The sequence below is a fragment of the Mycetohabitans rhizoxinica HKI 454 genome (assembly GCF_000198775.1).
GTDB classification, from domain to species: Bacteria; Pseudomonadota; Gammaproteobacteria; order Burkholderiales; family Burkholderiaceae; genus Mycetohabitans; species Mycetohabitans rhizoxinica.
Window position 1 is genome coordinate 634,051 of record NC_014718.1, and the last position, 115,343, is coordinate 749,393.

Genomic DNA, 115,343 nt, shown 5'->3' on the forward strand with positions numbered 1-115,343 from the left:
CCATCCAACACCCCGCACATATAGCGGCCAAGTGGCAGCGCTAGCGCGATCAGCACGATGATGAACAGCACCGCCTGCAACAACGAATGGGCGTTCATTCCAAATCCTCCGCGCGCAGCAGTGCATACACGAGGTACACCAGCACCAGCAGCGTCGCGATGCCGGCCAGCCATGTCATCCACGCCATCATGAGCGGCCTCCAGGTGTGCGGCGCAGCTTGTCGCAGCCGGTCGCCAGCGCCATGCACAGCCCCAGGAACAGGACGATGCCGGCGAGGTAGATGAGGTCCATTGTTATGTTCTCCATTAATGCGCCAAGGCATCTAATAGGCTATCCGCAGTGCCATAAATCGCACGGCAAGAATGACCCGCGCGGCGTAAAAAGCGCGTAAACGCCGTCCTCCCCCTCGCCCCGGGCGACGACGCACAGGGTCTCATTGGCCGCTGCGCGCGAGGGGGCCGCACTCATCCGAATTCAAGTCAAGGCCAAGTAAGTGGACATTCCGATCACAGCGAATAGGCGCCTCGCCCGGCTGGCACTCGGTGTGCTGGGCATGGCCAAGCTGGCCACGCTGTATGCGTGCCCCCGCAAAGCTTGTTTCGGGTTCGACGGGTGTTTCAACGGGACCGGTATGCAAGCCGTCCCTCGTCCGGCCGGCGGCGACCGGCCAACCGCTCGCTGGCGCAATGATCACCGTCGAATGCACCCAGGATTCGGGCTCCACCGTGCCGGACAACCACGGAGACTACAGCGCAGCGCTCAATGCGATCCCGCCCTGTGTTCTCACGTTGACCTCCGACAGCATGACGTTGCATTCACTTGCCTTTGCCGGCGGCACTTTCCTTTCAACATCAATTCGTATATTGAATTGATTTGCTACTAACGAGGTTTACAAATCGAATACGGTACTATCACCCATTCGTCATCAACTGACCGGGCCGATTTGCCCCGAGCCTGTTTCATCGTTGCCATGCCATTGCGCCGCTTTGTCCCAATTTTAATTAGCAGTTTGTTATTGTGCGGCTGCATCGCGCAGACGCCTCCGCCCCCGTCCGTCCATCCGAACGCGCTCTTGGAAGGTATCCAGCGGTATGAGCAAGTCAATGCTAGGATCGCCAACGAACGCCTACTGATCGATGTGCGTGTGACGCGCGGCGACTATACGGCTGCGGCGGGCGCCGACTTGAAGCGCCGGCTCGACGACGTGCAACGGGACGCTGCCCGCATCGCCAGCCAGCACGACGGCGGCCTGGACGCCGACACGCAGCGCGCACTGAACGAGCGGCTCACTGCGATTTCCGGGGCGATAGCGCGCTAAGCCGCCGTGGCGCAGCCGCCGCCCCCTCCCGACAACCCGCCCACCCCAGCAAGGCAAGGCGATGGGAGCAGCCACTACCGATGACAGCAGCCGCTAAGATGACAACTGTTGAGCCGGCGCCCAGGGGCGCCGGCCGCTTAGCCAATCCCTCCAGGCACGCGGTTTGCGAGACTGTTGGTTGTTGTTTTATGGAGCCACGACCAATATGTCAAACAAGGAACACATTTCGCGTGACAAGAAAGAGGAAGCAATCGATAAGTCGGTCGAGGACACCTTTCCTGCCAGCGATCCGCCCGCGACAGGCGGCGTGACGAAAATCGTGCCCGACGAGCAACCGTCGCACGGCAGCCAGGACGATAAGGAGAATCCGCCTGCGCAGCCTTCGGGCAAAAACTAACCGCTTTCCTGGACCACTACGCCGCAATGTCGGCGTGGTGGCCGCACCGGTCGTCACGCCGACGTGAAACACTTACACGCCATTCACGCGGGGCAAGCGCCACCGTCTTGTGTATCAGTGATGTCGCGTCTGCGACACGCCCTCCAGCGTATTGGCCACCTCGTCATGCGACGCGCCGACACTACGCGTGGCGACATCTCCGAGCGACAGCACGCCCACCAGTTCCTTCTGACGATTGATCACCGGCATGCGACGCAGTTGCGCGTCGGCCATGCGCTTTTGCACAGCATCCAAATCGTCATCTTCCATACACCATTCGACCTGCGGCGTACAGACCTCACTCACCGGACTGTCAAGTTCCTTACCGGCCGCCAGCGCGCGCACCGCAAGATCGCGGTCCGTAACCATGCCGGTCAGCTTGCGGCTTTCGCATACCGGCAGCACGCCGATATCGTACTGGTCCATCAACTCGGCGGCATGTCGAATCGTATCGGACGGGCTGATATGGACGACGTCCCGAGACATGATTTCCTGAACGCGATGCATGGACAACCTCCGTGAATATGAGTGAACGATTGCCTTTAGCGTCGAGCAACGGACGTGCCGCATGCTCGCATACGCGGCCCCACTATCACGTCGCCGTTACGCGACTGCTTTTTACAATCCACAGGCAAAAATGCATGGCGTGTACACGGCATCTGGAGCACGGCGACCCGGGACCGCAGGCACGCATCGTGCAAGAGGGTTGCCAGGAGTTTCGTTATGACCGAGCGCATGATGACCACGCGCAAACCGACGACGCAGGAACACGGAAAGATCGAAATCGAACCGCACCAGCAGCCGCAAGGCCTGGACGATTGCCGGCGCTGTGCGCTGTGGCACGACGCGTCGCAGCCGGTGCCGGGCGAGGGACCCGCTCATGCACCAATCATGATGGTCGGCGAACAACCCGGCGACCAGGAAGATCGACAAGGCCGGCCATTTGTCGGTCCGGCTGGCGTACTACTGGACGACGCGTTGCGCGAGGCCGGCGTTGCCCGCGACGATGTCTATGTGACGAATGCCGTCAAGCACTTTAAATGGGAACCGCGCGGTAAGCGGCGCATGCACAAAACGCCCGCACAGCGCGAAATTGAAGCGTGCCACTACTGGCTCGACCGTGAATTCGATACGGTCGCCCCCGCGGTGGTCGTCGCTCTTGGCGCGACAGCGCTCAAAGCCGTGCTGCAAGATCGGACCGTGACACTGCAGCGTTCGTTGGGCCAAACGATTGAGTACGGCGGGCACTTTGTCATCCCAACTTACCACCCATCGTTTGCCCTACGGGCGCCCGATGAGCCGACGCGACAGCGCGCCTATGCGCAAATCGTCGACGCGCTGCGGCGGGCAGGGAAGCTGGCACAGCAGCTCGAGCAGCAGGGCTAGCCGCCACGCCACTGAGCCCGGGATGGCCCCCGTATCACCGCCGGAGGATCAGCGATCGGCTTTTTAGCCATTAGCTGGATTGCCCCCATACATCCGGACACGATCTTACACTAAGGTTGATAAAGTGGTCCTGCGTCGTAACTGTATCGCTCGAGCCAATTGCTCGACTTGCGCACGATCCTGCTTGTTGGCCAGCGTCACATGCAGTGCTAGCAATTGCCCCAGCATGTTGACTGGCAGATGTATCTTGAAACCCTTGCGGCGCTTCGCGCTATCGTAGCCGGCGCGCGCACCGGACTGCGGCGTGGACTGTAAGATGCGGCTATCCAGGATTATGGCGCTAGGCTGCGCCTTGCGCCCATCGCATATGCGCAGCATTTCCCATAAGTCGTGCACGATCGCCTCGAAACCCCCCCGCGCGCATCCAGCGCTGCGTCTGTTGGCAGACCGCTTCCCAGGGGGCAAATCGTTCGCAGCCTACGCCACGGCGCGCCACTCCTGACCAGCCAGCGCAGCATATTGAAAACTTCACAAAGCTTTTAACAACGTTGTTTGCTGCACTACGCACGAGGATAAACTCCTTTTCATGTGCATGGCTTACCAACGAGGTAAAGTCGCTGTAGAGCCAAATCGCGTACCATCCAAACATTTTTCTTTCGCAAAACTGCCAAAATCAACATAGAAAAGCATTTGAGCAGCACGCCACCGATACAGGAAGGTAGCAGTGGTCGAAAAAGAGGTAATAATTATGTTGTCCATATCTATGCAATTAATTCTTTGGAAAATCTCGTTCACCTGTGCTCCACGTTCTCCCGCTCTTGACTTAAGCGCGAAGTGCAGAAAAAATCATGTTGGACTAAACTAGCATAGTGCTCTATTTTTATAAGCGGACATCCGGACACACAGCGCTTTTCTTGATCTACGTCACGTCAATTTTTTAAAATTACAGCCATGATGTCGAATATTGGATAAGCCGTGGGAAGACTCGCTGCTTCTGCACTGCATAACAGAAGTGCATGTGCACCAACCCTGGCCAGCTGCAACGACCGGCTGAATATTTCGGATAGCCGCTGGTCAGAATAACGTACTGCTCGAGATGGAAGGCTTATCTAGCTGCACCAAACAGTGCACAGCGTCGTGTGTGTCCTAACAAAGTTCTGGGAGCTGCCAGGAAGACCATCGGCAGAGTAGCTAAGCGATCTTGAAATGGTGTACAAGTGCATTTATTATTTAACTCTATTGTGTGAGTGAAACGAACATGGGAACGAGATACGAGCAGGACGTGGTTGCGTGGGCAAACGAGCAGGCCGCCCTGCTACGCTCCGGCAAGTTGTCGGCCATCGATGTCGAGCATATTGCCGAGGAGATCGAGGACGTGGGTAAGAGCGAGCAACGCGAGTTGGCGAGCCGGATGTCGGTACTGCTGGCTCATCTGCTAAAGTGGCAATTTCAGCCTTCGCGCCGCAGCAAGAGTTGGCAGTTCACGATCCGCACGCAGCGTAAGGAAGTCGCCTATGTACTGAACGAGGCCCCGAGCCTTTGCGGTAAGTTCAGCGATGCCGCGTGGCTCGATATCGTCTGGTCAAAGGCCCGCAGCCTTGCAAGCAACGAAACTGGGCTAGATCTCGATGTGTTTCCGGCAGGGCTGCTGTGGTCGGTCGATGACGTGCTATCGCAAGAGTTTTATCCTGAATAACGGAAAAATCGCCTGGAGTTGCCCCCCCCTTAGTCCCGGACACTGCCTCAAACTCAAATTAATGAATCGATCCTGCGTCGGAACTTGCATGGCAAGCAATATTTCAACGCGCTATGAGGATACTTTTCGTTGTAGTGCTCGACTGCAATGGCGAGATGACGCGCAGCCTGGCCACGTCGGTTTGAGCATGAAAGCCACGTAGGCGCGCTTCATCGTCTTCACCCCGCGCGCCTGGCGCAATACGCCCCAGACTTGCCGATAGCCGTAGCTCGATAGCTCGGCGATGATCAGCCGAATCTCTCCGACCAGGCCAGCATCGCCCGTTGCCCAACTCGTGCGCCTGTCTCGCCAATCGGTCGGCCGTGCCAGCGTTGCCGCCACGTTCGAGCACGCTACACCGGAACCTCGCAGAGCTGCTTCACTGCTCGTCCAGCGGCAACGAGACAAGCACGCCATCTATTTTTTGCTCAACCGTACTGCACGACTTCGCACAGGATTTTCACTCCCATCGTTTTGTGCCCAGCAGCCGTTGAAATGACTTAATCAGTTTCAGCGCCTCCAGTTCTAATGCCGACACGGATGTCCTCAGCCGCGCTGGCTGCCGTCCTAATGCTACTTACATCAATGAAATCGCTGATTCAGATTCACGCCGCGTTGACGCGCCGCCATTGAGACGGTCTTGCCCACATCAAAACTCTCCCGCACCACTGCCAGCTTCTTTTACGCTGACCGCCGCCGGCGCCCCGCCCCACCCCGCCAGCACTTCCATCACTTCTCGCTTGTTACTAATCAGAAACACAGTCGTATGCTTACCGATATTTTAAATGGCAAACTGTGTCCGGAGATTCATGAGGTTGTTCAATAACCCTCATTTCCCAAGATTCAATCACAAAGACACGGAACAACGCAACGCAGATTTTTAGGCGTTCCCGAGCCAATGGTAGAAACTGTTCAAACAACTTACCGATCGACACGCCACTGGCACCGGAACACAATAATTGCTCTACCATGGAAGCGTCAACGTGCCGCGTGACGTTGGAAGGTAAATTGCTCATACCGCATTTATAAAAGCTTTTCCTTTAAATTTATCTCAAACCACAAAATCAAAATTTCAAATCACAAGGGTAGCATCATGCATTGAATTCTCCATCAGATAATTTTATTTACCAACACGCTTACCCCCATTGTTTATACACAAATTTTATACAACATGGCTATCAGTCGCCCCCCAAAGACTGAGCCATTTCATTTCGAATAAACATAGCAATATTTTCTAGATACGGCGTAAGCGATTCATCTTTTTCAAAAAACGGCAAAAAAGACCGTACTGAATTATAAAGCATAGCAGTATGAGTTCCTAATTTATCAGCACCACGAATATCAGCTGCTTGACACGCACACAGAAGTTCGAAGCTTATAACATAAACAGTATTATTAAATATCTCCTGTGCACGCCGAGCGGCCACAAGACCAAGTGATACAATATCTTGGAAGTCAGCTGTTGAGGGCAATGAGTGAATGGAAACTGGCACACATAAAGACCGGTTTTCCGAGGCAAGTGAAGCACTCATGAACTGGCCTCCCATCAATCCAAGCCGAATTCCTTGTTCGTTCGCACAAAGAAATGGTGGCAATCCATTGCTATTATTTTTATCCATAAATCTATCGATACGCCGATCCGACAAGTTACTCAGCGTAACCAATGCGATAGATAAATGGTCCATCGCCATCGAAATATACTGCCCATGAAAATGCCCATTATGGTACACATCACCATGCTTCGGAATAACCAAAGGATTATCATTGCTAGAATTTAACTCATTTTCCACTACGCACTTAACATAATCAACAGCATCCCTAATCGGTCCAATTATTTGCGGAGTACAACGCAAAGAATATGCATCTTCGATTTGATCGGCAACACTATCTATCACATTATCGAAAAGTTGCGAACGAAGATTTTTTGATACATCATCCTCACTACTTATCATATTACTGTCTGCAAGCGCATTATAGATATTTGCTGCGGACGCTTGCTGACCTCGATGCGGTTTTTCTTCATGCACCAACGGCGAAAACACCTTACGTTTTCCCTTCAACGTTTCTAAAGCTAAAGCCGTTATTGATTCATACGACTTAATTAATTTCTCCACATCACTTACCATTAGACACGCCAACCCAGTCATGGCTGAAGTTCCATTTATCAACGCCAAACCTTCTTTATAACTAAGTCTGAGTGGTTCAATATTAGTCTTGCGTAGCGCATCCGATGCGCTCATGATTTCCCCTCGATACCTAACCTTCCATTTTCCAGTTAGTGCCAATGCAATAGCAGCAAGTGGACCCAAGTCTCCACTGGTACCAAGAGACCCCTTCTGAGGTATGCAAGGGCAGATCCCTTTATTAAAAATTTCTACAAATTTTTGAATGTTCTCTAGCGAAATTGCAGATACCCCTCGCGCAAGCGAGTTGATACGCGTCAACATCGTCGCTCGAACCACAGAATCATCAAAGTATGGACCAACGTTTGTTGCGACTGCTGCAATGAGGTTTTCTTGCGTTTGCGTGGCATACTTTTCTGGGATAAGGTATTTAACAAACCCACCCATACTTGTATTTACACCATAAATTACCTTTCCTTGCAAAAGAAGATCGTCAAGCAACTTTCGTGACGCAACAATAGACTCGCATGCCTTTTGCCCAAGGCGAACATGAATATCAAAATCATATGCTACCCTGGCAATATCACTCGCCCTTATACGCTCACCTGTAATTTCTAGCATGTTATTCATAAAAACCCCTTTCAAAAGTATAGGTTACTAAGCATTTTCAATACACCAAACATTCATGCTCAGATACAACCACACTGCAGATCGCACCCAATTAATCGAAACAGCATAAATTAATTCAAAATTTATGTGCCATGCTTTTTCATGCTAGCCTCATCATCGGGACTAGTTAGACAGCCCCGATACACTCCCTGGATAGTTTTAAACGACCTAATATTCCGTAAAGACCTACTGCACTGCATCAGTCTCTCCTTGGATATGTTTATCCACCGGCTCATTCAACTTACGAGCTAAAATTTCGCCAATTACAGTCGCTGGTTCCTGCCTGAGCATTTCTCCGTGACTACAGTGCACATCATAAACTTCTATATTTCCAAGCACGTAGGGCTTCCACACATCAGGAGAAATTAGTACATCATCTTCAACCTCTGTTCGGGTAGCTCGAAAGAATACCGCATTACCAGCGTACACCGCCGGACAAAAATCTTTTAAAATTCGTGGATTATTTTTTGCAATTTCATAAGCATTTTCCAAGAATTCTTTACTCATGGATTTAATAAACTCATCACCGTAGTGATCGGCAAGGGCAGCATTCACCATTTCCTGGTCAATTTCGCCTTCTTTGTTTACAAAATACGATCCTGGCCGACTATCTAGTAAAGCTAACAACGCCACCTTTTCACCTTGCTGCTCAAGTTGGACGGCCATGCTATGCGCGACTATGCCTCCCAAGCTCCACCCTAACAGGTAGTAAGGTCCTTCTGGCTGGATTTGGCGAATTTGCTCTAAGTAGTCTGACACCATGTCATTAATGGTAGACGGAAGTGGCCTTGCGCCGTCAAACCCACGGGCTTGCACTCCATAGAGGGGCTGGTCACTGTCTAAAAAACTTGACAGGCTAATGTAGCTCCAGCTCAAACCGAATCCAGGATGCATGCAGAAAAGAGGAGGACGACTGCCTTTAGGCTTGAGAGGAAGCAAAACAGAAAACGAACTTTCTTGAACACCATTGAGCTGGGCCAAACGTTGTGCTAAACCGGCGACAGTGGGTGCTTCAAATACCGTGCGAATGGTAAGGTCAACCTTTAACACCTTGCGAATACGATCGATCAAACGCATGGCCAACAAAGAATGACCACCTAAGTCAAAAAAACTGTCGTCAATGCCTACGCGAGGCAAGTTCAGCACTTCTGTGAAAAGTTCCGCCAATGTCTGTTCATGTGGCGTACGAGGAATGCGATATTGGGTTGGTGCCAAATCTGGTTCAGGCAGCGCGCGTCGATCAAGCTTGCCATTCGGCGTGAGTGGCAAAACATCCAAGCGCACAAATGCAACCGGCACCATATAGTCGGGCAAGCTAGCGGCCACATGCGCACGCAACGTATCCACCAACTTTTCATCGGCGTCGGCTACCACATATGCAACAAGCTGCTTATCAATGCCCTCACCTCGCACGAGCACCACCGCATCACGTACCTGCGGGTGTTGCACAAGAGACGCCTTGATTTCGCCCGGCTCAATGCGAAAGCCCCGAATTTTGACCTGCTCATCATTGCGGCCTAGGTATTCCAGATTGCCATCGGGTCGGTAACGAGCCAAATCGCCCGTTTTGTACATGCGTGCATCGGGTGCGTCCGAGAACGGATTAGGTACGAAGCGCTCAGCCGTCAACTCGGGACGGTTCAAATAGCCACGGGCGACACCGACTCCGCTGAGATATAACTCCCCAACCGTACCGAGTGGCACCGGCTGGCCGTGCACATCAAGCAAGTAGACCTGCGTGTTCGCGATGGGCCGCCCAATTGGGATAGTGTCTTCTGCGCATGCTGCTGGACACGTCCAAAACGTTGTACCAATGGGATTTTCAGCTGGCCCATACAGGTTGTGCACTTGCACGTCGGGCAGCAGCGTTTGACACAACCGGGCGGTTACGCCGGACAGTGCCTCACCACCGCAAATTAAATGTTTCACGGATGTGCAGCGCTGAACGCCTTCCGTATCCAAGAAAATACTCAGCATGGAAGGCACAAAGTGAACCGTCGTGATGCGCTGCCGGGCAATGAGATCGATCAAAGCGACAGGCTCTTTATGAGCATCGGGGGCGGCTACGACAAGGGTCGCGCCATTGAGCAACGTCCAAAAGAACTCCCAAATTGATACATCGAAGTTAAAGGGTGCTTTTTGGAGAACGCGGTCAGCGGGCGTCAGACTATAACCTCGTTGCCGGTCAATCAGCACCTGATCTTCATTTGAGATGCCCTTGGACTTTGTCACCTCGAATAAGCGTGTGATTTGAACGTGTTCGATCATCACGCCCTTCGGTGTGCCGGTGGAGCCAGACGTGTAAATGACATACGCCAGATGGCGAGGCGTCAGTTCGGCTACCCGTGGGTTGGGTGCAGCTTGATCGAGCGGTACATCCAGCTCAAGTACGCTTCGGCACGCAAGCGCCGCTTCCCCCAACGTGGCTCTACCCGTTGCATCAGCTAGTAGGATCGTTGGTGCTGCATCATTCAGAATATGCGCGAGGCGCTCGCACGGATACGCGGGATCAAGTGGCACACAAGCGCCGCCCGCTTTCATGATCGCCAATAGCCCCACGACCATCGCCGGTGAGCGCTCGACGCAAATCGCCACTCGGGCATCCGGCTTGGCGCCCAATTCAATAAGCCGATGCGCGAGGCAGTTGGCTCGTGCGTTCAATTGCGCATAGCTTAGTGTCTGCGCTTCGTACACCAGCGCAGTAGCATCGGGGCTACGCTCCACCTGTGCCTCGAACAGCTGATGAACGCACTGGTAGGCTGGGTAGGGAGCCGTCGTCGCATTCCATGTCTGAAGCAGCAGCTGACGCTCATCCGCTCCCAGCATCTGAAGCGTCGCCACCGGTTGCTGTGAGCAAGCCGCCATCGCCTGCAACATCGTCGTCAGATATCCAACGTGCCGCTCAATCGTCGCGGGGTCAAACAACGCACTCGCATAGCACAATGCCCCGATAATTTCGTCGCCTGCTTCATACAGGTGCATTTCTAGGTCAAACCGGACCATGTCGTAATCGAGGTTGGCAGACGTGACATCCAGTCCGGGTAAGCGCCACTGCCCTATTTCATTGCTCTGCCACGCGAACAACACTTGAAACAGCGGCGTGTGATTGAGCCGGCGCGGCGGCTGCACGATCTCAACGACCTGCTCGAACGGCAGATCTTGATGTGCCTGCGCATCCAACGTCGTACGTCGCACGCGCTTAAGCAGTTCGCTTGTATTGGGCTCGCCGGACAAATCCACGCGCAACGCCAGCGTATTGACAAAAAAGCCAATCAACGGCTCGATCTCACGGTGCCCCCGGTTCGCACTGGGCGTGCCAATGACTAGATCATCTTGGCCCGACAAGCGCGCGAGCACCGCACTCCACGCCGCGAGCACTGTCATAAATAGCGTCGTGCCGTGTTCAGCGCTTAGCTGCTTCAGCACACGCGTGGTTTGTGCATCAATCTGCACCGGCACGTGTGCACCGGCAAACGATTGCTGCGCCGGACGCGGTCGGTCGGTTGGCAACTCCAGCAGCACGGGGGCGTCGGCCAGTGTCGCGCGCCAGTAGTCACTCTGATCTTCCAGTCGCTCGCCCGACAGCCACTGGCGTTGCCAGGCCGCGTAATCCGGATACTGAATCGCCAGCGCGGGTAGGGGCTCGGCTGGCGCCCCGACGCGCGTTGCATACAGCGCGCTGAGCTCGCGCACCAGCACGCCAATCGACCAACCGTCCGACACGATATGGTGCTTTGTGAGCAGCAGTACGTGTTCGTCGTCGGTTAATTGGATACCACACGAGCGGATCAACGGCCCGTGCACCAGATCGAACGGTGCACGCGCTTCGCTGTGACTTAGACGTGCCAGCTGCACGTCAGCATCGGGTACCCCACGCAGATCGTGCCAGTGCAATGGCACGCCCGTGTCGGCCGGCAATAGCCGCACCTGCGGCTGACCATCAACGCTCACAAACGTCGAGCGCAACGCTTCATGGCGAGCGAAGAGCGCATTCAATGCCTGTTGCCACGCAGCCCGATCGAAAGGCCCGCGCACACGCAGCGCAAACGGCATGTGATAAGTATCGCTGACGCCGTCGAGCTGTGCGAGAAACCAAAGCCGTTGCTGCGCGAACGACAGCGGCAAGTCGCCTTCGCGCGAGACCGGCGTAATCTCAGGCAGCGCACTGGTTTGCTGGTTCAGTTGCGCACTCACCGCCGCCGCAAACGCAGCCAGCGTCGGCGACGCAAATAGGCTCGTCAGCGGCATCTCAGCACCGAGTGCCCTGACCCGGTTCATCAAGCGCACTGCCAGCAGCGAATGGCCACCGAGCGCAAAGAAACTGTCATGCCGACCGACACACTCGACACCGAGCAACTCCGTCCAGATTGTCGCAAGCGTCATCTCTAGCTCGCCTGCGCGGCGCTTCATACGCTTGATGCGCAAGTGCGTCGTCATCGGGCGCGGGTAGCGCACGCCGATCGAGCTTACCATTGGGTGTGAGCGGCAGCGCATCCAGGCGCACGAATGCAGCCGGCACCATGTAATCAGGCAGCTGTGTCGCCACATAGCGGCGAACGTCAGCAAATTGATCGAAGCTGGCCGGTTGATTCGCGTAGTTAAACAATGACGATTGGCCATCGTCTGAGGGCGGCAGGTAGACAGCAGTGGGCATGGCTTGGGCCATCTCACTGGCTTTCACGAACACAATGTCCATGCAGGCATGAGCATCATGTTCTGACCACGTGCTACCCACCCAGTAGCCAAGCGACTCACCCAACGCAGAGAAATCCTCCGGTTCCAATCCAATCGCCTGCGCATTGCCGGTGATGAGCTGACGCTTAATGGCGCTGATGTCATCGCCATTTTCAAGCGCTTGCATCGCCTCTATCTCCAGCGCTAACCGTGCATTAGGCACACCCGTGATGCGCAGCTGGGCGGGACGCTCCGTCGCGAGCAATGTCTGTAGTGTATCAATCTCGACTACCCCTTGTCCCCACCGCAGCTGCGGCGCTTGAGCGAGCGACAAGGTGTTGACGGGGCCTTTGCGCAGCACTACGTCGTAGCGATAGCGGCTCAATTCATTATGGTAGTCACCGCGCTTGAGCTCGATATCGACCGCCGCAATGGTGTCGACCCTATTGGGCAGTGCGCTAAAAAAGGCCGGCGCTAGCATCAGCTCTTTTTCTGCAAGCAGCGCTTGCTTGATACGTCGCCCTAAGCTAGACCTATCATCAGTGGCCGAATCGGCTTGGTGCAACTGCACCGCGGTGGTAAAACAGTTCAGCAAACTAAGGTTACGCACGTCCCCGATGAAAACGCTCCCACCGGGCACAAGCAGCTCCATCGCTTGGCGGACTACATCCATTAAATAGCTGGCACTGGGGAAATATTGCACCACCGAGTTAATCACGATGGTATCGAAATAGTCTGTGGGTAAGCCTTCAGTGACATGCGCAGCCTGTGTGCGCAATTGAACGTGTGAAGCCAGTTCAGGTCGCTGCGCCAACTGAGTGCGCAATGTCTCGATGGAGGGTGCAGAAAAATCCGTGCCCCAATACACTTCACAATGAGGTGCTAGGTGCGCGAGCAGCAGTCCCGTGCCTACGCCAATCTCCAGCACCCGCCGCGGTTGCAACTCACGAATCCGTGCGACCGCATCCGCGCGCCACGCTTGCATGTCCGACAACGGAATCGGCTGACCATCGTAGCTGCTCTTCCAGATATTAAAGTTTTCACCAAATGCATAGTCCGCGTCGTCTTTATAGTACGTATCGTAGACCTTCTGCCATGCTTCGACTTGCTCCGCCTCCGTCGCAAAGTCTCGCTCGACAGGCACTTGGTCAAGCACGATATAGCCAACCAGTTGTTGGCTCCCGCCCTGATCCTCTCGAGCAATCACCGCAGCCTGCGCGACGGCCGGGTGATGCTGAAGCACCGCCTCAATCTCACCCAACTCCACCCGAAAGCCCCGAACCTTAACCTGCTGGTCCGCCCGGCCGATAAACTCCAGCGCGCCATCCGAGCGCCAGTACGCCAGATCGCCCGTTCGGTACACCCGCGTACCGCTCGCATCGAACGGGTTAGCGATGAAACGCTCGGCGCTCAACCCCGGTCGGTTGAAGTACCCCCTGGCCACGCCCTCACCGGCTATATACAATTCCCCCACTACGCCAACCGGCACCGGACGCAAGCATGCGTCTAGCACGTAGGCTCTAGCGTTATCCAGTGGCGTGCCTATCGGAATAGACGCTTGCGCTTGATACGGCCCCTCGAGCAGATGGCCCGTAGCAATGGTTGTCTCAGTAGGCCCATACCCATTGATCAAGCGCAGTGCGGGACAGTGCTCGAGCACGCGCTGCGCCGCCGCGGACGAGACAATATCCCCACCCACCGTCAGCTGACGTACACTGCGCAGATAGCTCAAGTCACCTTCAGCCATGACCTGAAACAGCCCCGCGGTCAACCACAGCGCGCTTACCTGATGCGCTCGGATGGTCTCTTGCAGCACTCGCACATCCAACTCGCCCGGCGGCACAATGACTACTTGGCCACCACAGAGCAGCGGCGTCCACAGCTCATACATGGAGACATCAAAGGCGTGCGACGAATGCAGCAGTACACAATCTCGCACTTCGGACAAACGCCGGTCCAGGGCCATATAGCGTACTGTGCGATGCACAATGGCCACGCCTTTGGGTTGGCCGGTCGAACCCGACGTGTACATCAAATACGCCAGTTGCTCGGGCGAGCAAACCACAGCGGGGTTATCACTTGGCTCATCATCGAGTGACGCATCGGCATCGACGACAATGACGTGGGTACTTAGCGCAGCGCAGCGCGCTTGCAAGGCGTGATCAGTCAGTACAATGGGCGCGCGCGTCTCACTCAATAACGTGTGCAGCCGAGTATCAGGCCATTGCTCGTTCAGTGGCATATAGACGCCGCCGGCTTTGATGACGGCCAGCGCTGCGACCACGCGCTCGGGCGAACGCTGCATCAACACTGCCACGGGCGTCTGCGCTACCACCCCCAGCCGGATCAGCCGATGAGCCAGACGGTTTGCCTGAGCATTCAGCTCCGCGTAACTAATGCTTTGTTCTTTAAAGATAATTGCAATGGCTTCAGGTGTTGTAGCTACCTGCTCTTCGAACAACTGGTACACGCACCGATGCGACGGATAATCGCGCTGCGTCATATTCCAAGTTTCGAGCAGCAAAGTTCGTTCGTCTTCTGGCATCACCTCCAGTTGCTGAACCGGTTTGTCATGCGCATGCTCGAGTGCTTCGACGAGGCTTTCCAGTGCCCGCTGCATATACCCGCACACACGATTTGGGTCGATTGGCTGTACCACTTGGCAGCTCAAGCTTAAGGCTTGCTGAAAATCGTTTATCGACAACGTGACCGGATAATTGGTCCGTTCTTCTGCGCTTAACAATTCAACGCCGTCTATCGTTGGGCTTTCAGCCAAAGGCATTGCATTATGTCGATAATTGAACAATGCACTAAACAATGGCATGCCAGCCGGCACCCCACTGCAACGCTGCGCGAGTGCTAACGAAGCATGCTCGTGCTCGAGTAGCGCAGCTAAACGTGCGTGCGTGTCTCGCACGCTGTACTCAGCATGACTATGCAAATCCACACGCATTGGCAAAGTATTAACGAACAGTCCCATCGCGCTGTCTGCCCCGTCACCGGCCTGCATTCGTCCAAACAGCACCGTGCCAAATACCACTTGCTGCTGTCCGCTCACGCGCGCAAGCACTTGCGCCCAGGCCAAATGGCATAAACTGGCCAGGCTCACACCCAAGCGCCTAGCCTGCGCGCGCAGCCGATCATTCAACTCTTGCGGCAGCGCTCGATGCGCCTCGGTAATTTGGCTGCCATCGCAATGTACATCGGCTAATCCGAACGGTAGCGTAGGCTTATCCACGTTAGCCAACATGTCGGTAAAGAAGCATACATGCTCCTCTTCACTCATGCCCAGTCGCGCTTGTACAATCGAGTTACGGAACGGCTGAGCCGGCGGCAATGTGTCGCCCCGACCATCAATAAAAATTTGCACTTCTTTATTCATGACCTCCAGTGTCGAATGATCATTGATTAAATGATGAACCAATTCGACTAATAGCCAGCGGCCATCACTGTCTCGCGCAATGACGAAATGCATTAATGGCGCTTGTGTCAGATCGATGCGATATCGGCGGGTGTTAAAGCGCTCGGTCAATTGCTTGAGGATCGGCCCCTCGGCCGGATCTAGCGTAAGCTCCATAATCCATAACGGCGCATCACGCCAAACGACCTGTGCAGGCGTAGATATATCCTCCCAAATAAATGCTGTACGCAAAATATCGTGGCGGTTCACAACCTGCTGAACTGCATCGAGATAGCAATCCAGCTTTTTCCGATCGGCAAAGACCTTCTGAAAAAACAGCAGATAGGGATCACCGTCGGCGGCCAGCAGATGATGAAACAAAATACCGTCCTGCAGCGGTGACAGTGCATAAATGTCTTGGATGTTTGCCACCCCGCCCGGCACTTGCTCGACAATGCGGTCAATGTCGGCTTGAGTCAGGTCAATAAGTGGCAGCATCTGCGGCGTCAGCGTAGTAGTGTCAAGAGTAATTGCATTGGGCGGCACAATCACTTCACGGTGCTGGCCCAATGATTGAGCCAGCGCACTTAACGTCGGCATGTCAAATAATGCACGCACGGACAACCCTAAACCCCGACGCCTCAGACGCTCGATGAGTTGCACCGCCAGTAGCGAATGGCCCCCGAGTGCAAAAAAGCTGTCGTGCCGACCCACACGCTCCACCTCGAGCAATTCGGCCCAGATTTGAGCCAGCGTGGTCTCCAATTGGCCTCGCGGCGCTTCATAGACATGATGCGCGAGTGCACCAGCATCTGGCTCAGGTAACGCACGTCGATCCAGCTTGCCATTGGGCGTCAAGGGCAACGCATCCAACCGCACAAATGCAGCCGGCACCATATACTCGGGCAAACGAGCAGCCACATGCGTGCGCAGCTCGCTGACCAGCACCTCATTCGGCTCGGCCACCACATACGCGACAAGCCGCTTATTAATGCTCTCACCCCGCACAAGCACCACCGCATCGCGCACCTGCTCATGTTGCACCAGGCACGCCTCGATCTCACCGGGCTCAATGCGAAAGCCGCGAATCTTCACTTGCTCATCGTTGCGCCCGACAAACTCCAAGTTGCCATCGGGCAAGTAACGCGCTAAATCGCCTGTCTTATACATCCGCGCATCAGGCGTATCTGTGAACGGATCGCGCACAAAGCGCTCGGCGCTCAGCTCCGGGCGGTTCAAATAGCCATGCGCGACTCCCGCACCACCAATGTACAACTCGCCAACCGCACCGAGCGGCACCGGCTGGCCGTGCGCATCGAGCAGATAAACTTGGGTGTTCGCAATCGGCCGCCCAATCGGGATATTGACGTTGCCCTTGGGCACCGCAGTGATCCTATAAGTCGTCGCAAATGTAGTGCTCTCGGTCGGACCATAACCGTTGATCAATTGCTGAGGCGGCCTCTCTCGCAGCACTTGCCCCACCACGCTCGCATCTAGTGCATCACCTCCGACAATCAAGGCCTTGAGTTGGGTAAAGACTGGGCCCAATTCCACGGCCATTTGATTGAACAAACCCACGGTCAACCACAAAACACTGATGCGCTGTTCGCGCAGGGTTTGCGCAAACAGCGCTGGAGTCAGCACCGTGTCATGATCCATCACGACAGCCGCCGCGCCATTTAATAACGGCGCCCAGACTTCAAAGGTGCTCGCGTCAAAAGCCGGATTGGCCGCAAATGCGATGCGATCATCCGCTCCAACGTCAACATAGCCATTGTTGATCACTAGCCGCGCGATCGCTCGATGCGGCACCAGCACACCCTTGGGCATGCCGGTGGAGCCAGACGTGTACATCACATAAGCCGTATCAACACTGCGGCCGGCCGGTTGTGGACACGTCGTTGGAAAGTGCTCGGTTTGCGCTTTATCTGATAAGTCCAGACGCAATAGCGCTGTGGGCCGCGTAGCCGCAACTTCGGTGTGCGCATTGGTGAGCAACAACTGCGCTGCACAATCGCTCATGACCCAGCTTTGCCGCTCCGTGGGAGCACGAGGATCAATCGGTACGTAAGCTGCCCCTGCCTTGAGAATGGCCAACTGCGCCACCACCAAATCAATCGAGCGCTCAAGCAGCGTGGCCACGTAGTGCCCGGGTTCAACGCCCAGATCGACGAGCCGATGCGCGAGGCGGTTGGCCTCTGCATTGAGCTGCGCATAGCTAAGCACCTGGTCCTTATACACCAGCGCCGTCGTCTCGGGTGTGCGCGCCACCTGCTCTTCGAATAACTGCTGCACACACTGGTGTGACGGATACTCGCGCTGCGTCGCGTTCCACGTCTGAAGCAGCAACTGACGCTCATCCGGACCCAGCATCTGCAGTGTTGCCACCGGTTGCTGTGGGCAGGTGGCCATCGCCTGCAACATCGTCTTCAGATACCCTACGTGCCGCTCGATCGTCGTGGGGTCAAACAGCGCGCTCGCATAATGTAACGACCCGGTAATCTGTTCACCCGCCTCATACAGATGCATTTCCAAGTCGAACCTGACCATGTCGTACTCAAGCTCGCCAGGCTTGACATCCAGCTCGGGTAAGCTCCATTGCCCTATCTCGTTGCTCTGCCACGCAAACATCACTTGAAACAGCGGCGTATGATTCAATCGACGCGGCGGTTGCACGATCTCGACCACTTGCTCAAACGGCAGATCTTGATGCGCCTGCGCGTCCAGCGTCGTACACCGCACGCGCTTAAGCAGTTCGCTCGTATTGGGCTCGCCAGATAAGTCGACACGCAACGCCAGCGTATTGACAAAGAAGCCAATCAACGGCTCGATCGCGGCATGTCCCCGGTTGGCACTGGGCGTGCCAATGACCAAATCATCCTGGCCTGACAAGCGCGCGAGCACCGCGCTCCAAGCGGTAAGCACCGTCATAAACAGCGTCGTGCCATGCTCAGCGCTTAAGCGCTTAAGCGCTTGCGTGGTCGATGCATCGATCTGCACCGGCACGTGTGCACCAGCAAACGACTGTTGCGCCGGGCGCGGCCGGTCCGTCGGTAGTTCCAGCAGCACCGGCGCATCGGCCAGCGTCGCACGCCAGTAGTCGCTCTGCGTTTGAAGCCGCTCCCCGGACAGCCATTGACGCTGCCAAGCCGCGTAATCCAGATACTGGATTGCCAGCGGCGGCAATGAATCAGCTTGGGCTCCAACGCTGGCCGCATACAGCGTGCTCAACTCGCGCACCAACACGCCAAACGACCAGCCGTCCGACACAATATGGTGCTTTGTCAGCATCAGTACGTGTTCGTCGTCGGCCAATTGGATCACGCATGCGCGCATCAGCGGCCCGCACGCCAGATCGAACGGCGTGCGCGCTTCATCGGCGGTCAAACGCGACAGCTGCGCGTCGGCATCGGGCACCTCACGCAGATCATGCCAGCGCAGCGGCACGCCCGTGTCAGCCGGCAACAGCTGCACCTGCGGCTGACCCTCGATATTCACAAATGTCGAGCGCAGCACTTCGTGTCGCACGAACAGGGCATCCAGCGCTTGTTGCCATGCTGCCCGATCGAAAGGCCCGCGCATACGCAGTACAAGTGGGATATGGTAGTTAGCGCTTGCCTCATCGAGTTGCGCGAGGAACCATAGCCGCTGCTGTGCGAACGACAACGGCAAGCTGCCTTCGCGCGAGATCGGTGTGATCTCAGGCAATGCATTGACTGATTGGTTCAGCTGCGCGCTCACCGCCGCCGCGAACGCGGCCAGCGTCGGCGACGCGAATAAGCTCGTTAGTGGCATCTCGGCACCCAGCGCCCTAACCCGGTTCATCAACCGCACCGCAAGCAGCGAATGGCCACCGAGCGCAAAGAAGCTGTCATGCCGGCTAACACGCTCGATGCCCAATAGCTCCGCCCAGATCGTCGCGAGCGTGGTCTCCAACTCGCCTTGCGGTGCTTCATACGCTTGATGCGCGAGTGCGTCGGCGTCTGGCGCCGGCAACGCGCACCGATCGAGCTTGCCATTGGGTGTCAGGGGCAACGCATCGAGGCGCACGAACGCGGCCGGCACCATGTAATCAGGCAACTGTGTCGCCACATAGCGGCGAACGTCTGCAAATGGATCGAAGCGGGTCGGTTGGTTAGCATAGCGGAACGGTGACGTTTGATCGTCGTCCGAAGGCCGAAGGTACACATCGGTGGGCACCGCTTGGGCCATCTCACTGGCTTGTACGAATACAACATCCAAGCAGGCGTGGACATCATGCTCTGACCAAGTGGTGCCGACCCAGTAGCCAAGCGATTCACCTAATGCAGAGAAGTCCTCCGGTTCCAATCCAATCGCCTGCGCGTTGCCGGTCATGAGCTGACGCTGAATCAGACTGATATCATCGCTATGCTCAAGCGCCTGCATCGCCTCCATCTCCAGCGCTAGCCGCGCATTAGGCACACCCGTGATGCGCAGCTGGGCGGGACGCTCCGTGGCAAGCAATGTCTGTAGTGCATCCATCTCGACGACCCCTCGTCCCCAACGCAACTGTGGCGCTTGAGCAAGCGACAACGTGTTCACGGGCCCTTTGCGCAACACCACGTCGTAGCGATATCGGCTCAATTCATTATGGTAGTCGCTGCGTTTGAGTTCGATATCGACCGCCGCAATCGTGTCAATCCTGTCTAGCAGTGCGCTGAAGAAGGCGGGTGCTAGCAGTAGCTCTTTTTCTGCAAGTAGCGCTTGCTTGATACGCCGCTCTAAGCTGGACCTGTCATCGGTGGCCGAATCGGCTTGGTGCAACTGCACCGCTGTGGTGAAACAGTTCAGCAGGCTAAGGTTGCGCACATCACCGATGAAAACGCTCCCGCCGGGCACCAGCAGGTCCATCGCTTGGCGGAGCACATCCGTTAAATAGCTGACGCTGGGGAAATATTGCACCACCGAGTTGATCACAACGGTATCGAAATACCCTGCGGGTAAGCCCTCGGTGACATGCGCAGCCTGCGTGCGCAGTTGAACATGGGAGGCCAGTTCCGGCTGCTGCGCCAACTGAGCGCGTAATGTCTCGATGGAAGGCGCAGAAAAATCCGTGCCCCAATACGCTTCACAATGAGGCGCCAGGTGTGCAAGCAGCAGTCCCGTGCCTACGCCAATCTCCAGCACTCGCCGCGGTTGCAACTCACGAATACGCTCAACCGCATTCGCGCGCCACGCTTGCATATCCACCAGTGGAATCGGTTGACCATCGTAGCTGCTCTTCCAAACACTAAAATCCTCGCCGAAAGGATAATCTTGCTCATTACTGTAATAAGCATCATAGACACTTTTCCATTCATTGACTTGATGCTTTTCTGCTGCAGGATCGGATTCAATAGATATATTTCTAAGGACAACATAACCGACTAAATTTTTATCTCCGAAACGGTCCTCTCGTGCGATAACAGCAGCTTGTGCTACAGCAGGGTGGCGTTGCAGTACAGCTTCAACTTCGCCCGGCTCAATCCGGTAACCACGTATCTTGACTTGGTGGTCAGCACGGTTAACAAAATTCAAATTACCGCTGTTCTGATAACGGGCCAAGTCTCCTGTCTTATACATGCGTGCGTCGGGAGTATCCGAGAACGGATTAGGTACAAAGCGTTCAGCAGTCAGTTCTGGACGGTTCAAATAGCCACGGGCGACACCGGCACCACCGATGTATAGCTCTCCGACCGCACCCAACGGCACCGGCTGGCCATACGTATCAAGTAGATAAATTTGCGTATTCGCAATAGGCCTACCAATAGGGGTTGTCGGCCCAACCGCATCTTGATGCTCAGCAATACAGTAAATAGAAGACCAAATGGTAGTCTCGGTAGGTCCGTACAAATTCCATGTAACTTTAGTAGCGTCGCGAAGCCTTATTGATAAACTAGACGGTAATGCTTCCCCTCCGCATAGAGCCGTCAGACTCGGCATATGCTTTGACTGCTCCAAAAGAACCCGCCAAGTCGCTGGCGTGGCCTGCATCAAGCTAATTTCGTGTTCTTTAATAAGCTTTTGAAGTATGCTCGGGTCGGTAACTTCCCTACGGCTAGCAATGACGACTGCCGCACCGTGGCTCATCGGTAAGTAAAGCTCTAATCCAGCAATATCAAAAGAAATACTGGTCACGGCAAGCAACCGGTCGTGACTCGACATGCCAGGAGAGGAAGACATCGAAACCAGGAAATTGACCACATTACGATGTTCGATCATGACGCCCTTGGGTTTGCCGGTTGAGCCGGACGTGTAAATCACGTAGGCAAGATCGCGGGCGGTAAGGCCTGAAATAGACGGATTGGTATGCGCTAGGGAAGGCAGCTCATTTGGATCAATCACCGTGCACGACGCGAGCGCTACCTCTCCCAGCACGGCGCAGCCAACCGCATCGGCCAGCACGATCATGGGTGCGGCATCGGCGAGAATATGCGCGAGGCGCTCGGATGGATACGCGGGATCGAGCGGCACATACGCGCCACCGGCTTTCAGAATCGCCAATAGTCCTACGACCATCGCCGGTGAACGTTCGACGCAAATCGCCACTCGGGCATCCGGCTTAACGCCCAGTTCAATGAGCCGATGCGCGAGGCGGTTGGCCCGGGCATTCAACTGCGCATAGCTCAGTGTCTGCTCTTCATACACCAGCGCAGTGGCATCAGGGCTGCGCTGCACTTGCGCCTCAAACAACTGATGAATGCACTGGTGGGCTGGGTAGGGAGTCGCCGTCGCGTTCCATGTCTGAAGCAGCAACTGACGCTCATCCGCTCCCAGCATCTGAAATGTTGCTACCGGTTGCTGTGGGCAAGCCGCCATCGCCTGCAACATCGTCGTCAGATATCCCACGTGCCGTTCAACCGTCGCGGAGTCAAACAACGCGCTCGCATAATGCAACGATCCGATGATTTCCTCGCCTGCCTCATACAGGTGCAGCTCAAGGTCGAACCTAGCGATGTCGTATTTGAGTTCTTCGGGCGTGACTTCCAACCCGGGTAGGTGCCACTGTCCTGTCTCACTGCTCTGCCATGCGAACATTACTTGAAACAGCGGCGTGTGATTGAGCCGGCGCATCGGCTGCACGATCTCGACCACTTGCTCGAACGGCAGGTCTTGATGCGCCTGCGCGTCCAACGTCGTGCGCCGCACGCGCTCGAGCAATTGTGCCGTCGTCGGCTCGCCCTCCAAATTCACACGCAACGCTAACGTATTGACAAAAAAGCCGATCAACGGCTCGATTGCGGCATGCCCCCGATTTGCACTGGGCGTACCAATGACCAAATCATCCTGGCCCGACAGGCGCGCGAGCACCGCGCTCCAAGCCGCAAGCACCGTCATAAACAGCGTCGTGCCATGCTCAGCGCTTAAGCGCTTAAGCGCTTGCGTGGTCGATGCATCGATCTGCACCGGCACGTGTGCACCAGCAAACGACTGTTGCGCCGGGCGCGGCCGGTCCGTCGGTAGCTCCAGCAGTACCGGCGCATCGGCCAGCGTCGCACGCCAGTAGTCGCTCTGCGTTTGAAGCCGCTCACCCGACAGCCACTGACGCTGCCAGGCCGCGTAATCTGGATACTGGATCGTCAGCGCTGGCAGCGGATCGGCTTGCGCCCCAACGTTCGCGGCGTACAGCGCGCTTAACTCGTACACCAGCACGCCAAACGACCAACCGTCCGACACAATATGGTGCTGTGTCAGCACCAGTACGTGCTCGTCGTCAGCCAATTGGATCACGCAGGCGCGCATCAACGGCCCGCGCGTCAAATCGAACGGCGCGCGCGCTTCATCGGCACTTAAACGCGACAACTGCGCGTCGGCATCGGGCACCCCACGCAAATCATGCCCGTGCAGCGGCACGCCTGTGCCGGCTGGCAACAGCTGCACCTGCGGCTGACCGTCGACACTGACAAACGTCGAGCGCAATGCCTCGTGACGCGCGAGCAGGGCATCCAGCGCTTGTTGCCAGGCAGTCCGATCGAAAGGCCCACGCACACGCAGGACAAGCGGGATGTGATAGGTGCCACTAACCCCATCGAGTTGCGCGAGGAACCATAGCCGTTGCTGCGCGAACGACAGCGGCAAGCCGCCTTCGCGCGAGATTGGCGTGATCTCAGGCAGCGCACTGGTTTGCTGGTTCAGTTGCGCACTCACCACCGCCGCGAACGCGGCCAGCGTTGGCGATGCAAAGAGGGACGTCAGCGGCACGTCAGCACCTAGCAGCGCGCCTACTCGGTTCATTAAACGCACTACCAGCAGCGAATGGCCCCCGAGCGCAAAGAAGCTGTCATGCCGGCCCACACGCTCCACCCCGAGTAGCTCCGTCCAAATCGTCGCGAGCGTGGTCTCCAATTCGCCTTGCGGCGCTTCATACGCTTGCTGCGCCAGCGCACTTGCGTCTGGTTCGGGTAGCGCACGTCGATCGAGCTTGCCGTTGGGCGTCAACGGCAGCGCATCGAGCCGCACGAACGCGGCCGGCACCATGTATTCAGGCAGCCTGGCCGTAAGATACGCGCGCAACGCATGGGCAAGCTGTTGATCCGGTTCGGCTACGACGTAAGCGACGAGCCGCTTGTCAATTCCCTCACCCAGCGCAAGCACTACAGCTTCTCGCACCTGCGGATGTCTAACCAGGCATGTTTTAATTTCGCCCAACTCGATTCGAAGACCTCGAATCTTGACCTGGTGATCATTGCGTCCCAAAAACTCCAAATTCCCGTCAGGTCGGTAACGTGCCAAGTCACCCGTTTTATACATGCGAGCGCCCTCACGATCGCTAAACGGATCGAGCAAAAAGCGCTCGGCGGTCAGGTCAGGTCCATTCAAGTAACCACGCACAACACTTGCACCGCTGATGTACAACTCGCCAGTCGCACCCAGCGGCACCGGCTGACCGTGTCTGTCCAGTAGGTAAAGTCGGTTATTGGCAATGGGCCGACCAATCGGAATAGTGTCCTCCGAATACTCTGCTGGACAAGTCCAAGCGGCCACACCAATCGTTGCTTCGGTGGGGCCATACAAGTTATGCAGTTGTGCGTGGGGTAAAAGACGCTGGCAAAGCCGGACATGCGTACTCGTGAGGGCTTCTCCCGTGCAAAGTAGGCGCTTTACAGCCGTGCAGCGCTGAGCACCGTCAGTAGAGAGGAACATGCCGAGCATGGAAGGCACAAAATGAACCGTCGTGATGCGCTGCCGGATCATCAACTCCATTAAGGCAGACGGATCCTTATGGACACCGGGCGCTGCCACGACGAGGGTCGCGCCATTGAGCAATGTGCAAAAGCACTCCCAGACAGAGACATCGAAAGTAAAAGGTGCCTTTTGAAGGACACGATCGCCAGGCGTTAGCCCATAAGCTTGTTGCATCCAAACTGGATGGTTTATTGACGCTTGATTTTCCTTCTGTGCATCGTTGAGTTGGGTGACATCAAATAGATAAGCAATTTGAGCATGCTCGACCATCACGCCCTTCGGCGTGCCGGTCGAGCCGGACGTATAAATCACATATGCAAGATGGTGAGCAGTCAGCTCAGGTACCTGTGGATTGGTGGCCGCTCTTTCTGGCAGTACGTTGGGATCTAGTACGGTTAACGAGGCCAGAACCGTGTCGCCCAGCGCAGACTGGCCAGCCGTATCCGCTAACGCAATGGCCGGCGCGGTATCGGCGAGAATATGCGTGAGGCGCTCAGATGGATATGCGGGATCGAGCGGCACATACGCGCCGCCCGCCTTCATAATCGCCAATAGCCCTACCACCATCGCCGGCGAGCGCTCGACACAAATCGCCACCCGCGCATCCGGCTTGACGCCCAGTTCAATGAGCCGATGCGCGAGACGGTTCGCCCGTGCATTGAGCTGCGCATAGTCTTAGGGTCTGCGCTTCATATACCAGCGCAGTAGCATCCGGTGTGCGCTCCACTTGCGCTTCAAACAACTGATGAATGCACGGGTACGCTGGGTAAGGAGCTGCTGTCGCGTTCCATGTTTGAAGCAGCAACTGACGCTCATCCGCCCCTAGCATTTGAAGCGTCGCCACCGGTTGCTGTGGGCAGGCCGCCATCGCCTGCAACATCGTCGTCAAATACCCCACGTGCCGCTCGATCGTCGCAGGGTCAAACAGCGCGCTCGCATAGTGCAACGACCCGATGATTTCCTCACCTGCTTCATACAGGTGCATTTCCAGGTCGAACCTGGCTATGTCGTACTCGAGCTCGCCAGAGGTGACGTCCAGCCCAGGTAAGCGCCACTGCCCTGTCTCATTACTCTGCCACGCGAACAGCACTTGAAACAGCGGCGTGTGATTGAGCCGGCGCGGCGGCTGCACAATCTCAACGACCTGCTCGAACGGCAAATCTTGATGCGCCTGCGCATCCAATGTCGTTCGCCGCACGCGCTCGAGCAGTTGCATCGTCGTCGGCTCGCCCTCCAAATCCACGCGCAACGCCAGCGTATTAACAAAAAAGCCAATCAACGGCTCGATTGCAGCATGCCCTCGGTTCGCAGTGGGCGTGCCAATAACCAGATCATCCTGGCCCGACAAGCGCGCGAGCACCGCACTCCACGCCGCGAGCACTGTCATAAATAGCGTCGTGCCGTGTTCAGCGCTTAGCTGCTTCAGCACACGCGTGGTTTGTGCATCGATCTGCACCGGCACGTGTGCACCGGCAAACGATTGCTGCGCCGGACGCGGTCGGTCGGTTGGCAACTCCAGCAGCACGGGGGCATCGGCCAGTGTCGCGCGCCAGTAGTCACTCTGATCTTCCAGTCGCTCGCCCGACAGCCACTGGCGTTGCCAGGCCGCGTAATCCGGATACTGAATCGCCAGCGCGGGTAGGGGCTCGGCTGGCGCCCCAACGCGCGTTGCATACAGCGCGCTGAGCTCGCGCACCAGCACGCCAATCGACCAACCGTCCGACACGATATGGTGCTTTGTGAGCAGCAGTACGTGTTCGTCGTCGGTTAATTGGATACCACACGAGCGGATCAACGGCCCGTGCACCAGATCGAACGGTGCACGCGCTTCGCTGTGACTTAGACGTGCCAGCTGCACGTCAGCATCGGGTACCCCGCGCAGATCGTGCCAGTGCAATGGCACGCCCGTGTCGGCCGGTAATAGCCGCACCTGCGGCTGACCCTCGACGCTCACAAACGTCGAGCGCAGCGCTTCATGGCGAGCAAACAGTGCATCCAATGCCTGTTGCCATGCGGCCCGATCGAAAGGCCCACGCGCACGCAATACAAGCGGGATGTGATAAGTCCCATTGATACCATCAAGCTGTGCGAGAAACCACAACCGTTGCTGCGCGAACGACAGCGGCAAGTCGCCTTCGCGCGAGACCGGCGTAATCTCAGGCAGCGCACTGGTTTGCTGGTTCAGTTGCGCACTCACCGCCGCCGCAAACGCAGCCAGCGTCGGCGATGCGAACAGGGTTGCGAGCGGCACGTCAGTCCCCAGCGCCCTGACTCGGTTCATCAAGCGCACTGCCAGCAGTGAGTGGCCGCCAAGCGCAAAGAAGCTATCGTGCCGGCCCACACGCTCGATACCGAGCAACTCCGCCCAGATCGTCGCAAGCGTCGTCTCCAGCTCGCCTTGCGGCGCTTCATACGCGTGATGCGCAAGCGCACCAGCGTCTGGCTCGGGTAGCGCACGCCGATCGAGCTTACCATTGGGCGTGAGCGGCAGCGCATCCAGACGCACAAACGCAGCCGGCACCATATACTCGGGCAAGTGAGTGGCCACATGCGTGCGCAGCGTGCTGGCCAGCTGCTCATCGGCCTCAGCCACCACATAGGCAACAAGCCGCTTATCCACGCTCTCACCCCGCACGAGCACCACCGCATCGCGCACCTGCTCATGTTGCATCAGGCACGCCTCGATCTCACCGGGCTCGATGCGAAAGCCGCGAATCTTCACTTGCTCATCGTTACGCCCAACAAACTCCAGGTTGCCATCGGGCAAATAACGCGCCAAATCACCCGTCTTGTACATTCGCGCATCGGGGGCATCCGAGAACGGATCGCGCACAAAGCGCTCAGCCGTGAGTTCTGGGCGATTCGAATAGCCTCGTGCGACCCCCGCGCCACCGATGTATAACTCGCCAACCGCACCGAGCGGCACCGGCTGACCATGCGCGTCCAGTAGATAAATCTTCAGGTCGGGGATCCGTACGCCAATGGGGTTGCCCGCTTGCTCACTGTCCTGTTGTCGAAGTGCCCGATAAGTCACATGCACGGTGGTTTCGGTAATCCCATACATGTTGACCAATTGCGGACGGCGTTCATCGCGCGTGGCATACCATGCCTGCAAGATGGCAGGCTCCAGCGCTTCCCCACCAAAGATCACATAGCGTAATTGATCCGATAAGGCGCTTTGTGCTTGGCTAGCGATAAAGGCCTTAAATGCACTGGGTGTTTGGTTCAATACGGTGACGCCCTGCTCACAGACCAATTGATGAAACGCTTGGGCAGAGCGGGCAATATGATGAGGCACAATCACTAGCTTGCCGCCGTAACGTAACGCGCCCCACAGCTCCCACACGGAAAAATCAAACGCAAACGAGTGAAACAGGCACCAGGTATCGTGCTCGTTGAAGCCATACCAGGAGTGGGTCGCGTCAAACAGCCGCACCACTTGCGCATGCTCAACCATCACGCCCTTCGGGGTACCGGTCGAGCCGGACGTATAAATCACATACGCGAGGTCGTGCGCCTTCAGACCTGACACTGACGGATTGGTATCCGCTGCCTCCGGCAGTCTATTGGGATCAACCACCGTGCACGAGCTACGTACAGCATCACCGAGCGCAGCGCAACCAGCCGCATCAGCTAATACAATCGTGGGTGCAGTATCAGCGAGAATATGCGTGAGGCGCTCGGACGAATACGCGGGGTCGAGCGGCACATATGCACCACCGGCCTTCAGAATCGCCAATAGCCCCACGACCATCGCCGGCGAGCGCTCGACACAGAGCACCACTCGGGTATCTGGCTTGACGCCCAATTCAATGAGCCGATGCGCGAGGCGGTTGGCCCGGGCATTCAACTGCGCATAGCTCAGTGTCTGCTCTTCATACACCAGCACAGTGGCATCAGGGCTGCGCTGCACTTGCGCCTCAAACAACTGATGAATGCACTGGTGGGCTGGGTAGAAAGCTGTCGTCGTGTTCCACGTCTGAAGCAGCAATTGACGCTCATCCGCTCCTAGCATTTGAAGCGTCGCCACCGGTTGCTGTGGGCAAGCCGCCATCGCCTGCAACATCGTCTTCAGATACCCCACATGCCGCTCGATCGTCGCGGGGTCAAACAACGCGCTCGCATAGTGCAACGACCCGGTGATTCCCTCACCTGCTTCATACAGGTGCATTTCCAGGTCGAACCGAACCATGTCGTACTCAAGCTCACCAGGCTTGACATCCAGCTCGGGTAAGCTCCATTGCCCTATCTCGTTGCTCTGCCACGCAAACATCACCTGAGACAGCGGGGTATGATTCAATCGACGCGGCGGCTGCACGATCTCGACCACTTGCTCAAACGGCAGATCTTGATGCGCCTGCGCGTCCAGCGTCGTACACCGCACGCGCTTAAGCAGTTCGCTCGTATTGGGCTCGCCAGATAAGTCGACACGCAACGCCAGCGTATTGACAAAGAAGCCAATCAACGGCTCGATCGCAGCATGCCCCCGATTTGCACTGGGCGTACCAATGACCAAATCATCCTGGCCCGACAGGCGCGCGAGCACCGCGCTCCAAGCCGCAAGCACCGTCATAAACAGCGTCGTGCCATGCTCAGCGCTTAAGCGCTTGAGCGCTTGCGTGGTCGATGCATCGATCTGCACCGGCACGTGTGCACCAGCAAACGACTGTTGCGCCGGGCGCGGCCGGTCCGTCGGTAGTTCCAGCAGTACCGGCGCATCGGCCAGCGTCGTACGCCAGTAGTCGCTCTGCGTTTGAAGCCGCTCACCCGACAACCATTGACGCTGCCAAGCCGCGTAATCCGGATACTGGATCGCCAGCGACGGCAGTGGGACGGCCTGCTCCCCAACGCTTGCCGCGTACAATGCACTGAGTTCTCTTATCAGCACGTCAAGCGACCAGCCGTCCGACACAATATGATGCTGTGTGAGCACGCACTGATAGTTGTCATCGGCGAGCTGAATGACGCATGCACGCATCAGCGGGCCGCGCGCCAGATCAAACGGCGCGTGCACTTCATCGGCAGTCAAACGCGACAGCTGCGCGTCGGCATCAGGCACCCCACGCAAATCATGCCAGTGCAGCGGCACGCCTGTGCCGGCCGGCAACAACTGCACCTGCGGCTGACCCTCGACGCTCACAAACGTCGAGCGCAGCGCCTCGTGGCGCGCGAACAGTGCACCCAGCGCTTGTTGCCATGCGTCCCGATTTAGCGACCCATGCACATGCAGGACAAGCGGTATATGATAGTTAGCGCTGACTTCATCAAGTTGTGCGAGGAACCATAGCCGCTGCTGGGCGAACGACAGCGGCAAGCCGCCTTCGCGTGAGACCGGCGTGATCTCAGGCAGCGCACTGGTTTGCTGGTTCAGTTGCGCACTCACCACCGCTGCGAACGCGGCCAGCGTCGGCGATGCAAAGAGGGCCGCAAGCGGCACGTCGGCACCCAGCGCGCCTACTCGGTTCATCAAGCGCACCGCCAGTAGCGAATGGCCCCCGAGTGCAAAAAAGCTGTCGTGCCGACCCACACGCTCCACCTCGAGCAATTCGGCCCAGATTTGAGCCAGCGTGGTCTCCAATTCGCCTCGCGGCGCTTCATAGACATGATGCGCGAGTGCACCAGCATCTGGCTCAGGTAACGCACGTCGATCCAGCTTGCCATTGGGCGTCAAGGGCAACGCATCCAACCGCACAAATGCAGCCGGCACCATATACTCGGGCAAACGAGCAGCCACATGCGTGCGCAGCTCGCTGACCAGCGCCTCATTCGGCTCGGCCACCACATACGCGACAAGCCGCTTATTAATGCTCTCACCCCGCACAAGCACCACCGCATCGCGCACCTGCTCATGTTGCACCAGGCACGCCTCGATCTCACCGGGCTCGATGCGAAAGCCGCGAATCTTCACTTGCTCATCGTTGCGCCCGACAAACTCCAAGTTGCCATCGGGCAAGTAACGCGCTAAATCGCCCGTCTTATACATTCGCGCATCCGGTTCATTTGAGAACGGATCACGCACAAAGCACTCTGCAGTCAGCTCCGGGCGGTTCAGATAGCCATGCGCAACCCCCGCGCCACCGATGTGCAGCTCGCCGACCGCACCGAGCGGCACCGGCTGACCGTGCGCATCGAGCAGGTAAATCCGTGTGTTCGCAATCGGCCGCCCAATCGGGATATTGACGTTGCCCTTGGGCACCGCAGTGATCCTGTACGTCGTCGCGAACGTGGTGCTCTCGGTCGGACCATAACCGTTGATCAATTGCTGAGGCGGCGTCTCTCGCAGTACTTGCCCCACCACGCTTGCATCTAGTGCATCACCTCCGACAATCAAGGCCTTGAGTTGGGGAAAAACTGGGCCCAATTCCACGGCCATTTGATTGAACAAACCCACGGTCAACCACAAAACACTGATGCGCTGTTCGCGCAGGGTTTGCGCAAACAGCGCTGGAGTCAGCACCGTGTCATGATCCATCACGACAGCCGCCGCACCATTTAATAACGGCGCCCAGACTTCAAAGGTGCTCGCGTCAAAGGCCGGATTAGCCGCAAACGCGACGCGATCATCAGCCTCCACATCAACATAGCCATTGTTGATCACTAGCCGCGCGATCGCTCGATGCGGCACCAGCACGCCCTTGGACATGCCGGTGGAGCCAGACGTGTACATCACATAAGCAGTATCAAGGCTGCAGCAGGCCGGTTGCGGACAAGTCGTTGGCGTGTGTTCCGCGTCCTCTTTGTCTGGCGAGCCCAAACGCAATAGCGCTGTAGACGCAGAAGCCGCAACTTCAGTGTGCGCGTCGGTGAGCAACAACTGGGCGGCGCAATCGCTCATGATCCAGCTTTGCCGTTCTGTGGGAGCGCGCGGATCAATCGGTACATACGCTGCCCCTGCCTTAAGAATGGCCAACTGCGCCACCACCAAATCAATTGAGCGCTCGAGCAGCGTGGCAACATAGTTGCCAGGTTGGATGCCCAAATCGATAAGCCGATGCGCCAGCCGATTGGCCCGTGCATTGAGCTGCGCATAGCTCAGTGTCTGCTCTTCATACACCAGTGCGATGGCATCCGGGCTACGCTCCACCTGCGCCTCGAACAACTGATGAATGCACTCGTGCGCCGGATAGGAGGTCATCGTCGCGTTCCATGTCTGAAGCAGCAGGGTACGCTCTTCACGAGGCAACACTTCTAATTGCCAAACCGGCAAATTTGGTGCATATTCGAGCGCTTCGGCTAGGCTTTCCAGTGCCTGCTGCATATAACCGCACACACGGTTCGCGTCAAACGGCCGCACCACTTGAACGCTGAGTCTTAGCGCTTGGTCAGCATCATCCACCGACAGCGTGAGTGGGTAGTTGGTACGTCCTTCTACATTTAACAAACTTGCACTATCTACCGGTTGGCCCTCAACCGGCCGCGCCGCATTGTGCCGATAATTAAACAGTGCGCTAAAGAGTGGCATGCCCGCCGGCACGCCGCTGCAACGCTGCGCGAGTGCGAGCGACGCATGTTCATGTTCGAGCAACGCAGCCAAGCGCGCTTGCATATCCCGCACGCTATGCTCAACGCTACTGTCTAGCTCCACTCGCAACGGCAGTGTGTTGATAAACGGCCCCATCGCACTGCCCGCGCCATCGCCCCCTTGCATTCGCCCGAACAACACCGTGCCAAACACTACCCGCTGCTGGCCGCTCGCACGCGCGAGCACCTGCGCCCACGCCAGATGAAATAAGCTGGCCACGCTCACGCCCTGGCGTCTGGCCTGCGCACGCAACTGTTTGTTCAATGCCTGTGGCAACCTTCGCTGCGCTTCGGTGACTTCCGCGCCGTCACGATGCACGCCGGTGAGCCCAAACGGCAGTGTCGGTTCGTCCACGTCAGCGAGCATGTCAGTGAAGAAACGCTCATGGGCTTCTTGGCTCACGCCCAGGCGTGCCTGCGCGACCAAGTTACGGAAGGGTTGAGCCGGTGGCAATGTGTCGCCACGGCCTTCAAGGAACGCCTGCACCTCAGTGTGCATGACCTCCAGTGTCGCGTGATCGTCGATTAGATGGTGCACCAATTCCAATAGCAGCCAGCGGCCATCGCTGTCTTGCGCGAGCACAAAATGCATCAACGGAGCTTGAGTTAAATCGATGCGGTGACGACGAGGATTGAAGCGATGGGTCAGTTGCTCGATAACGGGTCCCTGGGCCGGATCCAAGACAAGTTCAGTAATCGACAGCGGTGCATGGCGCCAGACAACCTGAGCAGGTACAGACAGGCCCTCCCATACAAAGGCAGTACGCAAAATATCGTGACGATCAACGACTTGCCGGACTGCATTGAGGTAGCGATCGAGTTCCTCCCGATTTTCAAATGATTTCTGAACCATCCGCAGATACGGGTCGCCGTCAGTGGCCAGCAAGTGGTGAAACAAAATCCCGTCTTGCAGTGGCGAAAGCGCATAAATATCTTGGATGTTTGCCGCCCCACCCGGCACCCGTTCAACAATTTGATCGATGTCCGCTTGAGCCAAGTCGATGAGCGGCAGCATCTGCGGCGTGATTGTCGTGTTATCGGGTGTGATTACGTTGGGTGGCACCGTCACTTCACGGTGCTGGCCAAGCGATTCGGCAAGTGCGCTCAGCGTGGGCGAGTCGAACAACGTGCGTACCGAGACTGTCAACCCAAACCGACGCAAGCGTTCGATCATCCGTATTGCAAGCAGCGAATGACCACCCAGTGCAAAGAAGCTATCTTGGCGCCCCGCCCGCTCGACCCCGAGCAGCTCGGCCCAAATCGCCGCAAGCGTGGTTTCCAACTCCCCTTGCGGCGCTTCATATAGTTGACCTAACAGTGCACTGTCTGGGGCCGGCAGCGCACGTCGATCAAGCTTACCGTTCGGCGTGAGCGGCAATGTATCCAAACGCATGAAAACGGCCGGCACCATGTATTCGGGTAGTCGTGTTGCTACATACTGACGAATATCCGCGAATTGATCTAAGCTTGTCGGGTTATTTGCATAAGCATGAGGGGTTTGCCCACTACTGGAGGAAGGCGGCAAGTAGAGATCCGTCGGGACGGCGCAAGCCATGTCGCGTGCCTGCACCAGCACAATATCTATACATGCCGGAGCAGTATGTTCCGACCACGTAACACCGACCCAATAACCCAACGACTCACCCAATGCGTAGAAATCTTCAACAGTGGGCGCAGTAGTCTGTGCATGACCCGTTTTGAGCCGATGCTGGATCAGTTCAAGATCACAATCAGCGTTATTCAACGCCTGCGTGGCTTCAAGTTCGCACGCTACGCGCATATTGGGCACACCGACAATTCGCAAACAGGCGGGACGTTCAGTGGCTAAATGCGTTTTCACCGCCTCAAGCGTAGTGGCCTCTGCCCAATGCAGTTGCGGCGCGTGCGCCAGCGGTAGCGTGTTGACCGACCCTTTACGCAGCACCACATCGTAGCGATAACGGCTCAATTCATTATGGTAATCGCCATGCTTGAGCTGAATATCAATCGCCGCGATTTCATCAATGGCGCGGTGCAGCGTACTGAAGAAGGCCGGTGCCAGGCGCAATTCCTTTCTGGCCAATTGGCTTTGCTTGATCCGTCGGCGCAAACTGGCATAGTCATCCGTGCTGGGATCCGCTTGGTATAATTGGACGGCACTAGTGAAGCACTCGAACAAGCGCAAGTCTGGCACATCCCCGACGAAAAGAGCGCCTCCCGGCGCAAGTAGCGCCATCGCCTGACGTAACACATCAAGCAAATAATCAGCGTTCGGGAAATGTAAGACAACGGAATTAATGACGATAGTGTCAAAATAGCCTTGCGGCAAGCCCTCAGTAATATGTGCGGCTTGCGTGCGCAACTCAACGCGTGCCGCTAATTCAGCGTGCTGCGCCACTTGAAGCTTGAGCGCTTCAATAACGGGGGCGGAAATATCCGTACCCCAATACGCTTCACAATGGGGCGCTAAGTGCGCGAGCAGCAGTCCCGTGCCTACGCCAATCTCCAACACCCGCCGCGGTTGCAACTCACGAATACGTGCGACCGCGTCCGCGCGCCACGCTTGCATGTCCGACAACGGAATCGGCTGACCATCGTAGCTGCTCTTCCAGATATTAAAGTTTTCACCAAATGCATAGTCCGCGTCGTCTTTATAGTACGTATCGTAGACCTTCTGCCATGCTTCGACTTGCTCCGCCTCCGTCGCAAAATCTCGCTCGACAGGCCCTTGGTCAAGCACGATATAGCCAACCAGTTGTTGGCTCCCGCCCTGATCCTCTCGAGCAATCACCGCAGCCTGCGCGACGGCTGGGTGGTGCTGAAGCACCGCCTCAATCTCACCCAACTCCACTCGAAAGCCCCGAACCTTAACCTGCTGGTCCGCCCGGCCGATAAAATCCAGCGCGCCATCCGAGCGCCAGTACGCCAGATCGCCCGTTCGGTACAGCCGCGTACCGCTCGCATCGAACGGGTTAGCGATGAAACGCTCGGCGCTCAACTCCGGTCGGTTGAAGTAACCCCTGGCCACGCCCTCACCGGCTATATACAATTCCCCCACTACGCCAACCGGCACCGGACGCAAGCACGCGTCTAACACGTAGGCCCTGGCGTTATCCAGTGGCGTGCCTATCGGAATAGACGCTTGCGCTTGATACGGCCCCTCGAGCAGATGGCCCGTAGCAATGGTTGTCTCAGTAGGCCCATACCCATTGATCAAGCGCAGTGCGGGACAGTGCTCGAGCACGCGCTGCGCCGCCACGGACGAGACAATATCCCCACCCACCGTCAGCTGACGCACACTGCGCAGATAGCTCAAGTCACCTTCGGCCATGACCTGAAACAGCCCTGCGGTCAACCACAGCGCGCTCACCTGATGCGCTCGGATGGTCTCTTGCAGCACTCGCACATCCAACTCGCCCGGCGGCACAATGACTGCTTGGCCACCACAGAGCAGCGGCGTCCACAGCTCATACATGGAGACATCAAAGGCGTGCGACGAATGCAGTAGTACACGATCTCGCACTTCGGACAAACGCCGGTCCAGGGCCATATAGCGTACTGTGCGATGCACAATGGCCACGCCTTTGGGTTGGCCGGTCGAACCCGACGTGTACATCAGATACGCCAGTTGCTCGGGCGAGCAAACCACAGCGGGGTTATCACTTGGCTCATCATCGAGTGACGCATCGGCATCGACGGCAATGACGTGGGTACTTAGCACAGCGCAGCGCGCTTGCAAGGCGTGATCAGTCAGTACAATGGGCGCGCGCGTCTCACTCAATAACGTGTGCAGCCGAGTATCAGGCCATTGCTCGTTCAGTGGCATATAGACGCCGCCGGCTTTGATGACGGCCAACGCTGCGACCACGCGCTCGGACGAGCGCTGCATCAACACTGCCACGGGCGTCTCCGCTACCACCCCCAGCCGGATCAGCCGATGAGCCAAACGGTTTGCCTGAGCATTCAGCTCCGCGTAACTGAGCGTCTGATCTACGCACACCAGTGCAGTGGCATCAGGGGTACGCTCGACCTGTTTTTCAAACAACTCGGGCAGCGTCGCGTCAGGCACCGGTTGCGCGGTGGTGTTCCATTCGACAAGCAAGCGCTGCTGCTGCGCTGCATTGAGCCAGTCAACGCCGCTGATAGGCCGAATAGGCTCGGCGTTGAGCGCTCTAATGAACGTTAGGAAACCATATTGAGGTGTGGTGAGTTCACTTGCCGTGTCGAATGCGCGGTTCGCATCCAAAGCAATCCGCAGCATAGGGCTATCGGGCTGAGCATGGGCCACGACAAGGAGACTTTCGATCGATCCAGTGGCTAAAAAATGGCTCGTTGACGAAGACGCACCAAATAACAGATGGTTATCCACCACTCCGACGTCCAATAGGGAACTCAACAACCGCTGAGTGGGCGTCAATCCCAATACGTGGCGTAACGCATCAATCGGATAGCGCTGATGCCGCAGTCCCTGATGAATTTTTTTTGCTACTTGGTCCTTCAGCGCCGAGAGGCTTGTGCTTGGCCGAACAGTCAGCCGTACCGGCAGTATGTTGGATACCCTACCGGGGACGCATCGGCCCATACTCGGGCAAACCGTCGCCGGGACGCCGAGTACCACATCCTGCACCCCGGTTAGCCGATGCAGATAGGCCGCCATGGCGGCAGTAACAAGTTGGACTAAATCAATTGCAGAAGACTCAAATGTATCAATCCCCTGGCTATCGGACTGGACAAAATCAGCAGTATGGCATAAATGGAGATGAGAGGCGCTCGCAAGCTGGCCTGCATATACCACCGGTTCAGGCCAATTAGCGCAACGCTTGAGCCAATACGTTTCATCGCGCGCCCATTGTGCCGAATTGCGATATTGGGCATTCTTCTTTAACAACTGAGATACGGACCTGAAAGTGCATGGAGCGGGCTTGGCACCCTCACACATCGCGCTGTACACCTGCGCGACGCGTTGCGCGATAAGGTGCATACCCACGCCATCCATCATGATAGAGTGATAGCGCTGGTACCACAGCACCTGATCCGAAGCGGTTTTCAGCAATGCATAATGGAACAGCGGTCCTTGTAAAATATCCAATGGCTGTTCATAATCGGCGCGCATCCATGCTTGAGCGGCGGCTTGCGAGTCCGCTTCCGCACTGAGGTCAACCCGCGATAGCGACCACGCTAGCGAACCAACATACTGTTGAATGCCTTCATCGGTCTCAACGAAATACAACCGCAGGCTATCCGCTTCATGGATCACCTGCCGCAACGCCGCTTCGAACAAGGCTGGATCAACGACGCCTTCAATGACCGTGTACTGACCAATGATATAGGCAGGGCTGTCTGGATAGAGCTGCTGAGCAAGCCAGATTTCCGTTTGGGCAGTGGATAACGGATACGTAAGTGGCGTGACGCTAATAGACATCATTGAGCTCCAATCCAGACGAGAAGCAACCGTTTACATAGCTGAATCAGTCAACCAATCATCTTTGACTTTGTGCAACCTTTAGCAGTACAAATTTCACAATAACTATTACGTCTGCTTCTGCTTGTACCAATCGACAATCTTTCAAGGGATAACTTTATAGGTCTTCTTAGCAGATACCATGCCCACCATGAAAAATCGGAAGCAATCACTGGCCAATATGGCAACCCATGTGCATGCCAAACCAACCCCAACGGCACAAGCCCATACAGCGCTGCTAATGTTCATACCCAACGGGCCACAGTGGCTCACCGCTCTGCTTAGGCATACTGATGTTAAGCGTGGCAGCAAACCGCGCTGACTGCATTAAACATACATTACCCGTCTGTTGAGTGACCAGCCATACCTGCTGTTTTGCTGTCCATCAACTTGCATGGAATCCGCAAAACCGCTTCCCCGCTTAGGGAGTCAACTGGACTCGATAAAGCGTTGCCCCCAATGGGACGATACAACATTGCAGATTAACAACTGAAACGTGAACAATTCAACTATATCCATGCCCATGTGGGCTATTGCCCGCAATTAAGGCGCCATCGCGCCGCCGCTTACAAAGCAGGCTCAAGGCAAGAAGGATAGGGGGAAGTGTGCATACCGCATAAGACAACTTGGGCTGGTGCTATATTAGGATACTTCGTCATTACGTTTACTCCAGACATCGCCTGTATGAAACGGCAGTCGCGCCTGCCGACGAATCATCCCATTTTTTGGATAAACTGCACCACGCGCAAGGATGAGGTTTCGTGCCCACATGAACAGTTACTGTGATGCAAAAACACTATAGATCGTAATTTCAAGCAGCCAAAGCTTTTTTCCTTCCTCAAAACCGACAAAATCAGAACAGAAAAGCATTCAAACAGCATGTCGCCGGTAACTGAGCTGTCGCAGCTGACAAGAAATACGAAGATATTTATGTTATTCAAATTTATAAAATTACACCTGCGCCAATTAGCTAACAACAATTAACCATAAAATTAACCCAATGCGATATTTTAAGAAACAATCAAGAAACCGCCGTGCTTACTGTTCCAGCCACAATGCCCTGACGCAACTGCATGACGCGAAAGGCTCTATCACGGTTACCGTTTCCCGGCGCGTCGATCATGAGCTGCGCGGTTCGGTGGTACTTTCGCTTCAGCCTGGGGCTGCGTGACATCGAGAACTGCTGCTTGAGCGCGTTGTGACGGTGACGTACAAATCGTTACGCCACTGGTGCGACCGACTCGGCTGGCCGTTTCCCTTCATCCAACGCGCGCAAAGACAGAGAAAATGCGTGCAGAAAATTGGTTTGAAATGTCCATTTCTGTCCTCGCAACAAAGGGCCACCGTGGGAGTGTGCCCCGCGCGCGCGATGGTAAAGTAAGCGGCCCCCATAATCCACGTCCGCTATGAAACGCTCCTCAACGATGACGCCGCACGATGCGCTCTTCAAGCAGTTCCTCACGCATCCGGAAACCGCACGGGACTTTTTAAGCCTGCATTTGCCCACGCAGTGGTTGGCGCAGTGCGACCTGGACACGTTGCGTCTGGAGTCGGGCAGCTTTGTGGAAGAAGATCTACGTGCCTACTATTCGGACGTGCTGTGGTCGCTGCAGACCCGGCAGGGCGATGGGTACGTGTATGCGCTAATCGAGCATCAAAGTCGGCCGGAGCGTCATATGGCGTTTCGGCTAATGCGTTACGCGATAGCCGCCATGCAACGCTATTTAGAGGCCGGTCATGACCAGTTACCGCTGGTCATTCCGATGCTGTTTTATCACGGGCAGGTCAGTCCGTATCCGTACTCGATGCGGTGGCTGGATAGCTTCGAGGTGCCTGAGTTGGCGTCGCAGCTGTATGCGGGAGGCTTTCCATTGGTGGATGTCACCGTAATTCCGGATGATGAAATCATCACGCATCGACGCATGGCGATGCTGGAATTGCTGCAAAAGCATATCCGGCAACGCGATTTGGCGACCCTGGTAGAGCAACTGGCAAGCCTGTTGCTCGCGGGGTACACTACGCACGAGCAATTGGTGTCGCTGATGCATTATATGCTGCAGTGGGGCGACACGACGGATCCGGAGCGATTTATCCGAGAATTGGCGCTCCGTTCCCCGCAACACGAGGAGGTTTTGATGACGATTGCACAGAAGCTCGAGCAAAAAGGCCTGGAGCGTGGCCGGATGCTGGGGCGTGAAGAAGGGCAAAAGGAAGCTGCGCTGAAGATCGCGCGCACGTTGCTAGCAAACGGCTTGGAGCGCGAGACGGTAAGGCGTATGACGGGCTTGTCCGAAGCCGAGATGAAGCAGATCTGCCACTAATCATCAGGGCAATTCAGGGTTTAGGCCCATACTTCACGTGCTGACAACGCCAAGCGCGTGCTGCGCTTGAGTGCTGCGGCGTGGCCAATGGTCACTGGCCAGCTGCACCGCTATCGGGCAGCAAAGGCCGAGATAGCAGCGCTTGTCAAGGTAAAGCCCGTGTTTGTGAAAGCAGCATCCCGGATGACACCAAACCGAGTATCACCACCCGCCCACACGGGCACGTGAATGATGCATGCGTGGGGGTCGCAATCCGCCGCGCATCCCAGCGTTTCTGTCGTGTTTCGGCCCGATCCGGCCACCCTTTCCCGCCATCGCCAGCTACCTTGCGCCACCATACGGAATGAAGGTGCGCTTCTTCGCCTAGCAATGCTGGAAGGGGCTGAAACGTGGATTCGTCGGCATATTGGCGTGAGTTTCCTGCAAATTTCGACGAGGGTTGAATGGATCCGAAGACGCCGGTGCCAGAGGGGGATTTATTCCGCCAACCGCTGCGCGAGCAGATCGACTTGAAGCATCCGTTGGTGCAATTGGCCGAACTGATCGACTGGGACCGATTGAGCACGGCGATGGGCGCGAACTTCGTATCGCAGCGGGACCGGCCGGCAACGTCGCCGCGTTTGATCGCGGGGCTGCTGTACTTGCAGCACGCCTTCGGGCTGTCGGATAAGGACGCGGTCTGGCAGTGGCTGGAGAACCCGTACTGGCAAGTGTCCACCGGCCAGACGTATTTGCAGAACCGGCTGCCGTTCGACCCATCGAGCCTAACGCGCTGGCGCAAGCGACTGGACGAAGCCGGCGTTGAAGAACTGTTGGTCGAGACGATCGAAGCAGCAAAGCGGGCCCACGTCATCAAGACCTCGAGTCTGAAGCGGGTGATCGTCGATACGACGGTGATGGAAAAGGCGATCGCCCATCCCAGCGATTCGCGCCTGCTCGAACGCTGCCGGGCACAGAAACAATCAAGGAGTCGCCGCGCTTACTGACTCAGCCATAATGGGATTGGCCTCGTACTTCCAGACACGGTCTTACACTAAGGTTGATGAATCGGCCCTGCGTCGGAACTCGCGCGGCAAGCGATACGGCATGGTCGATAGCTTCAATCCGATTGACGACGCGAATGCCCGTGGCGCGACAGCCATGCGAAACGAGATAACCTGGCGCGCTCGCCAGCGAAGGGCGTCGCACCGCCGCGCCGGCGCCGTGTCGGCGTCCACGCGCCGAGCCAACCGTTCGTCGCGTCCAACTCACCGGCACGCGGCTTGCTGCACGCGTCGACAGGGATGCCGACCCGCGTCATATCCCGCGTTCAAAGGAGCAACGTTGCACACCCGCTCAACCCATGGGCTGCTGGAAGTCGGCCGCAACTGCGACTCACTGTGCCACGCCGATCGCTTCAGCGTGCTGATCGACGCCGCCGTGTATTTCTCGGCGTTGCGCGAAGCCATCCGCGGCGCGCAGCATACCGTTTTCATCGTCGGCTGGGATATCAACAGTCGAATGAAGCTGGTACCGCAGGGCGCAGCAGACGGCTTCCCGGAGCCGCTTGGCGCTTTCCTGCAAGCCGTGGCCAGCGCCAACCGGCGGCTGCGGATTTACGTGTTGGCATGGGATTTCGCCATGATCTACGCGTTCGAACGAGAATGGGTGCCCGTCTATTCAACCGGCTGGCGTTCGCATCGACGGATCCTATTCCGAATGGATAATACACATCCACGCGGCGCTTCGCACCACCAAAAGTTCGTAGTTGTCGATGACCGGCTCGCGTTCGTCGGGGGGCTGGACCTGACCCGCGCGCGCTGGGACACACCGGCTCACGCTGCAAACGATCCTTGGCGCCGCAACCCCGACGGCTCGCCGTACAACCCGTTCCACGATGTCCACACGGTCTTCGATGGCGAAGCCGCGCGCGCGATCGGCCAATTGGCACGAGGCCGCTGGCGCCGCGCGTGCGGCAAGGCGCTGGCGATCCGCGCCGACCGCAACCTGGGCGGCACCGACCCATGGCCGTCGAGCGTGCCGGTGGACGTGCACAACGTCGTGCTCGGCATTGCATTGACCGCGCCACCTTACCGCAACGAGCGTGGCGTGCAGCACATCCGTGCGCTCACCGTCGACATCATCGAGGCCACGCAGCACAATCTCTACATCGAGAACCAGTACTTGACCGCCGCTGTCGTGCGCGATGCGCTGAGCCGACGGCTCGGGGACCCACACGCGCCCGACGTCGCGGCGGTCGTGCCGCGCAACCACAGCGGCTGGCTGCAGGAAGCGACGATGGGCGCGCTGCGTGCGCGGCTACACCGCGCGCTCACACGGGCCGATCGCCACGGACACTACCGGCTCTGGTGCCCGCACATCGACGGGCTGCGCACGGGGTGCCTGAACGTACACAGCAAGCTGATGATCAGCGACAACGAGCGGCTTTGCGTCGGCAGCGCGAACCTGAACAACCGCTCAATGGTGCTCGACACAGAATGTAACGTCGTATTGGACGCCAATGGCAGCGACCGCGTGCGTGCGGTGATCGCGTCGATTCGAAACCGGCTACTGGCCGAACACCTGGATGTCTCGCCCGAAGCGGTGGCTGCCGCACTGCAGCATCATGGTCGCTTGAACAGTGCGATCGACGCATTGCGGCACCACGCACGCACGCTCATGCCACTGGATCCCACCATCGCGCCCGAACTCGAAGCGTTGGTGCCGGTCAGCGCGTGGGCGGACCCAGAAGTTCCAGTAGAGGCGGACGCGCTGGTCCGGCAGTTCCTCGACGATGATCAGGGCGCGCGCTCGGCGGCCCGGCTCCTTCTCCTCGGGGCCCTCGCACTCGCATTAGCCACGCTGGCCGCGCTGTGGCGCTTCACCCCCGCCGGTCAGGTATTGAGCGTGGCCAATGTCGTGCATTGGGGCGAACGATTGGCCGCATTGCCGCTAGCGCCAGCGATCGTGCTGCTGGGCTACGTCGTCGCTTCACTGGCGGCCGTGCCCATCACACTGCTCATCGCCGCCACTGGACTGGTTTTTGGTACATGGCCGGGCGCGGTATACGCGCTGGTTGGCTCGATGCTGGCTGCGGCGGCCACCTACTACGTCGGCGTCGGGCTGGGTCGCGACGCGGTGCGCCGGCTCGCCGGCTCCCGCGCGAATCGCCTGAGCGAGCGCCTCGGCAAGCGTGGTTTGCTAACCATCTTGGTGCTACGACTGGTGCCAGTCGCGCCGTTCTCAATCGTCAACCTGGTGGCCGGTGCGTCCCATATCGGGATATGCGACTTCCTGCTCGGCACGCTGCTTGGCATGGCCCCGGGGGCGGTGCTGACCGTGACGTTCGCACACCAACTGATCGCATCGATCCGGCGTCCCGACGCAGGCTCACTCGCGCTGCTCATAGGCATCGGCGCCGCGCTGGTGGCGCTGTCAATTCTATTGCACAAGTTGCTGAAAAAACATTGACCACTATGGCCTACTCAGAACTGCGTATTGCGACCTACAACATCCATGGCGCTGGTGGTCGATGGCGGCAACGCTCAACGCAACGCATCGCTGGCGTTGTTGCCGAACTGGATGCCGACATCATCGCCCTTCAAGAGGTCCCGCTGAACGGCGCCTCCAACGCGCCCGGCGTGCTGGACGATTTGCAGCATGCCACCGGCATGGAGGCGGTTGCCGGGCCAACGCTGCAGACCGAGCGTGGAGACTACGGCAATGCGGTGCTGTCACGGCTGCCGATTCGCGCGGCACGCACGCTGGACTTGTCGTTCACGCGGCGTGAACCGCGCGGCGCGCTCGATGCGGACATCGAATATGCGGACGGCGTACTGCGCGTAGTGGCAACGCACCTGGGGCTGTCGGCGATCGAGCGCAGCGCACAGGTGCGCACGCTGCTTGCCGCATTCGACAGCAGCGCACTGCCGGTGATCCTGCTGGGCGACATCAACGAATGGTTCGTGCACGGCCGTGCATTGCGCGCGCTGGTCGGGCATTTTCGTCGGGCGCCGGCGCCACGCACGTTTCCGGCACGCTGGCCAATCCTCTCGCTGGATCGCATCTGGGTCCATCCCGGGGAATGGCTGATCGATGTCCAAGTGCATCGTAGTGCGCTTGCGCGCGTCGCGTCTGATCATCTGCCGTTGATTGCGCGCATCCGCGCAACCGGCAACGGCACTCGCCCTCTCGAGGTGGCCGGCGTCGCTGCCCCAATGGGCCTACAAGACAGCGCGACACGCACCGGTGAGGATCCGACGGGGGACATTCGTTCGCTGCCGCGATAGCATAGGCATGAGCTCGCTAGAGCGCACGGCGCGCCAGCATGGAGCGAATATGCCCTATAGCGGCCGCGGGATTCAAGCCCTTCGGACAGACATCCGCACAGTTCATGATCGTCCGGCAGCGGAACAGTCGATACGGATCCTCTAAATTGTCTAGGCGCTCGCCAGTGGCCTCGTCGCGCGAGTCCACGATGAACCGGTACGCCTGCAAGAGGCCAGCCGGGCCAACGAATTTGTCCGGATTCCACCAGTACGACGGGCAAGCGCTCGAGCAGCACGCACAAAGGATGCATTCATACAATCCGTCGAGTTGATCACGCTCCTGCGGCGTCTGCAACCGCTCGCGCTCCGGCGGCGGCGTCTCGTTGATCAGATATGGCTTAACCGAGTGGTACTGGTTGAAAAAGCTGGTCATGTCCACGATTAGGTCACGCACCACTGGCAGACCGGGCAATGGCCTGAGTTGAATGTGCACCGGTAGCGATTGCATGTTCGTCAGGCAGGCCAATCCGTTCACGCCATTGATGTTCATCGCATCCGAGCCACAGATCCCCTCGCGGCACGAGCGACGGTAGGCGAGCGTCTCATCGAGCGCCTTGAGCCGTCCCAGCACGTCGAGCAGCATCCGGTCCTCGGGCTGCGGCTCGATCTCGTAGCGTTGCATGCGGGGGCGCTCGTCCCGGTCGGGATCGTAACGGAAAACATCGATGATGCGTCGCTGGGTCATGGCAACACGCTCCGGAAAGTCGAGCAGCGGGAAAACAATGGTGCGCAACAACCATTCCCATGCCGGCGCGGCGCTGCCGACCCATAACGGCCGGTTCATCCGACCTTAAATACGCGCAACTCAACGGTAAGATCGTCGGCGCGCTGCTGTACCCGACAAGAATGGAGTTTGCGGTGTGCGGGGACGACCCGAAGCTGCGGAGGCAATCAACGCCGTGCTCGACGCGATGCTCGATGACGACGGGTATCGCGGCCTCAGCCAGAAGTGGGGGCTTGGCGCGGATGTGCGCTAACGCTGCCGGGTGGCCCGAACGCGATACAGCCGGCATAGCCGGCAACATCGTCGATCCAGTGCAGTTGCAGCGCCGTGATATCCCCCCATGCACCTCTCGCCGGTGCATCAACGCGCTGCACGCCTTGGGCAAATGGATCCACCGACACCTGCTGCAAGCCATACCCAATACCGACGCCTAGCGCCTTGAGCACGGCCTCCTTGGCCGTCCAGCAGCGGAAAAACCCGTGAGCGCCGTGCACGTGGCCGCTCATGCGCAGCGCACGCTGCTCGGCGTCCGTGCATACCGTGCCGAGCAATGCCTGCCAGTCGAGCACACGCTCGATGCACTCGATGTCCACACCCACGCAGCGCCTGTCCGATAGCGCAATGAACGCATGCTGGCCTGCATGCGTGACGTTGAACGACAACGTGTCGCCGTAGCCGTCAAGTTCCGGCCGCCCGAACGGTCCCGACGAAAAGCGCAGCGACAGCGGCACGCCACCGGTATGCCTAGCGAGCAACGTTCGCAGTACGGCACGCGTCGCAGCAAAGCGCAGCCGATCCTCGTCACGTCGATAGCGCAATGCCTGCTGCTGTTCATCGTCGGATAACCACGCCTGTAGCCGGTTCCACGCAGTGGGAGCGAGCGGGACCCGCACGTGCCACAGCATCACGTCATCGGGCCAGCGTCCGCCGGGGCGCAGCAGGGTTGTCATCGTAATGTGTGTCGCGTCCTCGGTCATCGCTTGTGTGCGGGAGAGAAAGTCACGGCCCGTCGCAGCGCTGCGACGGGCACTTTTCGCTTATGCCCCAATTGTAAGCGATGCAGCCGGCCCGGCCGCGAATCGAAGCCGGTCTGGTGAAACGCTCGCGACGATATCTTGTACGGATTCCGAATCGGCCATGCTCCGCTGCCCGTTTGGTGGCCTGCATCTGGTCGATGCGTGGACGCATTCAGCAAACGTTTCCAGCCAAAGTCTTCGCTATTCGTAGTCGTCAGTCTGCGAGGCGCCACCGCTTGGTCAAGCCAGCCGGCAGCGGCATCTAGCGCACTACGTCAATGTAGAACGCAATCGTAAGTGCTACACTGAACCCTGAACCGAATTCGGTGCGGTGAACCTACCCAGCGTTTCCGTGTGGGCGGCGTTGGGTGTCGCGATGCGTCGGATGCTGGCGTGAGCCCGCGCGTTCCTCGGCGCGCGGAGGCGGACTGCGTCGTCTACGCCGCCCTGAAGCTGATCTACACTGTGTTGGCAAGCAGCGCCCTGCCGGCGCGTGCGCCGTTGGGCTTGTCAATCGCGCGGCTGATGAAGTCGCCCGCCGCGACCACTGCGTTTAGATCGACACCTGTCTCGATCCCAAGTCCGTGGAGCAGGTACAACACGTCTTCCGTGGCCACGTTGCCCGTCGCGCCTTTCGCGTAGGGGCAGCCGCCGAGGCCCGCGACCGATGAATGAAAAATGGTGATACCGGCCTGCAGCCCCGCATAGATGTTCGCCAGTGCTTGTCCATAGGTATCGTGGAAGTGCCCGGCGATACATTCGAGCGGAAAGACAGATGACACGGCTTCGGCCACCTCCAGCACACGGTTCGCGGTACCTACGCCGATGGTGTCAGCAATGTCGATCTCATCGCATCCGAGATCGCGCATCCGGGTCACCACATCGACCACGGCATCGACCGCGACGTCCCCTTGGTACGGGCAGCCAAGCGAGCACGAGATGCTGCCGCGCAACCGCAGTCCGGCCTCTTTGGCGGCCTTCGCGACAGGGGCGAAACGCGCGAGAGATTCAGCAATCGAGCAATTGATATTGCGTTGCGAAAACGCTTCGCTTGCCGCACCAAAAATCACCACCTCGTCCACGCGCGCGGCCAGCGCCGCTTCGAGACCTTGCATGTTGGGGGTCAACGCCGAATACAACGTGCCTGCCCGCCGCTGGATGCGGGCCATCACGTCGGCGCCGTCGGCCATTTGGGGCACCCATTTCGGTGACACGAATGACGCCGCCTCGATGTTTGCGAAGCCGGCCGCGCTCAGCCGGTCGAGCAATTCCACCTTAACGTCGGTCGGCACCTGCACTTTTTCCGCTTGCAGGCCATCGCGGGGCCCCACCTCGACGATCTTCACCCAGCCGGGCAACCCGGGCACGTTGCTGCGGGGCTTGGCCACCGGGTCGCTCCTGTCCTCCGTCATGAAGTCACCTCCAGCGTCAATAGCTGTGCGCCGTCGTCCACCTGGTCACCGACCGCGTACAAGATCTGCTCGACCTTGCCGGCCGCCGGCGCCTCGATCGTGTGTTCCATCTTCATCGCCTCCATCATGATCAGTGGCGTGCCTTTGTTGACCAGTGCACCGGGTTCGACCAACACCGCGATCACCTTGCCAGGCATCGGCGCGGTCAGCCGCCCTTCGCCGTGCTCGGCGTGCGCCGCATGGGCCAGTAAATTTTGCCATTCGAACGCAAACGCGTCGCCGCGCAAGAAAACATGGAAGGTATCGCGGTCGATGAATACGCGTCCGGTGATGCGCCGCACGCCGAGGACCATATTCAATTCATGCGCGCCGTCGCCGCCCCACCACGCGAACGGCAATGCTTTGCCGTTCAGCTCTAGCACCGCGCCATTCGCATCGCACTGGAAGCGCACCGCGAGCCTTGCATCGCCTGCGCGCTCGAGATCGCGCCATTCGATGACCTGCGTATAGGGGCCATTCAAGCGCCAATGCGACAGTACGCTCCAAGGCGACGTATCCCGCTCACGCGCCAGCAACGCGGCAGTGGCCAGCGCGAGTGCTTCGCCCACCGGCTTTTCGCGGCGCGCAAACAAGGCCGCATGATGGCGCTCGATCAAGCCCGTGTCGAGCTTGGCATGCGTGAACGGCTCGCTGGTCGAGATCCGATGCAGGAATTCGATATTCGTATGCGGACCGACGATCTCGATCTCGCGCAGCGCGCGTGACAACCGCGCCAACGCGTCGCCACGGTCCACGCCGTGCACGATCAGCTTGGCGATCATCGGATCATAGTACGGCGTGATCATATCGCCCTGCCGCACCCCGCTGTCGATGCGCACCGGTGCACGCGATGCCGGGCCGCCCTGTGCACCGACACTGAACTCGACGGCATCTGGCATCCGCAGGTGCAGCAGGGTACCGGTCGACGGCAAGAAGCCGCGCGCCGGGTTCTCCGCGTAGATCCGCGCCTCGATCGCATGGCCACTCACGTGCAGCGCATGTTGTTGCAACGGCAGCTTTTCACCGGCGGCGACACGCAGTTGCCACTCGACCAGGTCCAGTCCCGTTACCCTCTCGGTGACGGGATGCTCGACCTGCAGCCGCGTGTTCATCTCGATGAAATAGAACTCGCCGCCCGGCGCCATGATGAACTCGACGGTACCGGCACCGACATAATCGACCGCGCGGGCCGCGGCAACCGCCGCCGCCCCCATGGCGCGGCGTGTGTCGTCCGACAAGCCGGGCGCCGGCGCCTCTTCGAGCACCTTCTGGTGACGCCGCTGCACCGAGCAGTCGCGATCAAACAAGTACACGGCGTTGTGATGCTTATCCGCGAAGACCTGCACTTCGACATGGCGCGAGTGCACCAGGTACTTTTCGACCAGCACGCGATCGTCGCCGAAACTGCTTGCCGCCTCACGTTGACACGAGGCCAGCGCGGCGGCAAATTCCTCGCGCCGCTCGACAACCCGCATTCCCTTGCCGCCACCGCCCGCGCTGGCCTTGAGCAATACCGGATAGCCGATTGCATCCGCTTCACGCTGCAATCGTGCCGGGTCCTGATCTTCGCCGTGATAGCCCGGCACCAGTGGCACAGCAGCGGCCTGCATCAGCGCCTTGGCAGCCGCCTTCGAGCCCATCGCGGCGATCGCGCTGACCGGCGGCCCAATAAATTCGATGCCGGCCGCCGCGCAAGCTTGCGCAAATGCTTCGTTTTCCGACAGAAAGCCATAGCCTGGGTGGACCGCCTGCGCGCCGGTGCGTTGAGCGGCATCGATGATCCGCTCGATGCGCAAATAGCTTTCGGCCGTTGGCGCTGCGCCGATATGGACTGCCTCGTCACAAGCACTGACGTGCTTGGCCTTCGCATCGGCATCCGAATAGACCGCCACGCTGTGGATACCCAGGCGACGGCACGTCGCAGCCACACGGCAGGCAATTTCGCCGCGGTTGGCGATCAGTATCTTCTTGAACATGGGCTCCTATCCCGTTGAACCGCGCCGGCGGCACGCCACAATGCCCACAGCCAAGCCAACGCGCGACCCGCTTCACATGCGCCACCTCGGCGCGCGCTTCTCGAGAAACGACGCCACCCCTTCACGGCCCTCCGCCGAGGCCCGCACCCGTGCGATCCGCTCGGCGGTCTCGTCCATCCATTCGTCGGTCAATGGCCTGCCGGCGATGTCCTGCACCAGTCGCTTGGATTCGGCGACCGCAGCGGGGCCGTTGGCCACAAGCGCATCGGCCAGCCGGCGCACCGTCTCGTCCAGCGCGACTTGCGGCACCAGTTCGCTGACCAGCCCGAGCCGCAACGCGGTCGTGCCATCGAACGGCTCGGCGGTCGTGAAATAGCGCCGGGCCGCACGCTCGCCGATCACGCGAATTACATAGGGCGCAATCGTCGCTGGGATCAGGCCGAGCCGCGCCTCGGACAGGCAGAAACGTGCATTTTCCTGCGCGACCACGATGTCCGAGGCCGATATCAATCCCATCCCGCCGGCGTAGACATCGCCGTTGACGCGTGCCACCACGGGCTTAGGACAGCGGTAAATCGTTGCTAGCATTCGCGCGAGCATGCACGCGTCAGCACGGTTCTCGTCGTCCGAGTAGCCTGCCATCTTGCGCATCCAGTTCAGGTCGGCGCCCGCACAGAACGCCACCCCATTGGCAGCAAGCACGATCGCACGGATTTCGCCGCGTTGGCCCAGCATGCCGAACACCGACGTCAACTCGGCGATCATCGTCTCGTTGAATGCATTGCGCACCTGCGGCCGGTTCAATGTCACGGTCGCCAGCGTATCCTCGCAACCGAGCGTCAAGGTGTCGTATTGCATCGCTTCGCCTCCTCGCATCCGCAGAACACGAGAGCCACCAGCGCCTACATGCGGAACACGCCGAAGCGCGCCTCGCCGATCGGCGCATTCATCGCGGCCGACAAGCTCAAGCCGAGCACATCGCGGGTCTGTGCCGGATCGATGACACCATCATCCCATAGGCGGGCGCTCGCGTAGTACGGGTGGCCCTGATGCTCGTACTGCGCCCGGATTGGCACTTTGAAAGCCTCTTCGTCCTCGGCGGACCAGGTCCCGCCCTTCGCCTCGATACCGTCGCGACGCACCGTGGCCAGCACGCAGGCTGCCTGTTCGCCGCCCATGACGGAGATCCGCGCATTCGGCCACATCCATAGCATCCGCGGCGAGTACGCGCGGCCACACATTCCGTAGTTACCGGCGCCGAACGAGCCGCCGATGATTACCGTAAATTTGGGCACCTGCGCGGTCGCGACCGCAGTGACCATCTTCGCGCCGTGACGGGCAATCCCTTCATTCTCGTACTTGCGTCCGACCATGAAGCCGGTGATGTTCTGCAGGAAAATCAGTGGAATTCTGCGCTGGCAGCACAACTCGATGAAGTGCGCGCCCTTGAGCGCCGATTCAGAAAACAAAATACCGTTGTTGGCAACGATGCCGACAGGATGTCCCCACAGGTGCGCGAATCCGGTCACCAGTGTCGTGCCGTAGCGCGCCTTGAACTCGTCGAACACCGAATCATCCACAAGGCGCGCGATCACCTCGTGCACGTCGAACGGCTTGCGTGTGTCGGTCGGGATGACACCGTACAACTCCCGCGCGTCGTAGCGCGGCGGCTTCGGCTCACGCAGTGCAAGCGACTGCGGCTTGACCCGGTTCAAGTTGCCCACGATGCGACGTGCAATCGCGAGCGCATGCGCATCATTTTGTGCAAGATGATCGGCGACACCGGACAGCCGGGTGTGCACGTCACCGCCGCCCAGGTCCTCGGCCGTGACGACCTCGCCGGTCGCGGCCTTCACCAGCGGCGGGCCGCCGAGGAAAATCGTGCCCTGGTCCTTGACGATGATCGACTCGTCGCTCATAGCGGGAACATAGGCACCGCCGGCGGTACACGAACCCATCACCACGGCAATCTGCGCGATGCCTTGCGCGGACAGGTTCGCCTGGTTGTAGAAGATGCGACCGAAATGATCCCGATCCGGAAATACCTCGTCTTGGTTCGGCAGGTTGGCCCCGCCTGAGTCGACCAGGTAAAGACACGGCAACCGGTTTTCCTGCGCGATCTCCTGCGCGCGCACGTGCTTCTTCACGGTCATCGGGTAGTAGGTGCCACCCTTGACCGTCGGATCGTTACACACGATCACGCACTCCTGCGCGGCAATGCGGCCGATGCCGGTGATGATGCCCGCGCCCGGCGCATCGCCACCGTACATGCCGTATGCGGCCAGTTGCGACAGCTCGAGGAACGGCGTGCCGGGATCGAGCAATTGCGCGATCCGCTCGCGCGGCAACAGCTTGCCGCGGGCCAGGTGCTTGTCCCGGGCCGCTTGACCGCCGCCCTGCGCGAGCGCGGCGATCTTCTCGCGCAGGTCGGCGACCCGGGCCTGCTGCGCCGCCTCGTTCGCACGGAATGCGTCGGAACGCGGATTCAGCTTGGTTTCGAGTACGGGCATCGTTGACGTCCCTCACATCGTCTCAGCAAATAGCTCCCGACCGATCAGTATCCGGCGGATCTCGCTGGTGCCGGCGCCGATCTCATACAGCTTCGCATCGCGCCACAGACGGCCAACCGGAAACGCGTTGAGGTAGCCGTTGCCACCCAGAATCTGGATCGCTTCGCCAGCCATCCATGTCGCCTTCTCCGCCGTGTACAAAATTACGCCGGCGCAATCCTTGCGCATCTGGCGCACGTGCTCACTCCCAAGCTTATCCAACTGGCTACCCATCGCGTACAGGTACGCGCGACAAGCCTGCAACGTCGTGTACATGTCCGCGACCTTGCCCTGAATCAGTTGAAACTCGCCGATCGATTGGCTGAACTGCTTGCGATCGTGGATATACGGCACGACCGCGTCCAGGCAAGCGCGCATGATGCCGGTCGGGCCGCCGGCGAGCACCGCTCGCTCGTAGTCGAGCCCGCTCATCAGCACCTTCACGCCGCCACCGACCTGGCCCAGTACGTTCTCGTGCGGCACCTCGACGTCCTCGAACACGAGTTCCCCGGTGTGCGAGCCACGCATGCCGAGCTTGTCCAGCTTTTGCGCGACCGAAAAGCCCTTCGTGCCTTTTTCGACGATGAACGCCGTCATCCCGCGTGCGCCGGCCTCCAGGTCCGTCTTGCCGTACACCACCAGCGTGTCGCAGTCCGGTCCGTTCGTAATCCACGTCTTGGTACCGTTGAGCACGTATCGGTCACGCTTCTTGTCGGCACGCAGACGCATGCTGACCACGTCTGAGCCAGCATTCGGCTCGCTCATCGCCAGCGCGCCCACGTGCTCGCCGGACACCAGCTTGGGCAAGTACTTGCGCTTCTGCGCTTCATTACCATTGCGGTGGATTTGATTCACGCATAAGTTCGAGTGCGCGCCATACGACAGCCCGATCGAGGCGCACGCGCGCGAAATCTCCTCCATCGCCACCATATGAGCGAGGTACCCCATGTTGACGCCGCCATATTCGGCGGACACCGTCATGCCGAGCACGCCAAGGTCGCCGAATTTTTTCCACAAGTCCACGGGGAACTGGTCGGTGCGATCGACGTCGGCCGCGCGCGGCGCGATTTCCTTCGCGGCGAAATGGGCGACGCTCTTGCGAAGCATCTCGATGTCCTCGCCGAGCGGAAATTGCAATCCGGGAATGTGACGCATTTTTTCCTCCGAACGGCACACGACGCGACAGTAGCGTCTGCCTGTGCACCGTCGACGGCACCCTGGCATAGAATTGAGTAACACTCACCTACCGGGAAGACCAGCATTGAGCGAGTACATAAAGCAATTCTTGTCCACTCCGGCGCTTGACGCAAAGATTTTTTGAGTGACGCTCATATCATGATCGATTCCCCCACTGTCATGAACGACCCGATCACCGGGCCCCCGGCCCCCACTTCTGGCAGGCCCCCGTTGCCCCGGGACACCGCCACACGCCGGGTGCCGGCAGGCGCCAAATCGCAGCAGCGCGTCAGACAGATCCTGAGCGTAGGCCGCGACGTGTTTTCCGAACGCGGCTACGAGCATGCGACGACCGCCGAGATCGCCCAGCGCGTGGGGATTGCGGAGGCGACAGTGTTCAGCTACTTCTCTAGCAAGCGTGAGTTGTGCGCACGCGTGATCAGCGATTGGTACGACGAGATCATCGAAGCGACCGAGCGCGGCCTGCCGCGCGACGGCTCGGTGCGGCAGCAATTCGCGTTCATCGTGCGCACGCACTTGCGGTTAATGCTGCTCAACGGCACCGGGCTATGTTCGCTGGTGCTGTCCGAGGGCCGCACCAAGCACCACGAATTAAGCGAAACATTCATGCAGTTGCAACGCCGCTATACGAAGCCACTGATGGATGTGCTGGCCCACGGCCAGCGACTGGGGCAAATCCGGCGTGACGTGCCGCTGCGCCTGTTGCGCTCGATGATCTTCGGCCCGATGGAGCACGTGTTGTGGGATGCGACGCTGACCAAGCGGGCTACGGATATCGAGGCGACCGCCGAACAACTGATCGACATGTTGTGGAGCGCGCTGCAGCCGAGCCACACGGAATGGGCTGCATTGGTGCAATTCCGTGACGACGTCGAGCAGGCGCTGGAACGCCTGCCAGCACGCTAACGTCCCGATCCATTCGTGAGCGGAAAATGCATTCAATTGACCGTGCTCGCCTCGCTCATGCAGGATGAGGTCGCACCGTGCTGATCATCGGCACGTGCTGCATGGCCGCTCGACAAGGGGCATGACAATGAACGATGCGCAATGAACGGTGCGTTTTCCCATCGAGGTTATCTTGCCAACTGCTCGCCCGCGCGCAACCGGATGGAACCTACCAGCCGTATATCGTGATCGCCCGCTGCAGCGACGGGGAATGGCTGGTCAACCCGTTTTTTCCGCCTACCCTACGCTTGCCCACCCGAGACGCCGCGATCGAACATTGCCGGTAAAACAACTCAATATTTCATTATGCGCAATAGCGTTTCCTGGGCCTAAAAATTGCGTTTTCCTTGCGTAAGCGAACATCCGCCCAATGGAGTAGTGAAATGAAATACACATTGATCGGCGTGTTCGACAACCGCAACGATGCCATGCGGGCCGAACACGCATTAGCCGAAGCCGGCTTCCCCCATCCGGACATCAAAATCCATGACGCGAGCCGCAGCGCGCGCCCACTCAGCGAGAATCAGGAGCAGGCCGAAATGGCGACGCACGCCGAGCCGGCCCCCACTGCGCCACGCAATGGGACCGCTGCCGCGCACACTGTGCACGATACGCCATCGCCTCTCGGCACCAAACTGTCGGCGCCGATGGCGCGTGATGCCGAGACACCGGCAGGCGCTAACGAGTTGCCAGGCCATCTCTCGTGGGAGTCGATCGAGCACTGGCTTGCCGCTGTGTTTCGCCACCGACGCTTTCCATCCCAGGCTGCCCGGTATCGGCAAGCATCGCGTGACGGATCAGCGCTAGTCAGTGTCGACGTCTACGCACACCTGCAGGTGCCGGTGGCGCGAGACACGTTGCTGTCCGCCGGCGCACGGTGCGTCGATAGCCACATCACCCCACCACAAAATGATGATGTACTCACAGGCCGCACCGCGCGCCCGGATGCCTCCTGTGCCGAACCCACGCCGCCACACGATCCGGACAAGGACGACGACCACAACGTCGCCCGCTCTTTGACCGATGAACTGGGGCTCACCGACCCGCTGGCGGGCCACTGTCGCCGGCCATTGAATCGCCCATCCGCACAGGCCGGCAACGCAGACGCCACGCGCGGTGCATCACGGGTTGCCCCTGCGAGCGACGGATGGCACCGGCTGAAGGCGTCGATCCGGCACGGCTGGAACCGCATCGTTGGCCATCGTTGACGATGAGAGTTCAGCGGCGGCGCGCTGAAGCAGCCCCTGCGACGCCAGTCTTATGCACGCTAGGCAATCGCCGCGCGCGCCGCGATCAGGAAGCGCCACGCGCGTCGATATACGCTTGGCGGGTGCCCATGACCTTGCCAATCTGGTAGCCGTATGCTGCACATGCATTGGCCGGCTCAGGGCCGCCTTTCCACTGTAATCGGTAACGCTCCTCGGACGGCGCGACGGGCGCCGGATCGAACACCGGCCGGTGCATTGCGCCGTTGCCGAGCGCGCCGCCAGAGGCGGCAACCAGGCCGTTCCACGTGGTGATATACCCTGTTCTCACACCATCGACGAACGCATCGGCATCGCACACCTGCGCCGGGGGAGTCATTTTCAACGTGACGTGATAGCCTAAATCGCCACCTACCACAATATCCCGTGCCAGGCCATGCTGTCCTTTTGCGGCATTCGACGACGCGGCTTCGGTGCCGGATGCCGCCGCGAGAGTCGGCGCCGTCGCTGGGGCAGCGGAGGATGGCTGCCCGCCGTGCCCAAACCCGGCCCTCAGCGACGCCGCGTCGGTGGGACCCGCGTCACTCGGGCCGGCGACCGGCGCGCACGCGCCAAGCCATGCCAATGCCGCAACGGCGATCGTTGCGGCCACGATTGGCCGCCTATGCCGGGAAATCTGCAAAACTGCCACATCCACCTCGCTACTTCGTCAAACAAAGACTCGAAACTTTACCAGCAATCGGCACGGCTTCCGCCGGCCGATACCGATCTTGCCCGATCAAGGTAGACAACGCTGGCCGCCCAAGCGCTGTGCCGAGGCGACCGAAACTGCCGACCGTCACCGCAACCTGGAATGGCGGGCCAACCTTACGCAGTGTTCTGTGCCCCCATCATCGACTGTTCAAACAGTCGCCCTTGACAACGCAAAATTTGCTCGGGAAAGACTTCGTGCCTTTTACCCGTGACCAGATTGGCGGCAGCCTATCGTCGCTCACAGTGTTCCGCGACCAGAAAAATCTGGCTGACCCGAATGGTTGCATCGTCATCGAATCTGGATGAAGTTTGCCGACTGTCCTTTTCCGGCTACGAGAGAGGCTGCCCGCCCGAGCAAATCGTCCGCGACGATCTGGTGCGACAATGCCTGTGACGATTACCGCCGGAGCAAGGCTTAATCGATATCGATGTTCATCTGTTCTAGCAGCGCGCGTGCAAGAAGAGCGGCGCCACACCGACGAAACCCGTATCGCATCCGTCTTGCCGTGCCCGGTGCATCCTGTTACCCGGCATCATCTGGCGTGGCTGCATCCCGCTCAATTAGCCAGGACATCGGTACACACTATTGCAGGCGACTGCGCTGCATGGTGCCGATTGGAGTCGATATGTCGTTTTTGATCGTAATCGCCGCATTAACGTTTCTGATGTTTGCCGCCTACCGCGGCTACAGCGTGATCCTGTTCGCCCCCGTGGCCGCTTTGGGCGCGGTACTGCTCACCGATCCGAGCGCCGTCGCCCCGGTATTCTCCGGCATCTTCATGGAGAAACTGGTCGGCTTCATCAAACTCTACTTCCCCGTGTTCCTGCTCGGTGCCGTGTTCGGCAAAGTCATCGAGCTATCTGGCTTCTCCGAGTCGATCGTAGCCGTAGCTATCCAGTATATCGGCCGCTCGCGTGCCAACGCCGTCATCGTCGCCGTCTGCGCGCTGCTCACCTACGGCGGCGTGTCGCTGTTCGTGGTGGTGTTCGCCGTGTATCCATTCGCCGCCGAGCTATACCGGCAAAGCAACATCCCAAAGCGGCTGATACCCGGCGCGATCGCGCTAGGCGCGTTTTCGTTCACGATGGATGCATTGCCCGGTACGCCGCAGCTCCCAAACATCATCCCGACCACCTTCTTCAAAACCACCGCCTGGGCTGCGCCGGCACTGAGTATGGTTGGCGCAGCATTCATCCTGGTCGTGGGGCTGGCCTATCTCGAATGGCGCCGGCGCGCCGCCCTTAAACGTGGCGAAGGCTACGGCACGTCGCTGGTCAACGAACCGGAGCACGTCGAGTTGGCGAATCTGCCCCACCCGGCGCTGGCCATCGCGCCGCGTGGTGCTCGTGGGGGTGGCCAACTTCGCGCTAACCGAACTGCTTCCACAATGGTACGGCGCCGAGCACACCGTCAGCGCCGAGGTCTTCCCGGGCATCGCCGCACCACTGAATACACCGCTCAAAAGCGTGGTCGCGGTCTGGGCCGTCGAAGGGGCGATACTGCTCGGCATCTTGCTGGTCGTCACCACCGCGTTCGGGCGCGTGTCACGGCGATTCATCGCCGGCAGCAAGGCCGCGGTCAGCGGCGCGTTGTTGGCTTCGCTCAATACCGCATCGGAATACGGGTTTGGCGCCGTGATTGCAATCCTCCCCGGTTTCGTGGTCGTCAGTGACATGCTCGGACGCATTCCTGATCCACTGATCAACGCCGCAATCTCGGTGTCCTCGCTCGCCGGCATCACCGGCACGGCCTCCGGCGGCATGAGCATCGCGCTGGCGGCGATGTCCGACACGTTCGTGGAGGCCGCACAGGCTGCCCAGATTCCGCTAGACGTGCTGCACCGGGTCGTGTCGATGGCCAGCGGCGGCATGGACACGCTGCCGCACAACGGCGCGGTGATCACGCTGCTAACCATCACCGGGCTGACTCACCGCGAATCTTACCGCGACATCTTCGCGGTCACCGTCATCAAGACGCTCGCCGTGTTTTTCGTGATCGCGGTGTTCTATGCGACCCGCTAGCGCAGCTTCGCGACGTCGCGTTCGGTGACCGATACGGCCGGATTGCCAAACTGTCGCGTGACGTAGTTCACCAACGCAGCGATCTGCGCATTCGTCAGGTCTTGTGCAAATCCCGGCATGCTCACCTCGTTGCCGGCCGCATTGCGTTGCACGCCATGCAAGATTACCTGGATCAGATTGGTCGGATTCGTCGCGCCCACGGTCGAGTTATGCAGCAGTGGCGGATAGTAGCCATCCGGCGTGCCCTGCCCGCTTGCGTGATGACACGTCGCGCAATTGCCAAGATAGAGGCGCGCGGGATCGCGCGCGGCATCGGGCGCAACGCCGCGCAGTGCGGTCACGTCACGCGCAGGACTGCCCCATCCGTGGCGGGCCCGCCGCGCATCACCGCGCACGGCCGGCACCGTGTGCAGGTACGTCGCGATCGCAGTCAGGTCCGCGTCGGTCATATGCGAGAAGCTGTGCTGCACCGCCTCGGCCATGGGTCCGGCAGCCTATCAGTGCCTGCTCGTAGATGACGACCATACCGTCGACCTCGCCGACGTACCATGCCTGCAGGATGCGCAGCGCCAGTGCCGTCTGTGCATCGTTCAGCTTACCCGAGGCCAACGCACCGGCGAGCTGCTGCACGCGCTGCGCCAGGTCCGGCGTTTTTTTCTGTAGCGCTTCAGCCAGGCGCCCGCCTACGTCGCGAGGCAGCGTCGCCTTGCCCGTCAATGCGCGGGACACGGTCATGAATGCATCGAGCAATGCGTCATTGCCCTGCGCGGCAGCGCGCAGCAGCGGCGATCCGACCAGACCTGCCGCGACGCACGCCAACGTCTTTTGCAGCCAGGCTCGACGCGCACCCGAATGCACGGTGGCTGCCGCCTGATCCACGGTGTCTCGATTCACTTGTCATTCTCCTTTCGATTCATAATGCAGTCCAAAGGACTGGGCGGACTGCGCAGAAGCATGTAGCGCGCCCGGGCGCGCTGAGTCCGCGAAGCGCTGCGGCCTGGATACAAGCGTCGGCCCGGCATATGCACCATGTGCGGTTATTCGAGAACTGGCCGGCTGCGTTGCTGAATCCATACAGGCCGCCGAACTACACGCCGTAGTAGTTCGGGCTTGTGTACTTGACCGCATTCTTGATCGAGAACGTGTTGTCGAGGTTGTCGTTGTCGAACGGATGGCCAGCGAGATTGTTGCCATATCCGGAGCCCGCCGCGGACAGCGGCGCCAAATAATCGACCACCGAGTCGTATTGGCGTCCCAGGGTCAACGCGCCATACTGATCATTCCGTAGCCCAACATAAGCTTGCCGATTGAAGATCGAACCGCTTTCGCTATATTGCCCATTATTCAAGTTGAAGCCGCTCTCCAACTTAAAGATGGCATGCAGGCCAGTGCCCCAGTCCTCGTCGCCACGCAGTCCGAAATAGGTATTATGGGCGCCGGCGCCGCGTTCACGCTCGCCCGGCCGCCGTGCGCTGCGTAGGCTCAACCCAACGGAAGGTCAAATTGAGCCGTTCAGCAACCAGTGCGGCAGTTTTCGGCACGCGGTGCTTCCATTCAGCCTGCGTGCGGCCTCGCATCACGAGTAAGCTGCCGCTGGTGAGTCTGAGCGCATGCACGGCTCCGGTAGCGTTATGACGCAACTCGAAGGTGCGCGCCGCTCCGAGACTGAGTGATCCAATGATAGGCTGCTGGCCCAGCGACGCTTCGTCATCGGCGTGCCAACCCATGCCATCCTTGCCGTGACGGTAGCGATTGAGCAATACGCTATTGAATCGCGTGGCGGCCACACGCTCCACGATTCGACGCAGCACCAGCACCGTGGGCGTCCATCGTGCCGGCACGTTCCTAATGCCGGAATATACATAGACAGCGTCGGGATCGCCCTGCCAAGCGGTCAACCGCGGCAGCGGAATGCGGCCGCGCGGCGTGTTGATCCAGTCCTGTCGCCACGCGACCTCGTGCGTGAGCTGGCGCAGCGAGTGCGCCGCCACGGCAGGCGTGAGGCAATTCGGATACCAGTCTATGTCCGGTTTCGGAACGTCATCAAATAGATCCAGCATAGAACGACGAAACGACGCATAAGCCCTGATAGTATCCCTTTTGTCCCAACCATTCAGGATGCACACCATGTCGGTAGAACAGATCCGCGCCGCGGAAACGCGTGCCATGCAGCGCGTGGTGACCGCGACCCTTGGCGTGCAAAGTGCATTCGCCGCGCTGCAAAAACAATTCCCGCCCGAGGGCGACGGCCGCCCATCGGGCTTCGCGCTGACTACCTTTGACGCGGCACTGCAGGAGCTGGAAGACGCCCAACAGGCGTTCGACGAAATGCTCAGCGCAATGCTCGACGGCCTGGACTGAGCCCCGCAGCCAACGTCACAAGCGCTGCACCAGCGTGCACGACGCCATGTGGATGCGCCGCATCCTGCAGGGGCTCGCGTCGCAGCAACCGCCCACGCAGCAGGCAGCCGGCGACGGTGCCGAAGCCAGCTCTCGGTCCGCGCATCTGTCCATAGCGCTTGACCGCCAACCGAACATCGCCAACGTAAAACCGCACCATGCGGCCAGCGCGCCGGCTTTTTAGAATTCACCGCGTCGCGCCCGTGCCCGCGCCGCCTTAATATCCGCTTCCCGTTGCGCGTCGCGCGCATCCGTGCGCCGAGCGCGCTGCGTCAAGCTGTTCGACAACATGCGCATGGTCAACGTGCGCCGCCGCACCGTCAACTCGCCGGCATCGAGCGCACGCGCGACCGGCCCAAGCGCCCAGTGCAGCGCAAGCAGCCATCCGAGAACCGTCCACCCCAGGCAGACATTGAACAGAGCCAGCATCAACGTGTCCGGCCGCTTGCGCCGGTCAGCCACGATCGACGGTGCAAAATACAACAGCAACGCCGCCAGTGCCTGGATGAGTTGAATGATTGTGATCCTCATGATCGACACTATAGTCGAGCCTGCCCCGTGCCGCAGCACGAAGACCGGCGATGCCTGGTGCCGAACGCCCAAGCCGCGACGACCAGGCGTGCGATTCGCAATTCGACAAACCGACAGGGCGACTTGCTGTATGCTCGTCGCTCCCGCCGGTCAACCTGGCCGTCGAAACGGGCAGTACCATCTCACAACGCTGTATGAAGTCCAAGCCAATTCGCCCGCCGCAGCAGGCGGCTCCCGGCACGCCTCCAGGCGCGCCAACGCCGGATGCGCTGTCGGCCACCGGCCCATGGGCCGCGCGTGCCCTCGCGCTGCGCCGCACTGTGCTTATCGTACTCGCCGCCCTGCTGTACCTGCTGCCCGGCATACTTGGCCACGCGCCGTGGAAGCAAGACGAAACCTATTCGTTCGGCATGATTCAATCGTTTCTGCACGGCAAGGACTGGATCGTCCCCCTCAACGCCGGGCAGCCGTTCATGGAAAAGCCGCCGCTGTACTACTGGGTCGCGGCGCTGGTAGCCGGGAGCCTGTCGCGATGGCTGCCGCTGCATGACGGCGCCCGGCTCACGACGGTACTGTGCGGCGCCGTCACGCTGCTGGTGTTGGCGGCGTGGAGCCGCCTGCGCGCGCGCGACAACGGTCATACCGGCGGCGCGGCCGCGCCTGAGTGCCGCGATCCATGGCAAGCGACGCTCATCACACTGTCGCTGTTCAGCGGCACCCTAATCATGGTCAAGCACGCACACGACTTATTCACGGACGTCGCACTGGTGACCGGGACCGTCTGCGCACTGTACGGCTTGTACCGGATCGCGCTGCGCATGCAAGCCGGTCACGGCGCAGCGTTCGCCGACGTGGCATGGTTCGGCATCGGCACTGGCATCGCGCAGATGACCAAGGGACTGTTCATTCCCGGGGTGCTAGCGCTGACCGCGGCTGTATTACCGGCGCTCACGCCCGCGTGCCGCTCGCGCCGCTACGTCGCGGCGGTCGTGGCCGCGGTGGGGCTAAGCATGCCGTTTTTTCTCATCTGGCCAGCACTGCTCGCCCATCGCTCGCCTGAGCTGTTCGTCGCTTGGTTCTGGGACAACAACGTGGGCCGCTTTCTGGGTTTCTCGGTGGATCGGCTGGGCTCCGATAACGATCATGCGGTGGTGCTGCGCGCGCTGCTGATCGGCGCGATTCCGAGCGGTCCGCTGGCCCTGTACGCGCTCGCGCGTGGCGGCTGGCGCAAGATCACCGAACCGGCGACCAGCATTGCGCTGATTTTCTGCGTGTTCGGCATCGGACTGCTGAGTCTATCGGCGACCGCACGGGTACTGTATCTGCTACCGTTCGTGGCTCCACTCGCCGTGCTCGGCGCGGATGGCGTGGCACAATTGCCCGCCGCGTTGCGACGCGGATGGAGCACGCTGAGCCTCGTGCTATTTACCGCGTTCGGCGCGTTGGCCTGGTTCGTTTGGGCGGTGATGATGCGGCCGATCGCCGCACACGGCGCCGCCCGATGGTTGCAAAAGTGGCTACCGCTGGACTACGTGGTTCCGTTCCAGCCGCCAGCGGTGGCGATAGCCATTGCGTTGTGCGTCGCCTGGTTCGCCGCGTGCCGATATGCACGACGGCTCGGACCCGCCCAAGCGCCATTTGTCTGGTGCGCCGGCGTGACGCTCGCCTGGGGGCTTGTCTTCACGTTGCTGCTGCCGTGGCTGGACCGCGCAAAGAGCTATACGCCGGTATTCGAGCAACTGGCCACGTCGCTTCATGCCGACTGGCGCAGCGGCGACTGCATGGTCAGCGTCGGCCTTGGCGAATCGCAAGCACCGATGCTCGAATACGTGACCGGCATCGTGCATCGGCCGGTGCCGCCCGACGCGGCTGCATCGAGCGCCTGCCGCTGGCTGATCGTGCAGGATGATATGTTGATGCCGGACGCAGGCTACGAAGGCTGGAAGCGCGTGTGGCAAGGCGCACGCCAAGGCGATACACATGAGCGCCTGCGCGTGTTCGTGCGCGACGACACGCGGTCGTAAGCACACAAGCCAGGGCACGAACACGCGCAGCCCACACCGAGAATGTAATCAGTAGACCGTAACATGGCTAGATTGATACGCAATAAGAAAAAATCTGTCCTGTCCCCGTACATTGTTGGCATACAATCTGACCCATTGCTTTCACCCAACGTGGATCGCAACCAACTGACCCGCCGATGGATCTCGACATCAACGACGCTTTGAATGCCGTCAAGTCCGCCGTTTATGCAACCGACGGCCGATACTCCGTCCAAGCCGCTGCCGCGCCCCCGCGGCCCGCGCGCACCGACCACGTCGTTTGTAGCACTGCATTGCCCGCGCCAGCAAGCCGAACCACCTATGACGACCTGCCGCCGGAGGTGATCCAGCAAATCGCGTCGCACCTGTCATACGACGATATCGCGCAGCTTTCCGCGCTGAACCAACGCTCCTATCGGATACTGCGCGAACGACGACTGGCGTGGCACAGCTGCCAACAAATCGACACGGTCGTGGATCTCGCGTCGCTGCAACAGTTGCTCGACCAAACGCAAGATATCCAGTTCGAGCCCAGCCTGCGCCTGGACTCCATCGTGGCACTCTGGTACCGGCTGCCACGGCTGCCGGCCGCCGAACAGCCGGAGGCCTTCAAGCGTCTGTTCCGCGCGGCAGACGGAATCCCTGGACATAGCCATGTCGTCCAACAAGCCATGATCATATCGATTGTCCAATACGCACCGCAGCAGCGCGTGGAATTATTCGACTTCGCGCAGGCGATTGCCGAGCAACATCGGAACGGCCATCAGAGCCTGTGGGCGTCGCTTGCCTCGACGCTGTCGTGCCTGCCATTGTGGCCATCGCAATTCGCGGCGCGGTATCAAGCGCTATTGGGCCGCCTGCCCTCGCTTGGCCAGACACAACAGGCCGAACTCATCGCCGTGTTAGCGAAGCAACTGTCCGCATTGCGAGACGGCAACCACGGCGCGGCCCTCGACGTGTCAACGGAATACGGAATATTGCAGGACTGGACACGGCGCCTGCCACCCTCGCTTCAAGGCGCGCCAGTCGGCGCATTGGCCGCAGCCGTGAGCGAACTGTCCGATGCACAACGCCCGTTTCGCTACGCAGACATGCAGCAGTTGGCGTTGAGGCTGCCCTCCGACCAGTTGATGATCGCACTGCAACCACTGCTGCTGGGGCTAGCCACCCTGCCCACGGCGCGGCACGCCCACGAGCTATCGACGCTGGAGTCCACGCTGTTGCGCGCGTCACCCCCGGTGCGCATACAAGCGGTCCACCAGCTGATCGAAACCACGCCCCGGCTGCACGGCACACTGTCGTGGCAGATTTGGCAGCGTGCGCTGCGTTTGCTCGATGGCGGTGGCACGGACGGCGTCGATGCGCTGAAAGTGCTGGAGGCGGCACGGCGCGACGGCGTGATCAACATGCTGGGCAAAGGCCAGCGGGAGGATGCCGTGATGGAGACAATGGACTTTATTCAACGCAACCACCTCACCAAGCAGGCGAGCGCAGCCCTGCTTGCCTGTCTCATGCCGTGACCGCGAAATCCAATGGCAGCCGACAACAAAGTGTCGAATTGGAGTGGCCCGCTGCCATCATCGCGCGATACAAAACCGATAACCGGCGCGTCAGATGTAACCGCTCGGCGTGCTGGATTCACCTTCCGTTCGCCGCATCGCCATCACGCTGAAACACTTGGGTCTGCCGTTCGAGTACCGGCCAATAGATGACATTGTATCGTCAGGTCATCGCTGTATGGCAGCGTGTGCGTTCTCGCACACGCTGCCTACGCGCACCGTTGGGCGGTTATTTCTCGGGCGAGGCCGGCGGCGTCGGTAGGTTATGCCAACGCTGCGCGGCGAGTTCTGGCACGACGCGGATCGGCGTCAGCCTCGAGCCCCGTCTGCGCGCATCGCCGTGATTGGATGCCGTCGACTCCGATACGCTGGCCCGCGGCAAATTGGACGCGCCGTCGTCCTGCGCGAAAACATTGTCGATCGAATGGCGTCTTGTAAGATGGCCCGTCGCGTCCATCTGCAGACAATTTTCAGCTTCCTGCAGCAGTGCAAAGGACAACTTGCACGCTCGTTCTAGGCACTCGTCCTCTGACAGATCTTCCGCAAACGGACTGCTTAGCTGATCGATCCAATCGCGGTTCAACTGGCTCGGCGTCGATATCCCGCTCTCCTCGTACTGCTCGGACACGCTGTCCGCCAGAGGGTCGCGCGTTGTGTCCTCCATCATGCCCAGCTCCAGGCCGCCATCGCGCTCTTGCAGCCATGCACCGGATCGTTCGGTCATCCGACTTGGCTTCTCGTTGTGTGACAAACCGTCAACGGCCGCATCGTCGCGCGACGCATAAAGCCACCGGAGGCCTATCCGGAGTCGCATCCGCGATACGTCGTCCAGGTAAAACAAGTCGCGCCGTGAATCGCCCTCCGGAAAACCGCGATAGCTTTCCACCTTGATCCGATTGGCAAGCGCGGGAGGCGCATTCAGGCGACTGAGTTCAGACGAAAACGCCTGCTTCTGGACGTCCGAACCGTATGCGATGAACAGACGAGGCGCGTCGCCTGCCGGCACCGCTTCGACCAGTCGATTAGCCGACCATGGCGATGCCTCACTGCGCTGGACCCAAAACGGCTCATTGGCGCACCGCCGGACATCGTCGGCGCCGCTGTACGGCGACCGCGTCAGACGATCGAACTCGGCAGGCAAATGACGCGCGACGTCAAAACCAAGATCGTCATCCAGGTGTATAAGCCATTGCACGCCTAATTCCCAGGATATCTCCACAGGCGGCTCCCGATGTTCGGCACGCCCATCCGGCCCCAAGGTCGGCGAGATGAATGCCATGCCGGCGAACCCGTGAGGCCTTGTTTTCAATAAATCGATCGCATGACCGGCCACGCGTGCACCGTGAGTGACCAGGTACACGGGCGAGCCACGCCTCTGATTCGTATCCAGATAGGTATCGATGAAATGCATGGCCGCCCTCCCCGCCTGAAGGTTGCCCCAAAAATCGCCATGACAGCCCGATTGGGTAGGATGGACAAAAACCAGATCGGACACGTCAAGCAACGTAGAGAGGTTGTCATATCGATCCCAGTTTCCTTGGCCCGAAAGCTCCCCGACGATAGGACCGACCGATGCCAACAACAGATAGCCGGTGGAACGCAGCGGATCATCTCGAACGCTGTCACCGAAAAAGAATGTGATGGGGCGGGACGAGGGCTCCACATCGCGTTGGGTATAGGCTACATAGACGATCTGGGCATCGTCGGGTGCGCCCTCGATAGGGACCATGCCGGCGGTTGCCGCTAAATCTAATGTTTCATCACCGTGCTGCATTTGATGATACGCCGCGACGGGCATCGAAAGCGACCTTTCGGACGGCACCGAAACCGGCTTCTTGGACAGCACCGAAGCATGAAGGGCGGTCGCGGTCCGCGTATCGGGCTGACCGCCACCTATGGCGTCGCCGACACCAGACTCGCCTCCCCCACCACCACACGCAGTCATAGACAGCGCCACAGCAATCGCCATTGCGCTGGAGCAAGCTCGGCTCGGCTTAATCAACCGACGAAGACATTTATTTAATTCCATTTTCATGATGGTCACCATTTTAAGTGGATAACAGCAGCCCTCCGACGAATCGGATAACCTTTAAAAAAGACCGATGGTCTTCGATTAAATGTTAGACGCGGAGCAATAGCGCTGCCTCGGCACCGGCGTGCACGTCAACTCATTTGCTGGTTGAACTGCATGTAATGCAATTGAAAGTATGAGGCGCGAAACGTATCATGCGCGAAGCGCCAAGTAAAGATCAATAAAGAAACAATCGTTGCTTATATAACGATTCGGGCGAAATATATGAACCAATGAAGTCACGCACACCGTTTTTATTGGTATAGTACAAAATGGATTAGTGTGTTTTGGATTGCTAACTCATCAGACAATACTGACTAATTTACCGTGACATCACGGTAGCCGGCATGGTGTACCTATCCCGCAGCCTGTGCCTCTAATGCTGAGGCAGTTCGGTCGGGAGCGGCCCGGCATATTTTTCCTGGCATCCAGCATTGCCGGTCGATAGTTCCGAAAGCGAATTTTCTTTGCTCAGGCGCCACATAGCGCTGTTTCAACGCCCATCACTTCGCATCCCAGTTGCTTTTTTCGGCATCCCCGTCGTCGCGCGAGGTGGGATTGCTACGCTGCACGCTGTATTCGCGTTTTCTGATTGCTCGATATCGCAACACTATCTGGGGGGCGCTTGGATATTCTGCTGTTTGCCTCAGCCTATAACGGCATGGTCCAGCGTGTTCATCGCGAACTCGTTACACTGGAGCATCGCGTCTGCATTGAATTGTCGCCGGACCCGGACACGATGCTGGCTCGCGCCAAACAGGTCGATCCGGACTTGATCATCTGCCCATTCCTAAAGCATCGCATTCCCGACACGGTATGGCGCGCCTGGCCGTGCCTGGTCGTCCATCCGGGAATCGAGGGCGATCGGGGGCCGTCCGCGTTGGATTGGGCGATTACCCACCAGCAATCCGAATGGGGCGTTACCCTGCTGCAAGCCAACGCCGAAATGGACGGTGGCGATGTGTGGGGAACGCACCAGTTTGCGATGCGCAGGGCCAGCAAAGGCAGCATCTATCGACGTGATGTCATACCCGGCGCGGTGAAGCTCATTCGGCAGGCATTGGCCGATTTCGCAGATCCGCGGTTCCGTGCGCGTGCGCAAGACTACGCTCGCCCGTCGGTCAAGGGCCGTCCCCACGTGCTGATGCGACAGGATGCACGCCGCATCGATTGGAGCACAGATGACACTGATACGATCGTCAACCGCATTCATGCGGCCGACGGCTTCCCCGGCGTGCGTGACGAGATCCATGGCCAGCCGGTGTATCTGTTCGGTGCGGTGGCAGATACAGGCATCGCACATGAGGCTACGCCGGGTGCGTGGCTGGGTCAGCGGCACGGCGCGGTGTGCCGCGCCACGCGGGACGGTGCCGTATGGATCAAGCAGATGAAGGCGGGGGGCCGCGGACCAGGCTCCGACATCAAGCTTCCGTCGATGCTGGCGCTGCGCGCCGCGTTCGATGGCGCAGCCTGGCTCGAGCAGTTGCCCGAGCTGGATTCGCCTGCTGTCGAAGATATTCGCATCCACGTCGAACATCGGGTAGCATACGTCGAATTCGACTTCCACAACGGCGCGATGAGCACCAGCCAATGCACGCGCCTGACTCATGCGCTTGACGCGCTCAGTCGGCGCCACGACGTGCGCGTGATCGTCTTGATGGGAGGCAACGATTTTTGGAGCAACGGCATCCATTTGCATTGCATCGAGGCCTCGCCGGATCCAGCCGGCGAGTCGTGGCGCAACATCAATGCGATAAACGATTTGGTGCGCACTATCTTGCTGACCGAACGCAAGATCACGATCGCTGCGCTGCGCAACAACGCCGGCGCCGGCGGCGCCATCATGCCGCTGGCATGCGACTTCGTGCTAGCTCGCCGCGGCGTCGTGCTCAATCCGCACTACCAAACGATGGGCTTGTACGGCTCCGAGTACTGGACTTACCTACTGCCGCGTCGCACCGGCGCCGCACGGGCGAAGGCCCTGGTTGACGCCTGCTTGCCAGTGGTGGCAGACGAAGCGCTGGACATGAACCTCGTCGACCACGTGCTACCAGAGGATTGGACTGAATATCACGCTTTGCTGTTGCGCCATTGCCAGACGATCGCGCAAGACGAACGGTTCTCGACGTATCTGAACATTAAGGCGCGCGTGCGAAGCATGGACGAGCGGCGCAAGCCGCTGCAGGCCTATCGGGACGAGGAATTGCAGCGGATGAAAGCCGCATTCGACGATCCGGGTGCCAGCTACCACGCACTGCGCCACCAATTCGTTCACAAAATCCCGTGTGCGGCAACGCCGCCCCACTTGCGCGGCGACGTCGGCATGCGGCAGTCGCACGATACGCAGCGCCGACGGGAGCCGTCGCCCGTTCAAGCGTAACAGCAGGCCGGCACGGATCCAACGGCGGCGCCGGCGGCCGGCACGCGCAGGCTGCGCTACAGCTGGCCCGCGCTATCAGCGTCTTGTTCATCACAGACGGCCGTCACCGTGCGATTGCGACCCATCGCCTTGGGTCAGGTACAGCGCCGCGTCGGCTCGGGCCTTTAGGGTAGCCAGCGTATCGGCATCGCACCGCTCGTCAAGACCGACGCTGAAGGTACACGCGATTTCACCACTGGACCCGTGCAATGTCGATGCAGCGGCCGTGGCCCGCACCCGGTCCGTGAGCTACATCGCCTCGGCCTTAGTTGTGAACGGAAAAGCATCGCGAATTCTTCGCCATGGGTCCAGGTCAACGCGCGTTGTAGCATGCTGCATTGTGGCTTGGCGCACAGGCCGAAGTCCGCCCAGCCCGTAAGCTGCCAGCATGCGTAACCTGTTTCGTCCGTTGGCCATCCTGTTGGCCGTGATGATGTCATTGCATGGCATTGCGTACGCGTTCGAGTTTACACCCGGCGCGACGCCGGCGGTGCGCACCCACGGCGCACGCGTTGCCGCGAGCGAGACAGCATACGCGACGCAAGCGACGGCCCAGCCGCAGCGAGCACACGACAGCGACCGCTGCGGCTGCCCCCACGGACGGCTGTGCTGCGTCGACGCGGCTCGATCATGGGCGCCCGCGCCCGGCCATGCCGGGTGTGGGCGGTCCAATGCTGGCCACGACGGCCCGCCACGCCACGCATCACGTCGTCGCTCGCCTACGTCGGACGTAACTGCATAACCGCGACACGCGGGGGTAACGGAATGAAAAAAACCTTCGATGGACTGGATCTGCTCCGGTTCTTATTGGCCGTCTACTTGACGCTCTACCATACCGTCTACGTGACCCGTTACGGCGCAGCGTTGCCCTATCGCGCATGGCTGGGACTGGGCGGATTCGCCACCAGCAGTTTCTTCCTGCTGTCGGGCTTCATTCTCGCGCACGTTTACCTGGGCCAGCAGCCGGGCGTGCTGCGCGGCGGCGCCAAGCGCTTCTTCATCAACCGATTGACCAATCTCTATCCCGTCCACTGGATATCGCTGGCGCTGTTCCTGACGGTCGGGGTGGCAGGTGTCAACCCGCTCAACCGCTTTTCGTTGATGACACTGGACAGACAAGCCGGCGGATTTGAGTACCTAGACAGCATGACCACGTTGGCAATCATCGTCGCGACGGTATGGATGCTCCAAGCATGGCAACCGCTATACGAGGCCATCAACCCGCCGTCCTGGTCACTGTCCGCGCTGCTGTTCTTCTACGCGTGCTTTCCATGGCTTGCGCCCCGGTTGCTTTCACTGCGCCGGCCAGGACTCGCCTGGGCCATGTTGTGGCTCGGCTATCTGACGCTGCCCGTGGTATTCGCAATGCAGCACTGGTATGCACCGGCCTCGGTCGGCTTCCTCTATACCAATCCGCTGGTGCGCCTGCCCGAGTTTGCCGCCGGTATCCTGCTCTACGGCCTGTACCGCGAGCGCAGTGTCGACTGGCTCTGCGCGACACCCGCCCGTCGCGCCGCCACGCTCGCTTTCGTCGCGCTGTCCTTCATCGGCGGCGTTAAGGCGCTCGAGCATGGCGGATTTGGCTGGCAGTACATCGTCCATAACGGCGCGTTGCTGCCGTCCCAGGCCGCACTGATCCTAGTGTGTGCTCACGTCACAATGCCCGCAGCGGCCGCGCGGCTCGCCACCCGGCTCGGCAACGCAGCGCTGTCGCTATTCGCCATTCATTTGCCGTTGTTTCTCATTTTCACCAAGCTGGGAAAATTGCTCGCGATCGGCATGGACCCGCTGCAATGCGTGCAGCAGTTCACGGCATGTGTCAAAGCATCACGCGACGTCGTGCCGTCGATGGCGCTTTACCCAGCCTACCTGATCGGCACCGTGATTGCAGCAGTCGTGTTCCAGGAGCGGATCGTCGTGCCGCTGCGCAACGCATTGCGCAGCCGGCTGTCGCGCGAGCCGCTCCAGCATCGCGCCGCCGGTCCTTCAGGCGGGCAGGCCGGGTAATTCATCCCGCTCGCTTCGCGCTGGTGGAGACGCCAGCGTTTTGTCGGGTGCCGCACAGATCTCGCGGGGTCGGACTGGTCTACTAGCTTCGCGCACGGGGAGTGCCGCCGCCGGGATTTAAACCACCCGAGCCGGAAAATGATTGATACCGGAGCATCCAATGAAAAATGAATTAAGACAGATCATCCAGGAAGTCGCTCATCTGGAATTATCCGTTGATCGCCTTTCCGACAGTGACGATCTCTACGAAGCAGGTTTGTCGTCGCTGAACACGATTCAATTGATGCTTGCGATCGAAAAACACTTCAACATCGAAATTCCCGACCGCATGCTGAATCGCCATCTGTTCCAGAGCATCGATTCACTGGCTGAGGCCGTCTCGCAATTGCAGCGCGACGTGCAATCCGCATGAGCGCAATTCAATCCGCCAACGGTGGTGAGCCGGTGCACACCATTGCATTGTCTGAACTTGACGCGCGCCCGCCAGACGCCGACGAGCACGCGTTAGACAAAGCCGCGACCGCGGTAGCGCAGATCGCGGCGCGTTTCGCCGATGCCGTGGACCGCGAAGCCAGGTTCCCGAGCAAAGCCATCGACGCCATGCGCGAGCATAGGTTGCTCGGCGCGATGGTGCCCGTCGAGTTGGGCGGCATGGGCGCGTCGCTGGCGGCCGTCGCTTCAGCATGCCGCATTCTCGGCCACGCGTGTTCATCCGCCGCGATGATCTATGCGATGCACCAGATCGAAGTGATTTGCGTATTGGAACACGCGATGTCGGTGCCGTGGCATCGCGGATTTCTCCGGCAGGTTGCCGAGCATGAGTGGCTGCTGGCATCCGCGACGTCCGAAGATGGCGTGGGCGGCAATCTGCGCAACAGCCGCTGCGCGATCGAGCCCGACGGCGACGGTACGTTCACATTGCACAAGCTCACCCCAACGATCTCTTACGGCGCCTATGCCGATGCCATACTGGCGACCGCCCGGCGCTCGCCGGACGCGCCGGCCGCGGAGCAAGTGCTCGTGACGATCCTGAAAGACGACACGACCCTGACTCGCCGCAGCGGATGGGATACGTTCGGCATGCGGGGCACGTGCAGCGAAGGCTTCGTGCTCAAGTCGCGCGGCCGCCAGGAACAGGTCTTCCCCGCACCGTTCGGCGAGATCGCTGAGCGCACGATGGTGCCGGCCTCTCACATCCTGTGGTCGTCGCTGTGGACCGGCATCGCCAGCGACGCGTTTTCCCGCGCGCATCGCTACTTCCGCACGCAGGCACAAGACAAGCCGACCGGCGCATCGCCCGCCGGTAGCCGAATCGCCGAAGCGCTCGGCCTGCTGCAAGCCATGCAGGGACGCATCGACAGCGCGCTGCACGTCCACGCGCGCGCCGGCACCTCGGCCACGCGCTCGTGGTCCGAAACAATGGCCGACGCGGCTCAGATCAACACGCTCAAGACTTACGTGTCCATCACCGCGCTACAGGTCGTGATGCATGCGGTGATGATCTGCGGCATGGCGGCGTACAAGAACGGCACGCCATTTACGCTGAGCCGGCACATTCGCGATCTGTATTCTGCACCTCTTATGATTAATAACGACCGTATCGATGCCAATACGGCCAGCCTATTGCTCGCGCAACGGCCCGCTTCGTTGGAGAGAGAATAATGGTCGATGTCACGTTGCAAAACCCACCGGCGCACGCGGCCGATATCGATGACCGGCACGACGTGAACGCACTACGCGATGCGCTCGTGGACGCGGGCCTGTTAATCCCGATGGGCGTGCAAGGCCTGTATGGCAGAAGCGAAGTGTTCGAGAACGTGATCGGGGCCATTGATGCATTGGTCACGCGCCTGGGTGCCGATCAGCATGCCGAGGTACTGCGCTTTCCGCCCGCGATGAATCGGACCGATTTTGAGCACAGCGAATACCTGAAGGGATTTCCGCAGCTCGCCGGGACGGTTCATAGTTTTTGCGGCTCGGAGCACGAGCATCAACGTGTGCTGCAATGCCTGGACCGGGGCGAGGACTGGACCGAATTTCAAAAGCCGACCTACGTGGTCATGACACCGGCGGCATGCTATCCCGCCTATCCGGTCATCGCGCGGCGCGGCGCGCTGCCACCGCAGGGCAGGACGCTGGATCTGTTTTCGTATTGCTTCCGCCACGAGCCGTCGCCGGACGCCACCCGGATGCAACTGTTTCGCATGCGCGAGTATGTGCGCCTGGGTACGCCAAATCAGATCCTGGCATTTCGCACCGAGTGGATCGAGCGCGGCAAGCGGATGATGGCGCTGCTGGCGCTACCGCACGAAGTCGACCTGGCCAACGACCCCTTCTTTGGCCGCGGCGGCCGCATTGCCGCGTCGAGCCAGCGTGAGCAGAACTTGAAATTCGAAATGCTGGTGCCGATCGAGAGTGACACCCGGCTCACTGCCTGCCTGAGCTTCAATTACCACATGGACCACTTCGGCCTGCTGTGGGGCATCAAGACGAGCGATGCCGACGTCGCGCATACCGGTTGCGTGGGTTTCGGCATGGAACGCCTCGCGCTCGGACTGTTCAAGCATCACGGATTCGATGTGCAGGCTTGGCCGGAACCGGTACGCAACGCGCTGTGGAGAAGCTAATGAGTGACGTCGTCTCGCCAATGGCCGTGTCGGACGCACTCACACGGCTGGCATCGCCGATGAAGTTGCCGCGCGACCCGGCGAACTATTGCCCGCACGCGCTGCATAACTCGACCATGGTCTGGAAGCAGACCAATTGCTACGTTGACCTATGGATCGAGCTGTTGTCGCAATGGGACTTTGAGCCCCATGCCATGCTGCCCTTCACCGTCACACAGGACTTTGAGGGAGATCAGTTCACCTTCTTCAAGGTGCCGTTGGAAGACTTAGAGCGGCTGTACGGGATTGTCGTGCAAGAGCACGCCATCTTCGAGCCACTGCCGTACCACATCGATCAGCAGGTCCGGCGCGGCAACGTGATGCTGGTTGAGGTTGACGCGTGGCATTTGCCCGACACCCGTGGCCTCAGTTATCACCGCGAGCACACGAAGACGACCATCGGCATCGACGCGATCGACTTGCAAGCCGGCGAAATCGGCTATTTCCATAACGCCGGATATTATCGGGCCGCAGGCGACGACTATCGTGGGCTGTTCAGCATCGGCTCCAGTGCGTCGCTAGTGCCCTACGTCGAATGCGCGAAGCGGCGCTTCGAGCCGTTGCGCGGCCCGGCGCTGCAGGAAGCCGTGCTCTCATTGCTGGCGCGGCGCTTTAAGCGCCGTCCCGCCAGTAGCCCGATCGCCGCGTTCCGGGCTGCGCTGGCCAAAGACGCTGCAGTCATCGCATCGCGCTCGCTCTCATACTTCCATTCGTATTCGTTCAACACGTTGCGTCAACTCGGTGCAAACTTCGAACTACTGGGCCGCTGCCTGCGATGGCTCGGTGCACCCAATGCGAACGGTACCGACGGCACCGGAGCCTTTTCTGCTTGCGTAGCCGCCTGCGACACCATCGCCTCGGAGGCGATGGTGCTCGAATTCCGGCTCGCCAGGGCGTGCGCGCGACGCAACGAGGACCGCTGTGAAAGTACGCTGGAAATCATCGAGCACGCGTACGAATCGTTGATTGACGAACTGGGCGTGCGGTTGGGCGGCAATGACGTACTGCCACGGCTGCAACGCGACTCGAACGCGGCCCGCCCCGACACCCCATCACCGCTGCAATGAACCCGCAGCCTGCCCCGGCCGGACGCAGCACCGCCGGTCTCGGGCCTGGTCATGAGCGAGCGGCTTCGCCCATGTGGCGCTTGTGTACTATTGCGGCCAACGCCGCCACCCGGCCACGTGATCTGCCACCTGCAGATGCGTCGGAGTGGATCGACGCACCCGTGCCTGGAACCGTCGGCCAGGCACTCGCAGCCGCGAACCGGCTCACGCCGCTGGATGCAAGCCGGCTAGGTGAATACGACCACTGGTACCGGCTACCGCTGCGACGCGGCGGCGCCCGCTTAATCCGGTTTGACGGGTTGGCGGGTATCGCGCAGATCTGGCTGAACGACACGTTGCTGCTGCAGTCGACGAACATGTTCGTCTCGCAACAGGTGCGCATCGACCCGCTGCCTGAGGACAGCGCGTTGTACCTATGCTTTCGGTCACTGGCCCGCTACCTCGATACCATGCCCGCGCCCCGACGCGCCCGCTGGCGCACGCGCCTGGTCGATGCGCCGGCGCTGCGGGCGGTACGAATCTCGCTGTTCGGCCACATGCCAGGCTGGTTCCCGCGCATCGAGCCAATCGGCCCGTGGGGCGCCGTGGCCGTCATCGATACTGACGCCGATACGGCCGCCCAGATCGTACACCACACGCTGAATGCCTCGATCGAAGGCTGCGATGGGATCGTGGACGCGACCATCACATTTGCCGCACCGGTTCTCGGCCATCTGGACGCGATCCTAGACTGCGAGGGCCATCATGTACATCTACAACGCCACGACCCGTTCACGCTGCGCGCGCGGCTCACCGTGCCGAACGCCAGACGATGGTGGCCGCACACGCATGGCGAGCCGGCGCGCTACGCCGTCTCGCTGCACCTGGGCGGCACGACCGTGGCATTGGGATACGTCGGATTTCGCACCATCGAGGTTACGCGTGGCCACGATGGGCAGGGCTTCGCGTTGTCCGTCAACGCGCTGCCGGTCTTCGTGCGAGGCGCGTGCTGGAGCACCGCCGATCCGCTGGGGTTGCGCGTGTCGGCGCACGACTATCACACATGGTTGACGCTGGCTCGGGACGCGGGATTCAACATGATCCGCGTCGGTGGCACCATGATTTACGAAGACGACGCATTTTATGCGTCGTGCGACGAACTGGGCTTGCTGGTCTGGCAAGACTTCATGTTCGCCAATTTCGACTATCCGTGCACCGCGGCTGATTTCGTCACATCGGTGACGCTGGAAGCCAGCCAGTTTCTCGCACGCACGGCGGGTAGGCCTTCGTTGGCCGTGCTATGCGGAGGCAGCGAAATCGCGCAGCAGGCATCCATGGTCGGTTTGAGTGACGAGCAACGCGATATGCCGTTGACCGCCAGCTTGCTCGCCGAGCTTGCCGCGACACATCGGCGCGACGTACCGTACGTATCGGACACGCCGTCCGGGCAGGTACTGCCATTTTATCCCCGCACGGGCATCTCGCATTACTATGGTGTCGGCGCCTATCTGCGGCCCTTGGACGATGCGCGCCGCGCGGCGGTCCGCTTCGCCAGCGAATGCCTGGCGTTTGCCCACGTTCCCGCAGATGCGACGCTTGCCGCAATCGGCTCGCCGTCGGTGCACGAACCCGCGTGGAAAATGGCCGTGCCGCGCGATCCCGGCGCGCCATGGGATTTCGACGACGTGCGCGATCATTACTTGCGCGAACTATATAGGCAAGACCCGACGCGGCTCAGAGGACAGGATCCATCACGCTACCTCGAACTATCGCGAGCCGTGCTCGCCGACGTCGTATCCGAGACACTGGTGGAATGGCGCCGCACCGCGTCCAGCTGCGCGGGCGCATTACTTTGGCAATTCCAGGACGTCATGCCAGGCGCCGGATGGGGCATCGTGGACGCGTTCCGGCGTCCTAAGTCGGCCTGGTATGCGCTCAAGCACGTGCTCCAGCCGCAGCAGGTGTGCCTGTGTGACGAAGGGCTGAATGGACTGGACGTGCACGTGTTCAACGACAGCGCCGCTCCGTTGCGGGGACGGCTGGAGTTGGTCGCATTGCGCGACGCCACCGTGCCGGTCGCACGGGCGCGTTGCGATCTTCATATCGAACCACACGACGCACTCCAGGTCAGCGCGGCGCAGTGCTTGGGGCGCTTCTTCGACTTCACCTACGCGTACCGGTTTGGTCCGCGCGAACACGACACGGTCATCGCGTCGCTGTACGACCACGACAATCGGCTGCTCGCACAATCGTTCTATTTCCCGGAACGTACCGCGCCGGCCGTGTTCGAACGCGGCGATATCGGTCTGAGCGCCTCACTGGAACAGCGTGACGGCCAATGGTGGGTCAACGTCGGCACGCGCGCGAGCGCGCGCTACGTGCAGATCACCGCGCCGGGCCTGCTGCCGAAGGACGACTGGTTCCATCTGGCGCCCGGCGCGAACGTGTCTGTCCCGCTGCTGCCGGAACCGACACTTTTGCATCCTCTTGCGTCATTTCATTCGGGAACCCCGCATCTGGACACGCACGACGGCCCGGGGACGATCGAAATACGCGCAGTCAATTCCAACAAAATCATTCGCTTGAGAAAACCATCGTGATACCAATTACATTCGATGATTGCGTCGGATGGCTGCACAAAGGACACTCGCCGCGGGGCGTCGTGCTGTGCGCTGCCGTTGGCCACGAAGGCCTGTGGACCCACAAACTGATGCGAGCGCTGGCAGAGCGGCTGGCACGCGAGGGCATCTGGGCGCTGCGGTTCGATTACCCCTGCTGCGGCGACTCGGCGGGCGACGACCTGGACAGCGGCCGGTTTGATAAAAGCATTGCCAGTATCGGCCGAGCCGTGCACGCGCTGCGTGCCCATGCACAGCTGACCGATGTCACGCTGGTCGGCCTGCGCGCCGGTGCCGCCATGGCGCTATTGGCCTGCACGATGGATACACCTGAGGCCATGCAGGTCGATGCACTCGTCGCGCTGTCGCCCGTCGTGCGAGGCCGCACCTATATGCGCGAAGTGACCATGGTCGAGCGTCAATGGCTGGACACGACACCACCCGTGGTGCAGCAAGCCCATGCCGCAGAGCCCTGCCTGAGCGTGCTCGGGCATCGCTATCCCGCTGACTTCGTCGCCGCGTTGCGGGCGATTGACCTGTGCGCCGCCGTCGGGAGCGCGGCTTCGCTACCCTACTCCGTGCTGCTCATCGATACCGATCGTGGCGACAGTGCGGTGCTGCAAACGGCGTTGCAGGCCCGCGGCGTCCAGGCCACCGTGCAGCCGTTTCCCGAATTCGCCACAACATTGGTTGAAGGCATCCGCTCCCGACTGCCGCTCGCCACCATCGAAGCGAGCGTCGCATGGATTGCCACGCGGCAGATGCACGATGCCCCCGTGGCGCAGCCCATACCGGAACCGGCCGCTTCGTTGCGTACGACGGGTGCGCACCTGGTGCTGTCGGACGCCACCGAGCACACCGTGCAGATTGGCACCGCGCCGTTGATCGGAACACTGTGCCGACCAGCCACCCCGACCCCGGGCCGCTCGGGCATGCCGGCGTTGCTGTTCGCCACGACAGCTTCCAATCCCCGCAGTGCCGATGCACGACTCGCGGTGCGTCTCGCGCGGCAACTCGCAGCCCACGGCATCGCCTCGTTGCGTGTGGATGTGAGCGGCGTCGGCGACAGTGGCGCCTGCGTGCTGGACGACCAATCCGTCGTCCCATACTCCGGTCAAGCCGTGGCAGACGTGATCGCGGCCGCGGACTGGCTCGCGGAGCAAGGATACCGCGATGTCGTGGCGCTTGGTATCTGCTCGGGTGCGTATGCGTCGCTTCAGGCCGCGTCGCGTTCGGCGGCCGTAACTGGGATAATCGTGATCAACTTGCCCCGGTTCATCTGGCCGGCTGGCTTGACACTCGCGGACGCGATTGCTCAGCAGACCAATTCGGCACGCGGCTACCTCGCGTCAGCACGCGACCCGCAGAAATGGAAAAGCCTATTGCGACGCCGGCGTGACCTGCGCCCCATTGTCAAGGCGCTCGTACGGCTGACAGCCGCTAAGCTACGCGTGCCAGCAATGCGACTGCTCGAACGGGCGGGTTGGTACCCGCCAGCTCACTCCGAGCGTGGGTTGATGCACGCATTGGCGCGACGTGGGGTAAACGCACTCTTGATCTATGGCGAGTTCGACCCGGGACTGGACGAGTTGTCACGCCACTTTGGGCCTGCTCATCGGGCGTTTCGCAGGCAACGGCAGATCGACGTACACACCATCGCGCAACTCGATCACTCGGTGTATGGAACACAAGGCGCTGATGCGATCATCGAGTTATGCATCCGCACGTTGATGCACTGGCGCGCCGCACCTAACAGCATAAGCGGCTTGCATAGACCTGCGCCCGCTACCGCCCCCCGTTCGGCGACCGCCTCGATGCATGCCCAATAGCTACGTTTTCGAATGTATTGCCATGCCGCGGCCTGACGCCGCGGCCCGTTGCGGCTGCCACGTCGGCCCCGCGCCGGCACCCGCTACCTACCCTTTGCTTTACACCTAAATCGGCGTTTACCGTTGAGCTAATCCCATCAGTGTTTACTATGTTCATTAATAGCAAGTTAATTAACTGCGTAGAATTATTTCAAAATTCAATATGCCGCGTCCCCGCAACATCCACCGTGCTGTATTTACGTGTCAATTGAATGATAGCAGGACGGTTGTTTCAACGTTGGATGGATGTCGAGGTGACCGCCTACAAGCCCAGTGCGCAGTTTGCCGCGACTAATACACCTCATTCAAAAGGTTCCTGCGCTTGTCCGCTCATCCCCCTGTAGTTTAACTAATCGTATAAATTTTTTTGCCAGCTATTGCGGCGCGATTTGGAGCAGTTTAATATGCGCTCCTGGCATCGAAAAAAGTGTGTGGTGTAACGCAATTCGAGCCGGCGCATTATTCTGTCCAGGCTGCAATTAATACCTACTCACCGCGGTTAATCCATTGGATACAGTCAAAAATGCCATCCAGTGGTGGAAGACGAATTATCTTAGCCGCCGGGGGGAATTGGCATATTTAACCGGATTTTTTGCAAGCCCAAGTCATTTCTACAGAACCGGGGTTGTTAGTCAGGAGCCGAGAATGTTGAGTCCACACGAATTTGCGACGCTCATGCTCATCAAGCACTCGCCAGACCAGATCGATCTGAGTCGCGCCGAACTTGGCACGCTGCTCGAGCGCCAACTCGTCGTATTACACGATCAGGCCTGCGGCGGCCGCTCGCCGCAGCTGACGCGGGTCGGCCAATCGATCCTCGATGCGTGCTCGCGCGTGCGATTTTCCGCGTCGTAGTTCTGCCGGCGAAGTCATCCAGGCCCGCGTCCGTCTCTAACGTCCCAAAAACATATCCGTGAATATCGTGACCACGGAATAATTCGTCGCCGCGCAAAAATCCGGTATCAATACGCTGTTTGGGTTGGCCGGCAAAGTTTTACCCACATGCGCGAATGGATTGCTCCTCTCATCCCGCCAATCCCGGTCGGTGGGCTTGGACAACCGCAAGAAGTAGGCGGGACGGGTGGCTTATCTCGGGTCAGCAGAAGCAGGCTTCGTGACCAGCGCGAATTCGCCAATCAACGGCGGGCAACACCTGCAGGTGATGCACGGCACGCCAGATAGCGCCCCCGTCCAGGGGCAGGCGCCGGCACACCTAGACGGCGGCGAGCGCAGCCGCATCGAGGATCCGGATGTTCCTACCCTGCGTGTCGACCAGCCCTGCCCGGCTGAAGCCGGACAATATCCGGCTCACAGTTTCAAGCTTCAAGCCCAGATAACTGCCCATCTCCGCCCGTGTCATTCTCAACTGAAACTCGTTCGGCGAATAACCCCGCACGGCGAAGCGCTTTGATAGATTTAGCAAGAACGCCGCCACGCGTTCGGCGGCGTTCATCGTGCCCAGCCATACGCTGAGCCCGGATTCGCGCACGATCTCTCCACTGAGCATCCGGTGCAGATGCCGCTGCATCACCGGCTGCCGATGACAGAACGCCTCGAGCCGCGCAAATGACACCGTACACACTAAGCTGTCTTCGAGCGCAATGGCGTCCCAACGATGGCGGTCCGAGCACACGCCATCGAGGCCCAGCGCGTCGCCCGGCAAGTAAAAGCCGGTAACCTGCTCGCGACCATCGCGCAGCACCGTAACCGTCTTGAACGAGCCGGTCTTGATGGCAAAGATATGGCGAAACGGATCATCGCAACGATGCAGCGCGTCGCCACGGCGCACCAGACGCTTCGTGCTGACGACCTGATGAAACTGCTCAATGTCGTCGCTCGACAATTCCGGCGGCAAGCATAGGTTGCGCAATGCGCAGCTCGAGCAGCGCGACACGTCGCGCTGCTTCGACTCGCCGCTGTCGAGCGCAACACGCTCGTCGATGTGGTGCACGCTGTGACAGCTCGCCGCGTTTGCACGATGCGTGGCATTGGCATCGGCATGTGGCCCGGCATGGTGTTCGGCAATAGAGAGGATCATGGCGCAAATTATACTGGTGCCTGCGGCATGAATCGCGTCCTGCACTGTGAATGCGACCGCGTGACGCATACGGCCGCCGCCCGGCACGGCGGGGCTCCTTCGACCCACACACGCAGATCACACTGCATAGCATGGACGAAATCAATACCAATGCGTCGATTAACGCGCCAGCCTGTTCGCGGCTCCAGCCGTTGGCCTTGGCCAATGGGGCGAGCGCATGGGCGGCCAGCACTGCATTGAGCGGCAACAGTATGCTGGTGCGCGGCTCGCTGAGTACCAGGAGGGGACCCAACACGGGATCCTCGCGCATCTGCGCGACGAGGTTGGCACGGGTTGCCACCGGCGCCTGCGGCGGCGCCTCCTCTACGTGCAAGTCGAAGCACGCGAACAGTTGCGCAGCGTGCTGCGGCTGCAACGTGACGGGAACCTAAAGCGACGCAGGCGTTCTGCCGCAGGCCAGGCTGCGTCACCAGCAAGCCGCGGTGACACCGGCAGCGTCAGGATTACCGCGGGATCGAACAAGGCTCAAGATGGCGGACGGTCATCGAGGTCTCGCGAGCAGGTCTCGAATCGGCAGGCTATGCGCCAAATGCGGCGATCATGCCAGTGCCAGGGTGGGCCCGATGCTGCCCGATCGATATCCGTTGTGCGCCGGCCGATGTCGGTCAGTATCCTTCGCCCGTGCGCGCACGAATGACCTGGTAGCGCACATACCAGTCCGCCAGTGCAATCCGCGCCCGCGCCCGTACGGCCTGCTCGCGAAGCAGCGCTGATGGCGCCTCATCCGGCACGAGCGCGTACGTGGGGCGCTGCCAGCGAAATGCGGCTGGCTCGCCCACCAGCGGCATCATCGCGCCGTCGCGGCTGAACATCGTCTTGAAACCGATCACGGCAAATTGCTCGGCCGGCGCAGCGGGCGCGAACAGACTGTGCCCGAAAGCCGGATAGCGCGCGTCGGACAGCGCGAGATGGTATAGCGTCGGAAAGAAATCTGCGTGCCCGGCGTAGCGTTCCAAATCCGGCACGAAACGAGGACGGTACTGCGGCGGCACACGGAAGAAGCCTGGTACACGATACAGCTCTCGGCTCTGCTCCGGCCGCTGATACCGAAACAGCCCATGCATGTTGTGATCGCCAGTTGCCGCGACAATGGTCTTGCTACCAAATGGCGCGGCCTCAACCCGGCTAACGAACATGCCCAGCTGATGAGTGGCATACTGATACGTCTGCACCATGCGGCTACCCTTGTCGAAATCGGCTGCAAAATGCCGGCGCATGTCGCTCAAGTCCAGCGGCGGGGGTAAATAATGACTCGGCACGGTGTGAGGGGGACGGTTCGTTGTACTCATGACGAACAGAAAGATCTTCTGGCCTAGCGCATCGCGAGTGGCCAGCAAATCGAACGCGAATCGAAACAGGTACTCGTCGTACACGCCCCAGATCGTGCGTTTTGCGTCCGGGTACCTGCCGATAATGGCTGCCATGTCATACACTTCGTCAAAGTTTTGACGCCGCATCGTACGCGCCACGGACCGCCACGCACCGCAGCCGCCATAAACAAATACGGTTCGATAGCCTTTAGCCTTGAACGGCAGCGCGGCCGATGTCGAATAGGTGACAAATCCCTGGTCACCTTGCGTCAGCGGCGAAACCGGCGAGTTGAGCAATAGCGCCTCGAGCGCCGCGTGGCCGCCAAGCCGTGCTGGGAAAACGTTGCGGAACAGGTAATCGCTTTGCAAGTGCTCTGCCATCACACCCGCCAGGTCGGTGGAGGCCGTGCTAAATTCGAGCGGATGCGCACCCCATGACTCCATCAGCGCAAAAACCACATGGGGTGGATGCGCAGCCAGAAATCGGTTCTCCGGGGTGCGGCGGAACACCACGCTTTCCAGATCCGGCGGCGCACCAGAGGGAGCGCCAACCGCACGGGCCAGTTCATCGGTGGAGCGGAACCCATAGCGCGCCAATTGGCATGCAGGATCTTCGTCGATTCTGGCTTGGCTGCGCCGGTCGACATAGGCGTCGTATAGCGCCTGTGCTGCGTTGCGCACCGAGTCATTGACCCATCCGCGCGAGGAAATCTCCGCGTCGTGTGAGTCGAGCGCGGACTCGCCCAGGCCACCACGGGCCAAGCCGAGCAGCAACACGACCAGCACCGTACTGTCCAGCACGCAACGCATGCGTTCGCGAGGCTGTGCTTGCTCGTTTCGCTCGGCACGCGCGCTCCCGGAAAGCCGCAGGATGATCCACATCTGTAAAGCGGTGAAGACCGCCATCAGTAGCGCACATCGCACGACCGGATACTGACTTCGCGCCGCCGCCAGCATCCCCCATGGATCGGCGCCCAGCAATCCAAACACCATCGGATTGAATGGGCTGCCATAGAAATCGTAGTAATAGAATTGGCAAGCGCAGCCGAGGTTCACGCACAGCAGTATCGCTGCGATCGACAGGCGCTGCAGCAGCCCGGCGGCGCGCTTGAGGGGGCGCCACTTCGTCACCACGAAGACCGGCAGCAGCACCACCAGGATCGCGATCGACAGTACCCTCAAGTCAAATCGCCAACCTATCCAAAGCGCGTGCAACACCTCAGCGCCGTTGTCGAACACTTGTGCGGCACCGCCGTAGTAAAACAAATAAGCAATGCGAAATGCCTCGAAGCTAACACTGCCCGTCATCAGAACGAGGAGTGCGGACCTGGCAAATCTCAACGAGCGCATCATATTCGCTCAGCTTGACCGTTCAAGCCGTGTGACGCACGCGCTGCATGGCAAAATACTCGCTTGCCTCGTCCCACGACAACTCCAGCCCAAAATATGGGCCTTGGAAAAAATCGATATTCAGCGTTCTAGCGATTTCCAACTGATCTCGCGTCTCGATGCCTGCGGCGATGACTTTCAAGCCGAGTTTCCGGCAGAGAGCGCACACGCTGGCGAGAACGACGCGACCTCGGGCACCATCCGATCCGCAAACCAGGTTCTTATCCAGTTTTATCGAGTCGAAATGCGTGCCGGCAAGTCGTTGGTAGTTCGTATAGCCGGCACCGAAGTCATCAATAATCACTTTTGCACCGCTGTCCCGCAAGCGCCCAACACAGCTTAGTGTGCTATCCTTGGCAAGCGGCACACCCGCGCCGAGTTCTATCTCGACATTCAAGTAGCGCAACGCCTTGATCACTTCGTCCAATGCCGGACCGCATGCTATCGTGTCAGGATGAAGCTTGATCGAGACAGCCGGATACATCTCGCGCTGCGCCCATCGGCCAATGGCCTGCTCGACCTCCTCACAGAGCCACACATCGACTGGGCTGACGATGCCGGTACGCTCCAAGCAACCAAGGAAGTTGTCCGTTCCGGCACGCCCAGTTGTGCCTTTGAGACGGGCCTGGGCCTCAAATCCAACGCACTGCAAATCCGACGCGGCGATCTTGGGTATGTAGCGCACATCCAAGCCATCCCGGACAATGAGATCGATCACTCGGCTGGCGTCGATCCATGCTGCCTCAGCCAACGCCTTGGAACGCCGGGTGTAGATATCCAGCTCCCTGCGCAAGCTGTTTTGCATATCCATGATCATTCGTTCACCCGTCACTCGGGTAAGCCGCCGCCATAATACAGCATCGCCCGTCGCGGCCACACTCATCCGATGGTTGCATCGCACTGCGCGTCTGGCCGGCCACGCGCAAGACGATCAGGGTTGATCCATGCGTCGCCGGGCGGCGTTTCGGTAAGATGTCGGCGACGTGAACATGCGCTTACGGAACAATGTCGCCAGCCGAACACCGCTGCCCAAGCCGGTACGGCGGGCAATTTTGTCGACCGGCAAGTCTGAGCGGACTAGCAGTTCGCATGCCTTCTCCAAGCGGCAACGGAGCAGGAACTCCGACGGCGTAATACCCATCTCCAGCTTGAAACGGCGCAGGAAATTACGCTCGCTCATGGCCGCCGCCCGTGCTGCATCTGAAATCGATAACGCGCGCTCGCATCCGGACTGTAACCGGCGCGCCGCGGCACGAATCGTGTCGCTGACTGCCGCGGTCGGATGCCCCATCCACTCGATGACGCGGCGCGCGCAACGGGGCATCAGAAACTCCGCTACGTCCCGGACAACCTCTTGACTGTAATCACGCGAAACCAGTGACATCGCAGTAAAAAAGCCATCGTTGGATCGATAGCAGTCCGAAACACAACCGGACGCGGGCCCCGGCTTTGGCGAGGAACGGATGCGCCGCAGGCTTTGCTCAGGCCAAGCAGGCACGCCGGCTGCTTCCAGCACCATCGAGCCCTCGCCCACCGCACACACAGTTCGTGTGGATGGACCGATTTTACGCAACCAGCCGACCAGCCCAAAATCTTCGGAAGCCGCGCGGGCGCCTGGGCCGCCGGCAATGAGCACCGTATCCGTGGAAGCGCCGAAATAGCGGGCGTCGAGCCCGTCCGTCCACACACGAATGCCCGAGGTCGACGCCATCACGCCGCCACGCGTGGACATCAGCCTGACCACGTAGCGGTTGCGCCATTCGTTGCTGCGCTCTAGCACTCGGTTTGCGACGCTCAGCACATCCGCTACCGCAGCGACGTCCGCCAGCGAGAATGACTCGTAGAGAAAGATCACGACGACCCGGTCAGTTGAGGCTTTGGCTGMCCCGACCTCGCCTCTGACTTCCTCCAATAACTCTGTATGTCTTAAGTATCCCATATGGCCTGTCRAAACTATCTTTGGCAAGAGCCAATGCATCAACATGCATCGKAAGCTTCATTGSCGGTTTTCGAACACTGCGCGTCGGATGGGCGAAAACTAATGGCGGGTATCCGCTGGTTTGCTTTCATCTTTCCGGTGAGCACCTCCTGGCATTTGGCCGGCGCCACAGCGGGCTGCCACGACATGTCCACAGACCCAGGCCCGCCCGGCCACCTGTGCTACGATTCGGCTCCGTCGCCGCGCCAAGCACGGGCCGGATGGGGCAAGCCTCATCGATCCGGACCACGCGCAACGTCGTGTTGCAAGCCATCGACCACTCCATTACCATTGAAAGCCGCCTGCCGCGACCGCTCCGAAGTAGCCTCGTCCATTGGCACTTGCGGCAAGTTTTATCACCCAACGGTCATCCGAGGTCACGTGCGATACGCCAAATGCCATGCCGGGCCTACCGMRGTACGACGCACTGGATGCAGTCGCAATGCTTCGTCCAGCAGAAGTGGGTTGCGGCAATCCGGCAACTGCCATCGCCGACGCGATGCCAGCGGACGCATCGCCATCAACGCGGGCAACAGCCTCATCCAATTGCGCCTTATTGACTGCGTCGGTGGAGTGGGTGCCACCGCGCGACGTTGACAATTCTGCGTTCGCTACCTGGCGCCCCGACGGACACGCGGGCGTCATCGATGCTAATGCCCGGGGGCAACCTCAACGGCGCTGTCGAAAGCTCAGTGACCAACGAATGCAGCAATTCGCGACGTAGGGCATAATGAGTGGGTTCACTGTCGGATGTTGATTCGCTCGGTGCGGGCCGGTCCGAGTCCGGATATCGGACCAACTCCGAATGCTGGTCCGAGTCCGAATGCCCAATCTCGGGCAAACCTGCGTGGGAAGATGTATTGACAACGCTACCATCTTCAGTGGGAACCGGCGATGCAGCAGCCATGCGCGCCTTTGCTCTCTCGAACAAATGCGCGTAGACGTTTTTCATGTGCGTTTCAGCGGCGGACTGCTGACGGATCGTCTCCGATTGTTGGCTGGCCTCTTCCCAATTCGATAACGCCTCCTTGACCAGTCCAGCCGCCTCCGCCATCATGGATGCACGCTCCCCCAAGTCGTACAGCTGCGCAGGACGAACATGCGAGGACGACGGGAAGTCCGGCTCCGCCCTCTCAGGGGCAGCCATTTCAATGGCTGCCCACTGAGCCTGACCTTCCTTAATCAGCTCCGCAATTTTACGATCCATCCTGTCGAAATCCTGATCCAGTTCAGAGCTAACGTGAGGCAGAATTTGCGGACTCTTGAGGGTAGCGGGTGACTTCCTATTTTCATTGTTGCTCTGAGGGCCAGCACTGGTCAAGCTACACTGGCTACTGGATTGCAAGCGTCGTGGAACCGGCGACACCGCTGGAGATAATGGGGCAACGCTGCGATAGTCGGCAACGTCTCTCGCAACACTTGAAAAGGCAGGGTCGAACGGGCCAATGCCATTATTATTAACATAAACATTATCCGCGGCCGCTACCGCTTGTGAAAGCGCTATTCCCGCAGCGATGCCAACCATGCGCAAATTACCCGATACCCTAAATATGAAGTAATTCGAGCGACACCCGAACGCGATCTGTTGCATCAACGTTGGCCTTGCATAACCGAAACCTCTCATGACTTCGCTCATTCGACTCCCCTTGTAGGCGCTTGACCTCGGATCGGGATGTAAGCGGAATGTATGTCTGCGCACTTCCGAATGCAATCGGACAAGAATATTCGTGCGGAATGCAACAGGGATATGTCGGCTGGGCCATATGCAACTCGTTGAGCAATTTCAAAATTCGCCAATAAATTGGGCACGCTCATTAAATTATTCCGCTTACAAAGGCCATATAAGTCGCATCCAAGCGGCAACATATCGCCAATGTCGCACCAGACGAACGCGATTAGATATCGACTGTTACGGCACGGACCGACCGGTGTTTTACGGCAGCTGATGCACATCCGGAGTCCCGTTGCATCGCACACGCCCCCGCGGGAAGGCGCAGTTACGCAAAAGCCGCGTGGTCGCGGCGGCCGGATCACGCGTTGGTACATTCGCGCTTCGTGCTGACAATGCAGTTGAAAATCGGCTGCAGGTGAAGAATGCAATCGCACCGCGATGACAGTGTCGAGGAGCAGAAGCTTATTCGACAATCGTGGGCCACCATGGCGGCTATGCGAAGCCGTCGACCCAGTCAACGAACCACATGACGGCCCATGCTCGTTACCGATGTCTACCACACAGTGGTAGCAAACAAAATCGATATGGCATGCGATCAATGCGAGCTTTGATACGGGAGGGCTGGTACGGATAGCATTGAACCAACTTCTATCGGCGCACAAACTGGACATACATCGATATCGTCATAGGGTGACTCGCGCAATCATCGGATGACGCGTCGCCGATTAAGCCACGCCATAACCCAGCCTTACCCTCTACCTCTCTACCCCTACCTCAATCTGTCGTCATCCTTAACAAAACAGTAATTAGCATTACTTATAAATGTTAAAGAGTCAATGCGACACAAGCCCAAGCGACAAAGGTATAAAGCCAACGGATGGCCCGTGGTTATCGAACCACGCGCCTATCAGCATGAAACGCTCGATGATCAGGTCAACCCAACCCCATGCAATCTGTTGCGCACGCCGCCAGACGCGAAGTCAGCCTGACGCGAGCACCCATTTCCGATATTCATACACGAGTTCGCACGCATGGCCGGTGCACTGTCCCTGTCGGCATACCATCGACAGGGTCGTCGGCGCGTGATCGGCGACACGTCAAGTCCGATAACACACTGTGACATCGCCATGAATGCGCTATCGTCCGTTCGCCGCGCCTCCTATTTAAACTGCAGCGACAAGACAGTTGGCGCGCTGCTACGGCTTTTCGCGTTGGGCATGGCCAGTGTACCATCCGAAGATCTCGACGACCTGCTGCTGGCGTTGCGCGTGCTCAAGCCATCATCAACACAAGTCGACTTCAGCGAAGCGAATCTGCGTGTGCGGCAATCAGACTGGATCGGCGCGCTGCGCGTGCTCAAGTCGATTGAGGCACGACATCAAGGCGGCGCGGCCTGCGCCGCGCTGATCGCGTGTTGCCTTTATCACCTGCGGGACACTGAGTGGCGACGCTATGTCGAGCTGGTGTTGGAAGACGGCAATCCGATCGCCCTGTCCGTGGTCGCCACTTTTCTTAAGCTCGATATGCGCCCAGGGGGCCACACCTCGGAGGTGGACAGCGACGATCACGAGCACATACGCGTCCAGATCGAGCGTGCCGTGGCATGCGCACGCTGAATGCCGATTACCGTACTGACACGGTGTACCGCCGCGCCGTCACGATCCCGGTGAGAACCGGCGGCGATAGTCGGACGGATTGACATGCAAACGGCGCAGCAACGCGCGGCCGCATCAATTGCCTAGCATTTTAATGCAGGGCGATCTAGAAAACCAATGAAACTCGCAACACTGTCCTTCGATCCACGTTTTTTGATACTGGCGCAGGACACGTAACGCCGGCAAAAGTCGTTTGTCGAATGTTTGTCGATGCAACCTTACTGGCTAAAACAGKTTGCTCCGAACCCGTCAATGCCATCGCCATCGACCCACGATCCGGCATCGAAGTATTGAAACCATTCATGATGTGTCGATCCTGTGCGTCGGTGTGACGCGTGCCGATCATCGTCGTATACAGACAGATAGCGGCGTGCATGTCAACGAGCTACTGGACGCGGGCGCCGACGATTCATGGTCGCGCCGCTGAAATTTCGCGTATTGATACTTCGAATCCGTTTTGCCAATCAAGGGCTGACGCGCCAGCACCGCCCACAAGGCAACAATATTCTCGCGTATCCTCCCTATCGGCTGGATCGCCGGTCCTGGTTGGTGACGCTCAGCGAACGCCGGCTCAACCTCACGCCTCGGGAGTTCGCGTGTGCCTGGCTGCTGTTTTCACGCTACGGCCGATACGTCAGTCGCACGCATATGGCCGGCGCGGTGTGGTGCCACGCAGCATGAGCTCAATGCTTAATCAACTTGAATTTCAGTACCCGCAATACTAGTTTCCACGTCTCGCAATAAAGAGTAATTGCTCTAATGGCGCGATACCCATGCCGATGCCATACCTGCAGTAGGCTGCAGGTTTAAGGCGTCAAAATATATCGCTGGTATGAATATCACAATATCCTTTCAAAATTCATACACATCAATTTAGCGTAAGCTTCCCGTCAACCATTATCCGCTGTACTGTCCGCTGTGACAGCCATCACACTACCGCTACGCTGGGCTTGCGGGCTGCATGAGCTTGGGGAGGGTCTGCATAGCGGTACCCAATAATACCAACGGGCGCGCCGCTCCTCCAAATCTCAAAAATTCGAATTCCGCTTAGCGAGACAAATGGTGGACCGCACTCTTATGACAACTCCCCTACAATGCGGATAAAGCAATGCACGTTCGCTTGTTTGAAACAACGCGTTACATAGTTGGCACTCATATTGCCGTACAGTCGGAATGTCGCATCCCTGCCCGCTCTCTGACATAGCGCCAGTCGCGAAAAGCGGTTCAATTAAGAATCTACTGGAGAAGAAATGGGAATTGCCATTCTTACCGGGAATAAAGGTTTATTCCAATTCATCGAAGCGTGCTTCGAGGCCGACGACGAGCCATGCCAGCAGTTCGTCGACGATGTGGCGCTCGCCCGTGCAGCCTATCGTGAGGAATTTCACGCCATCCTGGTCGACTCAGCCGTCGGAATTAACCCTTTGCGCCCATTTCTCGCGCGCCGGGCCTGCTATGCGGACCGTCGCGCGCCCTTGATCGTCATCGGGGCGCTCGAGGACCGGGCGAGTATCGTGCATGTGCTGGACGCCGGCGCGGATGATGTTGTGCTCACACCCATCGATCCACGCGAATTGTTGCTCCGGGTGCATCTAGCGATCCGGCGCTTCAATGTCACCCGTCGTACAGACCATGCCGGCGTAATCGAGTGCGGCCCTTATCGTCTCGATCCGAATACCTGCATTGTCCGCATCAACGGCGACGCGGTGCGGCTGACACCACGAGAATTCGCGATTGCCTGGCTGCTGTTTTCACACTACGGGGAATATGTCAGCCGTCGGCAAATCGCCGGCGCGGTATGGAGCAGTTCCGAGGACATCGTGGGCCGGACTTTGGAGCAGCATATTTACAAGCTGCGCAAGAAGCTGGAACTGCACGGCACGCATGGCCTGCGTCTGCGCACCATGTATGCACATGGCTATCGGATTGAATCCATCGAGGCTGATACCGCGACGTCGGCGATGATAGGCGGCCCCCTCGAGGCTCCGCTTGCCACTGCCCATATGTCGCTCGACGACGAAAAGGTTTTACGTCGCCACGACGGCGTCAATCCGACGGTGGAATGCGTGCTCGAAACCAGGCACGAATGGCAGTGCCCGGCGTCCGTGGCGCCGCTCCTAGAATTCAATGATGCGCGGTGACAATAGGAAGATCCTTTCCATATGACTGCGCTGGTCGCTACGGTATCGGAACAAGCCGCCGATCAGCGGAATCTTAGACAACAGCGGTATCCCCGTTTCGAGGTTGGACGAGGAGTCTGTTCGGTATCCCGCTATCAGCAAGCTTTCGTTCTGCCCTACAAACGCTTCGGTATTGATGGTACTAGTCGTGATAACAGGTATATGATCTACCAACTGATTGGTCACTTGCCCATCCTCGATGTGAACTTCCAGCTTGATCCGTGTACGCCCGTCCTCCTCCACGACCAAGGGCCGAACACGCAATGACACGCCCGTGGACACGCTGTACAGGTCTGCCGACGTATAGCCGGCCACGCGCACGAAAAAGCGTGTCTTGTGATCCATGACGGCTTCCGCGTTGCTCAATGTCGCGACCTTCGGGCTTGCGTCGATACGCGCGAGATTGGCACTTTGCAGCGCATCTACCCGCGCCAGCAGGTAGCGCCCGGCGTTGCCCAGCACAGCCGTCAGGGACGCGCCAAGCGGCGCGGTACTGATGACTGTCGTGCCGTCGCTGCTGTTAGACGTAAATGTGGGATTGAGGGTGCCATCGTATGACGAGGGACTGTGCAAACCATTGCCGGTCTGTAAATCGACATGACTGTTATGTGCCCGCCAGTCCACCCCAATCTGCTTGAGCGCGTCATCGTCAACTTCGATGATGTGAGCCTCGATTTCCACCAGCCGTGGCTTGACATCAAGCGCGTCAATCAGCGACTGGTATTGGGCCAGGCGCTCTGGTAAATCGCGGATCAGCACCGAATTGGTACGTTCGTCCGCCTGGATGACAGGTAGTGACGCGGTATCGGCGGCCGGCCCCAGGTCATTGGAGAAGCCAGCCGTGTAGCGTGCGGCACCGCCACCATAGTCGCCCGTACCTTGCCCTGGCAGCCCGGCTATGCCCCCGCCCGCGGTACGACTGCCTGAGCCGATCCCGCCCAGCAACCCGGCCAGACCCGGCGACACCGTACCCGTGGGCATGTTGTCCGGCAAGGGGGGCATCAACACTGTGGGACCGTTCGTTCCGCCGCCGGCTACCGTACCGCCGAGATTGCCGCCGGCGTCAGCCATTGGATCGACGCGCCGCATGTAAGCCTTTGCGAAGCCGCTCTGCGGGCCGTCTCCCGATCCGCCCAGCGCCGATTTGCTCTCAGGGTGATACAGCCCCGATAAGACACTGGCCACACCGGCAACGACATAGCGCTGTCCGTCGACCTCGACATTATGGTCGGCGGCCCACGCATGCTTGAGTGAAAAAATACGTACCTGCGAGCCGGCTTGCCGCGCCACGGCCGCATCGACTCGCCGCGCCACCTCGGCGATCAGCTGTACATACTGAGGCGGCCCGTTGACGAGTACCGTATTGCGGGTATCGTCGTAAGACAACGGGAAGGCCGGATTGGTGATCCGCAGTCGATCGAGTGCCGCCTTCAAGTCGTCGACGCTCGCGTGCTGCAACTGGACGACCTGCCGTGTCACGCCGCTCGCGTCGCTGATCGACAACACCGTTCCGTCGTAGAACCAGACAAATCCGAAGGTCGACGCCAAGGTCTCGAGGAATCGTTGCGGCGGCATGTCGAAACGGCCCGTGACCTTGCCGTGAACATCGCCGGATATCGTTGCGGGCACACCCTGGCTAGACGCAAAGTCTCGCAGGACATCCTTAATATCCTTGCCCTCCACGGACACATGGACCATCCGGCTGTGCCAGCGTATCGGTATGTCATCGGCGAAGGCCGGCGTGGCGGACAGGGCAAGCGACGCAATGCATGCCACACACACCAGCTTCTTGCGCATCGTGCCCGCGCCTGCTGAAACCACACCCCGGGTTGTCTGCATCCAGTTCATTGTTGTCATCGATTTACGCGTTGTCAAGGTTGCATAGATCCTTCACCCACGGTCGGACACGCACGGCGATCGAAGGGTATTCGTCTACCGGTCGAGCGTCTCCGACGGCGCTTCCTGAAATTCCTTCCGATACCCGCTCACCAGCGTCGACCGGTTCTGCACGCCCCACTTGTTCGCGATGCGCAGCACGCTGCGTTCGCTCTCCAGCGAGTCGCTCAACAGCTCCGCCCGGATGCGCTCCATGCGCTGGCGGCGAATCAATTCGGTTGGAGACAATCCGAGGAAGTTCTTGAAAGCACTTTGCAGCGCCCGCTCGGTCACGCCGACCTCCGCGGCGATCTCGCGCACCGATAGGTCATGCCGGTTCAGGTTTTCCTGCATGTATCGATATGCCCGCCGGTACTTGGCCGGCAGCCGCGCACTGATGTCGTCCAGCTGGCCCGTCTGGGGCGTCGCACGGCTGGAGAACGACACCAACGCCTGGGAGTCGTCCCGCAGGCATTGCGTTGAGACAACCGCATAGCGCGTGTAGTACTGCATCGACTCGTTGACCTTACCCTGGCTTTGCCTGATCTTGGCAAGACAATAGAGATAGTCGATTTGCCGGCGTCCGGTGCTGGAGACGTAGTCAACACGGTTCAGCGACTCCACCACCGACTCGGCAAGCTGGGGCGCGCCTGCGTGCAACGCCGCCAATCCAATCTCGATCCGGGTTGATCGCCCATACTCGGACAATCCGTTACGCGCCGCCCAGTCCAAGTGTTGCTGGATATTCATCATTGCGTCGCGCACGCCGTGCGACAACAGTCGCAAGTGGCGCAAGTACATGATTCGTTGCTTGAGCAACGGCATCTGAACGCGCTGCGCATCGGTCTCCAGCGCTTCGATCAGCGCACCGGAGTCACGGCTGCCAAGCGATCGTTCGTCAACAGCGCCAGACAGCCAGTAGGCGTGGTCACCAAGCTGGGACGATAACCTCAACTCACGCTGCACCGCGATATCCAGACGCAGCGTCAGCACAACCTCCTGCCAGCGCTGTGCCACCTCAGGCGGGGCCTCCTCGGCCAGCTCGATCAGCTGCTTGATCGCATCGCGCAGGAAGCGGCCCTGTCCAAGCTCGTGCAATGCACACACCAGGCCGAACTGAGCCTCCAGACGCTGCAACGGATCCAACTCCGCGTCGTCGACCAGACGGACAAAGCAGGACAACGCCGTCGCCAGCCGGCAGCGGAACAGCGCTTGCCAGCCAGCATTGCGACAAGAGGCGGCCCGCACTGCATGAGCACACTCCCGCACCGCGCGCTGCGCGCGCCGATACGACGTTTCTGCCTCGTCATCGATACCCAGCGTCATTTGCATATCGGCATGCAGTTGCAGCAGCCCGGCGACCTGTTGATCCTCGCGCTCATCCTCGCCCCACCGGCTTGCTTGGCCACCTGCGGCAGTGAGATTCGCTTCGATCAACTTGTTCATAAACTCGGCCGGCACGTTTTTCGACGACAGGGCTGCAGCCAACGGGAAATACGGTGTTATGAGCATCGTGAGACTCCAATATGCGCGCGCCTCATGGCCTGACGCACGACGTCATTACAAGCGCCCTTGCGGGTCTGACATATCGGAATCTAGTCGAACCATCCTGCAACATTTTCAACAAATCTGACCAAACTGCTATATTTTGAGGACTATTGAAATTCTTCCGCGCAATTAGGCACGCGACAACGGCACAGAGCATATCGGAACCGCCGCCGGCGGGCTGTAGACAGCAGTCCATTACTACGCCTGGTCATTCATCGTTTCGCGTGGCGTCTATCGGCCGCGGCCCGATAGCGTTGTACTTCGGTTCTTTCCAGCCGATCTTGACGGATACCGCACGGTGAATCCTCTTACATGTCTTCTAAAATGGGCGCGGGCACATCGAGTCCCGTCAAGCGGTAACGACAGGCAGCTGACGAGCCGGCCAGCCGTGCATGGCCAACGCGCCACCATACTGGTGTCGGGCGCTTGTGCGCTAGGGCTGGCGGCTTGTGCGGCGCCCGATGTGCCGCCGTCGAACAGCACGCTGCCCGCCTCGCTTCAAGCCAAGCCAGTCGAGGTATTGCAGGAAGTCTTCCGCGTACACGGGAATGAAACGTATGTATGCCAACGCAACGGTAATCAATTGAGTTGGCATGCCACCGGAACGCTGGCGACACTGGTCGATGCGTCGCGCCACAGTGCGGGAGTTATATCACCGGGCGGATATTTCATAGCAACCGATGGCAGCTACGTCGTGACAAGGTTGCTTGCGCAGGAGATAATCAGCGCATCGACGCTGCCGTGGCAACGGTTGACCGCCGTCCATTCCTCTGCAGAGCCCGGAGAAGCCGGCAGGTTCGCCAACATCACATCGATACAACGCGTGCAAACGTCGGGCGGGCTGCCGCCGGATCCGGTGTGCACGGTCGAGCGCACAGCGCTCTATGTGCCGTACTCGGCGACTTATTTGTTCTATCGGCGTGGCCAACCCGTCACGCCGGGCGGCGCCGCGAACGATGTCGCGCAGCAGGCAACCGAGGCAAATTGCAAGCTCGACATGTCTGCGTGTGAGGTAAAATAGTCTGCCACCGGGCCGCGCGTGCTCTTGTTTCCGCCATAACGGGCCGCCGGCTGGCTTTTGCCGTTCGAATGCGCAAGTACGTATGCATATTCATGTCACTATCGCGCTGTGCGCGATGGCGAGGTGATGGCGGTGCTGATCGCCGCACGCCAGTGGCCGGGTCAATGCCGGTGCTGGCTTGCCCTTGTAACCCCACGTTCGATCAATGCAGCTTAACTCTTCGATAGCATTGCTTATTCGGCGGGTTTTGCGATGCTGCCGCTAAGAGCGTTTTGCGGAGCTTGTTCGGCTCATTCGCTACCGCTGTCGTAAGCGGGAGAACAAGATAAGAGCTTAGGCGGTTAGATCTAGTCTTCTCGTTACAAGAGCATGCAATGAATCCGCTACTCTCATCCATCCGATCCTTCCTAAATCGCTCCGAGACCACTACGCATAACGGTGCGCAAGAGCCATCGGCAGCCCGCACACTGGCGTCCCCTTCGGCATCCCGGCTTGCAATATGCCCAATGAGCTACTAAGGCCAATTGCACGCCTTGTGCCACCTGAAGACCGTCAGAATCTCCTCTTAACAACTCGTCGGTTTGTCCCGGTCATTGGCGAGGATGTTAGAAGCGGCATGTTAGCGGTTAAACACGTTCCCAAGGTAAAAAATTTTAACCAATTTAAAACTGCGCTGGATGAAATTCAAAAATTCTCCCGATCATGCCGGCAAGAGCCGCTGCTGCCTCTTGCGTCTCAAATTGAACACCTTCCCGAGGAAGACCGAGAAAATGCTTTCAATAAGCTTTTCAAAGCGATCGGCGAGTTGATGGCCGTTGATCAGCCTAGCGTACTAAGCAACCTTGCCAGTCAAATCTGCATGCTGCCGCCAGATAAGCGGTCAGCGGCCTTCCGCAAAATTTTCGACGCAAGCGACAAGCTTCCTGCCAGGGGCAGAGCCGATGTGCTGAGCAGCCTCGCAAGCAGAGCCGTTTCTTCTCTGCCCGAAAGTGACCAGAACACAGCTATAGACGATCTCCACAAGGCAGCAGACGCTTTACCGGCCCGCCACAGAAGCAAAGTGCAGGAGAGCCTTAATGCTATGCAGTTTGTCATGATGGTCGATATGCAGGTTAATCTTATGATGCAACAGCTTCATATGGCTTTCAGGCCTTTTGGGATGGGCTGAATCGTCCGCCCCCAGCAGGCGAATTCAGCCGGCTTCATCCACCGCGATGCAGAGGTGGCCAGTCTGGTCGCTGAATTGATAATCAGCTACGGTAGTAACGGTTGACGTGTCGATGCATTCCCGTGCACAGCTATCGGGCCGCTCCTGCCTGGATATTACTGACGCCAGAGGTGTGTTTGTCGATGGCCCTCTCTTTCTTCACCGCAGTCCGTGCGCCAGCTCGCGCATGTAGTCCCCCAATCCTGCAAGCACGAGTTGCCCACGGACTTGCTCGACAAAGATGCCAACGAACAGCGCGAGGATCAGGACKGTCAATGCGCCTTTGACGGGTTGGCTCAATTGCATGACTTCCAGCTTCTGTGCTGATTTGGCAACAAAGCCGAAGGCCAAATCCACCAGCAGAAGAATGAACATAATCGGCGTAGCGAGTTTGGCCGTCATCTGCATCAACGTATCCGTTTGATGCAATACAAAACTCTGGAGGATATTCTCGGCAACTGGCGTACGAGACGTAAGCGGCCACCAGTTGTATGAATCGTATAATACGCCGAGCAGTGCAGGCATACCACCCAGCGTCCAGAATGCCACGGTGGCGATCTGCATCAGCAATGTACCGGTTGGCGTATTCTGCTCTGACCGCACCGGATTGGTAATTTGGATATTGTTATAGCCAGTCAAATCGTCGATGTACGTTCCGGCACTTTCCGCTACCCAAAATACGATCGACGCCGAAAAGCCGAGTGCAAGCCCGATGATGGCCTCGCGTACGAAAGTTTCGACAAACATCAGGCCCGACATCGATTCAAATAAAGACGCGGGCTGGCCGTAAGCGATAAATGAACTGAACAACAGCACAACGCCATTGCGAGCAACGCCTTGCAGAACGCCGTCGGCAGTCGGCGGAAACATGAAAAATAAGATAAAGGCGCGCTCAGAGCATAATGTCAGCATTGCCAAATAGCCATGAATCGCTTCATGGTACTCGCCATAGATCTCCAATAGCCCGTTCATCGTCGCCCCGTTCCTGATCGTATATAGTTCCTGGCCCGTGCTAACGCCGCCTCCTCGGCTTCCTCGTCAGCGATGTCGCTCGCAAGCTCGTCGAGTTTGCGACGCAACACGCCAATGCGACGCTCGCATACATCGATCCGCCCACGGTTGCTCGCGATGGCTTGTGCGGTACGGGAGATTTCATCGGTCTTTTCCCGATACTGCTGTTCGAGCGCAGCCAACTCACGTTGCAACACTCGGATACGATCCGTGACGAGATCCATATATCGCATCGAAGCCTGCATTTCAGCGATTGAAAAGCAACTACTGCCGGTCATCATTTGGGCAATGCGCTCTTCATTGGCGCGCACTACGTCCCGCTCCCGCTCGATCTGGGTGCCTTTGTCTTCACAGCTATGGAGCAACGTCGCCTGTTCGTCGCGCTGCTGAGCGAGCATTTCGCGCAATTCATCTTCTATGCGCTTTCGGCGAATTACCGCCCGGCGCAACGCAGTGATTCGGCGGTCTGAACCTCGCATGACGCTCCCGCTAGTTGCGTACCAGATCGAACAAGCGGGACTGTGTATCGTCGGGGTCCGCCCACTCGTCAGTACGCTGGCCCAGGAAATCGCGGATTGCGTCAATCTTGGCGATCGCCTCGTCAGCAAGCGGATTCCCCCCAGGCTGGTATTCACCGATCTGCAGCAGCATCTCAACCTCCCGGTGCTTTGCGAGCAATTCGCGCACGCGCGCGGCAGCGTCCACGTACTCTCGGGGCATCACCTGCGACATGACGCGAGACAGGCTCCCGAGCACGTCAATCGCCGGATACTGGTTCCTCGCTGCAATCTCGCGCGACAGGATCATATGGCCATCCAGGATGCCCCGGACTTCTTCCGCGATCGGATCACTACCGCTTTCGTCCTCGGCCAATACCGTATATAACGCCGTAATCGAGCCGGTCGCACCCATGCCGGCACGCTCCAGCAGCCGCGGCAGCTCCGCAAAAATAGACGGCGGAAAACCGCGTCGCGCCGGTGGCTCACCCGCTGCCAGTCCAATCTCGCGTTGCGCACGGGCAAACCGAGTCAGCGAATCCATCATCAACAATACGCGTTGACCGCGATCTCGGAAATACTCGGCAATTGCAGTGGCGACATACGCCGCCTTCGCGCGCTCGATCGAGGACCGATCCGACGTTGCACAGACGACCACCGATCGTGCCATGCCCTCCTTGCCGAGAATCAACTCGACGAATTCCCGCACCTCACGGCCCCGCTCGCCGATCAGTGCAATGACCGTAACGTCGCATTGCGCTCCGCGCGCGAACATACCGAGCAGCGTGCTCTTGCCGACGCCAGCGGGTGCAAAAATGCCCATGCGCTGGCCCTCCGCGAGCGTCATCATGCTATCCACGACACGCACGCCCGTGGCCAGCGGATACTCGATCATACGGCGACTCATGGGATCGGGAGAATCCGCAAAGATTGGGCGCTCCTCATTCGCGTCGATGGGACCGAACCCATCGATCGGCTGGCCCAGGCTGTCAATCACACGGCCAAGCAACCCCTCGCCGACGGGAACCGACAGCGGACGTCCAAGCCCGATCACTCGGGTCGAGCGTGATATGCTTTCCAACCGCGAGAACGGCGACAATAATGCCACGTCGCGCGTAAAACCAATCACCTCGGCATGCTGCAGCAAGCTGCCGTCCGCCGCGCGCAGCTCGCATAGTTCGCCCAGTGTCACATCTAATCCGCCGACCTTCACGAGCGTGCCGATGACCTCCAGCACCTTACCGTTGCGCGCGATCGCCCGGGTCGACAGAATGGCCTTCTCGATTGCATCGGTCAGGCGATGCGCATCAAGCTCAAGCGCTTTCTCATATTCGGCCTCGCCGGTGCAGCCGACGTTATATACATGATTCATGGCGCGTGCTCCGACTCCCCACGAGTGAATCGGCCCCATTCGTCCGACGCGACATCCGCATCGTCGTCCAACTCGCCTTCGTCCTCATCGACATCCGCGACGTCTTCCTCGACATCCGTAGCATCCTCGCCGATATCCGTGGCGTCCTCTTCCACATTCGTAGCACCAACAAGATCGTCATCCCAAATCTGCTCGTCACCTGCCCCATCGGCACACACATCGTCGTCCATTAAAGAAACGCGTGTCTGAGGATCGCCGGCGTTATGCGACTCGTCGTCCAGGTGGTCTTCATCGCCGTCGTCGGGCAGTCGGACGTCCGGTTGTGCGACACGGTCCATCCCCTTTCCGGTTTCTTCCATCTCAACCAACGACCGTTTCAGGGTTCTTGTGATTGCGGTACGCATGGCCCGCAACTGAGTAGCAAGGCTCGCATCTATTGAACCAAAGTCTGATTCACAAATACAGCTTCCGGCGGGCAATTGCCGGTCCGCAACGACAGTGAGTGGAAACGGGCGTCCCATTTCCCTCCACCGCGCTGCTAAGCGCTCAAATGCAACACAAGCCTTGTCGTGATCCACCTCGCTGACAACCACCCGCACATATGCTGCGCCTTCGACGATTCGATCGACAACCTCCAACGCACGCTCGAACAGTGCGTCGCTATGCTGCACCTGTACGATCTGTTCGACACCGACAGTCACTATCTGCGCCAGTCGTTCACGCATGCGGACCTGCATCCGACGCTCGCCGTTGGCCAGGTCCGCCAGCCGCTCCATCCACTCAGACAGCGCGCGCTGCTCTCCTTCCTGATACCCGCGTTCTGCTGCTATCTCATACTCCCGCTTGGCATCATCAATTATTTGTTGGGCAGCATCGCGCGCTGCGCTGATCAATGCAGCAGCCTCTTTCTCTGCACGCTCGATTGCCGCACGCCGATCCGCTTCCAGTTGAGCATAGGCCTGCTCAATAGTCATCAGTGCGCCAAACTCCTGCGCCGGAATGATGTCGCTGTCGGCGCCAACGCGAGCAGCGAGCGTTTCGGGCAAACAATACGGTGACCTCAGCCAAATAGCCATTTCCACTCCGGCAGCCACGCGCTTAAATGAGTTATCAGATTGCGCGTTCCTTGCTTGTCCAGTCCGCCCACGCGTCCATTGAGCCATCGCGACGGCCCGGCATCACGCGGCAACGCAAGCCGTAGCAGCATACGCGACGTAGTCATGGCCGCAGCACCCTCTTCATCCCGGATCACCAAAAAGTAGCCTTCCAGCGCCAATGTCTGCGCGTCCATTTCATCCAATGACAGCATTGTTCCACCCAACTCAAACGCCGCGATATCGGGTGCGCCAAAGGATGCCTGCACAATCGAGTCGAGAGGAACACCTGTCCAGTCAGCCAAGCGCATGCGGCTTCCCTTATCAATCAGGTGACGGATCTGCGCACTACGAAACAACAACGCGCGCACTCTCAACATGCGCAAGCCCTGCTCGGGCGGAAGCGCATCGAACATCACCGCACCAGGCGCAAGAAATGAGGCCATGCTGGGCATCCGCACGCCGCTGGCACGACATAGAATGAAGGAGGCTTTGTCTAGCAGCGTGCGCGGGCCACTAGACAATTCGGCTCGTAACGTTTCGGCTACGCGGACATCGACGCCCAGCGCCCCGGCGAGCCACGATGGGTGCGCCCAGCAAATCGCATCGCGTATATTACGGTCGTATGCTTGAAGCGCTGCAGCGGCACGGTCGAAAGGCGACATAGCGACCATCCCGCTTACGGAGCCGACGCCGCACCATCCTGCTTCGATCGCCCACGCAAAAGCCCAGCTATACGGCCAAACAGCTTACGGCCGTCGCTCGCGCCATTGCGAAATAGCCACCAAGCTGTCGACAATAGTATCAAAAGTAGTATCGCCGTCACGACGGGCAATATATAGGATTGCTTTTTGGGCATACGCGATAGATCCAGTGGATCCGCCGGGACCGCGGTAACGCTGACCGCTTCATACGTCAGACCCTCGACACTGTGTACCACCAGCGTCTTAATCTGTGGCACCAATGCCGCCACATCGGAATCCGGCCGGTACTTGATAAATACCGACGCGGACGAGGGTTTAGCTTGCAAGGCAAGTGGGTCGTTGTTTGGCAATACAATTTGCACCCGAGCAACCACAACACCATCAATTTTAGACAACGTGTTGGATAATTCCTGCGACAGTCCGTATATGAACCGCACGCGCTCCTCAGTCGGCGTGGAAACTAACCCATCTCTTTTAAACAGGCTTCCGAGGTCGTCATACTTGGCATGCGGTAATCCACGTGCACGCAACACTTCCATCGCACGCACAATCTCTGCTTCTTCTACGCTCAACGACCACGTTTTTCCGTTATCTGGCGTGCTCTTGGACGCGTCCACGCCGCGCTCCAGCAAAGCAACCATCATTTCATTGACGTCCTGTTCGGACAGGTTATTGTACAGCTCCTTATGGCAGCCCCATAACGAGAGACACACCAGCAAAGCCAAAACTATCCGGCTGATTCGGATGACAATAGTTCGTTGCCCGGTCAACATGTGCTATTGGTTCTTCAGCAATGTTTCGATAGAGCCTTTTGTCGAAGTTGTGAGTGACATCGCAACGGTAGTCTCCACCTGAAGATTCGCCACCCTGGTCATCACCAAGTTTGATGCTGCTGCCGTCTCACCAGGAGATAAGTTTCCCATATTATGCTGTAATGCATCGACGTCATTTAGCACCTGCTCCATCTGTACATCGTGTGTGCCGACGATCCTGCTTAGCGCCGACATCTCACCACTCGGCTCGGTGGTAGGTGCCGCGACGTCGGCTTGCTGCATCAACGCCTGAAATCGACTGACCGCCTCCGGTGAAGGCATCGTCTTGTCAGCGTCCTGCGCCCGGCCCAGAATGGTCTCCATACCTGCCATTTGAAGCGGCTGAGTCATGTCACTGCTCCATGTCGGATCAAACACTACAGTCGAAGAAAGTTGGCCTGCGGGACAAACGCAGTACCAGCATCGGTCAGCTCACTTTTTTCCGGCGCCGTCCCTTGCTGCTCAAGCTCCCGCATTTGTTCTGCGCAAGACTCGGGTAGCACAAAGTTACCTGTCCTGCGATACGCATCCATGGCCATACGCAAATCAGCACGGGCGCGCATGGCGCGCACAAGCTTGCGGCTGTCCTCGCCCGCGTCTGATTCATCAATTTCGTCGGCAAGCACCTGCCATGCGGAATCGCCTCTATAAAACAACGCGAGTGCAAGTAATGCCTTTGCATACAAGAATCCAGGGCGCTCGTGCAGTACTTCTTCCAGCGCCTGCACTGCGTCATCCCATCGCCCCCGGGAGATCCATAGCATGCCTTCCAGCGCTTTGAACTCCAGAGCGTTCGGGCGCATGACCCGCAACGCGTCGATAACCATTTCCGCATCCTCAGTATCGCCGGATGCAGCCTGAAAATTTACCTGCAGGAAAAGCGACACGACCTCGATCAGTCCACCGACGATAAGTTTGTCGGCCTTCATGTACTGCTGTGACGAAATGCTCATGATGTAGGGTTCCAGACAAATCCCACCGCAGGTTTTTTCGATTTTTGTACAACGATGCCAACTCGCCTCATGCGCGATGCCGGTACGGCAACATTAGCGTAACGGCCGCCCCAATCGGCTCACGGTCGCGAAGTATACGTCGTCCACGCGAAGCACACGGCCGCTTCGTGTAGCCATGTTTCCGCTTCGCCCTATTACACCGAGTTCAACGGGATATTGTTAGTGTGGGCCCTCGCCCAACGGCCTACCCCCGGTCCGGGACCGGATCGACGGAGAGCGCATCATGAGCGACGAGAAAACCGAAGAACCGACCGAAAAGCGACTACGTGACGCTCGACGCGACGGTCAAGTAGCAAAAAGCACTGACTTGACCGACGCTGCAGTTATGTGCGCATCCATCGCCGTACTGGTGGCTGCCGCCAGCATGTTCACCGACGCCTTTCGTGCACTGATCCATACGACGTTGGACTTCGTTACAACGAACCGCAGCAATACGATGTTGGTCGCATCGGCATTCAAGCTCGGTCGCCAATCGTTAACCATCATCGTGCCATGCGTGGCAGCGACGGCGCTCTGCGCGTTCGCCGCACTGTTCGCACAAGTGGGCTTCCAGATCAGCACGAAGCCCGTAACACCGAATCCCACGGCGGTAAACCCTGCAAGCGGAATTAAACGGATATTCTCGCTTCGTACTGTGGTCGATATGACCAAGTCACTGCTCAAGGCGGCGCTGGTCGCCTGCGTCATGTGGTACACGATTCGCGGACTGATACCGCTCATCGCCACCTCGCTGTATCAGCCGCTTCCTGAACTATCGAGACTGTTCTGGACGGTTTTGCTCAAGCTATTCTCTGCCGCCGCGCTGGTCTTCATTGTGATTGCGGCGCTCGACTTCAAGCTGCAAAAATTTCTTTTCACGCGGCAAATGCGCATGAGCAAAGACGAAATCAAGCGAGAGTACAAGCAGCAGGAAGGCGATCCTCAACTCAAAGGCGAGCGCAAGCGCATCGCGCGAGAGTGGGCACAGGAGGCACCACCGAGGCTGCGCGTCGGCCTTGCAAACGCACTCATCGTCAATCCAACTCACTATGCCGTAGCAATTCGCTACGCGCCCGAAGAATGTCCACTGCCCGTCGTGATCGCAAAGGGCCACGATGAGAGCGCTGCCGAATTAAGGCGGTACGCTGCGCAAGCACGCGTGCCGATCATTGGCAATCCGCCAATCGCCCGCGCGCTGCACCGCGTGAAGATCGACGAGCCTATTCCAGAAGCACTGTTCGAAGCAGTTGCAGCCATCCTGCGTTGGGTCGACTCCCTCGGCCCCAGGCAGACAGACTCTGGCAACGCTGCCACTTCGACACACTGAGTTCCAGGCCCATACTGACATGTCGAAAGCACTGAAGCTGCCTGCCGCCGGCGAAATCGGCGTCGCCTTGGTCGTGGTGGCAATCATCTCGCTGATGATCCTGCCGCTTCCGACTCTTTTGATCGATGTGCTGCTGGCATGCAACATCGCAGTCAGCGTCACGTTACTGATGATTACCATGTACGTACCGGACATCGTAGCGCTATCGGTGTTCCCGTCATTGCTGTTGTTTACGACGCTGTATCGCTTATCGTTGAATATCGCATCGACAAAATCCATACTGTTGCACGCCGACGCAGGACATATTATCGAGGCGTTCGGGCAACTGGTCGTCGGAGGCAACCTGGTGGTCGGCCTGGTTGTCTTTGTCATCATCACCACGGTTCAATTTATTGTCATTGCCAAGGGATCGGAGCGCGTAGCGGAAGTCGGCGCCCGGTTTACGCTAGACGCCTTGCCCGGAAAGCAGATGAGCATCGATGCCGATCTCCGGGCCAATCTGCTCACCGCTGACGAAGCACGCCGAAAACGTGCAACACTGGCCATCGAAAGCCAACTCCATGGAGGCATGGATGGCGCCATGAAGTTCGTCAAGGGCGATGCGATAGCCGGATTAATCATTACCGGAATCAACATCATCGCAGGCATCGCAGTAGGCGTCGCATACCATGGCATGAGTGCCGGGGAAGCAGCCAATCGTTTCTCGGTCTTGTCGGTTGGCGACGCGATGGTCTCGCAGATTCCGTCGTTGCTTCTGTCAGTTGCTGCCGGCGTCATGATCACCAGGGTGGCCGACGAGCGCGACGCGCATCCTCAATCGCTCGGCAGCGAGATGGGCCGGCAACTCAGTTCAAGCACGCGCGCGCTTTTTTTTGCCGCGATTTTGCTACTAGGCTTCGCCGCCGTCCCGGGCTTTCCCGCTCCGCTGTTCCTACTGCTCTCCGCCATGCTGGCATTTTGCGGTTACAAGCTGAGCCATAAGCGCCCCCTTTTAGACGAATACCGTAGCGAGCCGGTCGCTTCGATGCAGCGCGCAGGTAGCAAGGGGGACGCAAGCGGCATCCTGCCACGTGCGCCCCAGTTCACGCCTGCAGTGGGCGTAAGGATCGCACCCGACTTGATGCCACGCCTGTCCGCTGCCGCGCTGGACCAGTCATTTGCGTCGGAGCGCAACCAACTCCAGGAGGAGTTGGGCCTGCCTTTTCCGGGTATCACGATGTGGGTGGGCGAGAATACCCGTGCGTCACACTTTGAGATCCTGATACACGACGTGCCATACGTGACAATCGAACTGCCACCCGGCAAGGTCATGTTACCCCCACGCAATGGCGATCTCGACGCCACTCAGGCCGACGCAGTGCTGGCTGCATTGCACGCCCGTGCCGAGCCTAGGGGCGGCCTGGACGGTGGCGCAGGCCCTACTTGGTGGATGGATGAGAAAGCGGTTCCTCCAAAAATCCAGGCATGGCAGGCCGAGCACGTGATCGCTCACAGCGCAATTGCGCTGCTGCGACGTCATGCATCGCTGTTCCTAGGCATCCAGGAAGTTCAATGGATCCTTGAGCAGCAAGGTAACGAGTACCCTGGACTGGTTGCTGAAGTTCAGAAAGCCGTACCGCCTCAACGTATCGCCGACGTATTGCGGCGTTTGCTGGAAGAACAAGTACCTATCCGCAACATGAGAACGATTCTCGAAAGCCTGCTTGCATGGGGAACGAAAGAAAAGGACATGCTGATGCTCACCGAGTATGTGCGGGGAGACCTTGCGCGGTTTCTCGCCCATCGTGCTGCCGCAGGCGCAGGCCTGCTCCAGGCGGTATTGCTCGACCTGCCCGTTGAGCAACACATCCGTCAAGCGATTAAGCAGACACCCACCGGTAACTATCTGGCGCTGGCCCCCGACGAGGTAACCTTCCTGGTAAATAAGATCCAATCGTTGGCGGGTACTGACGAGCGTGACGGCGTAGCGCTGGTCACGTCGATGGACATCCGACGCTATGTTCGGCGCATGATAGAGAATCGTATCAGCTGGCTGCCGGTCTATTCCTATCAGGAACTTGGCGAGCACGTCGAGTTGAAACCGCTCGGTCGGGTAACGGCATAGGGTTGCGCAACATGACATCCATTCGACACCGGCCGGTACGAATCATCGCTCGCGACAGCGAGCACACCGCTCCCGTGTACGGTCGCCGTGCGCGGCCTGACTATGCGTCGCTTGCGCGCCGCAGCAGGCCGACCGGTACGCATGAAGACACCTTGCCGGCTTTACATCATGGCATAGCTAGTACAGGACTCGCGCTGACCTATCCATCCGGTCAAGACGCCGACACGAGCGACGATGATTCGCAATCCTCGGAAGACGGCACAGCAGACGCATCGTCCATGGTGGACAAACGGCTACGCAAGGCGCTACAGCCTGTCGTAGCAAAAATCCTTCAAACCCAAGATAAGGTGATGGACCTGGTTTGCAAACTCACGCAGGAAATTGCCGCTTTCTGCGGTGACCGCTCGATCAACGAGACCGGAACCTGGGACGCGCAATTGCCGCTCGATGCCAGCCTGCTGCGGAACACGACACTTAATTTAACGCTTTCGTATTCGACACTATCACTTCGCTTCGACACAGACGACGACGACACCAAGCAACTACTCTTGGCTCATGCACCAATGCTCGAACGCGAACTCGGCGCATTGATGCAAGCATGGGATGTGCCGCGCCAGATCCAGCTTACGGTCTGGTGACCGACCTTTGGTCACCGGGGCCGTCACCGCCGGACCTTCACATAATATGACCGCCATAGTGGATGATTGATCCGACCGTCGACTTGCTGCCCAGTGACGTTGGCGACGCACGCTGGCGCCCCCGGCCACTACAGCCCGCCGTCGCTCGCGCTGCGCGTTTGTTTTGCGACAACCGCCTACCCGACACACTCGCGCGGCTGTGCGGCATCGAGCAATGGACCGTGACGCTAGAGTCTTCATCCGCACCGGCAATGGACCTCGTCGGCGCAGCCCGGTGGACCGAACCAGCGTGGCTGGAATTCGCGCATCCGTCCGGACGGCTGGGGATCGGCTTCGATCTGGCCCACTATCCAGCTTTGGAGCTTGTTACCGGCACGGAAGATGTGTCAAATTCGGACCGCCCGCACGGCGATCCGGCTTTGCAATTGGCAATCGCCCATATACTTGTCCAACCGGTATTGTCTGCGCTCGCAGCCATCGGCCTCAAGGAGCTTCGCCTAGCTGGCCTATACCGGGTTCACCAACACAGTGGCTTGCCGATTCGACCCTCTGTCGACATGCCAATTGCGCGGATGACGTTTGTCCATCACGGCCGCACCCATGCGGTGACCGTCGTACCGGATGCTCCGCTCTTGCAATTGATACAGCACTGCTTGGACCAGCACGCTACTTCCGCCGCTCAGCGCCCGTCACCTGACAGCGGTCACCCGCTCGCCGAAGTCCGAGTGCCGGGCAGGCTGATCATCGGATACAAGACCTTGACAGTGTCCACGCTGGACAGGCTTGCTCCTGGTGACGTCATCCTGCGCGCGGTATCAGCAAATGCCGGGCCGCTGATAGCCGGCCATCACGCTCCAGTCCATACGACCGTCGCGTGGGGTACGCCCGGGCTCATTCGTCTCCACGCACAAGCCGAAATAGGCGGCCAGACGCTTTCTATTTTGAAGGACCCGTACATGACCGAACATGTCGATAAGTCGCTCGCTAACGACACACTTACCGCTGAAGCGCGCGACGAGGCTGCCTGTATCGACCAACTTGAGCTGCCGATTCAACTGGAGATCGACACCATCGCACTGCCGTTGCACGAAATCTGTGCGTTGCGCGCCGGTTACGTCCTTGAGTTGCCCAATCCGGTGGACGCTGTCCAGATCAAACTTGTCACCCATGGGCGCACGATAGGCTACGCGGAACTCGTCAGCGTCGGTGATCATCTCGGCATCCGAATCCTCCAAATGGTGCAAGGCAATGCTCCAGCCCAGTGAACTGACGAGCTTGATGCTGATTGTTCTTGCAATCAGCGTCGTCCCCCTCGTCGCCGTCGTCATCACGTCATATACAAAGATTGTCGTGGTACTCAGCCTGCTGCGCAACGCACTCGGCGCACAGCAAGTTCCACCGAACATGGTGCTAAACGGTATCGCCATCCTCGTTTCGCTCTACATCATGGCGCCCATCGGCATGGCGGCAGCAAAACAACTGGAAAACCAGCCGAATGCCGGCACCCCCTCTCAGTCGGTCGTGCAAGCATTCAGTGCGGCGCAGGAGCCATTCCGTGCATTCCTAAAACAACATGCCAACAAAAGAGAAAAGCGCTTTTTCATGCGTACGGCGACTGTCATTTGGCCCAAGGAGGTGGCCGACGGCCTCCGTGAGGACGATTTCATCGTACTGGCGCCGGCATTCACCTTATCCGAGCTCACCGACGCCTTCAAGATCGGATTTCTTCTCTACATCACCTTTGTGGTCATCGACCTGATCATCGCCAATGTGCTGCTCGCGATGGGTCTCAACCAGGTCATGCCAACCAACGTCGCAATACCCTTCAAGCTACTGCTGTTCGTCGTGATGGATGGCTGGTCAACGCTGATCCACGGATTGATTCTGACATATCGCTAAGCGCCACCATGGACATCAATACACTGATCCGGCTAACGATGCACGGCATGCTGTTATGCATGTACGTGTCCCTACCGATCGTCAGCGTCGCCGCGGCGGTGGGGTTGGCTGTGTCTTTCCTGCAAGCGATCACATCCATGCAGGACCAGGCGTTGTCTCACGGAGTGAAGCTCATTGCTGTGACGATCGTGATCGTTGTCGGAGCGCCCATGTCCGCCGCCGCGGTACTCAGATTCGCCAACGAAGTGTTCCAGGTTGCCATACCGCAATGATAAACATCCGCAAGTCGGCTCCCACCGATCATGCGGGCGGTCCGACTGGATCCCCCGCCCGCCAGCATGTCCGCACACCTGTGCGCCGGCCCCGCAAGGCGGTCCTGCATCGCGGATCCATTGTGTTCGCCCATTCCGCGACCGCGCAAGCCAATGTGCAGCAAGTGAGAAAGGCGGCCGCCCGAGCACGCTTGCTGGCATCGATACGTGCGTCGGCGCGTCTGACTCGCCGCCGGGTGCGTAGCAGGACGAGCCTGCTGGAAAACGAGGCGGATGAGTCGGACGATCGCGCAGCGGATACGCCTGCACGCATCACGGGTATTGGACAGCGTGACGGATCAGGCGGTGGCGGTGGTCAAGGGCGTGGACAGCGTGACCAAAAAGAGGGAGACGTCGACGCCCAAAGCGAAGTTCCCTGCTTTCGGCAAAGCAGGACTACGCGACGTGCCGGCATATCGAGGCTCGACGCGGGCCCACTGCACGAGTTGGCCCAATCGGGTAAGACAATCGCCAGCAATGATGTAATGCACGTATTAATTGCGAAACTACGGGATCTGGTTGACCAGTCGCAGCGAAACCCACACGCAAGCATCGATGCCAATATTCATCATTTGATGAGCAAGTGTCTGGACCTGCAAGCCCGCTTGGCGCCGGAACCGCTGTCACTACAGCATGTGATAGAAATGTTGGTTAGTATCCGACAGAAACCCGCTTTAGCTAGCCCACAGAGCCACGCCGGTGAGTTGAACCGCGGACAGCGGCTCAATCCCATGATGCCGCTGATCGCATTCAACGCCCTGCGGCCGAGAACACCGAGCCAACTTAAACGTGCGAAGTGTTACCAAGCACTGCGAATTGCTTCAACGACCACTCGGCACGTCGATACCTTGGCATAGCGCCGGCTCTTACCGATAGCCGAGGTGGGCTTCGCGTAATCCACATCCGGTTCGTGTTGCGCATTGCTTTTCTGATCCGCCACGTTAGAGTAGTTGCAAGCCAACATCGCGCCCAAGGGCGAATGTACGCCGACCCATCGGAACTTGACGATCATGAAGCTGTTACGCATTCTCACCGGTATACACGCAGGAGCCCAGCTGAAGCTGGTGCCCGGCGCATATCGGCTGGCAGCAGACGATGACGCCGACATCCGACTGTCCGATTGGACTGGCGCGGAGCTTGTCTTGACGATCGACCCGCAGGACACTGTACACGCACGACGCGGCGCAGCACCGGCAAACGGTGATAATGTCAACGCGCATCACGCCGTAACCCACGACGAGCCTATTGAGCAACATGCGAAAAGACCGGCACAGATGCTGGACCAACGCACGATCACACCCTCGTCAGAAGTCACCCAACAGGGCAAGGAACCGATTCTGCTGCTGGACTTCGTGCCGATGCAATTCGACGATACCGTCATCTGCGTTGGCCCGGCAGATTCCTCATGGCCGTCTGACGTCGAACTACTTTCGACGTTGCTAGTTAAGCCGGACCAAGACAGGCGCGAAGCGAAGCGTGCTCGCCATCGCAAAATCGCGGGCATCACGCTTGCCTGTACGGCGGTTGGCATGGTCATTGGGCTCAGTGCGCTGTTAATGTCGGCGCAGGACAGCCGAGCTGCCCGCAGGCGTGACATCAACGATCTTGCGCAGCACATCAATCATTTGCTCGCGGAGCAGAAGTTGACGGAGTTACGTGCACAGGTATCCGGATCTGTCATTCGGGTCACGGGAATGGTTCAGACACCCGCGGAAGATGTCAATACACGCGAACTTCTGCAACGTGCCGCAGCCGGTCTCGCCCTACGGCAGTATGATGTGGCCGAGGTCGATGCACGCAGCATTGCCGAATCGCTCGGTATACCGGGCGTCCAAATCACCTACGCAGGAAATGGTGTATTTGACGTGACAGCGAAAGTCGCTGACCCCCAACAATTCCGGGAGTCACTCGAACGGGTAAGGCACGATTTGAACGGGAATGTTAGAACGCTACGCACTCATATCACGACCATCGACAAAAATCTGTTGCCTTCAACGTACTCGGAAATGATCGCCTCCGACGCGATCCAGTATGCCCAGGCTCCCGACGGCACGAAACACATATACGTCGCGCAGCAGCCGAATGACCAGGCCGAACCACCGGAAAGTGGCAGCATTCCTCCAGACAACGCTCCTGTTCCGTCAGGTCAGGATGCAACCGGCACGGCGATTCAAGGCACTACGTCGCAGTCACCTCAAGTCAGTAAGTAGCGCAGGAGAATACCTATGTACGAAGCACTGGAAGCATGCGCGGCAGATTTCAATGATCTGCCCAAGATCATCACCGATGCGTCCAAGGTCAAAACGATCCGCTCGGCACTTGATGCCACCGCGAGACGGATCGCTGAGGATACAGGTGAAACCGAAGTGGATCGCGACAGCTTGGCTAAACTCTATCGCGGTCTTCTCGCGGCGAGCCGGATCGTCGCGCAGTTGCATGAGAAGCGAAGCACCGGCTGACTCATTGTCGCTTCTCTATCCGACTATTGCTTAAATGGAGTGATATATGAGTGTTCTTAACGGAGTCAAACACGGCAGTGACGCTGCAAACACAGCGAGCGCGCTGGGTCATTTTGGCACGAGTGCCGCCGGGGGCAAGTTAACCTCAACAGCTGCCAATGCTGAAATGGATCAGTATTCCAACATGATCCTTGAGACTCAGTTGCATGCGATGAAATGTCAATTCATAGAAAATTTGGGGGAAGCCTGCAAAGAGGTCGGCAGCAAACAGATATAATCTGACTGACCAGTGCGCATTTGATGCGCACTGGTCTATTGCCTTCCAATTCACCTCAAATGAATAGTCCCCAATGAACGGCGAACGGTACGGGGAACTGGTTCGCGAACTGTGCGATGTCGTCGGACTCGCCGATCCGGAATACGTGCTGGAAACGCGGACCATAGAAGTCCAGGGCTACGATGTTCGTCTTGAATACTTTGAAAATGATCTGGATGCAATCTACCTAAACTTCCATTTCGGCACAGTAACCGCAGGCCGCACGCTCAACGTATTTCGGTTGATGCTCGAAGCCAACCTGCTGATCTACGCGCAAGATCAAGCGCAAATGGGCCTTGACACCGATACCGGCGGCATCATTCTTATAATTAGAATACCGATGGACCCCGACCTGGACGGCGAGGCACTGGCCGACCTGTTGTCTCATTACGCTGAGCACGGTCATTACTGGCGGCGTAACATCATCGAATCGACGGACGAGATGTTCGAAGGCATCGTGGCGGGCGATTTCACGTGGTTGCGTGCGTAAAGCTGCGCATGTCCGAACATGTGATCTATTTTGATATAGCAGTACGATACGCAATTACAACATACTGTTGTCTGCACGTAGTTCGTCACTCTCGTCGTCCAACTTCCGTCCATATACTCGCTTCACTGCAGTCGCGTGGACCATCGACACACCTATAGGGAAAGGCCTGCATCGATGTCAATTCAACCCGCGATGATGGCTATCGCATTCGGGCGATACCAACTGATCCTCGATCCGGCACAACTGAACGTAGACGGCAAACCGGCCGCGATTGGCTCCCGGTCGCTCACGATTCTTCGAATACTGCTGGAGGCCAATGGCCGTACAGTCAGCACCGATGAGTTGCGCGAGAAGGTGTGGCACAACGCGGATGTCAGTGTGAACTCGATTCAGTCGAAGGTTGCCGCACTACGGCGCGCGCTCGGCGGCGATGAGCATTTGGTCGCGACGGTCCGGGGCCAAGGTTACCGCTTCACCGGCGAGCAGCGTCTCGTGACACTTGCGCTCGAAGCACCGTCTGGCGACGGCGCCGTCACGGCGATGGGAAGCGCAAGCACCGCTCAGGCACCGCCTCATCATCGCGTCGAATCGGCACAGGCCAATACATTCTCCGAAGAAGTGACCGGCGCGCCGCAAACCCGTGCGACCTTGATGCTGCCGCGCGGTACAACACCGTTTATCGGGCGCCATGCCGAAGTATCAGAATTGTTGGCCGTGGTTCCAACGGCCCGCATCGTCACACTAACTGGCCCAGCGGGCATAGGTAAGACACGCGTCGCATTGGAGCTGGTCCGCCGTCTGGGCGCGTTGTATCCGCACGGCGTCGCCCTTGTGCACTGCGCGCCACAGCAGCACGTCGATGCGTTTGCCCGAGCATGTATTCAAGCGTGGCACATCGAAGCGTACCGCGGCGACGCGCCGGGCCAATACTTGCACAAATGGCTCAAGCCGCGCCGTATGATGCTGTTGATCCATGATGTAGACGGGCTACCTATCGAAACGACCCGGTACATCAACAGACTAATCGACGAAGCGCCAGGAGTGTGCGTGATCGCAACGGCCAAAGATGCGCCGGGCATATACGCCGAACACGTCGTGCGCGTATCACCGTTACAGACGCCCTCCCCTTCTTGTGGCACGTCGTCGTTGATCCCGCAATGCGACGCGCTTCAATTACTGTTCGCCCGTTTGCACATCTTGACGAGCCCGCGCGGCGCCATGCAACAACGGCGCCCGCCAACGACCGCTGGTTCGACGTGGTACGCCGACGCAAGCCCGGAGGCCATCGCGATGGCGGCGCGGGTCGCGGCACTGGCCGAGGGCATGCCGCTCGCATTGGAATTGGCGGCGTTTGCGCTCGCACAGCGGATTCGTGCCGGGGAACCGCTCGAAACAGCGCTGGCGACGCTGGCCGACACGATGCGTCTTGCGGCCAGCGACATCAGTACCAGCCACGCAAGCATGGCGGCGCCCGGCGCGGCGGCGTTCCTGCCGCTTATCGGGCAATGCATGGCTCAGTTGAGCCCGTTGGAGCACGTCATATTACGCAGTCTGGCGACATTCGAGCATGCCGTAACACACGACGCAATGCTGTATCGATTAAAGGGAGCACCACAGTTGGCATCGATGCCGAACGGCGCGGTGCTCGATGCATCGCTGTCGAAGTTGATCGACTCACGCTTGATACGGGACATCGGTATTGCCGGCCAAGCCATGCTCAAAGTCAATGAATGGCTCGCTGCCAACGCCGATGCGCCTTTCTGGTGCCTCAACGAAAACACCCCTGGCAACCCGTGGCACACT

General features: G+C 59.2%; 76 protein-coding genes and 8 pseudogenes (2 of these 84 only partly in view). 43 read left to right on the forward strand and 41 right to left on the reverse strand.

What is annotated here, in order from left to right:
- The 3 genes in view from kdpA to RBRH_RS19870 are tightly spaced (each overlapping or abutting the next) and all read right to left on the reverse strand, a layout consistent with a single transcriptional unit that may run on beyond the window.
- Window positions 1–98: the start of a potassium-transporting ATPase subunit KdpA gene (gene kdpA / locus RBRH_RS14585; RefSeq protein ID WP_013428888.1), read on the reverse strand. The gene continues 1,711 nt to the left of window position 1, outside the view; 98 of the gene's 1,809 nt are visible here — the first part of the coding sequence; the start codon lies at window positions 96–98; its stop codon lies beyond the left edge, outside the window.
- The gene (locus tag RBRH_RS18120; RefSeq protein ID WP_083813550.1) at window positions 95–190 is read right to left on the reverse strand and encodes a potassium-transporting ATPase subunit F; all 96 of its coding nucleotides are present in this window, start codon (window positions 188–190) and stop codon (window positions 95–97) included. Before RBRH_RS18120 ends, kdpA begins: the two co-directional genes overlap by 4 nt.
- On the reverse strand, window positions 187–291 hold the full coding sequence (locus tag RBRH_RS19870; protein WP_191287747.1) for a potassium ABC transporter ATPase: 105 nt from the start codon (window positions 289–291) through the stop codon (window positions 187–189). Before RBRH_RS19870 ends, RBRH_RS18120 begins: the two co-directional genes overlap by 4 nt.
- 395 nt (window positions 292–686) lie before the next feature.
- On the opposite strand from RBRH_RS19870, the gene RBRH_RS19430 reads away from it, so the two are divergent.
- The 3 genes from RBRH_RS19430 (at window position 687) to RBRH_RS14605 (ending at window position 1,715) form a co-directional block, all read left to right on the forward strand.
- Entirely contained in the window at window positions 687–872 is a 186-nt protein-coding gene (locus RBRH_RS19430) for a hypothetical protein (RefSeq protein WP_157864569.1), read from the forward strand.
- Between the two features lie 200 nt (window positions 873–1,072).
- The gene (locus tag RBRH_RS14600) at window positions 1,073–1,318 is read left to right on the forward strand and encodes a hypothetical protein (protein WP_157864570.1); all 246 of its coding nucleotides are present in this window, start codon (window positions 1,073–1,075) and stop codon (window positions 1,316–1,318) included.
- A gap of 205 nt (window positions 1,319–1,523) precedes the next feature.
- Complete coding sequence (locus tag RBRH_RS14605) at window positions 1,524–1,715, forward strand: hypothetical protein (protein ID WP_041755054.1); 192 nt, start codon at window positions 1,524–1,526, stop codon at window positions 1,713–1,715.
- Window positions 1,716–1,829: 114 nt separating this feature from the next.
- On the opposite strand, the gene RBRH_RS14610 is transcribed toward RBRH_RS14605, so the two are convergent.
- Window positions 1,830–2,261, reverse strand: a complete 432-nt coding sequence (locus tag RBRH_RS14610; protein WP_041754887.1) for a CBS domain-containing protein — start codon at window positions 2,259–2,261, stop codon at window positions 1,830–1,832.
- A 216-nt stretch (window positions 2,262–2,477) separates the two neighbouring features.
- Between RBRH_RS14610 and RBRH_RS14615 the strand changes: the two genes are divergently transcribed.
- The gene (locus RBRH_RS14615) at window positions 2,478–3,140 is read left to right on the forward strand and encodes a UdgX family uracil-DNA binding protein (RefSeq protein WP_083813551.1); all 663 of its coding nucleotides are present in this window, start codon (window positions 2,478–2,480) and stop codon (window positions 3,138–3,140) included.
- Between the two features lie 141 nt (window positions 3,141–3,281).
- Here the strand turns inward: RBRH_RS14615 and RBRH_RS20700 are convergent.
- A pseudogene (locus tag RBRH_RS20700) lies at window positions 3,282–3,676 on the reverse strand (transposase); the annotation flags it as partial.
- Between the two features lie 61 nt (window positions 3,677–3,737).
- Window positions 3,738–3,935 (reverse strand): hypothetical protein, encoded by a 198-nt coding sequence (locus RBRH_RS19435; protein WP_157864572.1) that lies wholly within the window; start codon window positions 3,933–3,935, stop codon window positions 3,738–3,740.
- Between the two features lie 463 nt (window positions 3,936–4,398).
- Between RBRH_RS19435 and RBRH_RS14625 the strand changes: the two genes are divergently transcribed.
- Window positions 4,399–4,836 (forward strand): DUF29 domain-containing protein, encoded by a 438-nt coding sequence (locus RBRH_RS14625; RefSeq protein WP_041754888.1) that lies wholly within the window; start codon window positions 4,399–4,401, stop codon window positions 4,834–4,836.
- A 53-nt stretch (window positions 4,837–4,889) separates the two neighbouring features.
- Here RBRH_RS14625 and RBRH_RS18125 read toward each other — a convergent pair.
- From RBRH_RS18125 to RBRH_RS21175, 5 genes and pseudogenes are all read right to left on the reverse strand, one after another.
- Window positions 4,890–5,550, reverse strand: a pseudogene (locus tag RBRH_RS18125) (hypothetical protein).
- A gap of 503 nt (window positions 5,551–6,053) precedes the next feature.
- A complete protein-coding gene (locus tag RBRH_RS18135; protein WP_013428900.1) occupies window positions 6,054–7,628 on the reverse strand; it encodes a phenylalanine aminomutase (D-beta-phenylalanine forming) in 1,575 nt (524 codons plus the stop codon).
- Window positions 7,629–7,853: 225 nt separating this feature from the next.
- On the reverse strand, window positions 7,854–12,050 hold the full coding sequence (locus RBRH_RS18140) for an amino acid adenylation domain-containing protein (protein ID WP_232509412.1): 4,197 nt from the start codon (window positions 12,048–12,050) through the stop codon (window positions 7,854–7,856).
- On the reverse strand, window positions 11,992–25,548 hold the full coding sequence (locus tag RBRH_RS21495; protein WP_415878045.1) for an amino acid adenylation domain-containing protein: 13,557 nt from the start codon (window positions 25,546–25,548) through the stop codon (window positions 11,992–11,994). The genes RBRH_RS18140 and RBRH_RS21495 overlap by 59 nt, the downstream gene beginning before the upstream one ends.
- A gap of 1 nt (window position 25,549) precedes the next feature.
- The gene (locus RBRH_RS21175; RefSeq protein WP_013428903.1) at window positions 25,550–37,852 is read right to left on the reverse strand and encodes an amino acid adenylation domain-containing protein; all 12,303 of its coding nucleotides are present in this window, start codon (window positions 37,850–37,852) and stop codon (window positions 25,550–25,552) included.
- 1,125 nt (window positions 37,853–38,977) lie between these two features.
- On the opposite strand from RBRH_RS21175, the pseudogene RBRH_RS21600 reads away from it, so the two are divergent.
- The 5 genes and pseudogenes from RBRH_RS21600 to RBRH_RS14655 form a co-directional block, all read left to right on the forward strand.
- A pseudogene (locus RBRH_RS21600) lies at window positions 38,978–39,173 on the forward strand (IS6 family transposase); the annotation flags it as partial.
- Between the two features lie 121 nt (window positions 39,174–39,294).
- Window positions 39,295–40,209: an Rpn family recombination-promoting nuclease/putative transposase gene (locus RBRH_RS14635; RefSeq protein WP_013428905.1), complete on the forward strand. Its 915-nt coding sequence runs from the start codon at window positions 39,295–39,297 to the stop codon at window positions 40,207–40,209.
- A 443-nt stretch (window positions 40,210–40,652) separates the two neighbouring features.
- A pseudogene (locus RBRH_RS14640) lies at window positions 40,653–41,159 on the forward strand (IS5/IS1182 family transposase); the annotation flags it as partial.
- Between the two features lie 373 nt (window positions 41,160–41,532).
- On the forward strand, window positions 41,533–43,659 hold the full coding sequence (locus RBRH_RS14650) for a VTT domain-containing protein (protein WP_013428910.1): 2,127 nt from the start codon (window positions 41,533–41,535) through the stop codon (window positions 43,657–43,659).
- Between the two features lie 5 nt (window positions 43,660–43,664).
- A complete protein-coding gene (locus RBRH_RS14655; protein ID WP_083813553.1) occupies window positions 43,665–44,477 on the forward strand; it encodes an endonuclease/exonuclease/phosphatase family protein in 813 nt (270 codons plus the stop codon).
- 16 nt (window positions 44,478–44,493) lie between these two features.
- Here RBRH_RS14655 and RBRH_RS14660 read toward each other — a convergent pair whose 3' ends face one another.
- The 7 genes from RBRH_RS14660 to RBRH_RS14690 form a co-directional block, all read right to left on the reverse strand.
- The gene (locus tag RBRH_RS14660) at window positions 44,494–45,201 is read right to left on the reverse strand and encodes a succinate dehydrogenase/fumarate reductase iron-sulfur subunit (RefSeq protein WP_041755057.1); all 708 of its coding nucleotides are present in this window, start codon (window positions 45,199–45,201) and stop codon (window positions 44,494–44,496) included.
- 254 nt (window positions 45,202–45,455) lie between these two features.
- On the reverse strand, window positions 45,456–46,190 hold the full coding sequence (locus tag RBRH_RS14665) for a 4'-phosphopantetheinyl transferase family protein (protein ID WP_157864573.1): 735 nt from the start codon (window positions 46,188–46,190) through the stop codon (window positions 45,456–45,458).
- A gap of 524 nt (window positions 46,191–46,714) precedes the next feature.
- On the reverse strand, window positions 46,715–47,668 hold the full coding sequence (locus tag RBRH_RS14670) for a hydroxymethylglutaryl-CoA lyase (RefSeq protein WP_013428915.1): 954 nt from the start codon (window positions 47,666–47,668) through the stop codon (window positions 46,715–46,717).
- The gene (locus tag RBRH_RS14675; RefSeq protein WP_013428916.1) at window positions 47,665–49,683 is read right to left on the reverse strand and encodes an acetyl/propionyl/methylcrotonyl-CoA carboxylase subunit alpha; all 2,019 of its coding nucleotides are present in this window, start codon (window positions 49,681–49,683) and stop codon (window positions 47,665–47,667) included. Before RBRH_RS14675 ends, RBRH_RS14670 begins: the two co-directional genes overlap by 4 nt.
- Window positions 49,684–49,755: 72 nt before the next feature.
- Window positions 49,756–50,541 (reverse strand): enoyl-CoA hydratase/isomerase family protein, encoded by a 786-nt coding sequence (locus RBRH_RS14680; protein ID WP_041755060.1) that lies wholly within the window; start codon window positions 50,539–50,541, stop codon window positions 49,756–49,758.
- 44 nt (window positions 50,542–50,585) lie between these two features.
- Window positions 50,586–52,193 carry a carboxyl transferase domain-containing protein gene (locus tag RBRH_RS14685; RefSeq protein WP_013428918.1) on the reverse strand — a complete coding sequence of 536 codons (1,608 nt, stop codon included), beginning with the start codon at window positions 52,191–52,193 and terminating at the stop codon, window positions 50,586–50,588.
- Window positions 52,194–52,205: 12 nt separating this feature from the next.
- Window positions 52,206–53,387, reverse strand: coding sequence for an isovaleryl-CoA dehydrogenase (locus RBRH_RS14690; protein WP_041754889.1), 1,182 nt, complete (start codon window positions 53,385–53,387; stop codon window positions 52,206–52,208).
- Between the two features lie 201 nt (window positions 53,388–53,588).
- On the opposite strand from RBRH_RS14690, the gene RBRH_RS14695 reads away from it, so the two are divergent.
- The 3 genes and pseudogenes from RBRH_RS14695 (at window position 53,589) to RBRH_RS14700 (ending at window position 55,582) form a co-directional block, all read left to right on the forward strand.
- On the forward strand, window positions 53,589–54,335 hold the full coding sequence (locus RBRH_RS14695) for a TetR/AcrR family transcriptional regulator (protein ID WP_083813554.1): 747 nt from the start codon (window positions 53,589–53,591) through the stop codon (window positions 54,333–54,335).
- Between the two features lie 141 nt (window positions 54,336–54,476).
- Window positions 54,477–54,661, forward strand: a pseudogene (locus RBRH_RS20730) (hypothetical protein).
- Window positions 54,662–54,757: 96 nt separating this feature from the next.
- Window positions 54,758–55,582: a hypothetical protein gene (locus tag RBRH_RS14700; RefSeq protein ID WP_041754891.1), complete on the forward strand. Its 825-nt coding sequence runs from the start codon at window positions 54,758–54,760 to the stop codon at window positions 55,580–55,582.
- An 85-nt stretch (window positions 55,583–55,667) separates the two neighbouring features.
- On the opposite strand, the gene RBRH_RS14705 is transcribed toward RBRH_RS14700, so the two are convergent.
- Window positions 55,668–56,231, reverse strand: coding sequence for a hypothetical protein (locus RBRH_RS14705; RefSeq protein ID WP_157864574.1), 564 nt, complete (start codon window positions 56,229–56,231; stop codon window positions 55,668–55,670).
- A 263-nt stretch (window positions 56,232–56,494) separates the two neighbouring features.
- On the opposite strand from RBRH_RS14705, the gene RBRH_RS21500 reads away from it, so the two are divergent.
- Both RBRH_RS21500 and RBRH_RS14710 read left to right on the forward strand, forming a co-directional pair.
- Entirely contained in the window at window positions 56,495–56,638 is a 144-nt protein-coding gene (locus tag RBRH_RS21500) for a hypothetical protein (protein ID WP_157864575.1), read from the forward strand.
- Window positions 56,639–56,958: 320 nt separating this feature from the next.
- Window positions 56,959–58,354 (forward strand): annotated as a pseudogene (locus RBRH_RS14710) (GntP family permease).
- Here the strand turns inward: RBRH_RS14710 and RBRH_RS14715 are convergent.
- From RBRH_RS14715 to RBRH_RS19445, 4 genes and pseudogenes are all read right to left on the reverse strand, one after another.
- Window positions 58,351–58,848 (reverse strand): annotated as a pseudogene (locus RBRH_RS14715) (c-type cytochrome); the annotation flags it as partial. The pseudogenes RBRH_RS14710 and RBRH_RS14715 sit on opposite strands and share 4 nt — an antisense overlap.
- A complete protein-coding gene (locus RBRH_RS14720) occupies window positions 58,739–59,248 on the reverse strand; it encodes a sugar dehydrogenase complex small subunit (RefSeq protein WP_013428926.1) in 510 nt (169 codons plus the stop codon). The gene RBRH_RS14720 and the pseudogene RBRH_RS14715, both read right to left, overlap by 110 nt.
- A gap of 133 nt (window positions 59,249–59,381) precedes the next feature.
- Window positions 59,382–59,792, reverse strand: a pseudogene (locus RBRH_RS14725) (porin); the annotation flags it as partial.
- A 10-nt stretch (window positions 59,793–59,802) separates the two neighbouring features.
- Window positions 59,803–60,414, reverse strand: coding sequence for an alpha-ketoglutarate-dependent dioxygenase AlkB family protein (locus RBRH_RS19445; RefSeq protein WP_041754893.1), 612 nt, complete (start codon window positions 60,412–60,414; stop codon window positions 59,803–59,805).
- Between the two features lie 67 nt (window positions 60,415–60,481).
- Between RBRH_RS19445 and RBRH_RS19450 the strand changes: the two genes are divergently transcribed.
- Window positions 60,482–60,715 carry a hypothetical protein gene (locus RBRH_RS19450; RefSeq protein WP_041755063.1) on the forward strand — a complete coding sequence of 78 codons (234 nt, stop codon included), beginning with the start codon at window positions 60,482–60,484 and terminating at the stop codon, window positions 60,713–60,715.
- A 219-nt stretch (window positions 60,716–60,934) separates the two neighbouring features.
- Here RBRH_RS19450 and RBRH_RS14740 read toward each other — a convergent pair whose 3' ends face one another.
- Complete coding sequence (locus tag RBRH_RS14740; RefSeq protein WP_049786584.1) at window positions 60,935–61,285, reverse strand: superinfection immunity protein; 351 nt, start codon at window positions 61,283–61,285, stop codon at window positions 60,935–60,937.
- Between the two features lie 194 nt (window positions 61,286–61,479).
- Between RBRH_RS14740 and RBRH_RS14745 the strand changes: the two genes are divergently transcribed.
- The 3 genes from RBRH_RS14745 to RBRH_RS21505 all read left to right on the forward strand — a co-directional run bounded on the left by RBRH_RS14745 (window position 61,480) and on the right by RBRH_RS21505 (window position 65,148).
- Window positions 61,480–63,309, forward strand: a complete 1,830-nt coding sequence (locus RBRH_RS14745; RefSeq protein ID WP_157864576.1) for an ArnT family glycosyltransferase — start codon at window positions 61,480–61,482, stop codon at window positions 63,307–63,309.
- Window positions 63,310–63,485: 176 nt separating this feature from the next.
- The gene (locus RBRH_RS14750) at window positions 63,486–64,847 is read left to right on the forward strand and encodes an F-box protein (protein ID WP_013428931.1); all 1,362 of its coding nucleotides are present in this window, start codon (window positions 63,486–63,488) and stop codon (window positions 64,845–64,847) included.
- 109 nt (window positions 64,848–64,956) lie between these two features.
- Window positions 64,957–65,148: a glutathione S-transferase N-terminal domain-containing protein gene (locus tag RBRH_RS21505; protein ID WP_232509387.1), complete on the forward strand. Its 192-nt coding sequence runs from the start codon at window positions 64,957–64,959 to the stop codon at window positions 65,146–65,148.
- On the opposite strand, the gene RBRH_RS14755 is transcribed toward RBRH_RS21505, so the two are convergent.
- A complete protein-coding gene (locus RBRH_RS14755) occupies window positions 65,116–66,855 on the reverse strand; it encodes an acetoin dehydrogenase E1 component beta-subunit (protein WP_157864577.1) in 1,740 nt (579 codons plus the stop codon). The genes RBRH_RS21505 and RBRH_RS14755 overlap by 33 nt on opposite strands.
- A gap of 727 nt (window positions 66,856–67,582) precedes the next feature.
- Here RBRH_RS14755 and RBRH_RS14760 point away from each other — a divergent pair.
- From RBRH_RS14760 to RBRH_RS14810, 9 genes are all read left to right on the forward strand, one after another.
- Window positions 67,583–69,337 (forward strand): hydrogenase maturation protein, encoded by a 1,755-nt coding sequence (locus RBRH_RS14760; RefSeq protein ID WP_049786558.1) that lies wholly within the window; start codon window positions 67,583–67,585, stop codon window positions 69,335–69,337.
- Between the two features lie 804 nt (window positions 69,338–70,141).
- Window positions 70,142–71,383: an acyltransferase family protein gene (locus RBRH_RS14775; RefSeq protein ID WP_041754896.1), complete on the forward strand. Its 1,242-nt coding sequence runs from the start codon at window positions 70,142–70,144 to the stop codon at window positions 71,381–71,383.
- Between the two features lie 160 nt (window positions 71,384–71,543).
- Window positions 71,544–71,795: an acyl carrier protein gene (locus tag RBRH_RS14780; protein WP_041754897.1), complete on the forward strand. Its 252-nt coding sequence runs from the start codon at window positions 71,544–71,546 to the stop codon at window positions 71,793–71,795.
- The gene (locus RBRH_RS14785; protein WP_013428939.1) at window positions 71,792–73,045 is read left to right on the forward strand and encodes an acyl-CoA dehydrogenase family protein; all 1,254 of its coding nucleotides are present in this window, start codon (window positions 71,792–71,794) and stop codon (window positions 73,043–73,045) included. The genes RBRH_RS14780 and RBRH_RS14785 overlap by 4 nt, the downstream gene beginning before the upstream one ends.
- A complete protein-coding gene (locus tag RBRH_RS14790; RefSeq protein ID WP_013428940.1) occupies window positions 73,045–74,010 on the forward strand; it encodes an amino acid--[acyl-carrier-protein] ligase in 966 nt (321 codons plus the stop codon). Before RBRH_RS14785 ends, RBRH_RS14790 begins: the two co-directional genes overlap by 1 nt.
- A 59-nt stretch (window positions 74,011–74,069) precedes the next feature.
- The gene (locus RBRH_RS14795; protein WP_232509414.1) at window positions 74,070–75,116 is read left to right on the forward strand and encodes a DUF1839 family protein; all 1,047 of its coding nucleotides are present in this window, start codon (window positions 74,070–74,072) and stop codon (window positions 75,114–75,116) included.
- Between the two features lie 71 nt (window positions 75,117–75,187).
- Window positions 75,188–77,695, forward strand: a complete 2,508-nt coding sequence (locus tag RBRH_RS14800) for a glycosyl hydrolase 2 galactose-binding domain-containing protein (RefSeq protein ID WP_041754898.1) — start codon at window positions 75,188–75,190, stop codon at window positions 77,693–77,695.
- Window positions 77,692–79,542, forward strand: coding sequence for a serine aminopeptidase domain-containing protein (locus tag RBRH_RS20740; protein ID WP_013428943.1), 1,851 nt, complete (start codon window positions 77,692–77,694; stop codon window positions 79,540–79,542). The genes RBRH_RS14800 and RBRH_RS20740 overlap by 4 nt, the downstream gene beginning before the upstream one ends.
- 684 nt (window positions 79,543–80,226) lie before the next feature.
- Window positions 80,227–80,436 carry a hypothetical protein gene (locus RBRH_RS14810; RefSeq protein ID WP_041754899.1) on the forward strand — a complete coding sequence of 70 codons (210 nt, stop codon included), beginning with the start codon at window positions 80,227–80,229 and terminating at the stop codon, window positions 80,434–80,436.
- Between the two features lie 358 nt (window positions 80,437–80,794).
- Here RBRH_RS14810 and RBRH_RS14815 read toward each other — a convergent pair whose 3' ends face one another.
- The 6 genes from RBRH_RS14815 to RBRH_RS14835 all read right to left on the reverse strand — a co-directional run bounded on the left by RBRH_RS14815 (window position 80,795) and on the right by RBRH_RS14835 (window position 87,992).
- Window positions 80,795–81,619: a helix-turn-helix domain-containing protein gene (locus RBRH_RS14815; protein ID WP_162145573.1), complete on the reverse strand. Its 825-nt coding sequence runs from the start codon at window positions 81,617–81,619 to the stop codon at window positions 80,795–80,797.
- Between the two features lie 665 nt (window positions 81,620–82,284).
- Window positions 82,285–84,297: an LTA synthase family protein gene (locus RBRH_RS14820; protein ID WP_041754900.1), complete on the reverse strand. Its 2,013-nt coding sequence runs from the start codon at window positions 84,295–84,297 to the stop codon at window positions 82,285–82,287.
- A gap of 64 nt (window positions 84,298–84,361) precedes the next feature.
- A complete protein-coding gene (locus RBRH_RS14825) occupies window positions 84,362–85,261 on the reverse strand; it encodes an EAL domain-containing protein (protein ID WP_041754901.1) in 900 nt (299 codons plus the stop codon).
- A 48-nt stretch (window positions 85,262–85,309) separates the two neighbouring features.
- On the reverse strand, window positions 85,310–86,233 hold the full coding sequence (locus RBRH_RS14830) for a GlxA family transcriptional regulator (RefSeq protein WP_049786559.1): 924 nt from the start codon (window positions 86,231–86,233) through the stop codon (window positions 85,310–85,312).
- A 408-nt stretch (window positions 86,234–86,641) separates the two neighbouring features.
- A complete protein-coding gene (locus RBRH_RS21185) occupies window positions 86,642–87,001 on the reverse strand; it encodes a YadA-like family protein (RefSeq protein ID WP_013428950.1) in 360 nt (119 codons plus the stop codon).
- Complete coding sequence (locus RBRH_RS14835) at window positions 86,910–87,992, reverse strand: cell surface protein (RefSeq protein ID WP_157864580.1); 1,083 nt, start codon at window positions 87,990–87,992, stop codon at window positions 86,910–86,912. The genes RBRH_RS21185 and RBRH_RS14835 overlap by 92 nt, the downstream gene beginning before the upstream one ends.
- 1,067 nt (window positions 87,993–89,059) lie before the next feature.
- On the opposite strand from RBRH_RS14835, the gene RBRH_RS16560 reads away from it, so the two are divergent.
- A complete protein-coding gene (locus RBRH_RS16560) occupies window positions 89,060–89,644 on the forward strand; it encodes an HrpB1 family type III secretion system apparatus protein (protein WP_013428953.1) in 585 nt (194 codons plus the stop codon).
- A 1,289-nt stretch (window positions 89,645–90,933) separates the two neighbouring features.
- Window positions 90,934–91,824: a response regulator transcription factor gene (locus RBRH_RS14850; RefSeq protein ID WP_013428957.1), complete on the forward strand. Its 891-nt coding sequence runs from the start codon at window positions 90,934–90,936 to the stop codon at window positions 91,822–91,824.
- Here RBRH_RS14850 and sctC read toward each other — a convergent pair.
- Window positions 91,801–93,702 carry a type III secretion system outer membrane ring subunit SctC gene (gene sctC, locus RBRH_RS14855; protein WP_370645078.1) on the reverse strand — a complete coding sequence of 634 codons (1,902 nt, stop codon included), beginning with the start codon at window positions 93,700–93,702 and terminating at the stop codon, window positions 91,801–91,803. The genes RBRH_RS14850 and sctC overlap by 24 nt on opposite strands.
- 93 nt (window positions 93,703–93,795) lie before the next feature.
- Window positions 93,796–95,250 carry a helix-turn-helix transcriptional regulator gene (locus RBRH_RS14860; protein ID WP_013428959.1) on the reverse strand — a complete coding sequence of 485 codons (1,455 nt, stop codon included), beginning with the start codon at window positions 95,248–95,250 and terminating at the stop codon, window positions 93,796–93,798.
- Window positions 95,251–95,674: 424 nt separating this feature from the next.
- Here RBRH_RS14860 and RBRH_RS14865 point away from each other — a divergent pair, with 424 nt between their 5' ends.
- Window positions 95,675–96,307 (forward strand): DUF3455 domain-containing protein, encoded by a 633-nt coding sequence (locus RBRH_RS14865; protein WP_157864581.1) that lies wholly within the window; start codon window positions 95,675–95,677, stop codon window positions 96,305–96,307.
- A gap of 499 nt (window positions 96,308–96,806) precedes the next feature.
- On the forward strand, window positions 96,807–97,475 hold the full coding sequence (locus tag RBRH_RS14870) for a hypothetical protein (RefSeq protein ID WP_013428961.1): 669 nt from the start codon (window positions 96,807–96,809) through the stop codon (window positions 97,473–97,475).
- Between the two features lie 198 nt (window positions 97,476–97,673).
- Here the strand turns inward: RBRH_RS14870 and sctT are convergent, their stop codons facing one another.
- From sctT to RBRH_RS14910, 8 genes are read right to left on the reverse strand one after another with little or no spacing between them, the layout of a single operon-like run.
- Window positions 97,674–98,486: a type III secretion system export apparatus subunit SctT gene (gene sctT / locus RBRH_RS14875; RefSeq protein WP_013428962.1), complete on the reverse strand. Its 813-nt coding sequence runs from the start codon at window positions 98,484–98,486 to the stop codon at window positions 97,674–97,676.
- Window positions 98,483–99,004, reverse strand: a complete 522-nt coding sequence (locus RBRH_RS16815; RefSeq protein WP_013428963.1) for a type III secretion protein SctO — start codon at window positions 99,002–99,004, stop codon at window positions 98,483–98,485. The genes sctT and RBRH_RS16815 overlap by 4 nt, the downstream gene beginning before the upstream one ends.
- A gap of 10 nt (window positions 99,005–99,014) precedes the next feature.
- Window positions 99,015–100,394, reverse strand: a complete 1,380-nt coding sequence (gene sctN, locus RBRH_RS14885) for a type III secretion system ATPase SctN (protein WP_013428964.1) — start codon at window positions 100,392–100,394, stop codon at window positions 99,015–99,017.
- The gene (gene sctL / locus RBRH_RS14890) at window positions 100,391–101,557 is read right to left on the reverse strand and encodes a type III secretion system stator protein SctL (RefSeq protein WP_232509388.1); all 1,167 of its coding nucleotides are present in this window, start codon (window positions 101,555–101,557) and stop codon (window positions 100,391–100,393) included. The genes sctN and sctL overlap by 4 nt, the downstream gene beginning before the upstream one ends.
- A complete protein-coding gene (locus RBRH_RS14895) occupies window positions 101,455–102,153 on the reverse strand; it encodes a type III secretion protein HrpB4 (protein ID WP_049786562.1) in 699 nt (232 codons plus the stop codon). Before RBRH_RS14895 ends, sctL begins: the two co-directional genes overlap by 103 nt.
- A gap of 14 nt (window positions 102,154–102,167) precedes the next feature.
- On the reverse strand, window positions 102,168–102,965 hold the full coding sequence (gene sctJ, locus RBRH_RS14900; RefSeq protein WP_013428967.1) for a type III secretion system inner membrane ring lipoprotein SctJ: 798 nt from the start codon (window positions 102,963–102,965) through the stop codon (window positions 102,168–102,170).
- Between the two features lie 3 nt (window positions 102,966–102,968).
- On the reverse strand, window positions 102,969–103,355 hold the full coding sequence (locus tag RBRH_RS14905; protein WP_157864583.1) for a type III secretion protein SctI: 387 nt from the start codon (window positions 103,353–103,355) through the stop codon (window positions 102,969–102,971).
- A 26-nt stretch (window positions 103,356–103,381) separates the two neighbouring features.
- A complete protein-coding gene (locus RBRH_RS14910) occupies window positions 103,382–103,933 on the reverse strand; it encodes an HrpB1 family type III secretion system apparatus protein (RefSeq protein ID WP_049786563.1) in 552 nt (183 codons plus the stop codon).
- A 307-nt stretch (window positions 103,934–104,240) separates the two neighbouring features.
- On the opposite strand from RBRH_RS14910, the gene sctU reads away from it, so the two are divergent.
- The 11 genes from sctU to RBRH_RS14970 form a co-directional block, all read left to right on the forward strand.
- Window positions 104,241–105,323, forward strand: coding sequence for a type III secretion system export apparatus subunit SctU (sctU, locus tag RBRH_RS14915; RefSeq protein WP_013428970.1), 1,083 nt, complete (start codon window positions 104,241–104,243; stop codon window positions 105,321–105,323).
- Between the two features lie 19 nt (window positions 105,324–105,342).
- On the forward strand, window positions 105,343–107,427 hold the full coding sequence (sctV, locus tag RBRH_RS14920) for a type III secretion system export apparatus subunit SctV (protein WP_013428971.1): 2,085 nt from the start codon (window positions 105,343–105,345) through the stop codon (window positions 107,425–107,427).
- Window positions 107,428–107,438: 11 nt separating this feature from the next.
- Window positions 107,439–108,065 carry a type III secretion system protein SctP gene (gene sctP / locus RBRH_RS16580; RefSeq protein WP_013428972.1) on the forward strand — a complete coding sequence of 209 codons (627 nt, stop codon included), beginning with the start codon at window positions 107,439–107,441 and terminating at the stop codon, window positions 108,063–108,065.
- 62 nt (window positions 108,066–108,127) lie between these two features.
- Window positions 108,128–109,330, forward strand: coding sequence for a type III secretion system cytoplasmic ring protein SctQ (gene sctQ, locus RBRH_RS14930; RefSeq protein ID WP_013428973.1), 1,203 nt, complete (start codon window positions 108,128–108,130; stop codon window positions 109,328–109,330).
- The gene (gene sctR / locus RBRH_RS14935; RefSeq protein WP_041754905.1) at window positions 109,314–109,964 is read left to right on the forward strand and encodes a type III secretion system export apparatus subunit SctR; all 651 of its coding nucleotides are present in this window, start codon (window positions 109,314–109,316) and stop codon (window positions 109,962–109,964) included. Before sctQ ends, sctR begins: the two co-directional genes overlap by 17 nt.
- Before the next feature lie 8 nt (window positions 109,965–109,972).
- Window positions 109,973–110,236, forward strand: coding sequence for a type III secretion system export apparatus subunit SctS (sctS, locus tag RBRH_RS14940; RefSeq protein WP_013428975.1), 264 nt, complete (start codon window positions 109,973–109,975; stop codon window positions 110,234–110,236).
- 1,181 nt (window positions 110,237–111,417) lie between these two features.
- Window positions 111,418–112,485, forward strand: coding sequence for a type III secretion protein SctD (locus RBRH_RS19875; protein ID WP_191287751.1), 1,068 nt, complete (start codon window positions 111,418–111,420; stop codon window positions 112,483–112,485).
- 15 nt (window positions 112,486–112,500) lie between these two features.
- A complete protein-coding gene (locus RBRH_RS14955) occupies window positions 112,501–112,734 on the forward strand; it encodes a hypothetical protein (protein WP_013428978.1) in 234 nt (77 codons plus the stop codon).
- Between the two features lie 46 nt (window positions 112,735–112,780).
- Window positions 112,781–113,011 (forward strand): hypothetical protein, encoded by a 231-nt coding sequence (locus RBRH_RS14960; protein WP_013428979.1) that lies wholly within the window; start codon window positions 112,781–112,783, stop codon window positions 113,009–113,011.
- Window positions 113,012–113,084: 73 nt separating this feature from the next.
- The gene (locus RBRH_RS14965; protein WP_013428980.1) at window positions 113,085–113,540 is read left to right on the forward strand and encodes a CesT family type III secretion system chaperone; all 456 of its coding nucleotides are present in this window, start codon (window positions 113,085–113,087) and stop codon (window positions 113,538–113,540) included.
- Window positions 113,541–113,714: 174 nt separating this feature from the next.
- Window positions 113,715–115,343, forward strand: partial view of a winged helix-turn-helix domain-containing protein gene (locus RBRH_RS14970; RefSeq protein ID WP_157864585.1) — the 5' portion only. It continues 27 nt past the right edge of the window; the window shows 1,629 of its 1,656 coding nt (coding positions 1–1,629); it begins with the start codon at window positions 113,715–113,717; its stop codon lies beyond the right edge, outside the window.

Bases quoted from the DNA above. Each gene is read 5' to 3' on its own strand.
- RBRH_RS18120 (WP_083813550.1), bottom strand. From the start codon at position 190: ATGATGGCGTGGATGACATGGCTGGCCGGCATCGCGACGCTGCTGGTG.
- RBRH_RS19870 (WP_191287747.1), bottom strand. From the start codon at position 291: ATGGACCTCATCTACCTCGCCGGCATCGTCCTGTTCCTGGGGCTGTGC.
- RBRH_RS19430 (WP_157864569.1), top strand. From the start codon at position 687: ATGATCACCGTCGAATGCACCCAGGATTCGGGCTCCACCGTGCCGGAC.
- RBRH_RS14605 (WP_041755054.1), top strand. From the start codon at position 1,524: ATGTCAAACAAGGAACACATTTCGCGTGACAAGAAAGAGGAAGCAATC.
- RBRH_RS14610 (WP_041754887.1), bottom strand. From the start codon at position 2,261: ATGCATCGCGTTCAGGAAATCATGTCTCGGGACGTCGTCCATATCAGC.
- RBRH_RS14615 (WP_083813551.1), top strand. From the start codon at position 2,478: ATGACCGAGCGCATGATGACCACGCGCAAACCGACGACGCAGGAACAC.
- RBRH_RS14625 (WP_041754888.1), top strand. From the start codon at position 4,399: ATGGGAACGAGATACGAGCAGGACGTGGTTGCGTGGGCAAACGAGCAG.
- RBRH_RS18135 (WP_013428900.1), bottom strand. From the start codon at position 7,628: ATGAATAACATGCTAGAAATTACAGGTGAGCGTATAAGGGCGAGTGAT.
- RBRH_RS18140 (WP_232509412.1), bottom strand. From the start codon at position 12,050: ATGACGCTTGCGACAATCTGGACGGAGTTGCTCGGTGTCGAGTGTGTC.
- RBRH_RS21175 (WP_013428903.1), bottom strand. From the start codon at position 37,852: ATGATGTCTATTAGCGTCACGCCACTTACGTATCCGTTATCCACTGCC.
- RBRH_RS14635 (WP_013428905.1), top strand. From the start codon at position 39,295: ATGAAACGCTCCTCAACGATGACGCCGCACGATGCGCTCTTCAAGCAG.
- RBRH_RS14655 (WP_083813553.1), top strand. From the start codon at position 43,665: ATGGCCTACTCAGAACTGCGTATTGCGACCTACAACATCCATGGCGCT.
- RBRH_RS14660 (WP_041755057.1), bottom strand. From the start codon at position 45,201: ATGACCCAGCGACGCATCATCGATGTTTTCCGTTACGATCCCGACCGG.
- RBRH_RS14665 (WP_157864573.1), bottom strand. From the start codon at position 46,190: ATGACAACCCTGCTGCGCCCCGGCGGACGCTGGCCCGATGACGTGATG.
- RBRH_RS14670 (WP_013428915.1), bottom strand. From the start codon at position 47,668: ATGACGGAGGACAGGAGCGACCCGGTGGCCAAGCCCCGCAGCAACGTG.
- RBRH_RS14675 (WP_013428916.1), bottom strand. From the start codon at position 49,683: ATGTTCAAGAAGATACTGATCGCCAACCGCGGCGAAATTGCCTGCCGT.
- RBRH_RS14680 (WP_041755060.1), bottom strand. From the start codon at position 50,541: ATGCAATACGACACCTTGACGCTCGGTTGCGAGGATACGCTGGCGACC.
- RBRH_RS14685 (WP_013428918.1), bottom strand. From the start codon at position 52,193: ATGCCCGTACTCGAAACCAAGCTGAATCCGCGTTCCGACGCATTCCGT.
- RBRH_RS14690 (WP_041754889.1), bottom strand. From the start codon at position 53,387: ATGCGTCACATTCCCGGATTGCAATTTCCGCTCGGCGAGGACATCGAG.
- RBRH_RS14695 (WP_083813554.1), top strand. From the start codon at position 53,589: ATGAACGACCCGATCACCGGGCCCCCGGCCCCCACTTCTGGCAGGCCC.
- RBRH_RS14700 (WP_041754891.1), top strand. From the start codon at position 54,758: ATGAAATACACATTGATCGGCGTGTTCGACAACCGCAACGATGCCATG.
- RBRH_RS19445 (WP_041754893.1), bottom strand. From the start codon at position 60,414: ATGCTGGATCTATTTGATGACGTTCCGAAACCGGACATAGACTGGTAT.
- RBRH_RS19450 (WP_041755063.1), top strand. From the start codon at position 60,482: ATGTCGGTAGAACAGATCCGCGCCGCGGAAACGCGTGCCATGCAGCGC.
- RBRH_RS14740 (WP_049786584.1), bottom strand. From the start codon at position 61,285: ATGAGGATCACAATCATTCAACTCATCCAGGCACTGGCGGCGTTGCTG.
- RBRH_RS14745 (WP_157864576.1), top strand. From the start codon at position 61,480: ATGAAGTCCAAGCCAATTCGCCCGCCGCAGCAGGCGGCTCCCGGCACG.
- RBRH_RS14750 (WP_013428931.1), top strand. From the start codon at position 63,486: ATGGATCTCGACATCAACGACGCTTTGAATGCCGTCAAGTCCGCCGTT.
- RBRH_RS14755 (WP_157864577.1), bottom strand. From the start codon at position 66,855: ATGGCGATTGCTGTGGCGCTGTCTATGACTGCGTGTGGTGGTGGGGGA.
- RBRH_RS14775 (WP_041754896.1), top strand. From the start codon at position 70,142: ATGAAAAAAACCTTCGATGGACTGGATCTGCTCCGGTTCTTATTGGCC.
- RBRH_RS14780 (WP_041754897.1), top strand. From the start codon at position 71,544: ATGAAAAATGAATTAAGACAGATCATCCAGGAAGTCGCTCATCTGGAA.
- RBRH_RS14785 (WP_013428939.1), top strand. From the start codon at position 71,792: ATGAGCGCAATTCAATCCGCCAACGGTGGTGAGCCGGTGCACACCATT.
- RBRH_RS14790 (WP_013428940.1), top strand. From the start codon at position 73,045: ATGGTCGATGTCACGTTGCAAAACCCACCGGCGCACGCGGCCGATATC.
- RBRH_RS14795 (WP_232509414.1), top strand. From the start codon at position 74,070: ATGAAGTTGCCGCGCGACCCGGCGAACTATTGCCCGCACGCGCTGCAT.
- RBRH_RS14800 (WP_041754898.1), top strand. From the start codon at position 75,188: ATGTGGCGCTTGTGTACTATTGCGGCCAACGCCGCCACCCGGCCACGT.
- RBRH_RS14810 (WP_041754899.1), top strand. From the start codon at position 80,227: ATGTTGAGTCCACACGAATTTGCGACGCTCATGCTCATCAAGCACTCG.
- RBRH_RS14815 (WP_162145573.1), bottom strand. From the start codon at position 81,619: ATGATCCTCTCTATTGCCGAACACCATGCCGGGCCACATGCCGATGCC.
- RBRH_RS14820 (WP_041754900.1), bottom strand. From the start codon at position 84,297: ATGACGGGCAGTGTTAGCTTCGAGGCATTTCGCATTGCTTATTTGTTT.
- RBRH_RS14825 (WP_041754901.1), bottom strand. From the start codon at position 85,261: ATGAGTGTGGCCGCGACGGGCGATGCTGTATTATGGCGGCGGCTTACC.
- RBRH_RS14835 (WP_157864580.1), bottom strand. From the start codon at position 87,992: ATGAGCGAAGTCATGAGAGGTTTCGGTTATGCAAGGCCAACGTTGATG.
- RBRH_RS16560 (WP_013428953.1), top strand. From the start codon at position 89,060: ATGGCCGGTGCACTGTCCCTGTCGGCATACCATCGACAGGGTCGTCGG.
- RBRH_RS14850 (WP_013428957.1), top strand. From the start codon at position 90,934: ATGGGAATTGCCATTCTTACCGGGAATAAAGGTTTATTCCAATTCATC.
- sctC (WP_370645078.1), bottom strand. From the start codon at position 93,702: ATGCAGACAACCCGGGGTGTGGTTTCAGCAGGCGCGGGCACGATGCGC.
- RBRH_RS14860 (WP_013428959.1), bottom strand. From the start codon at position 95,250: ATGCTCATAACACCGTATTTCCCGTTGGCTGCAGCCCTGTCGTCGAAA.
- RBRH_RS14870 (WP_013428961.1), top strand. From the start codon at position 96,807: ATGCCCAATGAGCTACTAAGGCCAATTGCACGCCTTGTGCCACCTGAA.
- RBRH_RS16815 (WP_013428963.1), bottom strand. From the start codon at position 99,004: ATGCGAGGTTCAGACCGCCGAATCACTGCGTTGCGCCGGGCGGTAATT.
- sctN (WP_013428964.1), bottom strand. From the start codon at position 100,394: ATGAATCATGTATATAACGTCGGCTGCACCGGCGAGGCCGAATATGAG.
- sctL (WP_232509388.1), bottom strand. From the start codon at position 101,557: ATGGCTCAATGGACGCGTGGGCGGACTGGACAAGCAAGGAACGCGCAA.
- RBRH_RS14895 (WP_049786562.1), bottom strand. From the start codon at position 102,153: ATGTCGCCTTTCGACCGTGCCGCTGCAGCGCTTCAAGCATACGACCGT.
- sctJ (WP_013428967.1), bottom strand. From the start codon at position 102,965: ATGTTGACCGGGCAACGAACTATTGTCATCCGAATCAGCCGGATAGTT.
- RBRH_RS14905 (WP_157864583.1), bottom strand. From the start codon at position 103,355: ATGACTCAGCCGCTTCAAATGGCAGGTATGGAGACCATTCTGGGCCGG.
- RBRH_RS14910 (WP_049786563.1), bottom strand. From the start codon at position 103,933: ATGAAGGCCGACAAACTTATCGTCGGTGGACTGATCGAGGTCGTGTCG.
- sctU (WP_013428970.1), top strand. From the start codon at position 104,241: ATGAGCGACGAGAAAACCGAAGAACCGACCGAAAAGCGACTACGTGAC.
- sctV (WP_013428971.1), top strand. From the start codon at position 105,343: ATGTCGAAAGCACTGAAGCTGCCTGCCGCCGGCGAAATCGGCGTCGCC.
- sctP (WP_013428972.1), top strand. From the start codon at position 107,439: ATGACATCCATTCGACACCGGCCGGTACGAATCATCGCTCGCGACAGC.
- sctQ (WP_013428973.1), top strand. From the start codon at position 108,128: ATGATTGATCCGACCGTCGACTTGCTGCCCAGTGACGTTGGCGACGCA.
- sctR (WP_041754905.1), top strand. From the start codon at position 109,314: ATGCTCCAGCCCAGTGAACTGACGAGCTTGATGCTGATTGTTCTTGCA.
- sctS (WP_013428975.1), top strand. From the start codon at position 109,973: ATGGACATCAATACACTGATCCGGCTAACGATGCACGGCATGCTGTTA.
- RBRH_RS14955 (WP_013428978.1), top strand. From the start codon at position 112,501: ATGTACGAAGCACTGGAAGCATGCGCGGCAGATTTCAATGATCTGCCC.
- RBRH_RS14960 (WP_013428979.1), top strand. From the start codon at position 112,781: ATGAGTGTTCTTAACGGAGTCAAACACGGCAGTGACGCTGCAAACACA.
- RBRH_RS14965 (WP_013428980.1), top strand. From the start codon at position 113,085: ATGAACGGCGAACGGTACGGGGAACTGGTTCGCGAACTGTGCGATGTC.